This is a genomic window from Acinetobacter sp. A47 (genome assembly GCF_000805455.1).
Lineage (GTDB): Bacteria > Pseudomonadota > Gammaproteobacteria > Pseudomonadales > Moraxellaceae > Acinetobacter.
Window position 1 is genome coordinate 1 of the sequence record NZ_JSUS01000064.1, and the last position, 115,343, is coordinate 115,343.

The window sequence follows — 115,343 nt, forward strand, 5'->3', positions numbered from 1 at the left end:
ACACCGCCGGCAATAATCAGGTCGGCTTCATTGGCTTTAATGGCACGGGCAGCCATGGCAATGGCATCCAGTGATGAACCACATAAACGGTTTACTGTGGTGGCTGGCACCTGATACGGCAAACCTGCCAATAGCGCTGACATACGACCCACATTACGGTTGTCTTCACCGGCTTGGTTGGCACAGCCATAGATCACATCATCCACCTGTTGCCAATCGACACTCGGGTTACGCTGCATCAGGGCCTGAATTGGAATAGCTCCGAGGTCATCAGCACGTACAGGGGCAAGACCGCCTGCATAGCGACCAAATGGGGTACGGATGGCATCGATGATATAAGCGTTTTTCATAGTCTTACATTTCCATTTCTAAATCTGTTGTGAGCACTGCCATATCGTTAAAGTCTTTTTGAGCATTTATCGATAGTTGGTTGTCATTACTCAGTTATGAGTGAACACGACGGAGTCTTATCGTCTTAAATCAAATACCAGTAGCTCATTCTTGTCACTTTTTTAAAAAAGTGACCAAAAACCTTTGTTACTCAGACACAACTTCCTTGTTGTGCTGAGTAACAGGGCGACATCCTTGTCGCCAATCACGATAGCAACTCTCAATTTATATTCGACTATGTGAAAATCTCGATCTGAGGCTTTCCCATAAGCATTTCGCGGCGGCGGCATGGATGCCGCCCGTTAGACTGTGGTATATGGATATACCATCAGTCTAACAAAGGATTTTTGTTACTTTTTATCCTTAAAAAGTAAGGCAATGCTTATACAAAAAGCCTTTGCTTTAACCCGTAATTATTGGCTGTGTAAACATTATCCTTGCGTCGCATCAATCAGTTTCGCACCCGTCAACGCCTGCAACTCCGCAAAGCTCAGCCCATCCACTTTCTCAATCACTTTTAAACCGTCAGGGGTCACATCAATCACACACAGGTCGGTATAAATACGGTCAACACACTTTAAGCCGGTAGCTGGATAAGTCAGTGCTTCAACAATCTTCGGTTCACCTTGCTTGGTAGTGTGATCAGTGGTGATAAATACTTTCTTGGCACCGACCGCAAGGTCCATTGCCCCGCCCACCGCAGGGATCGCATCCGCGGCTCCGGTATGCCAGTTGGCCAGATCGCCATTGGCTGCCACCTGAAAGGCACCGAGTACCGCAATATCCAGATGACCGCCACGCATCATGGCAAAGGAATCACCATGATGGAAAAAGCTGCCACCGGTCAGCATGGTCACATATTCCTTACCTGCATTGATCAGTTCAGGGTCTTCTTCACCTTTGGCAGGCGGTGGCCCGAATGCCAGCAAGCCATTTTCCGAATGCAGGAATACATCTTTATCGGCTGGAAGATAATTGGAAATCTTGGTAGGCAGACCAATGCCTAAATTGACATAGGCCCCATCGGGAATATCTTGTGCCACACGTTCAGCGATCTGGTCACGGCTTAGTTTTTGATAGCTCATGCTGATGCTCCTGTACCTGTTGCAGTCTCTACCGCTACGACATGCTGGACAAAAATCCCCGGGGTAATGATATGCTCGGGATCAAGTTGCCCCAGTTCAACCACTTGAGCCACCTGCGCAATGGTGACATCTGCAGCCATCGCCATGATCGGGCCGAAGTTACGCGCCGATTTGTTATAGACCAGATTGCCCCAGCGATCGCCCTTATGGGCCTTGATGAGGGCAAAGTCAGCCTTGATCGGATACTCAAGCACATAATCCTTGCCATCGATATGACGGGTTTCTTTGCCTTCTGCCAATAAGGTACCGAAACCTGTTGGGGTAAATACGGCACCCAGGCCCATACCTGCAGCCTGAATACGGCAAGCCAGATTGCCTTGCGGCACCAGTTCCAGTTCGATCTTGCCGGCACGGTACAGTTCATCGAACACCCATGAATCGGACTGGCGCGGGAAAGAACAGATGATTTTGCGTACTGCTCCGGTTTTGAGCAGTTTGGCCAGACCGTAATCGCCATTGCCTGCATTATTATTGACGATCACCAGATCCTTGACCCCCAGCCCGATCAGGCCGTCAATCAGCTCAGCAGGTTGTCCTGCGGTACCAAAGCCGCCGATCATGATGGTGGCACCATCCCTGATTTGTGACAGCGCCCCGGTCAGCGAGAGCGTAGTTTTATCAATCATCTAATACTTCCTGTACTGTACATCACTCGTTTTTTCATCCTGAAAACCGATGAAATAAAGTTGAGTGCCTTGTTCGGATTTCTTCTCTTTATTCTTGATAAATTTTATACAGACTTCTACGCTTAAAAATGCATTTTGTTCGACTATCATTATTTATGTTCGATCATCGAACATTATCCAAGTAAAATAGTCATCTTTCGCTTAGAATGTTTTTATAAAGCCCCCGTTTTAGAAAGGATATCTAAAGAATGGATACTGATCAGGATAAAAGCCCCCGCTTGATTCACCATACTGAAAACAAAAAAATGATTCGGCATGAAGACTTTATTGCAGGTATTGCCAAAGGTCTGGCCATCCTGGAATGTTTTGGGCCTGAACGGCATCGTCTGAATATGAGTACGGCGGCTGAAAAAACAGGCATGACCCGTGCTGCAGCGCGGCGTCATTTACTCACTTTAGAATACTTAGGCTATTTAGATTTTGATGGACATTATTATTATTTAACGCCCAAAATTCTGAAGTTTTCAGGCGCATATCTCGATGGTTCCCCCCTGCCGAAAATCTGTCAACCGCTGTTAAATCTTTTAACCAACCAGACTTCGCTGATTTATTCAGTGATGGTTTTAGACGGCTACGAAGCCATAACCATTGCCCGTAGTGCAGCTCACCAGCAAACCGACCGGGTTAATCCTTATGGGCTGCATTTGGGAAATCGCCTTCCTGCCCATGCCACCTCGGCAGGTAAAATTCTGCTCGCCCATCTGAGTATTGAAGAGCAAAAGCAATGGCTGGAAAAATATCCCTTAAAACGCCTGACCAAATATACTCATATAGATAGTGATGCCTTTTTAGCATTACTCCATGAAATCAAGGAGCAGGACTGGTGCTATTCCTGCGAAGAGCATGAGCTGGGGGTACATGCCGTGGCCGTTCCCATTTATGATGCCAATGCGAGCGTGATTGCAGCACTGAATATCGTCTCCCCGACCATACGTACCACCAAGGACTATTTAATCGCACACATCCTGCCTTTGCTACAGGAAACAGCACGGGATTTACGGCAGGTGGTCTGATCCAGCTGGAACGGGTTGAAAATCTGGCATTTTAAAGATAAAAAAATGCCACATCTGGAAATGTGGCGAAAGGTGTACTGTTAAGTACGCTTATGTCTGTCCTTATAAATTAATCGCCCCAGCTTAAATGAATATTAATTTTTTTAACGTTCAGAAAATTAATTGAACCGTTCATCTCATCGACCTGCCGGAGCGATCAAGCGATAAGGCTCAGAGGTCAAGTACCAGCCTTTTACCTTTCGCCCTTGATACACAAATCATCATTGACTGCTGTGAAGCTTTTTCATCATCGCTGAGATATTGGTCAAAATGTTCGGCCTCGCCTTCCAGAATCGTGGTTTCACAAGTGCCACATACTCCTTCACGGCATAAACATTCCACATCAATATTGAGCAATTCAATCGCTTGTAAAATGGTTTGATTGCCTTGAACTTCAACTTGCTGATTGGATTTGGCCAATACCACCGTAAACGCTTCGCCCTCTTCTGGTACAGTAGATGCAAATTGCTCCCAATGGATATATTCATCACGATAACGATGATTATTACAACAGTCTATCACGGCATCAATCATCGGTTTAGGTCCACACACATACACATGTGTGCCTTTGGGCTGAGACCCGATCAACTGGTCGAGATCAAGATATTTTCCATCTGAGTCGATATAGCTAAAAATATGTTCGCCATGTTTTTGTTGCAGTTCATCTAACAAAGCCGCATGCTCTGGCGAACGGTAGGCATAATGCAACTCATAGTCGGCACCACGTGCAGCCAGCTCATCCATTTGCGGCACAAACGGGGTAATCCCGATACCACCTGCAATTAAAATGTGCTTCTCGCCATCTTGCGCCAATGGAAACAGGTTCTTTGGTTCAGAAATCAGAATCTCACAGCCTTCATTGCACTGGTCATGCATATAGACCGAGCCACCCTTGCCTTCAACATCCTTACGGACACAAACCTGATAAGTCGAAAGGTCCTGAGCACAGCTCATCAATGAATAGGCATTGGACAACTGGTCATTCATTTTCACAATGATATGACTGCCGCCATTAAACCGAGGGAAATCTTGTCCGTCCTGACGTTTAAATGTGAACCGTTTAATCAGTGGAGTCAGTTGCTCTACACGAGTAACCACTGCAGGAAACATTTCATAATGACTCGCCATGTCTAAATCCTCTTTACCGCATGCTGTTCAGCTCAGCATTTCCTGTTTTTTAGTCTTTCTGGCAGGCAGGCCGTCCTGAATAAACACCTGACTGCCAACGTGCTAGATACCTAAACACATATATTTAATGGTCATGAACTCTTCCAGACCGTATTTGGAACCTTCGCGGCCCACGCCAGATTGTTTAACCCCGCCAAATGGCACCACTTCATTGGAAATGGCCGTTGAGTTCATTCCGACCATGCCATATTCCAGTTGCTCGGCCACACGCCAGATCCGGGAAATGTTTTCGCTATACACATAAGCGGCCAAACCAAAAATGGTATCGTTGGCTTGCGCCACCACATCGGCTTCGTCGGTAAAGCGTATTAACGGTGCGACTGGCCCAAAAATTTCTTCCTGAACAATGTCCATGTCACGCGAAACATCAGTCAAGACCGTTGGTTCAAAAAAAGTTTGTCCAAGCGAATGCTGCTGACCACCACAAGCTACTTTTGCCCCTTTGGCGCAGGCATCATCAATCAACTGTTTTGCTTTCAGTACCGCTTTGTCATTGATTAACGGCCCGATCTGTACGTCCGGTTCCAGACCATTGCCAATTTTGAATTTCTGTACTTCTTGCACAAATTTCTCGGTAAAGGCCTGATATACCTTATCATGGATATAAATCCGGTTGGCACAGACACAGGTCTGGCCCGCATTGCGGTATTTGGCAAAGATCGCTCCTTGTACCGCCTTATCCAGATCGGCATCCTCAAACACGATTAACGGGGCATTGCCGCCCAGTTCCAGTGCCAGTTTTTTGATGGTATCCGAGCATTGCTGCATCAATAAGCGACCGACAGGTGTAGAACCGGTAAAGGTCAGTTTCTTGACTTTTTCATGGCTGGTGAAAACCGAACCAATCTCTTGCGATTTGCCTGTCACTACATTAATGACACCCGCAGGGATACCCGCCATTTCTGCCAGCTTGGCAATTGCCAGTGCACAATACGGCGTTTCATTGGCCGGTTTGATCACGATGCTACAGCCCGCTGCCAAGGCAGGCGCCGCTTTACGGGTAATCATGGCAATCGGAAAATTCCACGGCGTAATGGCTGCAACCACACCCACAGGTTCTTTGGTGACAATAAAACGTTGCTGACTGTTGGTGGTTGGAATCACATCGCCATAAACACGTTTGCCTTCTTCGGCAAACCATTGAATAAATGAAGCGGCATATTTCACTTCGCCCAAGGCTTCGGCTAAAGGCTTACCCTGCTCAATGGTCATGATCCGCGCCAGCTCATCTGCATGATGCAAGACCAGTTGATGCCAGGCCAGTAACAGATCGGCACGCGCTTGTGCAGTCAATCCTTTCCATTGCGCTAAAGCCTGATACGCGACTTCTACCGCTTGCGTAGCTTCCGCTGCACCCATATTTGGAATCTGACCAATTTCTTCACCCGTCGCCGGATTGGTTACAGCAATGGTGGCACCAGATTGCGCATTGACCCATTGACCATTAATCAATCCGCTTTGTTGAAATAATGCATTTCCTTGCAAACTTGACATGTCTTGATCCTATTGATTGAAAGCAAGGTACGGCCTCAGCACCGTACCTTAGATTAGCTATGGCCTGTTACCAGATTACTTGTGATATTGGGCAACAAGATTCTGGAAATAAGCAATCCCATGCTCACTGATACCTGAACGTTGCTTGTCGGTCATGATCCGGCCCTGACCGCGATAACCCCGAGATTTCAAGCCACGTTGCACACTTTCAACCAGTTCCAGGTCTTCCGGACGGAAGACATTGCGATACCATTCGATCAGGTCTTTCTGATCTTGGGTCAACTCTTCATTGGTGAAGAAAATGTCATAGTGCTGCAAAGTGGTTTCTGCATCCATCGGAAACTCATAGATCACCGTCATGAAGTTTGCACCCGGTGGAACATTAAACATGGTGCACGGCCAGGTCCAGAAACCGCTAAAAGTCGGATCTTTTACCGATGGATCAAGCTTGAATGACTTTTCTGAAGAACGTGCATAACCATATTGCAGCGTCCAGTTCTGATGGGTGGTATGCCAGTATTTATCGACCTGTACCGAATCGGCAAAACCGGGATGCGCCGGACCACAGTGATAACATTCCAAATAGTTATCTACGATCACTTTCCAGTTGGCAGGTGTTTCCGTTACGAAACGTGCCGCCAGTTTCAGGTCTTTGATCACCGCACAGGCTTCATTCAGTTTTTGTGCAAATTCAGGCAATTGGTCTTCAACACAGGTCGCATTTTCATCCATATTGATAAAGACAAAGCCGCCATATTCTTCCACTTTTAATGGCACCATGCTGGAGTTTTGCTTGTCAAAAGCTTCGACATGGTCACAGTTACGCGCTAGAGCCAAGCTTCCATCCAGCTTGAAAGTCCATGCATGATATGGACAGGTAATCACGTTTTTGGCTTTACCGCTACCACTTAATAATTCATGCCCCCGATGCGGACAGACATTATAAAATGCACGCAATACGCTATCTTTGCCGCGAATCACGATAATGTTTTCACCAATCACTTTACGGGTAATATAGTCATTGTTCTGGGCAACTTCACTGCCATGTGCCACGCAAATCCAGCTTTTCGCAAAAATCTCTTCTTTTTCACGCTCAAATACCTGAGATGAGGTGTAGAACACTTTGGGGAATGTCCACGCAACATCCGGGTTTGCACAGAAATCTTCTGGTAATTTTTCAACTGCATTCATGGTTTTACTCCATTAAACTCTTTTGTCCTAACGACCGTTTTATCAAAATTGGCTGGTGTTCATATCACTTGAACATTTGCTTTAACGAACTCAGCATGTGCTGATATAAATCCTGCACTACAGGACAGTCCCGTACTAAACGTAAACTGCCATGCAGTAATCCTTTGCCGAGATAAAACTCGGCGGTAATATTGGCTTGCTTTAACTTCTCGACGAAAATACGTCCATCGTCACACAGCGGATCGTATTCAGCCACCGCAACAAAGCTTCGTGGCATACCTGAAAAATCTTCAGCTCGCAGTGGCGCTAATCGTGTATCTTTCCAGTCGCTTGCATTGGGTGCATATTCCTTCAGGTAATAATGCATTTCCTCCAGTGTCAGTAACGGCGCATGCGCGTGCTGCTGGCAAGACGGGGTGTCAAAACTGCTGCCCAAACATGGATAGATCAAGGCCAGCCCACAGGCCTGTTTGCCTGTATGCTGCAGTTGAACCGCCAGTGCTGCCGCCAGGTTGCCTCCGGCACTGTCACCGGCTAATACCACCTTCGCTGGATTGATGTTCCAGTCTGTGCCATGCGCGCGGAGCCAGTGATAGACCGTTTCGCAGTCTTCATAAGCAGCTGGAAAATGATGTTCTGGTATCAAACGGTAATCGACACTCAGGACTGCAACATTCAGATCACGACATAAATAGCGGGTGATGAACTCATGCGAATCCAGATTGCCCAGCATCCAGCCTCCGCCATGGATAAACAGGATACACGGCCAACCTGCTGCAGGTGCCTCGACCAACGGGCTATACAACCGGACATTCACTGAATGAGTCGCACCGGTAACGGTTTTATCTTCAATATGGACTGACCCATCGCGTGGCAAGGTGTAATGCCGGCACATCGCATCATAGGCTGCACGTATTGAGTCAATATCGTTATCCGCTGCTGAATAAATGCTGCTCCAGTACACCAGACTTTGCATTTCTTCGCTTAACTCATAGTTCATGTACGGTTGCTGTGTCATAACAATTCCTTTTGACTGCTTTTATGCGTAAGTGCTGTTGCCGCAATATCAATCTGCATCTGCTGGCTTGAATCATGATGCTCCAGTGCTTCCTGCTCACTAAAGCTGCGCTGTTCAATCAGGTGAGATGGCACCTTGGCATAATCCTCAATCAGCCATTTCACCAGACCGTAAGTCTGCACCAGAATAATCACGATAAATGGCAAGGCCGTCACAATGGTCGCAGTTTTCATGGTGTCTAGCGGTGCCTTGGAGAAGATCATCGCAATCGGTACCAGGGTTAACATGACACACCAGAACAAGCGCGCATTTGGAGATGGATCTTGCCCTTCACGCAAGCCACGGGTACAGGTTGCCGATACCGCATAGCCCACTGCATCCATATGTGCGGCAAGGAAAATCACCATAATGCCCAGAAATAACCACATCATCAGCTTGCCCATTGGCAACAAGCCAAGTAGTTGACCAATCGCCACTTCACCGCCTTGCTGGCTCAAAATTTGCGGGACATTGACCATACCGTGAATAAAGCTGTAGACACTATAGTTCTCAAATACCCCGAAGATAAACCATAAACCAACGCTACCGCCAATGACCATGGCAAAAATCACTTCTTTGATGGTACGACCCTTAGAGACACGGGTCACAAATAACGCCACACCCGGCGCATAGGAAATCCACCACAACCAGTAGAACACCGTCCATTCACGGGTGAATTTTCCATCGCCCATCGGGTCGGTAAACAGGCTCATATCCACAAAATGGGTAGCCATCAGGCCAAAACTCATCAATGAATTATTCATAATGAACTGAGTTGGCCCAAAGCACAGCACGTAGATTGCAAACAGCACCACGCCCAGACATACCATATGACTCAAACGCTGCATGCCTTTGTCCATACCGACATAAGAACTCAGTGCGAATAACACCGATACCGCTAAAATAATGATGACTTTGGTCATGAAGGTATTGGGAATACCTGTCAGCTGCGACAAGATGTTGGTAAAGGTTACGGCGGTCAGTACCAGTGAAATGGTCAAGGCACCAAACATGCATAACAGGAACATCAGATCGACCACACGGCCAATCGGGCCCGTTGCTTTAAAGCCGGTGACCGCTTCAATCACGGAAGCCAGACTCAGGCCTTTATTTTTTCTGACATGGTAGCTGTAGCACAATGAAATCGATGCCAAGGCATAGATCGACCATGCACTCAAACCAGAGTGGAAAAAAGAATAAGCCACACTGTATTTCAGCGCTTCTGCCGATTCAGGGGCTAAATTTAAACCCGGGGTCTGGTAATAATAGGCCCAGTCCAGAAAGCCCCAGTACAAGGTGGATGATCCAATCCCCGATAAAATGAACATGAAAATCCATGACATGGTACTGTATTCGGGTTTGCCCTCACCCAGCTTGATTTTGCCGTACTTGCTAAATGCCAGACCAAAGGTAAAAATAATTGATAAAAAAGCGAATAACAGCACTGGCGTGGTGAATACCGAGGTGGTCCACTGCATCCATTTTGCCGCCAGCTGTATTGATTCAGATGAGTAGATTGCCAGACCAGCCACCGAAGTAAATACAACGGCCAGACTGATTATCGCAAGCGTCTTATCTGTATAAGGTTTTATAATTTGATTATCCATATCTATTCAATCCATCTCGGATAGTGACTATTCCCTGAGGGGTATTTACTCCATCGCGAATAAATCCATTTTTTGCTGAGTCACACAGGCGGCAATCGCATCGCCCACTTCATACGTCTTTGCCGTTCCTCCGACATCTGGTGTTTTCGGACCATGCACCAATACATGCTCAATCGCCTGCATGATGTCCTGCCCTGCCTGCATCACCTGTTCATCACCATCTGCCAGGAAATCCAGCATCATCGCCCCCGACCAGATCGCAGCAATCGGGTTGGCAATCTGCTGACCGTAAATATCGGGTGCCGAACCATGTACAGGTTCAAACAAGGATGGAAACTTACGTTCGGGGTTGAGGTTAGCCGAAGCCGCCAGTCCAATGGTGCCGGTACATGCAGGACCTAAATCCGACAAGATGTCACCAAATAGATTGGATGCCACCACCACATCAAAACGTTCAGGCTGTAATACAAATCGTGCCGCTAAAATATCAACGTGTTGCTTATCTGCCTTGATGTGTGGATAGCGTTTTGCCATTTCATCGACACGTTCATCCCAGTACGGCATGCTTACTGCAATACCATTTGACTTGGTTGCAGCCGTGATTCTTTTAGCCTCACGCTGGTCAGCAAAGTCAAAAGCATATTTTAAAATACGGTCAACCCCATGACGGGTAAATACGGCTTCCTGCAACACAAACTCACGGTCGGTACCTTCAAAAGCCTTCCCACCAATGGCAGAGTATTCACCCTCACTGTTTTCCCGCACCACATAAAAATCGATATCACCCGGCTGCTTGCCCGCCAGCGGACATTTCACCCCCGGCATTAACCGGACCGGGCGTAAGTTCACATACTGGTCAAAACGACGGCGGAACTGCAGTAATGATCCCCACAGTGAAATGTGATCCGGCACCTTTTCAGGCCAACCCACCGCACCAAAGAAGATTGCATCATATTCCTGCAGAACGTCAAACCAGTTATCCGGCATCATTTTGCCGTGTTCAAGGTAGTAATCACAGCTGGCCCAATCGAAGCTATCCATTTGAAGTTGAATGCCATATTTGTCTGCTGCTGCCTTTACAACCTTAATGCCTTCTGGTAGAACTTCTAAGCCAATTCCATCGCCCGCAATCGTGGCAACTTTATACTTTTTTGCCATAACGCTCCCTTACACCTTTGGTTAATATCCTGAGTTGTAAACATGCTGTTTTCGGCAACAATGATCAATAAGAAAACTATCACCCCAATGGACACGGATCGTGAATAATCTACCTAACCTATCGGATTTAAAGGTTTTTTGTACAGTCGCCAAACGCAAGAGTTTTGTCGATTCAGCAGAAGAGCTGGGCGTTTCGCCGGCTTTTATCAGCAAACGCATCAATATTTTAGAAACCAACCTGAACTGCAAGCTGTTCCACCGCAGTACCCGTCATGTCAGTTTGACCGAAGATGGCAAGCTGATTCTGGACCGGGTCTCCAATATTCTGGATGAATTTGATGAAATCAGTGAGCTGGTCAATAACCCGTTAAGCACGCCTACCGGTCATCTCGATATTGTCAGCAGCTTTGGTTTTGGCCGTAAACATGTTGCGCCTATTTTGTCTAAATTGATGACCATGTATCCCAAACTGGAAATCCAGTTTGATACCATCGACAACACCAAAGACCTGATCCAGCACAGCATTGATCTGGACATTCGGATTGGCAACGACATTGCCCCGAACATGATTGCCAAAAAACTGGTGTCGAATTTCCGGATTTTCTGCGCTGCACCCAGTTATTTATTGCAACAAGGCATGCCGGAAAGTCTGGATGATTTACGCAATCATGATTGCCTGACCATCAGTGAACGTGATCAGTCTTCCGTGTTATGGAAATTACGGCATTTTTCGGAAGACCGGTCGGTGCATGTCACTCCGCGTTTTATCTCCAATAACGGCGAGATTATTCACCAACTGGCCATTGAAGGACATGGCATTATTTTACGTTCGATCTGGGATGTAGCGGATGAACTGATTAGCGGCCAGTTACAGCATATCTTGCCGGAATACTGGCAAGATGCCGATGTCTGGGCAGTCTATCCTTCTCGTTTAAAAAGCTCGTCTAAACTACAGACCTGTATCCTGTTTATACAAAATGAACTAGTTAACCGTTTACAGCATATCCAGAACCTGTCTCGCGGCCAGTTGATTCAGCCGGTTGAACCTGTAAATCCCACTACCGGAAAAGTATTTCTATAATCGCGCCAGGCTGCCTGCTTTCTTTTTTCAATTACATCATGCACATTAACTGTATCAGCAACGAACAGGCAGCCTAATGAACACGGCAATATTTGGCCTTATTTTACTTGCGGCGTTATGCCACGCGACATGGAATGCCATTGTCAAGGCTGGTTCAAATACGTTTTTAACCACGGTGCTGGTCACGGCATCTGCTGCAGTTTTAGCTGCATTGCTATTACCTTTTTTCCCGTTACCGCATCAGGATAGCTGGCCTTATATCCTGAGTTCAACCGCAATACAGATCCTGTATTTTGGCATGGTGGCTAAAATCTACCATGTGGCCGATATGGGACTGACCTATCCCTTGATGCGTGGTACGGCACCGCTGATTGTGGCGGTTTTAGGCAGCCTGTTACTGCATGAAACACTACAATTGAATGCATGGCTCGGCATCATCACCATTTCGGCTGGCATTTTATCAATGCTTCTGGCGGCTCCGAAAACAGGACGTAAAGGCATTGGTCTGGCCTTGCTCAATGCCATTCTGATTGCGGGTTATACCTTGCTGGATGGGCATGGAATCCGCCTTTCCGGCTCTCCTGCTGCCTATATTTTATGGAGCTTTGTACTGTCAGGCCTGATCTTTTTTATGTTTGCCCTGAAAATGCAATTTCGTCAGCTGGGTAAGTATTTCCGGCATAACTGGCATTTAGGTTTAATCGGTGGAATCGGTTCATTTTTTTCTTATGGACTGGCACTGTGGGCGATGACACTTGCCCCTGTGGCGATTGTTGCGGCGCTACGCGAAACTTCGATTTTATTTGCCACGCTGATTGCAATCTTTGTGCTAAAAGAGCGTATCAATGCAATCCGGATGATCTCGTCCTGTATTATTTTAATCGGTGCCTTGATTTTAAGAACAGCCTAAACAATAAAAACCAGCCCATTTATAAACAGGCTGGCCGATGTTTCAGGTTAACCTTAGAAATAATAACCCAGCGACAAATAGAACAGTTTATTCCACTGATTGCTGTCACCCTGTGCTAGCCCATCTGCACCACTGCCCGTCATCGGGTCATTGCGGCTCCAGATATATTCGCCCTGTATACCGACTTTTTTATAGTTAAAATAGAGACCTGCAATTAACCGATCTGAATCTTTATAGCCCGATTCGTCTTTATAAAAACGGCTATACGAGACATAGGGTTTAATATTTTCTAACTGATGAAAAGGCTTGGCAAAGCTGTAGTTAATTTCATTGGCCATATATTTGCCTTTGTTGGCGACCTGGTAAGGATAATCAAATGCACCAATGGTCGAACTTTTCGGTAAAAGATCATCTGCATTTTTAATATCCTGCTCACCTGCCAGGAACAGCCACTGCCATGCCTGATAATTGGTGGTGCTAAATACATTCCAGCTACTGCGATGGCCATCTTTATTGGTACGGTTATTTTCCAGTTCCGAGTACCAGTAAGAACCACCAATTTCAGTCGAAAAATTTTGTGACTGATCGATATCAAACTTTCTGGACAGGCGCGTCACCCACATATTTTTTTCATCAATATCGGTACCCTGGGTCAAATCATCTGCCCGAACAAAGTTACCGCTATAGCGGCTGGAATCTTTAGAAGTACCTTTGTAGTTACCGCCATCGGTTGGGTAAAAACCGAGAATGAAGTTATACCGGTTATCCTTAAACTGGTACTTCACCCCAAGGTTTTGGATATCTTCCAGCCCAACAGTATTGAGTAAAGTTTCATAATAGCTATTGCCCCACAGTCGACCAAAGCCAAAATCAACCGATTGCAAACCAACTGTGACGCGTTGCTGATCCGAGAATTTATAGCCTGCCCAGGCATCTTTTAAAAATAAGGCATCACATAAACGGTCATACTGGTAACAGCGCACATCCATGGAGGCAATCCAGTCCGGGTTTTCATAACTCAATACTGCTTTGATATCGGCCAGTCGCCAGTCATCATTTTTAGAACCTTCATTGGCCTCAACAATATAATCCTTATGGATATAACGGGTACGGATTGCGCCTGTCAGTTTCAGTTCACCTGCTTGTGTTTTGGGATCACCAATACTTAAATCGGCAGCCAGGATTGGCATATTTGCCAAGACACTCATTGAACCCAAGAAAAGCCATGCTTTTTTCATTGTTGTACGTCCTTGTTTAATTTCATAAGAAAATGAAGAAATTCACGCTGACAAACAACGCTTAAACTATAAAGTCGGTCTTTACTGAGTGTGTTTAATGGCCCAAAATAATAAAAAAATAAGTCATTCATATTGCGATAATTCCTATAAACCCGACCAAAAACAGAAGCAATGAGATGATAGATAGGGAATGGTACAGCTTCACTTTTTTGGCATATGGACTATTTAGCCCTGATTTACTTTTAAAAAACGTGTAAATTTCTTTTCAATGGCTCAAACCTTTGCCGGTTCAGGAGAATATTGGTAAAGGTTCCAGCGCATCGGTCAAAATTAAAAATTGCAAGACCATTGAACATGAGCCGGTCTCCCCTTACCCAGCCTCAACTCATGTCTTTCAGGTCTCATGTTCCGATTTAAAAATTGACAGTAGAAATTTCCTCTACGACCTTTAAGCCTTGCTGCGTTTTTTTAACCGAGTACATATTTAAGTCAATTGATGAGGCCAGGCCAAATTGAAGCCGTGTACTTAAAAGTATTGAAATGTTATTACTATGATTGATTAACTGCGGGTCAAGACTTTGTAAATGATCTAAAAACTCTTGCGCGAAAAATGAATTATTAAGTTTGGCCCGATCATTGATCTGCACATCAAACAAAATAAATTGCGTCTCCGAGCCTTGTTCCTTTTCTGAAATCTGTTTTACATGGATAATTTCTGGCTGACTGCCTTTAAGCTGTTTAACTTCAGCTGCATTTTCACGGTTAAAGACATTAAAAGACGATAGGCCTGTACCGACGCATACCAGCATGATGAGTGCAGCAAAAATCTTATGCTTAGTCCACATCTCAGGAACTTTTTGTTCTTCGTCATCTTTTTGTAAATTAATCACCATTGAACCGGCAATAAAGTCGTGTATTGAGCGGCGGTTTCGACGGTTAAAAACATAAAAATAGATAATCAGGATTTGCAGACAGACCAATAGCAAATCAAATAATTCTGTCAAAAGTAAAATCGAGAAATAACCACTTAGTGACATAAGGCATGATGGTGCAAACAGGATTGCCGAACGAAGCAATGATGGAATTACAGCCAGATCTTGTCCATATGTATCAGTGACCCTGATTTTTAACAACTGTTTGCCAAAAGTTTGTCCTGAATGTAAATGACTGTTTAACAAACCAAAATATAAAATAACAAAGGCATATCCAACAAAGATAGATATAACTGGAAATGGATACATAAACTTGGAGAGCAGTTGAATCGTACTCCAGCAGAAACCTCCTACCAGCAATAAATCAATAAGGAAAGCAAATGATCGACGCCAGAAACCGGCAATATAAGAAAAGTTTACAGAAGACAAAACACACCCTTTATATTTAATTAAAAATTTATAGCTATAGCTATCCACATCAAATTTTTAAGATTATATAATGAATTTTAATAAAATACATTATTCAGGCATCTCACCCAACTTCTTATACTCAACCACTTTTCCCCAGTATATTTTATTTGAGCAAATAAATTTCATTCATTTTTCATTTATATTAATTATAAATACTGATATTATTTTATCCAGAAATTTAATATATTCACGCCTATCTTTATAGTAATGAAACTCGGCATAAAATAAAGTTATATAAAATGCTTCCTGTTGAATTTATTTCGCCCCTACCAAGAAGTTATCTAAGCGATTGTAAAAAAATATAACAATGGTTTCTATAAAAAATTTCTGATCAATATGATTGATCGCCTGCTGTACCTTTAAGATCATGGCTTAGTTTAATCACTCTTTTATTAGAATTATAAATGCATGGTCTTTGCTCAAGTCGTGAACAACTCGACACAGATACAAACATTGCAAAGATTGATCGTTTTTTAGATTAGCTTATCATTGCTTCCTTGTTTACAAAAATTTTATATAAATTCAAAAAAATTATACAATTATTTTTTATCCTTTAACTCTTCCAGTTTATTTTTTGCTTCAACATTTCCCAGCAAACTAGCTTTCCTTAACCAATTTTTAGCTTCGGCCAAATCTTCAACTTTATTCTTATTCAATAAAATTAAAGCTAACTGCAATTGTGCATTTTCATGATTTTTATTTGCTGCCAACCTGTAATAATACTCTGATTTAATTATATTTCTATCACTACCCAAGCCCCTAAAATAAATAATACCTAAAGCATTTTGCGCAGAAGCGTCACCTTGTTCAGAAGCTTTTTCAAGCCATCTCTTAGCTTGATTATAATCTTTTGGGTAACCTTCATCACCATTTAAAAAATTCATTGCAATATTATATTGCGCATCAACATTACCAGTTTCTGCTAATTTAAACTCATGACTACTTTCATATGGAGCACTATTTGCGCAAGCACAAAAAAGCAAGCTCAAAATAAATAATTGAAAAATATTAAACATAAAACTTATTATAAAATAAAACCATACTTACTTAATATCTAAAGAATTATATTAAAATAAAAAGATCTTCAAAAAAGATCTCTTCATTTCTAATACAAAGCTATTAATTATCAATTTTCCTTAAATAAGAAATAGCCTCTTCATTTCCTGAATTTTTTGCCTTCTGAAACCATTCTTTAGCGGTTTCGATATTTTTTTCCACACCCTCACCATTTAGATATCTGATTCCCAATTGCAATTGACTATCCGCATCTCCTTGCAAAGCAGATTTTCTATAATATTCGACTGATTTTGGCAAATCTTTTTTTACGCCATATCCATTTAAATACATTATTGCCAAGTTATATTGCGATTTTGCATCATTTTGATCAGCTGCTTTTTGATACCAATCAAAGGCTTTTTTATAATCAACATCAAAATCATATTCACCAAATAAATATACATCTCCCATCTGTGATTGAGCGCGTATATCCCCTTGCTCTGCTGCACTTTTCAAACTTTCAAATTCAGGATTTGCTGCACTATCAGGGCTATTACAGCCAACTAAAAATAAGATTACAAAAATATTTAAATATTTAACCATAAAAGTCTCAAGTTAATTTAAGGAAAAAATTGCTAATTGGAAGTAAAACAACAGGTGTATATTTTGGGGCCGATTAATGCCTCATTTAATACTAAGAGCATCTTTCTGAAAGCATCCATCCACCTACATTTGAATACTTCACTAATCACACTACTACACCTCAAATTAAAGTTGATAAAAATAAAAATAGAAAACTTATCTCTCACAACTATTCACACCATTTTTGTTATAGTACAACCCTATATTCCAAGAGTTCACATCCTCATAAGTAATTTCCTCACCTTTCTTGTTTCTCTCAATTAAATCATTAGGATACAAAATCCCAATAAGCTGATAATTACCAAGACAATACAAGGTATAGTTTTCCGAATTTTCCATTTCAACCCACCCATCTGATTTTATTTTATTTTTTATCTCATCTATTTCTACATTTGATAATTTTTTCTTATCAATTAAAATTGTTCCAGCATGATTTCCAGGGCGTCTAATAGATGACTCAAAAACAGGATCATAAGATTTAAAATACTTAGATGTGATATCTTCAAAACTCATCATTTCAGTTTTTTGCTCAGTTTCATTTACATGCGTACATGCAAATGAAAAAAAACAAAAGATTAGCATAATAACACTCTTAATATTCATATTAATTACCTAACCTTTCTTTTGCCTTATCATATTCTTTATTAATATTAACTGATTTCTGGTTTATAGAAATACCACTATTATTCTAAATTTTAAATATCAACTACCTGCATCATAAAATGAGAATAATATCTATCTAAGATGTGATCACAAAAAAATATAGTTAGCATCACTTTCAAAATGGTTAATTACAGAATTTTCAATTATAAAACTATTTAAATTATCTTTATTACCACATAAAATAGTTAATATAACAAAAATCACTCTTAAAAACATGTATTAAACCGAATAATCAATAAGCTTTCATAAAAAATCATTTATCACAATTACACTAAACCACCTTATATTAACATCAATTTAAATTTTAAAATTATTCTAAATTCAATTTCCTATTCCACTTAACTCCTACTTCTCAAATAACACTCATTTAAAGTACCATTAGCAGTATGTCTAAGAAAAATATTCCAATTCTTTTTGAGCTGTTTACCGATATCTCCCCGGCCTAGTTCATTGTTACCGACAAGCACTTGTGGAGGAATTATTTCTAATTGGCGAGAACCTTGGCAAAAAATATAGCCTTCATTAATTTTTGATCTAAAAATCCAATTTTTTTTAGGCAATATCTGATCTTTATAATTTTCAAACTCTTCCATACTCAAATTTTCAACATTAATTTTATAAACAACACATTTGAAGAAAACGATTGATAACTTCTCTCACTTTCTAGCTTATCTCCAAAAACATCTTTAGCCTCTCTTTTTAACTCCATATTAATTGGATGATTACTTTCTCTAGTCTCAATATTTTCATCTTGTGCACAGGATGTTAACAACATGAGAATTAAAAATAATTTATATACATCTTTCATTATATAAAAATATACACTCCACTCAAAAAAATATATTTAAAATATAAAAATTATTTATTGAAGTCATAACAAACATAGCGCTTAGTATTATTTGGTGACATAAATATTACATGCCAAAAGTCATCCAACTGCATACCAGCAGAACCTTTAACTAAAACTTCATTTTTAGAAACAATTCTAGGTGATATTATCTCCAATTGCCTTTTCCCATCACAAAAAATATAACTTTCATTATACTTTTTATAGAAAGACCATCCCATTTTTTTTAAATCTTTACTCTCTTCTTTCATAAAAAAATTAATATCAAATTTATCTGCTTTAATTTTATATGCCACGGTGTTATCAGTATATGAAGAATAAGCACTTAAGTCTTCAACAGTACCATTAAATAAAACTTCTGCCTCATCAACAAATCTTTGATTAACCTGATCTAAATAAGGCTTTTGCACATTATCTTTACTACAACCACTCAGAATAATTAAAACACTCCAAATAATTCTTTTCATAGCTTATTTCCTTAATCTACTTATCTGATAACATTTTCGTGATACCCACATCTGCATTGATGCCTGTAGTTCCAACCACAAACTCAACAGCTCTTGCTTTATAAACCGGGCTATTTTTCGTAAACATTGGTATAACATAGTTACCCCCCCCCCACTAGGCCCTACAACTATACCTGCCGAAGCAGAAGCGCCATTAACAAATTGATCTGTTAAATATTCCATACCTCTCTCTTTAACAAGTTTTTTATCAAGCCCTGTAATAACTCCAACAGCGCAACTAGCTCCAACTAAATCTTTAGAACTTTTCGGTGAGGATTGCGTGATTAAAGCCACTTTAGAACCCGCGATATACCATCCCTGTGCTTGATCTGCCCATAAATTTTTAACGATAGTTACGTTATGCCCTAATAACCCTCCACCGCATGCTAAATAATCAGCTTTTATAGCCGCGCATTGATATTTACTGCAATGATTTGTAATAATTTCATTTTGAATTTCAGGTACTGTACTACCTGAAGGCATTATTACTTCATCTGAAAGATAGATTTCCTTCAAACTTCTTTTCTGCGTGGTTCGTTCTAGCTGTATTTGTCTTTCTTTTTCCGCTGCTTTTTGCTTCGCTTGCTCATTTGCAAGTTTAGCCTGCTCAGTTGCTTTACGCTGACGCTCTAAAATCAGAGCATTCCTACGGTTAAAGTCTTGAGAATAACGTTCATAGTTTGACTGATTAGAATTCTTATTTTTCTCTGCCATCAAGCCCATTGGATCGCCCCATTGAGTGGGATCACTTACATAGGCAGAAGTGTTATATCCACCAAATAACCCAATCGGATCTTTACTCATATACCTTGCACTATACGGCTCATAATAACGATAACGGTTATAATGCAGTCCTGTTACATTATCGTAATACTGACCTTGGAATCTCAGATTACTCTGCTCAAATCGATTATCTTTATTTAGCATCTGAATCTCGAGCGCAGCCCCCCACGTATCCTGAGTAATTTCCCAAACACATTCACCTACTGCGTTAGTCAGTGTTTGTGGTGTTCCCACCTGATCACAATGATAAAAAACTGTTTGCTCTAAAGCTACACGGTTTCTATATGTAGTGCTTTAGCATATCAACTAAATCACACTTGAAAGTCTCCTTTCTGTGATAGCAAATAATTTTTTAAGTAATTTTATTGATATAACTCAAATATACACCTAATCAATTTACATTTATAGTTTTGACAAATTTACCCAAATTATCATGTCACATCCTACCAAATGATTTTGAAGTAGAAAATTAGTCTAAATTTTTCTGTTTATGTTGATTTTACGTTCAATATAAGGACAAAAAAACCTCTTTATAGTAAATTATCAAATTATTTATGCTTGAAATAAGATATGTTATCTAAAAAAATTTTCTTAACAATTTGTTTGCTTAGTGTACTGAATTCTGGTTGCGCCAGATCAACCGAAAATAACACTAATAATCAAAATTATAGTTCTAACAATTCAAACTTTGACATAGCTGATATTAGAATAGAAGCTGAAAAAGGTGATCCTGAATCACAATATAATATGGGGGTAATTTATGCTGATGGATATGAAGATATTCGACCAAATATAAGTGAAGCTATAAAATGGTATTTATCTTCTGCTAAACAAGGAAATATTAATGCTCAATATAATTTAGGTTTTTTATATAGTAGCAATCCTAATATTAAACATGATTACGAAAAGGCAAAATTTTGGTACGAAAAAGCAGCAAGTCAGGGAGACATCCCCTCATTTAATAAATTAGGCTATATATATAGTACAGGACTAGGAGGAGAAAAGAATGAATCAAAAGCTATGGAATATTATTCAATAGCAGCAAATCATGGTGATTCGGATGCTCAAGCCAATCTTGGGATTATGTTTTTGCATGGTAGAGGAGTAACTCAAGATAAATTAAAAGCTTTTAAGTGGTTCAGCAAATCAGCCCAACAAGGCATAAGAAGTTCACAGTACAACCTTGCACTTATGTATTTAACTGGCGATCATATTAAACAGGACTATTCAGAAGCGAGAAAGTGGTTCTTAGAAGCTGCAAAGCAAGGGGACAGCAATGCGCAATACCATTTAGGTAAAATTTACAAAGATGGATTAGGTGTCGATAAAAGTTTATCTATGTCAAGAACTTGGTTTGAAGAGGCAGTAAAAAATGGGAATTCTTTTGCTAAAGACGAATTGACCCATTTCAATTAATCAGTCAGCAAGATATTTTGCTCAACTTTATCTATCACAATTATCATCACCTCAGTATCATTCTAGTTAACTTATTCGTATTACTTTGATAATAAGGTGATTAAGTATATTTTCAACATGAAAAATTATTCACAATTTATAGTTTGCTTACATTTAGCGTCCCAATAACTGTACTCTTTATAATTATTTACAGCCTTATAGTAGAGTCTGATATTATAAATTGCATCTGGATCACCTTCTTCAGCCATACTATTAATAATACTTATAGCTTTCTCTATATTTTTCTCTACACCATATCCTTTATAATATAAAGTTGCCAACTGAATTTTTGCAAAATCATAATCTTGTTTGGCTGAAGCATCATACCAATAAAATGACTTTTCATAGTCTTGTTTAACTCCCTCACCATAAAAATACATTTGCCCTAAATTAAATTTAGCATCAGGATTACCTAAGTCAGCTGCTTTTTTATAATATAAAAAAGCCTTATCTAAATCTTTATCAATATAATCTCCATTATTATACATTACACCTAAAAGATTAAGAGCCGGTGCATAATTCTGATCTTCTATGTTATTAAATATTGAAAAAGCTTCAGCTGTATTCCCATCTTCTAGCTTTAATCTTCCAATATTATACATTGCAGGAATATAATTATTATTACCTGCTTCACTATATAACTTTATTGCTTTTTTTATGTCCTTTTCGACAAATATGCCTTTTTCATAAAAAAAGCCCATTTCATTCTTTGCAAAGTTATCATTTTTAGCAGCTAACTTCTCAAGTATTTTAAAGGCATTTTTATAGTTCTCATTAGCCATTTCATTTTGATATTTAGAAACATATTCTTTTTTTTCAATTTCAGAAATACTATCATTGTTTTTTGAATTACAAGCGCCACTAGAAACAAGACAGAAAAGTATAAAAACAAAAGCTATTTTTTTAAAATAAAACACAATTAATCCTTAGATATTAAATCTATTTCCACAATCGGATCTCTATCAAAATACTCTTTACAGAATCGTATCTATAAATTAATAATCCATAAACTTAATAATTAAAAATCTAATACCTGAATACGATTCTTACTATAAGCAGATATAAGAACCGTTAATAGATAAAAGCTAATCTAAGTATCATTAAGACAAGCCTTATTTTTAATCAGATACAATATCTAACTTTTATTTTTCTTCAAATAATCCTCTTCATCCATAATTTCCCATTCGCTAGAAGGGTCATCTACTGCGATTTGTATACTTTCTCCATTTTTAAAATCCGAATATTTTCTTTAACTACTTTACTATCTAGTTCCCGTAATTTTTTTTGAGCGACATCCAATCCAAACTCTTTTGCTAAGGTATAATAAGCATACGCAAGATCAAGATCTTGTTTTACTCCATCACCTTTTTCATATAACGATGCCAAATTATAAGCAGCACGAGGTTCACCGTTTTCTATTGCTTTTTTATACCAATACACAGATTTTTCAATTGACTTATCGACAACTTCTCCTTTTTTATACATAACAGCAACATTAAATTGTGACGGTGCATAGTTTTTTTCAGCAGCTTTTAGAGAGTAATCGAAATATTTATGTTTATCTTTCACACCTCCCCAACCCTCATAGTAACAATTAGCTGTATTTGCAGCTCCTAAACCATAGTCTAAAGATGCTGATTTCTCATAATATTCACATGCTTTTTTTAGATCTTTTTCAAGATAGAAACCATTAAAATACATAAAACCGATTGAATTAATAGCCTCAGGTACATTTTTACTCATTGCACTCTTATAGTAGTTATAAGCTTTCTCATAGTCTTGCTTAACTCCATTACCATGAGCATACAAACTCCCCATATTATTTTCAGCCACCCCATTATTATTTTTTATTGCCTTTTCATACCAATAGATTGATTTTTTAATATCCTTCTTTTGATTTAAATATCCATTTTCAAACACTACCCCCACTAAATTTTGCGCAATAGGATTATTATTTTCAGCCTCAACCAATAAAGCATTAAAATATTTTATTTTCTCATTATTGTCTTTACTTTTTACAACGTTATCAATTTTAGACAAATCTAGGTTAACACCTTGGCTTTCCCCACTAACTTTATTAGCTTGTACATCACAGCCTGTTAAGCTCACTAATAAAATTGATAAAAAACTTAAATATCTCATTTATTAATCCATAAAGAAAAGCCATACACTAAGAATATAACCCCAAGGACGGAACCTAAATACAGGGAGGAAAGATTTATTAATAGCCAATTTTTATGTTTTCCCTCAAATACATTCACATTCTCTCTATATGTATCTGGAATAATTGATATTGGTTTATTTTTTTCACCATTTATAGATGAAAAGTGTAACTTTGCAGAAAAGTTTTATAATTTGAGTAGCATATTAAAAACCAATAAGCAACTACAACCAAATCTCCTCCTACTTTAAAAAACTTTCTCCGCCTCTCTCCAAAGAAAAAAACCAAAAAAACCCTCTTATTTTTTCAATACAAATCTTATTATAAATATATGTAAACCACAATAAGAAAATACTAAAAGGAATAATTAAAAAACACAAACAAGAAATATATCATCAGCAACTATTATATCTCTAATTCTAATATTTTTTAAATCTTCAAACATAACTTATATTCCTAATTACATACACCTGTATATTTTCTAGCAATCGTAGTTCTACCATAATTACCTACAAAACCAGCGCCAAGATCTAATAATACAGCACCAACTCCATCATCTTCTACTCCACTAAATACAATTGGTATTCTAGCTCTTGCAAACGCTATAGTCTCTACTATTTAATATTCTATATTTCTTATAAAACAAGTTATCTTGTTACAAAAAAACAAATAACAGGCTATCTAATTTATTGTTCTATATAGAAATATAAATTAATATTTATCTTTGTCTATGTTGCACTAAAGTTTAAAATTTTTATGAAAAATCTTTTGGTTCTTGCATCACTTATCGTCTTGATTTCATGTGGTAGTACAACACAAGAGCACACTACAAATACGAAGAACTCAAATTCAGAAACAGTATATATTTATGACCAAAAAACAAACGGAAAGCTAAAACAGGCAGAAGATTTTATCAATAATGATCAATATGATAAAGCATTTCCAATTCTATTAGAGCTTGCTAAACAAGGGAATCCAACCGCCCAGAATGATATTGGTGCAAGTTACCAATATGGATTTAATGGTGAAGCTAATGAAGAAAAAGCTATTTATTGGTATACGTTAGCAGCTAAACAAAACCATGCACCATCGATACATAACTTAGGCTTAATAGCATTTAATAAAGCAAAAAATGAAGATGACTATCAAAAAGCATTAACTCTTTTCGAAAAAGCAGCTAAGCTCGGTTCTTATGAAGCTATTAACTATATTGGTATATATTATGAAAATGGAATTATCTTTCCACAAGATTCAACAAAAGCTTTAGAAAAATTTCTATTTTCTGCAGAACATGGTAGTGCTGCCGGTCAGTTTAATGTAGGACAAGCATACTATTATGGTAGAGGAGTTAAGCAAGATTACAAACAGGCATTTGATTGGTATACAAGATCTTCAAATCAAAATTATAGTGCCTCTGCAATTAAATTAGCTATCCTTTATAGAAAAGGTAAAGGGACAGAAAAAAATATTGATAAAGCAATAGAGTTATTAAAACCATATGCAGAACAGGGTTATGACCTTGCACAATACAATATTTCTCTTTGCTATAAAGATAAAAACGAACTAGGAAAGTCTATATACTGGTTAGACCACTATAAGAAAAATCCTAATAAGAGTAATTAAATTACTCTTTAACTTTTTTATTATAAATAAATAAAGGAATTACAATTGAAGCCCCAGCTTGATGATCAATACTTGGGGCCTTTATACTTTTTTTACCTATATTTATCTGCCCCATACCACCAACCCCATCTATATCTTTATCCTCTCCAGTATCATAATCTTTTGTCTTAGATTTTACATTCATCAAACCCACATTATAAGCTCCTAAGTTAATACTATTTGTTAGACTATATCCTGCTCCAGTCAATTCTGAAACATGTTTTGCATTAGTTTTAATATTGCTTCCTGCAAGAGAAAATCCAATATCATCACTTAATTTTTTGACGTTCCCACCATGTAAATTTATTGCACTCTTATCAATACTTATAGAGTCTTCAACAGCATAGTATAGCATCCAGTTACCACGAGCATCATAGGCTATTCCTATTTCTAAGGAAGCGCCTAATATCTCCCACAACTGTGCTCCAATAATTACAGAAATTTGTCGAGTATAATCTCCACTCACTTTAGTAACTGGGAATAAACCTTCAGTATATAATTTTCTTAATATTAGTTTTTGATTACTTAGGCCTAAAAATTTTGCAGAATGATTTATTAACTTTAGCCTTTGACCCGCATAAAGACTATATGTATCAGTTATTTCATTATCTTGTTTAATTCTTTCTGCATTTAAATTAAATTTTCTTGCAATACTTAATAAAGTATCGCCAGCATTTACAATATAATCTATTTCAATAAAATAACCTTCTTTAGGAGCTGCGACTTGAAGCATCATTTGATTTGATGTATTAGCACTTCCAATAAATATTTTCTGACCTACTTTAATTTCATTTGCATCAGAAATATTATTATTTTTCATAAGTATAGAAATTTCTTTGTTATATTTTTTGGCTATACTTGCTAAATTTTCACCAGATTTCACCTGATGATAGTCACTTTCATAATTCTTAGACGCCCCTTTTACTTCTGTTGTAACCAAAATCTTCATCAGACTTAATGGTAGTGTTAATGTTGCTCCATTAAGAAAATAATCTTTTTCAACATTCTCCTGAAAAATTTGTGTGTAGGTCTTATATTTGGTTGGTCCACCTTTTACAAAAACTCTCAATATACCTTTTTCAGAATGTGTATATAAAGTTTTTGTTACTTTTCCTTCTTTTGTAGTTTGATTTTCATCTAAAATCCTAGTTGTAGTAGGAAATACTAAACTTTGAAAAGTCACTTTATAGTCTAAGTTTGGAATTCCTTCGTCTACATTCTTATATGTAAAGCGTAATTTAAATGCAATATTAGACATTATTTATACCAACTATTCTTTGCTATCTGTTTCATTTCCAATATAGCCAATAACTGGCTCATCTGTATCAATAAAGACTTCTAAAGGTTCTGCAACTTCTGAATAAATCCTATTAGTCCGACCCCTTTCATCCAATACACCTTCCAAATAAACTCCATCTTTTTTACGGACCCGGTAAGAAGTTTTCAAATAATCGGAATAAAGCCCAAGACTAGAAAAATCAAGACGATGGCTAAATTTTTTAACCTCAGCAAAAACTGGTTCTTTTAATATTGGTAAAGACGTATTAATTTTCGCCCCACCCATAAATAAATGCTGCCCCGCCTTGACCTCAAACTTGCCGCCCGTTACGGGGAAGATCCCTGAACCATTCAGCTTAATCTGGGAACCGCCCGCAGTAATCACGATTTCTTTCGGACTGGTAATCTCAATTCGATCTTCAGTTGAAATGATCTGAATGCCTTGCTTGGCCAGTAAATCCATGCCATCCGATTGTGCCTGAACTTCAAACTTACCTTTCGCAGCTACCTGTTTAATCCCATTCTGTGCTGCAAACACACTAATCCTGTTTTGCGCATGCGTAATCAGGTTCTTCTGCGTACTCAGATTAATACTGTCGCCTGCAAACTGGCTGATCTGTCCATCTGCCGATAAATGAATATCTTCATTGCTACTTAAACCAATACCTGCTGGTGAGTTCAGCAATAATAATGATTTTTTAAACTGGGCGATCTTCTCTTGAATCTGCTCAGCAAATTCTTTGAGTTGATCAACTGATTCAATCTCATCAGTCTGCTGGTTCTTGGCTACTTCACTCAGCGCCTTGGCGTTGCTCTGGTTGCCTTCCAGCTGTTGCTTGGCAGGCTGTGCATCCAGATGTTCGCCTTGCGCCTGATCCTGTTTATGCGTGGAAAGCAGTAAGCCTTCTCCGGCTCGTACCGCACCCCATTGATCGGTACGCAGTTCAAAACCTTCGCCCCGGTCTTCGCTTTCAGCTTTATCTTTTGGATGACTCAGTTTACCCAAGTTGAGTTGGCTGGCAGCATGACTGCTTTGCAGTTGGGCGCTGATCTGTCCGGTGGTGTCATCAAAGCGTAACTGGTTAAAGCCTTCACCCTGATATTCTTTCGTTTTAATGCCGGCCAGTTTCTTGGTGTCTGGTAGCTTGCCTGCATTGTCAAATCTGGTTGGACTGCGCTGTGCTTCATGGATGCGGCCCACTACAAATGGACGGTCAATATTGCCATCAAAGAAGTCAATCACCACAATCTCACCGATTCGTGGCAGGAAGCGTGCGCCATAGCCTTCTCCTGCCCAAGGCGTGAGTACATCCACCCAGGCGGAATCGGTGTCGTTGTCATTGGCCCCTGCACCACCATCGTGGCTATGGTCTTCACTACGGGTAAACAGGAAACGGACTTTGATACGGCCCCATTCATCGACATGGATTTCTTCGCCGCTTGGCCCAACCACTTTGGCACGTTGCGGTGAAGCGGCTGGGCGGTGTTGTAATGGATTGTATTCGGGTACGGTTTTGATATTGCGACGTTGCAGAATCAGCTGGTTAGCCTGTCGTTCGTCATTTTCTTTTATGGGCCAGTTGCTTTGGGCCAGTAACTGTTTGATTTGCTGGTTCAGGTCTTTTGGCAAGTTGTTCTGGTTATAAAACTGTTTGCCTGTGATCAGGAATTCTTTGTCTGCACCACTGTGCTGGTCAATTTCAGGGTGTTCTGCCAGTTCAAACCAGTAACCGACATGGGTGTCACGCACCGTGGTATTGGCCACAAACTGCTTGGATTGCAGGTCGTGGTATTGTCCAAGATTGCGGTTGAGTTTTTCTATCTGGCCATTACCCGATGCGGTTGCACCATCTTCACCATTGAGGTCTTGCATCCATGCCGGTGAGAAATGCCAGGCCTGTTCCAGTCCCAGACTGGCATTGTCATGTTGTTCACTGTGCTGGTGGGTGCTTTGTACACTGCCTGCACCTTCTTCCTGTTCCAGGGCATCGGCCTGCCAGCGTTGTACATGAACTGCACTCGGTTGTAATGAGCGTTGTCCGACCAGACTGGTCATGCTGTCGTATTGTTCGGTGGCACTGCTGCGATGATAACGGATCTGGCGACGTTCCAAGGCCTGATACTGGCTATTGTCATCAATCAGACGCAGTTTCTGCGGCTGAATTGCAGCGCTACTTTGCGGAACGGTTCGTTCTGCTTCATCCACCAGCCAGTTGATGCCTTCGCTACGCAGCAATCGGGTCAGAAAGTCATAGTCGCTCTCATTGGACTGCATCATGAATGGTCGTACATCATAGTCATGACTGAGGCCGCTTAAATCTAGCGTTAAGCTCGAGGCAAATAACGGGCTTTTCTGCTGCCATTCTTTAAAGACAACTTCCACTACATCGCGCACACTCTTGTTCATAAACACGCGGCTGTTACGGCGTTGTTTCCACAGTGCAGTTGGGTCTTCGAGTGTGAGTTTATATAAGGTCAGGCTGCCGTCCGACTGGCCTTGCAGGGCTTGCGTGATAATGCCCGTGACACGGGTAAGCTGGCCCTGATCGGTCACGCTATCGATTGCGGCCTGACTGCCAATAAATTGTTTGAGTGGAATAGTGGCATTGGTCGACAGGCAGATCAGCTCGGCCTTAAAGCCGCCATTCAGCTCATGCTGGCCATCTATACGTTGCAGGAAAACCTGAGAATTTAAATGTTGATTTGAAAATTGAATATGAATGGCACGTTTTTGTGCGGTGAGGCCCAGACTTTCTAAAGCGTGAAATATATTCGCCAGCATCTTTTTATAAAATATTAAATCAAATATTAACCATATTATACAAAACAGACAAATTTGTCTATTTTGTATAACTCTCGTTACGATTGATTTAGATGTCGATGATAAATCCCGTCACTCATTAAGGTATAGATATTTTTCAGGTCGGGCCGTTGCGCGACTGCTAATAACTGGCTGTGCATATTTAATATATTTTTATCACCTCGCATTGCAGGCCCTGTCTGCATTTGCTTCGGCTCGTTCTGGGTGGCCTTGTTCGCAGTTTCGGTTATGAGAGGATAAAGCAAGCTAAAATCCACCTGCTCTGCATCAACAATTTGTTTGGCCATATCATAACAATAATTGCTAAAGTTACAGGCAAATACAGCGGCAAGATGTAATGTTTGTCTTTGTTGAGAGCTATATTGATAGACACGCTGGCTTAAACTGTTTGCAAGCTGTGTTAAAACGGCTAAATCCTGTTGCTCGGCTGCTTCCACAAATAAAGGGGTTGCGGCCCAATCTACCTCGCGTTCAAAACTAAAAGTCTGCAAGGGATAAAAAACACCTGCCCGACGATGACTGTCTTGCAGAGCTGATAAACTGGTACTCCCCGAGGTATGCACAATCAGGTGATCTGGTAAATATGGACTAATGGCTTGAATGACTGGAGAAATGGCCTGATCACTTACAGCTATAATCACCAAATCTGTCTGCGACTCAAGCTGGCTCATATCATGAATGGCTCGAGCATTAACCTGGCTTGCAAGGGCTTGAGCACGCTGTAAGTCTCGACTAAAGATTTGAACAATCTGATGCTGTTTCTTTAAGGCCTTGGCCAAATGTGTCGCAACCCGTCCTGCACCAATCAAGGTAATTTTCATAAACGTTATCTAAGCATGTGTTTGCCTAAGCATGCCAATAAAAAAAGGACGAATCAATTCGTCCTTTCCTTTCTGTTCACTTAATTGACATTATTCAAGTAAACAATCCGTTCAATTGTACGTTGAATAAAGCACTTGGTATATTGCATATCCTGATTTTGCTTATGCATCGTCTCGTTCCAGTAGTCAGCCTGCTTCTGATACGTTTCACGGTCTTTCTCAGGCGTATCATAAACACTCTTCTGTGACAGGACCTTACAGTCAACATCGCGCTTCTCAAACCAGTCTGACTGATCTTGTTGCAGTTGTTCCTTCTGTTCAGCACTGAACTTGTCCCAGGTCTGGTTCAATCGTTCAACCTGTTTTGCCTTTTCAGCCTCCAGCTCCTTTTTACGGATATCCATGGCTTTTTGCGCCAGTTCTGTCTGCGCAGATGACTGGGCGTCATATTCCTGCTGCGCTTTTTCATTATTTTGTTCGATTAAGCGGTTTTCTTTCAAATAGGCAACATATTGCACCGCTTTGGTGGCCATGAACACTACGCCATCGATAACTGCATTTTGGTCCGGGATATTAAAGACCAATCCATCCTTATCGGTTTTGGTAATATCATAGTAAAAGCGACCTTTAAGCTGGTCATCTTCCAGCGTTAATGAATATTCATTGTCTGCAAAATAATCCCCTAAAGTCTGGTTACTATATTCACATTCTTCACAATTCTTCTGTTGCTCGACATAGGCATTTTCCGCACGCTTTTGTAAGCCTTTTGGAAACTGTACGATTAACTGGCTTTCACAGCTTAACTGGGTTTTTGAAGCTTGCTCACCTTCTGCCGGATCAAGTGTCCGCACATTTTTAATGCTAAATTTGAGCCCTTTGTTAATTTTGTCCAGCACATCATAATCTGCCTGATATTCACTTTCACGCAAACTCCGTTCGATCTGCTTTAAATATGCTTTTTTTAATGCAGCCTGAATATTATTCAGGTTATCCTGATTGGTACAACTCCACTCGGATACAACTGCATCAACTTTCTCAACTTTATCTTTAGGTTTGATTTTATCGCATCCTGTTAATAAAACTGTTGCTGTCAAGGCTGTGAATATAAAAAACTTATTCATATTAATTGACCTGTTATCTTGTTTTTTTCGGGCGTATTCTACTCAATTTAATTCACTCTATTCGAGTGTTTTCTTTCATTTTATTTAAATTAATTTTGATAATAGACTTTAAAATCGAATGAACAGCTAAAAATAAAGGAGCTATTGTTTAAATAGCTCCTTTATATACTGTCGTAAAGCTGGAATTAAGGGGTAACCGAAAACTCGATACGACGGTTTTTAAAACGACCTTCTTCAGTTGTATTATCTGCTACAGGATTATCTGCACCATGACCTACAGCGGTAAGCTTAGCGGCATCTACCCCTTGACTCACCAGATAATCCACCACAGCCTGGGCACGTTTTTGCGATAAGGTTTTATTGCTACCGGCATTGCCTGTTGAGTCGGTATAACCAGCGACTGTCAATTTCGCATCCTTGGTATTTTTCATTAAGGCGGCTGCTTTATCCAAGATGGCCTTGTTTTCATCAGGAATCTGATTTGAACCGGTTGCAAAATTAATAATCTGTAAATTCAATGCCTTGATTACATCATTAATATCAACCTGGCTGGCATCAATATTTGCCAATGCATCCTGTGCTGCATTTAGGCTATGACTGACCGAATCAGCTGCTGTCATTGGGGCTTCGACCGCGACCTCGGTATTCGGCACCAAGCCTTTAATTTTGCCGAGTAAATCATCCAGCTGTTTGGCATCACCGCCTTTTAAGGTAATCTTGTCACCAATCCAGTCCAGCGACACATTAGGCACACCTTTAAGCAGTCCCAAAACCCCCGCCAGACTAGCCTGATCCATAAAGGTACCTGCATGGGCCGTACTGTCGACAGTACATTCCTGATTTGCAGAGAAAACTTCCTTTACCTTGGCTTGTATTGTTGCCAGAAAGCCCTGATCACCAACACCTACCTGGCATTGGGCCAGATTACCCGCGGCATCGGTACTCAAGGATAATGTTGCCGGAGCTGCATCTGCCGCCACCTGTGAAGCCTGATTATCTTCCTGTGTAGCCGGAACAGCCTGTTCCTTATGCTGACATGACTTCCACAACCATGCGAGTAACAAACCGAGAATAATCAGGGCAACGATCGGCAGCCAGGCACGAGATTTGGCCGGTGCGGCTGCCGAAGTATGGGCAAAATTTGACGTTGATGCCGAAGCACTGCTTGCAAGCCCTAAAGGTGCCAGCAAGCCAATTGCCCATGCAGGCAAGAGTGAGCGGATTGAATCCATATGCTGTTTTAAATAATTTACGATACTTGATGTATCGTTGCCCGCCTCGCTACTGAGCGCAGCCAGACTTTTGGGAATGGCCTGGCTTAAAGTGTGCTCTGTCTCAGCAACGGAAAGCTGCCCTGTATTTAAATTGCTGAGCAATGCATTTTTGACTTGTTCATTATGGCCGAGTAAATCGGACAACGAGGGTGAAATGGAATCTTTCAATTTCTGAATAAGTTCAGGTTTGGCCGCTAAAATGGAAAGTAAAATAGGATAAAACCGGGATAAAAGAGCACTTTTTTCATTCATCAGACCGTCTTGAGGACTTACGATCAGGGAAGTGACTTTCTGTTTTAACAGTTCCATTGGGTTTATTGACATTGTTATTCACTCCAACACATTAAATTTATAATATTCAGAACACTCAAGAAAAAATCCAAGCTCAAGTGAACTGCTGCTATTTCATTCTAATCTTTTGTGTGTTTTTTATTCATTTTTATATAATTTAAATACAATACTTACATCACAATTTACAAAGCAAAATAAGCATTAGACCTCTCTTTTAACATTTACCCCTGTGTTCAACTACCAGCAGGCAACCTCTTACCATTTTAAAATCAAAACCTTACAACTTTAAAAACCCAAGACAAATTAAACAGTTACGCCAACATGCTTACTTACTCAAGTGATATAAAAAAATCAGTGAAAAACCAAAAAGTACGGTCAAAAATGGAAAAATCTTAGTTTGCTTTTTGGGTTCCGGTTCAGCAGAGATTGCAGGCATCGGTGTTAAAACCGGCACGTTATGTTCAGTTTCATACAATTGAGCCAGTACCTCTTCCGTCCAGTTTGGCAATAGAGAATAAATCGAGGCTTTATGATCCCTTAAATAATAAATAATACGGATCGCATCATTACCGGCTTCGTTTGACAAGACGGCCAGACTTTTAGGAATAGCCCGGTTTAAAATAACTTCAGCTTCAGCAATAGACACTTTGCCCGCAGCCAACCTGAGCAACATAGCGTTTTTCACACGGTCATTTTCTTCCAGTAAATCAAAAACCGAAGGTGTCAATTTTTCTCTTAATTTATCTACAAGTTCAGGCTTTTCCAGAAAACGGTACAATAATATCGGATAAAATCTTGATAAGACATCATTTTTTTCATTCATTAAGCTGGTTTGATCATTCACAATCACAGAGGAAACTTTCTGCTTTAACAGTTCCATTGGATGTATAGACATAGAATTAAGCTCCAATTATTAGAATGGATTATTTCTCTTTTTTATAATTTTATGTAAAGCATATCTCATTTATTATAATACTTTAAGCTATTTTTCTTGTTGATTTCTAACTCTGTAAAATTTAAATACAATATCTACATCACCGTTTACAAAGCGAAATAAGGACGATGCCTTATTCCGCCAGTCTCAATCTGTTTTTTATGCAAAGGTCGATAGCACTTTACCCGTCAATTGCTGACCGAGTAATGGCGTATTCTTGCCTTGTGAAATAATGCTCTCTTTAGACACCGTCCATTGTAGCTCAGGGTCAACCAGCACCCAACCTGCTTCCTGTTGCCAACGTTCTGTCATATTGGCCACTTGTGCTGGAATAGAGGTCACTTTTGCAACCCATTCCAACGGCTCGAACAGGCCTTCATGAATCAACTGCACCCCTAAGGCCACATAAGTATCGAACGCAGTAATTCCCGGCAAGGTTTCTGCAAACGGCGCCATTTTTGCCGAGCTGCTTAAAGGCTCATGATGTGTACAAATGGCATCAATGACTCCTTCTTTTACCGCCTGACGCAATAATGCCTTGTCTTGTTCCGAACGTAATGGCGGACGCACATGTGCAAGGGAATTAAAACCATCCGTTAATTGTTCAGTCAGATGTAACTGATGCATGGCCACATCGGCAGTGACCGGCAAGCCTTTGGCTTTGGCTGCACGGATCAGCTCGACCGAGGCACCGCAAGACAATAAGCCAAAGTGAGCTTTTACACCGGTTGCTTCAATCATCAACAGATATTTTGCAATGGCTACTGTCTCTGCAATCGCCGGAATCATCGGCAATCCTTGGCGAGAAGCAATGAAACCTTCATGAGCACAGCCGTCTTTGGCAATCTGGGGTTCTTCTGCATAGAACACCACGGTTAAGCCAAGACCGGCGGCATACTCAAGGGTACGAATCACCACATCATCATTTTCAAAGGCCGCATTGGCATTTGAAACCGCAGTACAGCCGCCCTTCTTCAAACTGGCCATATTGGCTGGTTGCTTGCCTAGCAGTCCTTGAGTCTGTGCACCAATAATATGCAAATAGATGCCGCCATCAAGCTGGGCTTTTTCAATCAGGCCATGAATCAAGGCTCCGTTGTCCTGCACAATTGGCTTTGAGTCTGGTGGAGTGATGACATGCAAAATGCCATTGGCACGGGCAGCCTTGCCTTCAGACTTCAAGGTTCCGTGCTGTTGCTGGCCTGGTTCACGTAAACGCGCACATAAATCGACCATGGTTGGCATTAACCATTTGCCTTGACCGTCAATAGTCTGGTCAACTTGAGCAGTAGCCCCGATCAGTTTTCCATTTTCAATATAAACTGTTTGTACCTGATCAAGCTGTTGAACCGGGTCGAGCACACGGACATTTTCAATTTTTACAATACTCATGTAATCTCCCCCTTACAGTGCAATTGCTTCAATTAAACCTTGTTCTTGTAACTGCCCTTGCATGGCAAGTGCCAGCACAGCCATACGAACCGCAATACCGTTGGTAACCTGCTTTAAAATTACCGACTGGTCACCATCAGCCACGCTTGAGTCAATTTCAACACCACGGTTCATTGGCCCGGGATGCATCACAATACAGTCAGGTTTTGCCAGTGCCAGACGCTCCTTGTTCAGACCATACATTTTGTAAAACTCGGCCTGTGATGACAGGGCTGGTGAATCAATCCGTTCATTTTGAATACGGAGCGCAATAATCACATCGCAATCTTTTACGCCTTCATCCATTTTGTTAAACAGGCGTACATGCTCACCGTATTCATTAAAACCTACCGGCAATAATGTATTCGGAGCAATCACACGGATATCTTTACAACCCAATGTTTGCAATGCAGCGACATTCGAACGGGCTACGCGTGAATGCTTGATGTCACCAATAATCGCCACCGTTAACTCTTCAAAAGGCTTTTTGGTTTCACGGCGAATGGTCAGCATATCCAGCATGGCCTGGGTCGGGTGCGCATGACGCCCATCACCAGCATTGATAATCGCCACTTTCGGACAGACATCCTTGGCAATAAAATGCGCTGCGCCCGATGAAGAATGACGTACCACAAAAATATCCGCCGCCATGGCTTCAAGGTTCCAGAGCGTGTCACGTAATGTTTCACCTTTAGAAGTACTTGAACGGGCAATATCGATATTCAAAACATTGGCAGATAAACGTTTTGCTGCTGCTTCAAAAGTAGTGCGGGTACGCGTCGAGTTTTCAAAGAACAGGTTCATCACCGTCAGTCCTTCAAGTAACGGACGGTTGATCAGGTTATTATTGTCATCTAAAAAGCTTTGCGCTGTATCTAAAATCTTGGTCAGGGTTTCTTTGGAAAGACCTTCGATGGTTAAAAAGTGCTTTAGATTTCCTTGTTGATTGAGCTGGATCTGGCTCAAAGTATGCAATGCCGCCAAGTGCATAAAAGATTCCTAACACGTTAAGTTAAGGCATTATACAGATTTTAGGTTTTCTTCGCAGTTGAAGTTTTCAGCACTTAAGTAAAAAAGATGCCTTTCCCCTCCAGACATCCTTTTTACACTCTAGTCATTAAATGTCTTATAAATTAACGTAGTGCACCAATATAGTGATGAGGCACCTGAGCCTGATAGATTTCCTCCTCGGTTACCTCCATTGAATATGACGCCTCTGGCAACGGTTCTTTATGAAGGGCCTCCTTATGCCCTGCGATGGAAGAAACCGGCTCAGCATACAGTTCAACCAAGGGACTCAAGCGTGCCACCAGACGTTCCAGCTCCGGATCGCAGGTCAGCCGGGCCATCTCCAGCACATGTCTGGCATAATCCTGATTATTGACCAGATACATCACATCAATCACCCGCCCACAAACCCGTCTTAAGCGGACATACATCTGTGTGGCAATGGTAAAAGCTTCAGCATTGACCAGTACTTCATTCTTTGTGCTATCTTTCATCATCTTTTCGCAGCCTTTAAATTAAAAATACTTAAATTTCATCAGCTTTAAGTAAAATTGTTTGCCGATGAAGCAAACATTAAAAAGCAAAAGCTATACCAGTTATTCAAATTGCGGCGCAAACCGGCAATTATTGCTCTGGCAAACCGGCTGAACCCATTCAAACATGAAAAATTTATACAGAATCGATGATAAAGCTGGCAATCACACAAATATGAGCCGACAGAACAGATAAAAATCAGTTAAAATAGCCGATTGCTGAACTGCTTTTTTTGGAAATGTGCATGAATTCTACACAACGTCTGACAAACTATTGGGTGACCTGTGCGGATGGACTTGAAACCTTATTACAACAAGAACTTGAAGATTTAGGGATTCAGAACATTCAGCGCTTTGCTGGACGTTTGGTGTTTAAAGGCACACTCGAAAATGCATATCGCGTTTGTATGTGGTCACGTCTCGCCTCTCGTGTCCTGTTACCGATTCATACCCATACGCTTGAACGTACGCATGATGCCCGTGATGTTGCCGAAGAACTGTATGAAGGTGCGATCAGTTTTGACTGGTCACTGATTTTTGCACCACAAAGCACATTTGCGGTGCGTCTGCATGTTGAGCGTGAAATCAAGGTCAACACCCAGTTTGCCACGCTTCGTGTCAAGGACGGTGTGGTCGATTCCTTTATGGAAGCTGTCGGCAAACGTCCAAGTATTGATATCAAACAGCCAGAAATCACCCTGTATGTACTGGCAGGTAAAACTGAACATACCTACTGTCTGGACTTGTCCGGTGACTCTTTACACAAACGTGGTTACCGCCGTTATATGACAGATGCCCCGATCAAGGAAAATCTGGCAGCAGCCATTTTGCAAAAAGCCCAGCTGGCTCAATACCAGCCCGATATTATCCTTGACCCGATGTGTGGTTCAGGGACTTTCATTATCGAATCTCTGTTGATCCTGACCGACCGTGCCCCGGGTCTGGTACGTCGCTTTGGTTTCAATGGCTGGCATGGACATGACCGTGAGCTCTGGTTATCACTGAAGGCAGAAGCGGCAGAACGTCATGAGAAAGCATTACAGCAGCCGTTACCAAAATTTTACGCTTATGATGCCGACTGGGAAGCGGTCAAAGCCACTCGCCAGAATATCATTGCAGCCGGTTTTGAAAAATTACTGGATCAGATCCAGATTGAAGAACGTACTTTGGCAGACTGGGACGATTTCCATGCAGAAGGTAAAAAAGCCTTTATCGTTACCAACCCGCCTTACGGTGAGCGTTTAGGCGATAAAGCCTCTAACCGTTCTTTATATCTCGGGCTTTCTGCCTTACTGCAAAAGAATTTTCCAAACCAGCGCGCAGCAATTATTGCTGCCCAGATTGAACAAGCTGATGTACTGGCCTTCAATGATCCGCAAACCTTACGTTTGATGAACGGTAAATTACCGATCTACATCCGTTTCGGTACGGTCAAACCAGCGACGGTTACCCAGCCCTTCCTGGCAAATTGGCAACCGCAACAATTTGAACCGATTGAAGGTGCCGAAGACTTTACCAACCGTTTGCAAAAAAATATGCAGGCCCTGAAAAAATGGGCAGTCAAAGAGAATATTTATTGCTTACGTTTATATGATGCAGATTTGCCTGACTTCAACCTGGCGGTTGATTTATATGGTGATAAATTGCATGTACAGGAATATGCACCACCGAAAAAAATTGATCCGGAAAAGGCCAAAAAGCGCTTTAACCTTGGACTTGCAGCCATTCGTGCGGTGACAGGTCTAGGCCGTGATGCCATCTTTATTAAAACCCGTGCCCGGCAGGCCGGAACCAATCAGTACACCAAACAAAGTACGGCTTCTAAACGCTTTATCGTGCAGGAAGGCAATGCCCGGATTCTGGTGAATCTGACCGATTATCTGGATACCGGTCTGTTCCTTGATCACCGCCAGATCCGTTTACGGATTGCCAAGGAAGCACGCGGCAAGCATTTCCTCAATCTGTATAGCTACACTTCTACGGCCAGCTTACATGCTGCTTTAGGTGGCGCAGCCAGCACCACCAGTGTTGATTTGTCCAATACCTATTTAAACTGGTCAAAAGAAAACTTCGTCCTGAACGGTTTAACGGTAGACCATGCCGATGAACAGCATATGTTCTTTGCCAGCGACTGCTTTGAGTGGCTAAAAGAAGGACATGAACAATACGACCTGATCTTTATCGATCCCCCGACCTTCTCTAACTCGAAAAAGTTCTATGGTACCTTTGATGTCCAGCGTGACCATGTTTCCTTGATTAAACGTGCCATGAACCGCCTCACCAGCGACGGTACATTGTACTTCTCAAATAACTATCGCGGCTTTGAGCTAGATGAAGAGATTGAGGCGATGTATCAGGTCGAAGAAATTACCTCTGAAACCATTGGCCTGGATTTTAAACGGAATCAAAAAATTCACCGTGCCTGGAAAATCCAGCACCCAAATATTTAAGCGTTTTGAATACTCACCGAAAGGTAATTTTACATTTTTTGATGTTCGGTGATTCAAACTCATAAATCATAAAGCGATCAGGAGCCTCTTCATGAGGTTTTATGGTCGCTTTTCTTTTCTCGCGTACATCCATCACTGTCGTTTTTTTCTGTTCTTCATAAGGTGAAAAACCTCCCTCAGCAAGCATGCTGACACGGATTTCGCGCAAATTCCGGTCACTGAGTACCCGCTGAGAACGCCAGCGCTCATCTTCCGGCTTTAACGCATCTTGCTGCGCTTTGATAATGATATTAGGCAAGGCATTATTCAGTGCACCTGTTTGTAAAGACAAGCTTCCCTCAGGCAATGGCTGCGCCGCATGTCCGACTGAAGATAAAACGGTGAACAACACAATTACACACATCGCTGTGCAATGATGTTTGTTATTTTCCATTGCAATTCATCCTGAATTTTTTCTTGTTTGTGTTGAAACTAGCAATTTTTTATTCGGGCTGCAATGTCATTGGTAATTTTCCGGCAAAAATCAGACAAGATGCGCCAATATAAAAAAAGATGGTGATTTTCATCACCATCTTTTCTGTTTTGCCCTTATGGTTCTGACTTAGCTTAATTTCAGCTTGTCAAAGACCAGATGACCACTTTCACCTTTGATCAGTATATTATCCCCAGGCTGGAACTCGCCAGAGAGGATTTTCTGAGCCAGACTATTTTCAACCTGCTGCTGAATTGCACGTTTCAATGGACGGGCACCATAAACAGGATCAAAACCGGCATCAATCAACAGGTCAAACGCCGTATCATCTACAGTCAAGCCCATGTCACGCTCGCTCAGACGAGTACGCAAACGATCTAACTGGATATCTGCAATACCACGAATCTGTGCTTTTTGCAGCGAATGGAAGATCACCAGTTCATCAATACGGTTAATAAACTCCGGACGGAAATGCTGGGTTACCGCACTCATGACCACAGCCCGCACTTCATCATCGGTTGCACCTTCACCCAGCTCACGAACATCTTGTGAACCCAGGTTAGAAGTCATCACGATCACCGTATTCTTAAAGTCGACCACACGCCCTTGCGAATCGGTTAGACGACCATCATCCAGTACCTGTAACAGGATATTAAATACGTCCGGATGGGCTTTTTCTACCTCATCAAATAACACCACACTATAAGGCTTGCGACGAACTGCTTCAGTTAGAACACCACCTTCTTCATAACCAACATAGCCCGGAGGTGCACCGACTAAACGGCTGACAGAATGTTTTTCCATAAATTCGGACATATCGATCCGGATCATGGCATCATCACTGTCAAACAGGAAATTGGCCAGTGCCTTGGTTAACTCGGTCTTACCTACACCAGTCGGGCCAAGGAACAGGAATGAGCCACTTGGACGGTTCGGATCAGACAAACCTGCACGTGAACGACGTACCGCATTGGAAACGGCCACCACGGCTTCATCCTGCCCAACGACACGGTTATGTAAAAACTCTTCCATATGGAGAAGTTTTTCACGTTCACCTTGTAGCATTTTCGCCACAGGGATTCCGGTTGCCGCGCTCACGACTTCCGCAATTTCATTTTCAGTGACTTTGGTACGAATCAGCTTCGGTTCTTCATTTTCCTCGGCAACCTCAGCCTGCTCCAGACGTTTTTGCAACTCTGGAATCACGCCATATTGCAAACGTGCTGCTTCTGCCAGATCACCTTCACGTTTGGCTTTTTCCAAAGCACTGCGGGCCTGATCAAGTTCAACCTGTGCCTTTTTATCACCTTCAACCAGTGTTTTTTCGGCTTTCCAGATCTCTTCCAGATCATTATATTCTTTTTGCTTTTCAGCAATCTGCTGCTCAAGATGATTCACCTCGGCCTTACTGCCCGAATCTTCATCTTTTTTCACCGCTTCCAGCTGCATTTTTAACTGAATGAGACGGCGGTCAAGTTTATCCAGCGCTTCAGGCTTGGAGTCAATTTCCATTTTGATCCGTGACGCAGCCTCATCAATCAAATCAATGGCCTTATCAGGTAACTGACGATCAGTAATATATCGATGGGACATCTTCGCCGCAGCAATAATGGCCGAGTCGAGAATCTGCACGCCATGATGGGTCGCATATTTCTCTTTGAGGCCACGCAAGATTGCAATGGTATCTTCGACACTTGGCTCATCTACCAGCACTTTCTGGAATCGACGCTCCAGTGCAGCATCTTTTTCAATATACTGACGGTACTCATCTAAAGTGGTTGCCCCTACACAACGAAGCTCACCACGTGCCAAAGCAGGTTTTAACATGTTGCCTGCATCCATCGCACCATCACCCTTACCGGCACCCACGAGTGTATGCAGCTCATCAATAAACAGGATGATTTCACCTTCGTGTTTGGCCAGGTCTTTCAGAACCGCTTTCAGGCGCTCCTCAAATTCACCCCGATATTTGGCACCGGCAAGCAATGAACCCAAATCGAGAGAAAGTACACGTTTGTTTTTGAGGCTTTCAGGCACTTCGCCATTAACAATCCGTTGTGCCAAACCTTCTACAATCGCAGTTTTACCTACCCCCGGCTCCCCAATCAGCACCGGATTATTTTTGGTACGGCGTGATAGCACCTGAATGGTACGGCGAATCTCGTCATCACGACCAATCACCGGGTCAAGTTTACCCGCCAAGGCACGCTCGGTTAAATCAATGGTATATTTATTCAGTGAGTCACGTTGATCTTCATGATTATTGCTCATGACCTTGTCATTTCCTCGAATATTTTCAATTACTTTACGTAAGCTTTCAGGCGTTACCCCGGCACTACTTAAGATATTTTTGGTTTCACCTGTTTCTGCCAGACCAAGCAACACCCAGTCAGTTGATAAAAATTCATCACCTGCTTTTTGTGCATAACGGTCAGCCAGATTGAGGGCCTTTACCGCTTCAGGATTGAGATTAATATCACCTGTCGGGTTGGCCAGTGTTGGCGCATTTTGCAGTGCCTGTTCCAGTTTCTGCTTTAACTCAGGTAAACGCGCCCCCGCTTGCTGCAACAAACTCAGGTTGGCTGGTTCTTCAAGTAAGGTCGTCAAAATATGAATACCTGCGATCGAGGTATGATCCTGACCCATCGCCAATGATTGAGCATCTGAGAGTGCTTGCTGCAAGCGGTTTGTAAATTTTTCAAATCGCATTCTTGTTATTCCTCACAACAAATTTCTAACTTACCAAATAGATGGGAACGCTTTTTTAAATTTCAAATAAAAAATTATATATTTTTCAATATTTTATTTAAACAAAAACAGGTGAAACTCAATATTAATATGGGTATATAAACAATCTATTTCAAGTATATTTTGTATAGTTTTTCTGTCTGTTGAGTTGTGAACAAAATCAATATTGTGATTTTTGACCAGACGTTTTAGTTTAACCCTTTGCTTCAATCTAATCAGACCCTCATGTATCTAAGAAAAATTCTGCTTGGCGCCGCCTGCCTGCTACCTTTACATTCAGTATTTGCCCAGCTTCCACAAGACTCCCGACGTGCCGGAGGGATTGCCGTGATTCCACTGGCTGCACACACCACTCAGGTTTTTTATGAGCAAAAGCCTGTGCTTATTGCCGAGCAAGGGTCACAGCGCTATGCCGTATTCGGTATTCCGCTTGCTGCGCCTTTGGGCACCTTGACCCTGAATACCAACAATGCCCCCATTCAAATCGAGGTTAAGCCCTACCGTTATGCCGAACAGCGCTTGAACGTCAAGAATCAGGATTATGTCAATCCTAATCAGGATCAGCTTGACCGTTATGCACGTGAGGCAAAGGAGCAAAATGATATTTACAGCTCTTTTACCCCAAGTCCATGGACACAATTTCCGAGTTTTATCCGCCCGACAGCAGGCAAATTCAGTAACTCTTTCGGAAGAAAACGTTTTTTCAATGGTGAAGAACGTGCACCACACTCTGGACTGGATATTCCGGCACCTGTCGGCCAAAAGGTGATTGCTCCCGCAGACGGGATTGTTGTTGCAACAGGCAGCTATTTCTTTAATGGCAATACTGTATTAATTGATCACGGTCAGGGCCTGATCAGTATGTTTTGCCATCTAAGTCAAATTAAGGTTGAAAAAGGCCAACATATCCGGCAAGGCGAAACGCTAGGGCTGGTTGGTAAGACAGGCCGGGTTACAGGGCCACATTTGCATTGGGGAATGAGCCTGAATAATGCTCGGGTCGATCCACAACTGTTTCTAAAATAAAAAGACAAGCATATAAAAAAGTGATCTATCCGAAAATAGATCACTTTTTAGAAATACTTAACAATATTGTTTTTAAGCCGCTTCGACTATCTCGAAGTCATGGGTAATTTCGACACCGCCATCAGACAGCATTTTACTGGCTGAACAATATTTCTCAGCCGAGAGTTCCACAGCCTTTTCTACCTGCTTGGCTTTTACCGCCTTACCAGTCACAACAAAGTGCAAATGGATTTTGGTGAAGACCGCCGGAATGCTGTCGGCTCTTTCAGCTTTTAACTGACATACGACATCCGTCACATCTTGACGGGATTTCTTTAAAATGGTCACAATATCAAACGAAGCACACCCACCAAGTCCCATTAAAATCAATTCCATAGGACGTGGTCCACGGTTTTCACCGCCATATTCGGCAGAACCATCCATTACCACAGTGTGACCACTTTCTGATTTTGCCTCAAAAGCAACATTCTCTAACCAATGTACACTTGTTTGCATTGCAACTACCCGAAAAACGTTATAAATTTACTCTGTTCTTGTACACTAACATAAAATGAGTTGATAAGGAATTTCATCTCTTCTGTGTAGAAAAGGCTCTTCCAAGGGTCTGTGCGATCGGTTTTATCCAAATTCGGAAATTTTAAGCATGACTTCAAATTTTTCACAACTTAGCACTGATGCTTTATCTCCAGGTCAACTTCCTGAATCAGTAAAAGCTTTGCTAAAACGTGCTCATATTAATAGATATCCTAAACGCACCACGATTGTTGACGCTGGAACGGAATCAAAATCACTGTATTTAATATTAAAAGGTTCAGTGTCAATTATCTTACGTGAAGATGACGAACGTGAAATCGTAGTTGCCTACCTCAACCCGGGCGATTTCTTTGGCGAAATGGGGCTTTTTGAAAAGAACCCTCAACGTACCGCAGAAGTACGTACCCGAGATGTCTGTGAAATTGCAGAAATCTCTTACGACAATTTCCACGAGTTAAGTAAACAATATCCGGACTTAAGTTACGCTGTATTTGCCCAACTGGTTCGTCGTCTTAAAAATACCACACGAAAAGTAACCGATCTGGCCTTTATTGATGTGTCTGGCCGTATTGCGCGTTGTTTAATTGATCTCTCTGCTCAGCCTGAAGCAATGATTTTGCCAAATGGTCGTCAGATTCGTATTACCCGTCAGGAAATCGGCCGTATCGTGGGTTGTTCCCGTGAAATGGTCGGACGTGTCCTCAAGACCCTTGAAGATCAGGGCATGATCCAGACTGATGGTAAGGCAATCTTGATTTTTGATGCATCTTTGGAAGAAAACACCTTCTCTGAAGATGATTATGATGACGAAGATTGATTTGATCTAGCTTCAGCTCAATTTTGATAAAACCAGTGCCACATCACTGGTTTTTTATTTTTAATGCACTCAATAGAACAATTGCTGATTACATAATTACAATGATTATAGAGATATTCAGAATGTTAACTGTTGTAAACATTTTTTATAATCCACCGTGATCATGACTATATTGATAAGATACTGATTTGGAGAGAATAAGTATGAAGAAATTCGCCTTGAGCCTGTGTGCTGTAACTGTAATGACAATTTCTGGCTGCGCCTCGTTTGCAGATATGGCGGGAGCAGACAGTGCGACCCTAAATGCACAATCTGCACAAAGTTTTGCAAAGATGACTCAAGAAGCACGTGCTAAAAACCAGCTGGATAGCAGCTCGAGTACGTATCAACGCATCAATACCGTTTTTAACCGCTTAAAGCCTTATGCTGACCAGATGAACCAGACTGGTCAACGTTTTGACTGGCAGCTTGCAGTCCTCAAATCTGATACGGTCAACGCCTATGTTGCTCCAGGTGGTAAAGTTGTGTTCTATACCGGCATTGTCAACAAGCTCAACCTGACCAATGATGAAATTGCAGCGGTTATGGGCCATGAAATGACCCATGCCCTGGAAGAGCACGCAAAAAGTAAAATTGGTGCACAGGCTCTAACCAACCTTGCTATCGGGATTGGCAAATCCTACGCAGGTAGCAGCATTGGTGATCTTGGCAGTGCTGCAATCGATTTGGGTAGCCAGGTCGGTATTGGCTTGCCTTACTCGCGTAATCTGGAAAGCCGTGCAGATTACGGCGGTTTAATGCTGATGGCAAAAGCCGGCTATAACCCGAATGCTGCAATTAGCCTGTGGGAAAAAATGAACCGCTTAGACGGCGCTGGTGGCAGCTCGTTCCTGTCAACGCATCCATCCAATACACAACGTATCAGCGATATGCGTAAAAACCTGCCAGCTGCTCTGGCCGTTTATAATAAACGTCGCTAAACTGCCATCCACCCTTAAATGCGCCTCAGCATTTAAGGGTTTTTATTGCAAAAGACTTTAAGGCCGAATTAACCTTAAATGCAACATATGCGTTGCAACGGTATGCCGGATATGATCAGGCCGTGCCTGAAAATAACGCTCACTCAAACCGTTTCCTGATAAATCCTCGATTATTTCATATCCCATTTGAATCATGGCCTGATGCAATGTCTTTGGCCTAAACTGTCCTTTTAGTGGTTCCTTCAAGCAGCGGGTAAATTGGGACACAAACAGAACCCCTAAACGCTCTACTCCTTTAAGTTCATGATAGTCAATCGAATAGTCCAGTACCACCTCACTACCTTGAGCTGCAACCTGTGCGATACTTGCCAGTGTATGTAAAGTCGTTTGCGGTTCCAGATAATGGGTAGTCCCCAACCATGAGAAAAAAGCCGCCTGCTCTTGCCTGAATGAACTACGCGCCAGAGCATCGGCAATCGATTGCTTTTCAAAATCGATCGGCACAAACTCGACATTGGCAGGGAAATCGCCAAATTGACGTAATTTATTCTGCTTGCTGGCTTGAGTATCGGGATGATCCAGCTCATAGATCTTGAGCTCCGGAAATTGTTGTGCCTGTCGCAAGGTAAATGAATCTAGCCCGGCCCCTACCAGTACATATTGTGTCACACCACGTCCAATCGCGGCATTGAGCTGGTCTTCTGCATAGCGTGAACGCCCGACCACTTGTCCAGTCAATAAACCGAATGTACGGTTAAATACGGATGAATTCATGACTTTGACGGTAAGCGGCATGCGCAGTAAAGTTTTCCAGCCTTTACTGGTCAGCTCAAATGCAAACGGATCGGCAAAAACAGGATTGGCAGCATTTTGAAAGTGATTGGCACGTAAGGCTGCCGCCGCTTCAGCCGTGCGACTCGATTGTCCTTCTTTCATGGCATGTCCTTATATTTTTTTAACTGACAAAAAATAAGCAGCAAACTCCATCCTCAGATAAAATTTACTGCTCGGTTTATGGGCAAGCTACAAATCAGCGGGTCTTTTCAGTCTGATAGGTGACTTGGTAATCATTCAAATCAAGATGCTTCAAACGTTGCTTCAATTTTTTTAGCGACCACGGCCAAGCTGCAAAGTTACGGCCATTTGCATCCAGATAATAGCTTTTACATCCGCCTGCATTAAATACCGTTGTTTTTAGATGCTTTTGTACCAGCTCATTATGTTTCTTGATCACCTCTGGCTTGATTGACAATTTGCTAATCCCTTCATTCCTGATTTTAAGCAGGCCATCAACAATATAGTCGAGTTGTGCTTCTGCCAGTCCGATGAACGAGTCATAAACCAATACGTTCGGGCCTAAAATCAGGAAAGCATTCGGTACGTTTTCAATGCTGGTTCCCAGATATGCTTCTGGCGAACTGCTCTTCCATAAATCGTTAAGGCATTCGCCCTTTTCGTTTGAGACCCGCTTGCCGATCGGAGGATGAGACACCTCGAAACCCGTCCCCCAAATAATGACGTCCACTTCATGACGCTCGCCATTGGCAGAAACAACCGTATTGCCTTCCACTTTCACCAGTCCGTGAGGAATCAGTTTGGTATTCGGTTGCTGTAAAGCCGGGTAGTAATTGTTGGCAAACAACAAACGTTTGCAACCGATAGTAAAGTTCGGAGTTACATTTTTCCGTAATTCAGGATCTTCAACCTGGAAGCGTAAAATCAGTTTGGCCAGCTCACCGACCGGTTTTAGCACGGCTGGATTGCGTAATCCGAAATTGATTGCATTTAGCGACTGGGCAACGGTTTTACGCCAGGTTTTTTGAATCAGTGGAAACTTTTCAATCAGTGCCTTGCTCATGTCTCCCAGATCAGTGTCGGGTTTTGGTACCACCCACGGCGCCGTACGCTGAAAGACATACAGTTGTTTTGCTTTTGGCTGAATCTGCGGGACAAACTGAATCGCAGATGCACCCGTACCGATAACGGCAATACGTTTGCCTGTTAAATCATAATCATGGTTCCATTTGGCGGAATGGAACATTTCTCCCTTAAAGGTTTCCAGTCCTTCCAGTTTTGGAATTTGTGCTTCGGTGATCGGACCTGTGGCAAAAATCACGGTCTTGGAAAGAAACTGTCCCTTATTGGTATCAATTACCCAGAGATGGCGCTGTTGATCCCAGGCTGCATTCAGGAGCTCTGTACCAAATTCGATTTTTGAACTGATACCAAAGTTTTCACTGACTTCCTCAAGATAACTCAGGATTTCCGGCTGGCGTGCAAACAGATGACTCCATTTTGCACTTGGGGCAAAAGAGTAAGAATATAAGGCTGACGGAACATCACAGCCACAACCCGGATAGGTATTTTCACGCCAGGTCCCCCCAACACGGGTGGCTTTTTCGATGATCTTGTAATTGTCATAGCCGACCTGATCCAGGCGAATGGCAGTCGCAATACCAGAAATCCCTGCACCGACGATAAAGGTATCGTAAATGTGTGAGGGTAAAGCCTTTCCTTCAGCTGAATTTAATTTTTTTGCTTGAGCTGTCATTTAAAAATCCTTTCATCAATCAGTAGATGTGTTAAAGCGGCGCCTTGCCGGGTTCACATCTAAATTTCGTCATTAAACTTTGGCTTAACCTATCTTCGGAAATATGGTTTCGCATTTCCGAAAAACCGATGTCGTGGTTGTGGCCATAAGATCGGTCAAAGCTGTTCTCTGCTTGGGCTATTTCATAAACCGGTATGATGTACCCAACAATTTTGCATATAAATTTGGTGCAGTACGTTTCATCAGCCAGAACAACTTGGCATCGATTTGCGGAATGGTATACAACTCATTTTTATCCAGACGATCCAGTGTCAGCCTTGCGACCTTGTCACTGGTGGTAAAAGCCAGATTGGTCAGTGCATAGTCCAGAATGCCTTTATGCGGGACTTTGCCATTCTTGATAATGTTGGTGGGAACCAATGTCGGACAAAGTACATTTACCTTGATGTTATGCTTACGCAGCTCGGCAGATAATGTTTCCGATAAAGCCCTTACACCGGCTTTGGTCACGTTATATGCCGTCATTTCAGGCGCGGCTGTATAGGAAGCAGCAGAAGCCACATTGATAATCGCCCCGTGTCCAAGCTGTTTAAATTTCGGCACAAAATAATGGCAACCGTGAATCACTCCCCATAAATTGATATCGGAGACCCATTTCCAGTCTTCCAGCGACGTTTCATCGAACTTGCCCCCGAGGCCAACTCCGGCATTATTGATGACCAGTGTAGCCGGATGCTGCATCAATTGCTCGGCCTGCTCTGCGAGTTTTTCGACCTGCTTGGCATTGCCGACATCACACTCCACCGCAAACGCTTTACCGCCCGAGGCTTCAATCTGTGCAACAGTTTCCTTGGCAGCATCCAAGTTGATATCCGAGCAGACCACCGTACCGCCACGTTTTGCCAGTTCCAGTGCAAAACTACGTCCGATGCCACTGCCGGCCCCCGTCACCACAGCAAATGCGTTCTGGCTTGGCTTGGTTTTCTTTGCAAATAATCTCATCATTGTTTTTCCAGCAATCTGTTATGGACTTGAGCCAGGTTATGCAGACGCAGCACGCACAGGCGGTACAAACTCTTTCAGGAAATAAGGACTTAACAAACCTGTTTCAGGGTTGAGTAAACGCTCTTTGTAGTACGCCATATACGCTGTCGTATCGTGGTCATTTGGATGAAAACCCGGACGCAGGTATTCCAGAATATGCATGAAACTGCTACCAAATACGCCACGTTCGCTGCCAAATAACAATGCGGTACTTTCCACAATATCTTTCATGTAGCGCGGGTTGATCAGGTTACTTGGTTTGCGTATAAATGGCATCAGATAGCCACCCAGTGACACCCCACCTAAAATGGTCACGCTGGCCAACAGGAAACCTGTAATTCTGAGCCAGTAATCTCCGGATAATTCCAGAAACACATCGTAGGCAATATCTTTGTGCTCTGACTCTTCCAGCATATGCCACATCCACATGGCACGCTGTCTTTCATCTTGTGAACCCAGTAAATAGTCTTCATGCTGCATCATGAACTCGGCAAGAACGGCAGTGTAATGCTCAATACCGGCCATCAATGAAAGCTGTAAAGACTGAGGAAGCTTATAAATGCCATAATCAAACACCTTGCCAGCAATGGCACGCAGCAACTCCACCGGATAACCATTTTCTTTCAGGACTTCATCATTAAACTGGTTATGGATTTTGGAATGAATCGCCTCCTGACCAATAAGTGAAGTAAGCCTTTGTTTCAAGACCGGATCTTCAATAAAATCGCGGTGATGACGTGCCGTTGCAATGACGACATCTTCACCAAAGGTCAAAAAAATGGATAAGGCATGAAAATAAGACGTCGCCAGCTCTTTATTTAAAAAGAACTTTTCATCCAGTTCCGCAGGGTTGAACTTGAAGTCAAAATGGCGAATCGGAATCGGTGATTTACTCGCCAGGTTTTTAACCATCCCCTGATATTTGCTACTGAGTTTGTCTGAAAAAACATTACGAAGAACTTGAGCGACCATATCTTGATCCCCTAAAACTGCATTACAACTTAAAAGGCTTAGCCAATTTGTACATCTCTATATACAGCGAATGGATAAGATGGTTTGATTTGCATAGTGCATGACCGCAATGTAGGCAACAAGAACCAAACTGCTCATCACGCGCTGAGCTTTTTTGCCAACCCGGCGGGCATTACCATGTCTGTCACGCATACTTCATCACACCGCATTAAGCGGCTTGCACCTTTGGTGTGAACTCTTTTACAAAGAACGGATATAAAGCCCCTCCTTCTGATAAAAGTTTCTTTTCGTAGTACTCAAAGTACGCCGATGCATCATGATCATTTGGATGAAAGTCAGGACGCAAATAATCGAAAATGCGGCCTTGGGTACTTCCAAAAACACCATCTTTAGGACTAAATACCAGCTTCACACCACGTGCCGCATCTTTCCAGAATTTGGCAGTCAGCATTTCCTGAGGCTTGCGTAACAAAGGAACCCAGGTTGTGGTCATCGGGATCAGGCCAAGAATGGTGAAATAGGCAAGGAAGAAACCTGCAATACGCAAGGCATAATTGCCATTTAATGTCTGGTAGACATCATAGGCGACATCTTTATGTTCTGATTCTTCCAGCATATGCCACATCCACAAGGCACGTGTTTTGGCATCTTCCGAGAAATAAAAATTCTGCTCATGCGCCATCATGTACTCTGCCAATACCGCAGTAAAATGTTCAATACCGGCCATCAGGGACAGTTTTAAAGGCTGTGGAAATTTCAGGAAAACCAGTTCAAAGAAGGTTTCCCCAAGGAAACGGTAGAGTTTGACCGGATAGCCCAGCTCAACAATGGCATCGTTAAATTCGTTATGTAATTTTGAGTGAATGGCTTCCTGCCCGATCAGGGACGTCACACGCTGTTTTAAAACCGGATCTTTTAACAGGTCACGATGGTGACGGGCAGTTTCAATGACCAGATCTTCACCATAAGTCAAAAATACAGACAAGGTTGCGAAGAAAATCGTAGCGAACTGATTGTTCATGTAAAATGACAAATCAACTTCCTTGCCTTCAAATCCAATGGCCAGATGGCGGATTGGAATGGTTTTTTTACTCGCAAAATCAATTTGCTCAGTTATCGGGTTTGGCTTAAATAGGCTTAAACCTTTCTTGAATGTGCTGCTAATCATGGCTACACCTACCTACTCACTTGAGCGTTTTTTGCCCTTTTACATGCATTGCATCTGGTCCATTTCTTTTCGTATTCGCTTTTGCCTGTCATTTACGAAAAAACATTCGGGAGATTTTGATGGACCGGTTCCTTTACTGCAACCACTGTAAACCGATCTTATGTTCGGATTCAATTCGGGTAATTTTGTGCGGCATATTCGTGGGGTTTTTGTCGTCTTGCAGATGTATACATATGCTTTATAAAAAATCTGTAAAATTTTAAATCATCTGTTTTTTATATAATTATTAATTAGATATAAGAAAAACAAAAATAAAAACAGTTGTTTTTTAGGGAACAGGATTTCTCCTCACCTATAGTTTATTACACATTTAAAATTTAAATAAAATCATTAGTAATTTTATTTGTTCGGATTAATTCACCCCTGCTTTGCACAGATTAAGCGGCATGTTAATCTGACGTTATGTTCGGATTTTAATAAAAAATTTTATGGCAACACGCAAACCACGCCAGTCACGTGCCAAAGTCACGGTAGACACCATTATTGAAGCCGGCTTTATTGCCGTGGCAACCAACGGTACCAGCGGCACCACAACGCGACATATTGCCGATATCGCAGGCGTAAGCGTTGGCTCGCTCTATGAATATTTCAAGAACAAAGAAGAAATTTATGACGCGATGGCAAAAACCTTTGTCAAAGAAGTGCTGGATATGGTGAAAGAGCTCACCCCGATCATGATTGAACAAGAGCTAGAGCCCTTGTTTGAAATGATTTTTTATACTTTCAGAGACCTGCTCACCCGTGATGATGACCGCTACCTGATCTGCCTGCGTTACGCAACTGAACTCAAGTACGAAAAATATATCGGGCAGATCGAGATGGCCCTGATGGAAGTATTGATGAAATACATGATTCGCCATCCCCGTTACTTAAAAGTGAATAACCTGAGTGTAACCGCATATATCAGTATCAACAGCAGTATTTTTAATGTCGCACGCCATCTCATCCTGCCCAACCCCCAAATCAGTTTTGATGAGATGGTGAAAGGATTAAGCACCATGATTATTAGTTATATTGAGGCAGAACTGGCCAAGGCCGAGCCTTGAAAATCCGGCGTGCACCAGTCAGGCAGAGGTTAAAAAGGCCGTGCACCTGCCAGACTGACACGTTTTAGTAAACGGCGTTGCCCGGCAGGAAATGCGGTACGTGAATGTAAAGTCAGCTGATTATCCCAATAGACGATATCCCCAATTGTCCAGTGATGCTCATAGCGATATTTAGGCTGTACCACATGTGCCCTGAGCCGTTCCACCAGCGCAGCTCCTTTCTGGTCGTCATATCCCACCACTTCAACTTCTGTCTGTGCATCGAGATAAATCCCGCGTCGACCACTTTCCGGATGGGTGCTGACCAGTGGATGAGGAAATGCAGCACCTAAAACAGGTTGATCAGAAAAACGATATCGGGGAATTTGACTGTTATCGGTTCGTCTCAGAAATGGATTATAGGTTATCAGCTGAAGACCTTCTATTTCGTCTTTAGTTTTCTGATCAAGGTCTTCATAAGCCTGAACGGTATTGTACCAGCTGGTCACACCACCCTCGCCGGGAAGCTCAATTGCATAAAGCAATGAGCCACTGGATGGCTGCGGAGTCCAGTGATGATCACTATGCGGCGACAACTCGCCATGACCGGTATAGTCGCCCTCACCAACGGCATTGGACACAGGTACGATATCTGGCGGAACAAGGGTCTGATGATTGCTGGCCAGTACATGTACATCTGTTGGCGGGCGAAAGATCCCACCAAAATAGCTGGCAAATGCCAGAAGTTCATGGTCTTCCAGTTGTTGTGCCTTAAACACCAAAACCAAATGCGCTTGTAAAGCTTTCTTGAGCTTTAAGATAACCTCCCAGCTTTGTGGCTGGCTGGCATCCATACCTGTTACAACCGCACCTAAGGCAGCATTGATTGGTGTAATATGTATTGCCTCCACACCAGGTTTTGGATATTCATACCAGCGCGGGGCTTGGGCAATTGCAGCTGAGAGTTGTGTTGATACAGTCATTGTCGTTGCTGTTCCTGACTTAAGGGGCATTATTTTTGTTTTTATGCAAATACAGATAAAAACGACCAGTTACTGTGCCAATATATTCAACTTATCTGCTCAACAAAACCAAGTTTTTTGCATGACCTTAGGCTTTTTTATGCTGATCGCAAACGCTTTTCTATAAGCCATATTGCACCGGAAAGCTACGCCTGTCGCGGTAAGCTGATGGTAAACATGCTGTTATTGGCCGGATTGTGATATTCAATGCTGCCCCGATGTGCGATAACAATGGCATGCACCACCGCCAGTCCCAGCCCCGTTCCACCAAATTCTTTATTTCTGGACTGTTCCAGTCTAAAAAATGGCTTGAATAAATCCTGTTGATATTGCGGTGCGATGCCCGGACCATCATCGGCCACTTGCAGCATCCAGCTTTGCGATTCCATTTTCAAACTAATAGACAATTTCCCGGGATGGGCATAACGGATTGCATTATCCATCAGGGCCATCAGTACCTGCTCGATACGACGGCGGTCACAGTACACCTCAAGAGCGGCAACCTGAAGTACCGGTTCAAGCCTGGCCTGTTGCAAACGTGGCTCAAACAGTTTTAATACTTTTTCAGTCAGTGCCTTAAAATCAACCCTTTCATAATTCAACCTGAGTTGCTGGTTTTCAACCAGACTCAAGGTTCGCAGGTCTTCAACCAGATGTGACAGTCCTTCGACCTGATTTAGCAGGCTGTTAAACAAAGTTTCGTCTGCCGGAAAAACACCATCTAAAACGCCCTGTAAGCGTCCTTGCAAAATCGTGATCGGTGTTCGCAGTTCATGGGCAATGGCTGCATTCCAGACCTGGGCATTTTCTACAGAGCTTTCCAGCTTTTGCGCCATATCATTAAAGTTATGCATCAGTTCTGCTATTTCGGCAGAGTGAATCTGGCTGTCATCGGCCCGTGCAGAAAGATCACCCTGACTGATCTTTTTGGCTGCCTCAGCCAGATAGTTAATCGGCTTGATAAAACGCTGTGCCAGATGCATGCCAATGATCAATGAAATAACCGAGCCACAGAAGATCACGGTAGAAAGCCAGATCCAGTCGATAAAATGAAATTCGGTCCAGTCTTCCTGCAAGGAACTGAGGGTGATCCAGCCGACATCAATTGCATAGTTATAGATAAAATAGCCAAGTAACACAGAAAAAAGCGTCACGCTTAAATTCACAATACTTAAGGCAATAAACAGCTGTTTACTGATACCAGACTTATTTTTCATGCCAATTTTCCCGGTTCACCGCTTTGTTGCTGTGTCATGATACGCTGTTTTTTTTCATGCTTTACACACTTTTTCCACACTTCCCTGATCATTCCTCCTCAAAGCTGCCAAAAAATAGCAAAATCGAAGATGGTATACATGTGGTACTGATGCTGAATCAACAACTGAATCTGCGTAAAAAAACAGGTTTTATCCTTTTGGCGATTGTTGGAGTTTACTGGATCGCTTTTCCGATTGTCCCTTTTCTGGACATTCCGCACAAAGCGCTGGTGATGACCACAATGGCAATTGGTGGCGAAATCCTGTTATTGATTGTTATTGCGCTGTTAGGCAAAGAATATTGGGACAAACTCAAGACTGGATTTAAACGACTGTTTTCATCGTTTAAAGTCCATAAAAAAAGTCCTGATGACTTAAATTAAAAACCGTTCCAGTCAAAAGATATTTACTACGCAGGGTGATCTAGCCGATAGCCAACCCCGCGCACATTGATCAACATCTGTTGCAGGCCCTGCTCTTCCAGTTTTTTCCTGAGCTTACTGACATGACTATCCACCGTCCGTTCCAGTGCATCGCTATCAGGTAAACAATGATTCATCAGCTCCCCGCGAGTAAAGACCTTATAGGGCTGATCGATCATCAGCAGCAAGATCTTATACTCGGTCAAGGTGAGATTCAGCATGATTTTTTTGTCCTGCTGACGGACATAAACACTATGCAAATCTGTATGAATCTCAATATTTTTATAAAGCAGGTTTTTATGTTGAACTTGCTGATTTTGTTGCGCCCTTCTCAGCACGGCCTGTACACGTGCCACCACTTCATTGGGATTAAAAGGCTTAACCACAAAATCATCGGCACCAATGCGCAAGGCCATGACTTTATCAATATCCTGATCTAGCGCTGTCAGCATAATGACGGGCGTTTGAGCCTTCTGGCGGATTTTGCCCAGTACGTCCCAGCCATTGAGCTCAGGTAACTTGATATCGAGCAAGATTAAATCAACAGCTTGTGCTGCATGAATTTCTATTGCCTGCTTGCCATTCATGGCACGAAGCACCTGCATGCCTTCGCGTTTCAAATAATGCTCAATGATATCGCCAATCTCGTATTCATCTTCTACGACCAGAATCTGCTTATCGCGGCAATCAAAAGAAAATGAGGCTTCAAACATGAATCAGTCACCGGATAATTACAATCATTTGAAATGATACGCCGATTTCCCTGTCAATCTCCACACTTTTTCCACACTTCAGTGATGGTCAGTACACACAGCCCGAAAATAATAGCAGCATCAAAAACTCCCTAGGTCTGGATAGCATGCAAAAGCAGCTCTTACTTCCCTTATTTTTATCCATCGGACTGGTATTGCAAGGCTGCGGTTCCGAGCAGGCAAAGCCCGCTGAAACACCGCTTGCCAAAGTCAGTGTTATTAGCATCCAGCCGCAATCGGTGAACTTTAGTGAAAACCTGCCCGCCCGTGTACAGGCGTACCGGACAGCAGAAATCCGTCCCCAGGTTGGCGGCATTATTGAAAAAGTCCTGTTCCGGCAAGGCAGTGAAGTCAAAGCCGGACAAGCACTTTATAAAATTAATGCCGAAACCTTTCAGGCCGATGTAAACAGCAACAAAGCCTCGCTAAACAAGGCTGAAGCTGAGGTCGCCCGTTTAAAAGTGCAACTGGCGCGTTATGAACAGCTATTGCCAAGCAACGCAATCAGTAAGCAGGAAGTCAGTAATGCCCAGGCTGAATACCGTCAGGCCTTGGCCGATGTCGCCCAGATGAAAGCGCTACTGACCCGTCAAAACCTGAACCTGCAATATGCCACCGTGCGTGCCCCGATTTCGGGCCGTATTGGTCAGTCCTTTGTGACCGAAGGTGCATTGGTCAGTCAGGGCGATGCCAACACCATGGCTACGGTACAGCAGATCGATAAGGTCTATGTTGATGTCAAACAGTCGATTGGTGAATATGAACGTTTGCAGGCTGCACTACAACGTGGTGAATTGTCTGCCAATAATGAAAAAAGTGTGCGTATTTCCAATAGTCACGGTCAGGCCTATAACGTCACCGCGAAAATGCTGTTTGAAGATATCAATGTGGACCCCGAAACCGGTGATGTGACCATCCGGATCGAAGTCCAGAATCCTGAGCGCAAACTGCTTCCGGGCATGTATGTACGCGTCAATATTGACCGTGCTTCTATTCCGCAAGCGCTGCTTGTTCCTGCTCAGGCCATTCAGCGCAATATCAATGGTGAACCGCAGGTTTATGTCCTCAATGCCAAAGGTGCAGCAGAAGTGCGTCCAATTGAACTGGGACAGCAATATGACCAGTTCTATATCGCCAATAAAGGTCTAAAAAGCGACGATAAAGTGGTGGTAGAAGGTATCGAGCGTATCCAGCCAAATCAAAAACTTGAGATTAGCAACTGGAAAGTGCCGGCAGTACAAGGAGCTCAATGATGATGTCTCAATTCTTCATTCGCCGTCCCGTGTTTGCATGGGTGATTGCGATTTTTATTATATTGTTTGGGCTACTGAGTATTCCGAAACTCCCGATTGCCCGCTTTCCCAGCGTCGCGCCCCCGCAGGTCAATATTAGTGCCACCTATCCGGGTGCAACGGCAAAAACCATTAATGACAGTGTGGTTACCCTGATCGAAAGAGAACTGTCCGGGGTAAAAAACCTGCTCTACTATAGCTCAACCACAGATACCTCGGGTACCGCAGAGATTTCGGCGACCTTTAAACCAGGTACCGATGTAGAAATGGCACAGGTAGATGTACAAAACAAGATCAAGGCCGTTGAAGCACGCCTGCCGCAAGTGGTTCGGCAACAAGGCTTACAGGTGGAGGCCTCTTCATCAGGCTTCCTGATGCTGGTCGGGATTAACTCCCCCAATGGACAATATTCCGAAGTAGACCTGAGTGACTATCTGGTCCGTAACGTGGTGGAAGAACTGAAACGCGTTGAAGGCGTAGGTAAAGTTCAATCCTTCGGTGCAGAAAAAGCCATGCGGATCTGGGTTGATCCCAACAAGCTGGTGTCTTACGGCCTGTCCATCAGTGATGTCAACAATGCCATCCGTGAGAACAATGTCGAGATTGCACCCGGACGGCTTGGCGACCTGCCCGCTGAAAAAGGCCAGCTTATCACCGTGCCTCTCTCTGCCCAGGGGCAACTGGACAATGTCGAGCAATTCCAGAACATTAGCCTGAAAAGCAAGACCAGTGGTAGCGTGATCAAACTGTCCGATGTTGCCAGAGTCGAGATCGGCTCTCAGGCATACAACTTTGCCATTTTAGAAAATGGTCAACCCGCAACAGCGGCAGCTATCCAGCTCAGTCCGGGTGCCAATGCAGTAAAAACCGCCGAAGGTGTCCGCGCCAAAATTGAAGAGTTAAAACTCAACCTGCCTGAAGGCATGCAGTTTACGATTCCTTATGACACGGCGCCTTTTGTCAAGATTTCAATCGAAAAAGTGATCCATACCTTGCTGGAAGCCATGGTGCTGGTTTTCATCGTGATGTATCTGTTCCTGCATAATGTGCGTTATACCCTGATTCCCGCCATTGTTGCCCCTATTGCCCTGCTAGGTACCTTTGCGGTCATGCTCATGGCTGGCTTCTCGATTAACGTACTGACCATGTTTGGTATGGTGCTTGCCATCGGGATTATCGTCGATGATGCAATCGTGGTGGTAGAAAACGTCGAACGGATCATGGCAACCGAAGGACTGGCTCCCAAAGAAGCCACTTCCAAGGCCATGAAGGAAATCACCAGTCCGATTATCGGGATTACCCTGGTGCTGGCCGCTGTGTTCCTGCCGATGGCCTTTGCCAGTGGTTCGGTCGGCATCATCTATCAACAGTTTACCCTGACCATGTCGGTGTCGATTCTGTTCTCGGCATTACTGGCCTTGATCCTGACTCCGGCGCTCTGTGCCACTATCCTGAAACCGATTGACGGGCACCACCAAAAGAAAGGTTTCTTTGCCTGGTTTGACCGTAGCTTCGACAAAGTCACCAAGAAGTATGAATTGATCTTGCTAAAAGTGATCAAGCATAGTCTTCCAATGATGGCGATGTTTGTGATCATTACCGGTCTCACCTTTGCAGGAATGAAATACTGGCCAACCGCCTTTATGCCAGAAGAAGATCAGGGCTGGTTTCTGACCACTTTCCAGTTACCTTCCGATGCGACGGCTGCAAGAACGCGAGCTGTGGTGAACGAGTTTGAGAACAGCTTGAAAGACAACCCGAATGTGAAAAGCAATACCACTATTATGGGTTGGGGCTTTAGTGGCGCAGGCCAAAACGTTGCCTTGGCTTTTACCACACTCAAAGATTTTAAAGAGCGGACATCAAGTGCCAGCGAAATGACCAATGCGGTCAATGAAACCATGGCACATAGTAAAGAAGGTGCCACCATGGCGGTGCTTCCACCTGCCATTGATGAGCTGGGGACTTTTGCCGGTTTCAGTTTACGTTTGCAAGATCGTGCCAACTTAGGCATGCCAGCACTTCTGGCAGCACAAGACCAGCTCATGGCAATGGCGGCCAAGAATAAAAAGTTTTATATGGTCTGGAATGAAGGCCTGCCACAAGGTGACAATATTTCGCTGAAAATTGACCGTGCAAAACTCAATGCTTTGGGCGTGAAATTCTCGGATGTTTCCGACATCATTTCGACGTCAATGGGCTCAATGTACATCAATGACTTCCCCAATCAGGGACGTATGCAACAGGTGATTGTACAGGTGGATGCCAAGTCACGGATGCAGTTAAAAGACATTCTGAACCTGAAAGTTGCAGGTTCAAGCGGTCAACTGGTTTCTTTATCTGAAGTGGTCACGCCTCAATGGAACAAGGCACCGCAGCAATATAACCGCTATAACGGTCGCCCATCGTTAAGCATTGCCGGTATTCCGAATTTTGATACTTCCTCCGGCGATGCCATGCGTGAAATGGTGAACCTGATCGCCAAGTTACCAAAAGGCATTGGTTATGAGTGGACCGGTATATCCTTGCAGGAAAAACAGTCCGAATCACAGATGGCGTTCTTGCTTGCTCTCTCCATGCTGGTGGTATTTCTGGTACTTGCGGCACTTTATGAAAGCTGGGCCATTCCGCTTTCAGTGATGCTGGTGGTGCCTCTAGGTATTTTTGGTGCCGTGATTGCAATCATGTCACGTGGACTGATGAACGATGTGTTCTTTAAAATCGGCCTGATTACCATTATTGGGCTCTCTGCCAAGAACGCCATTTTGATCGTCGAATTTGCCAAGATGTTAAAGGAAGAAGGCATGAGTTTAATTGAGGCCACCGTTGCCGCAGCCAAACTACGTTTACGCCCGATTCTGATGACCTCCCTGGCCTTTACCTGTGGAGTGATTCCACTGGTGATTGCATCAGGCGCCAGTTCAGAAACACAGCATGCCTTGGGTACGGGCGTATTTGGCGGCATGATCTCGGCCACGATTCTGGCAATCTTCTTTGTGCCTGTGTTCTTTATCTTTGTTTTGGGCGCAGTCGAAAAACTGTTTGCTCCCAAGCAGAAAAATCCGACTTAAATGACGTTGGGTAGAGGAAACCATTTACTTTCCTCTGCCTCTACCACGCTACATCCCCCTATTTTATATGGAGAAGACCATGTCTAAAGCGACTGTCTTATCTCGTGGCCTGCTTATCTCTACACTTTCAATGGCCTTGACGGCGTGTATGAACCTGCAGGCTCCCCAGCCGATGATCAAACCGGATATTTCACAAAACTTTTCCCAAGCTCCGGCTGGGACTTCGATTGCCCATCAGGGTTATCAACAATTTTTTTCTGCCCCACGTTTATTACAAGTGATTGAAATCAGCTTAAATAACAACCGTGATTTACGTATAGCAATGCTGAATATTCAACGCGCACAACAGCAATATCAGATCAGTAAAAATGAGCAGCTGCCTACTATTGGAGCAAATGGTAGTGCGGTACGACAGGTGAATCCATCTGTAAATCCAAACAATCCCTATTCAACTTTTCAAGTCGGTTTAGGGATGACGGCTTATGAGCTGGATTTTTGGGGCCGTGTACAAAGTTTAAAAGATGCAGCACTGAACCATTACCTTGCCACCCAGAGCGCCCGAGATGCCGCCCAGATTAGTCTGGTAAGTCAGGTTAGCCAGGCATGGGTAGACTATGCCTATGCCAAAGCCAGTTTAAATCTGGCTGAACAGACCCTAACCGCACAGCTCGACGCTTATAACCTGAACAAAAAACGTTTTGATGTCGGGATTGATAGCGAGGTGCCGTTACGTCAGGCACAGATTTCGGTTGAAACCGCCCGCAATGATGTTGCGGCCTATAAGACCCGTGTTTCACAGGCACAAAACTTATTAAACCTATTGGCAGGTCAAACAGTTCCTCAGCATCTTCTGCCCCAGCAAGCTATACAAACGATTAGTGCTGAAACCAGCTTTGCAACAGGCTTAAGCAGTGATCTACTGAATAACCGTCCAGACCTAAAAGCTGCTGAATATCAATTACGTGCTGCCGGGGCGAATATTGGCGCAGCCAAGGCCCGTATGTTCCCGACTATTCGCCTGACAGGTTCAGCGGGATATGCCTCGGCAGATCTCAAAGATTTATTCAAATCAGCAGGTTTCTCCTGGTCAGTTGGCCCAAGTATTGATATTCCGGTCTTTGACTGGGGAACCCGTAAAGCCAATATTCAAATGACCGAAACAGAACAAAAAATTGCACTGGCTGATTATGAAAAAACCATTCAGTCCGCTTTTCGTGAAGTAAATGATGCCCTTGCTGCCCGTGCCCATCTGGATGAACGTTTGAATGCCCAACGCCGTTTGGTTGCTGCAACCCATACCACCTATACATTATCCTCGGCCCGTTTTAGAGCAGGTATTGACAGTTACCTGTCCGTGCTGGATGCGCAGCGTTCTGCCTATGCCGCCCAGCAAGGCTTGTTAGGACTGGAACAAATCAAGCTGAATAACCAGATTGAGTTATATAAGGCTTTGGGTGGCGGGTTATCCCGACCAGTAGCTTAAAGTTGTATCTTTTACATCCGGTTTCTAGTCAAGGCAGGTTGTGGTTTTCTTGCATGGAATTAGACATCTTGTTTTAGCTAGAAAGTTTAAATCATTTATGATTCCAATAATTTAGGTTAACAGAAACATGGGAGGGTAAAGTATGATTAGGAATATGCAAAACAAGGCCCTCCCCTGTTTTACAGGACTGGATATATAAATCAAATGAAGTTGTGATACTTGGGTCAATTGAAGCATGTGTCACAACCATTGCTTTAAGCAAAGTAGCCCAAGTTTGAAAAGCGACCGGATAAAATGGGCGGATAGAAATTGAAAAGCAATCATTGATCTTCCCATGGCCAGCCTAAAACAGCTAACAGTATGGCTTCATTGAAATAGTTGACTCAAAAGCGGCGGCTGACATTCCTCTAAAGGTGAAATATGACCTTCAATAAATTGGCAAAAAAATTCGGGTTTTTCTTATCCGCTTTCGCTGTTTTAGCAGCCTTTAATATGATAGAAAATCAAAATGTTAAAGCGAATGAACCAGCTATATTTTCCCTGGATTTAACCGATGAGGATATAAGTCCAGAAGGTGGAGGCATTGAATTACATAAAGAAGGACAACTCTGCTTACTTATCTTAAATATCTACAGAGAATCAGGACAAGAAAACTATCGTTTTAAATTTAAAAAGAATAATTTAATAGAAACATCCTATTTAAAATATAGATATCCAAACGCTTTGTTGGCTATTAATGATGATTTGCAAGAGCTTATTGCTCATGATGAAAGCCCTGACAGCAACAATAAAATGGAACTTATTAAAAATGACTTCATCGTCGGGCAAAAAAATAAAGCAATTTTGCACAAGTTTTTTTTATATCAAAAAAAAATCCCTGACGGACTTTTAAAGAAAAACTGTAATTAACATTTGAAGGTTTTCCTCTGCCAATTCGCTCAGAATGCTATAAAACCGGTACACTCAGGCATATCAATACCAACGTGACTTCCGGCTGGTCTGAGACAGCCCACGAATCTGTTATTCCCCATAAACACTTTCCCGCTGAAATAAGCTGATTTATTTCAGCGGATTCAACTTATTCGCCTAAATCTTCAAGAAAATCAAAGCTAGGAACAAAGAATAAGCTGCCTGAAACAGGGGTACTAAAATCCAGTAAGCGATCAACATGTCCGGTTTCTTTCCCCAGGAACATATTTTCCAGCATGGTTTTGGTGATGTTAAAAGAGCGTGAATAGCCGATAAAGAAAGTACCATATTCCCCTTCAGTCGGATTGGAAAATGGCATATTGGCTCTCAAGATTTTAAGCTCGTTCCCTTCAGCATCATGTGCCTTACTCGCGACATTATGCGCACTTTGCGGTTTGACATCATCACCCAGCTCGACATCATCATATTTTTTCCGGCCAATCACCTTTTCCTGTTCTTCAGTGCTTAGGCCCTTCCACATTTCCATGTTATGCAGGTATTTCTGGATAAACGCATAACTGCCACCAAGGAATTCGGCATCTTCTTGTCCGACATAGGCAATCTCTCTGGCAATTTCATGTTCAGGGTTTTCGGTTCCATCCACAAAGCCAAGAATGGCACGACCATCAAAGTATCTGAACCCCTTGGTTTCACTGATCGGATAGGTATCTGCTTTTAATTGCTCATGCAGTATTGAAGCGAGCTCATAACAAATCGCCATCTGATTGGCACGGATATGAAAGAACAGGTCTCCAGCCGTAGCGACTGCTGTATGCCTTGGCCCCTTGATTTCCTGAAAAGGCGTAAGCTCTTTGGGTTTATTATGGTGAGGAAACAGGATATCCCATGCATTCGAGCCAATGCCGACAGAGGCACTAAAATTACTGTGTGGAAAACGGTGGGTCAGGCTGCGTACCAGTGCTGAAAAATTGGCAAGGCAATCAATTACCCCGGAATGGTCAGGATTGCTATTGAGGCCGAGTACAATAAATAATGCATTTTCACCTGAAAGGTTATTGATCACAGGCTGAGGTCTTAAAGGAACATTCATAACGTTTAGGAATAGAAGAACTTAATGTTTATATCCTACACAAATCATGTACAGAAACAGTCCTAACATCACAAATATTTACGATTATCCTGTATATAAAACAAAACTTTTACCACGACAGAAACTGGCCAGGCTGAGATTGAGTTTTTTTGCCATCTCGATTGCCATACTGGTCGGTGCCGAAATGGTCGCCAATAGTGCAATATTGGATTGGGCGCATTTACGGATCAGCTCATAACTGGCGCGGCTGGTCATCATCACAAACCCGTTGGCAATATCCAGTTTTTGCTCGGCCAGATGACCGAGTAACTTATCCAGGGCATTGTGTCTTCCGACATCCTCAAACAGAGCAGTGATTTCGCCATCAACGATCCAGGCCGCAGCATGCGCACCACCCGTTAATTCACTAATTTTCTGGCGGGCCTTGAGTTGTCTCACCGCCTCCGGAATCTGGTCAAGCCATTTGGCCTGCCGATGGGTGGTCACTGCAGGTAAACCGGTATAAAACTGTTGCAGGCTTTCGATACCACATAACCCACAACCGGTACGTCCGACCATCATTCGCCGGTGCGCTTTTAAAGCCATAAATGCACGCGATGAAATCGTCATTTCGATCTGTATTCCCAGATCATTCTGACTGATCTCAAGCGCATATAGTTCACTCAGGCTTGATAATATTCCTTCTGACAGGCTAAACCCCTTGGCAAACACGTCAAGATCTGAAGGGGTTGCCATCATCACGGCATGAGAAATCCCGTTATAGATCAATGCAACAGGATATTCCTGTACAATATAGTCCATTTCATCGGCAAACATCTCCCCATCAAAACGGTGCACCTGCACCGTTTCATAACCTTGTGTTTTGGTATCCACCCCAGCCCTCACTGCTTGAATAGCTATACGCCACCCACACGTTCATTGGCATGTTCAGGATCAACCTCTACAGCCAGATTAAAATGTGCCGGTGCCTGCCCGGCATGCAAGATCACCGGAATGCTTTTTGATGCAGGGATTTTGGCATATTTGTCGTGGCTACCCAAAGCCACCAACGGATTGGTTTCTGGATAATAAGCCGCCAGACTTCCCCGTGGAATGTTATAAGGCACGATACGGAAACTATGCACAATCCGTTTCACACCATCTGAAAATACACTTTCGATATCAACCCACTGATCGGCCTCAAAGCCCGCAGCGTCAATATCTGCCTGATTCATAAACAAGACACGGCGTTGCCCGAATACACCACGATAACGGTCATCCAGACCATATAAGGTGGTATTGTACTGGTCATGCGAACGTGTGGTCATCAAGGTATACACCTGCTGCTCAGTATAGGCAGCGGCATACTGATTTTCTTTATCTTCATACACTTCGGACAATGGTGTAATCAGGAACTGTGCTTTACCACTTGGTGTGTTCCAGACATGCTGGTTGGCAGGATGCTCTAAATGGAAACCGCCGGGCTGGTAGACCCGCTGGTTAAAGTCATGAAATTCATCAAAGACCTCTGCAATGGAATCCCGGATACGGTCATAACTTTCAATATACCAGCGCCATTTAATCGAGCTGTCGGGCAAGGCTGCCTCAGCCATACGGGCGACAATATCAGGCTCGGATAAAATATTTTCAGAAATTGGCGGATTACGCCCTGCCGAAAGATGCACGTTACTCATCGAGTCTTCAACTGAAATCGCCTGTGGCCCATGCACCTGCATATCCACTTCGGTACGGCCCAGACAAGGCAACATCAAGGCATCCTGACCACAGACCAGATGGCTGCGATTAAGCTTGGTGGTAATGTTCACGGTCAGGTTACAACGGCGTAAAGCTTCCTGGGTATATGGGGTATCGGGAGTCGCTACCGCAAAGTTACCGCCCAGGCCAATAAATACTTTGACATCGCCCTCATACATCGCCTTGATGGTATCTACCACGCCAAAACCATGTTTACGCGGTGACTTGATGCCAAAGACACGATCAATACTGTCCAGCAAGGCATCGCTCGGATTTTCATTGATGCCCATGGTACGGTCACCCTGTACATTGCTGTGACCGCGTACCGGACATAAACCTGAACCGGGACGTCCAATATGCCCTCTCGCCAGCATCAGGTTGGCCAGCATATGGATATTGGCCGTTCCATGACGATGTTGAGTAATCCCCATCCCCCAGCAGAAAATGGCGGTTTTTGCCTCCAGATACATCTTGGCAATCGATTCAAGCTGTTCCGGTGGCAGGCCGGTGTGCTTGTGAATCTGTGACCATTCGGTGCGTTCCACTTCAGCAAGCATCGCCTCGAAACCTTGCGTATTTTTCTCGATAAAACTACGATCAAAAACACTGGATTTACCTTTGGCAAGGGCCTGCCGGTCCCATTCCAGCAAATGCTTCATTACCCCGAACATCAAGGCATAATCACCACCGATTTTGGGCTGGAAATAATAGCGGCTAATCGGGGTACTGCCATTGGTCATCATCTCTAGCGGAGCCTGCGGGTCCTGAAAACGCTCCAGACCGCGTTCTTTAATCGGGTTAATCGCGATAATGTTGCCCCCGCGTCTGGACACCTCTCTCAAGGTCGCCAACATACGTGGGTGATTGGTGCCGGGGTTATGCCCAAAACTAAAAATGGCGTCGGCCTGATCAAAGTCATCCAGAATCACGGTTCCCTTACCCAGACCAATCGAGTCTTTTAAACCGACACTGGTCGTTTCGTGACACATATTGGAACAATCAGGGAAATTATTGGTACCAAAGCTTCTGACAAAAAGCTGGTATAAAAAGGCAGCTTCATTGCTGGCGCGACCAGAAGTATAAAATGCGGCCTGATCCGGATGATCCAGTGCCTGTAAATGCTTGGCAATCAACTGGAAAGCGTCATCCCATGAAATCGGTACGTATTTATCCGAAATAGGGTCATAACGCATTGGATCGGTTAGGCGTCCGAGGTCTTCCAGATAGAAATCGTTCTGCTCGGCAAGCCAGCTGACCGTATGCTGCGCAAAAAACTCGGGCGTAACAGTTTTACTGGTGGCTTCAAACGCAACCGCTTTGGCACCGTTTTCACAAAAATTAAAGGCATGTGCATCCTTTTTTTCAGGCCATGCACATCCGGGACAGTCAAAACCTGTAGGCTGGTTGATATTTAATAATGTAATCGAACCTTTTTTTAAAATATCCTGTCTTTTCAAATTCCTAGCAACACTTAATAATGCCCCCCAGCCACCTGCCGGTTGAGTATAAGGCTCAATTCTTGCGTAGCTCGTATTCTCTTGCTTGTGAATAGTTTGTTCTGAATTATCCATCAGGTTGCCCTCATCTGAGCTATTTTTAACATTTGCTACAGATAGGATTAACATGAATTGTGTTTCTTTTCCATGCCAGTTTTGTCTCATGCTCGCTTTCAGCCAGCCTGATTCTGTCCCGGTCTAAATAGTCATCACCATATCCAGCGGCCTGAGCGGCTGGGCAGCAAGAGCCGGGGCACCAGCATGCCTTGCCAAAAGCACCTGCTGTTCAGGTTTCCGCTTGCTTGTTTATAGCGCCGGAAGGTTGCACATGTGCTGCATTCTGCTTCTGTCGGGAAGGCATATAATCTGGCTGGTGAGTTACTGCCAAAAAGAACAACACCAGAAACAAACAGCCTAATAAAATGCTGATCCCGACTGCAAGATATGGAAATCCGGATTGCTGCTGAGCCATGAATGTAACTCCTGTTCAAATAGTAAATTGAGATATGCCCTATCGCATGGACAAAATCTTAAAGCTCGCCCCATTCTGGATACGGGTCTGCATGTATTCGGCATAAACCGATAACTTTTCAAAAATATGTTCCGAATAAAACATATCCTCGATCAAATGGGCCGCCTGAGATGAGCTGAACCGGCCAACTTGTGCAACCAGTCTGGCATTTAAACCCGAAAACAGGCTACACAGCGTTTTGTGCAGCTCATCTTTATTTTTAAACAATAATTTGCGGGTATTGATCAATTCACCTGACAACACCGTGTCAGCCCTCCCGGCACCAATCACCTCAATGTTCACATCAAAATAATCTTCCAGACGATGCAGCTGTTCCTGATCAACCTGTAAATGGGTCACCAGAAAAATCTGAAACACATCCGTGCGACACAGTGCCTTGATCAGGGCACGAAACAGAAAATCGGCCTCTGCTTCCGGGCTGTCAACCAGATCAATATAAAGCCTGAGACTATTGATAACTTCTTCGATTTTAAGGTTGATACGCTTTTCGGCCTGATAGTACGGGCACAAAATATCAAGCACTGCAGCGGTAACCGGCGTGGTATAAATCACTGGCTGATTCAGGTTGGCAATGATAAACGGAGCAAATAAATAGCCAAGATCAGCATCATCTTCCCCTATTTCAGCCTGGGCAATATAAGTGACCTGCTGGGTAGAAAAATCCCTAAGCACCTTGCCCCTTAACAAGGTCGCTTCAAGATTGACATACTCAACACGTAACTGCTCTTGTACCGCCTGCGAAGGAACACAGCCCTGAAAAAGCCGGATCAATGCATTCAGTTCTCGGGTGATAAACATAGTCATGCGCCATTCGCTCAGAATCTGGAGTATTCCAACGAATTACAATGCGTGATCAATATTTAACACATTGCGTCGTTGCTTATGTTATTTTGAATAAGATACAAACCTCTGGATAGCTACAGAATTTTGCTAAAAAAATATAACAGATCATTGCAGGTCAACTGATCTGTTATAAAAAAACAAGAAGAAATTGTATCTACTCATATACAGTAGAAGAATGGATGATAAACCAGCTTAAATCAGGCACCCTCGCTCTCTATCTGTGCCTGTCTTTAAGTCCGTTCTTTCACATTTTCCTAGCGACTGCTTGTGCTTGTCTGTTATAGGAGAGGATCTATGGATCTCGGTCTCACAGCTTTAGAATTAGCCCGGATACAGTTTGCATTTACTGTTTCATTTCACATTATCTTTCCCGCTACATCAATTGGTCTGGCCTGCTTCCTTGCAATGCTGGAATGGAAATGGCTTCGCACCCAAAACCCGATTTATAAAGACTTGTTCAAGTACTGGATCAAGATCTTTGCGGTTGCCTTTGGTATGGGCGTCGTTTCTGGTGTAGTGATGAGCTACCAGTTCGGAACCAACTGGAGCGAGTTTTCCCGTGTTGCAGGAGGTGTTACCGGCCCCTTACTCACCTATGAGGTACTGAGTGCCTTCTTCTTGGAAGCTGGCTTTCTGGGCATTATGCTATTTGGCTGGGGGCGTGTCAGTCCCAAAGCCCATTTCTTCGCGACCTTAATGGTCGCCATTGGTACCTGTATTTCCATGTTCTGGATCTTGTCTTCCAATAGCTGGATGCAAACCCCGCAAGGCTTTGCCATTGAAAATGGCATTATTGTTCCAACGGACTGGTGGGCAATCGTGTTTAATCCATCCTTCCCTTACCGCTTTGCGCATATGGCTGTAGCAGCATTTTTGGTCTCCTCGTTATTGGTGGTCGGGACTGCGGCATGGCATTTGCTCAAGGGCCGTCGCGATGAGCTTGTCAAAAAATCATTTTCGATGGGATTATGGATGGTACTGGCCACCTCATGCCTGCAAGTGGTGATTGGCGATAATCATGGCCTGAATACCTTAAAACACCAGCCTGCAAAACTGGCTGCCATCGAAGGTCATTGGGAAACCAACCACAATGAATCCATGCCACTGCTGTTATTTGCCATTCCGGATATGGACAGCGAAGAGAATCACCATGAAATCGGCATCCCTCATTTAGGTAGCCTGATCCTGACTCACTCGCTGCAAGGCAAGGTCACGGGCCTAAAAGATTTCGCACCTGAAGACCGGCCCAATGCCACCATTATATTCTGGAGTTTCCGGGTCATGGTCGGTCTTGGCATGTTAATGGTATTGCTTTCCTTAACCGCTTTATGGCTGCGTAAAAAGGGAATGCTGTACGGTACGTCATGGTTCCATAAATTTGCACTGGTTATGGGCCCGACCGGTTATATCGCCCTGCTGGCAGGCTGGGTGACCACCGAAGTTGGGCGTCAGCCCTGGATTGTCTACGGTGTCATGCGCACCAAAGACGGCTTGTCACATGCTGTAACGGCCGATCAGGTCGGTATCAGCCTGATCATTTTTGTTGTGGTCTATGCCATTGTATTTGGTAGCGGAATCTACTACATGCTGAAGCTATTGAAAAAAGGCCCTGAATTTATTGATGCAATTGAGCCTGAGCCAGCAGGACCCGGTCATTTCAAAACCCCGATGCGACCCCTGAGTGCAGTCGATGAAACGATTGATACCCAGGACACAGGCAAGGAGAAACACCATGATTGATTTATCTCTGATTTGGGTCGGTATTATTGGTCTGGGCGTACTGATCTATGTCATTCTTGACGGTTTTGATCTCGGTATCGGTATTCTGTTCCCGTTCATTAAAAGCAGCGAAGAACGTGATGTGATGATGAATACTGTCGCACCGGTCTGGGATGGCAATGAAACCTGGATGGTACTGGGCGGTGCCGGCCTGTTTGCAGCCTTTCCGCTGGTCTACTCTACTGTATTGTCCGCTTTATATTTGCCTATTATCCTGATGGTCATTGCACTGATTTTCCGGGGAGTAGCGTTTGAATTCCGTTTCAAGGCCAACCGTACCAAACCTTTGTGGGATCTGGCCTTTATCTGGGGTTCGATTTTATCCAGCTTTTTCCAGGGTGTGATTTTAGGTGCCTATATTCAAGGCATCCAGACCAGTAATGGTATTTTCTCCGGCTCGGGACTGGACTGGCTGACACCATTTGCCCTGTTTACAGGGTTGGGCGTGCTGGCCATGTATGCCGCTCTGGGATGTGGCTGGCTGATCATCAAGACAGATCATCAGCTGCAAGATCAAATGTATGCGCTCATGCCCAAACTGATTATTGTTTTGTTTGTGGTGTTTGCCAGCGTCAGTCTGTATACGCCGCTTACCCATCCTGAAATTGCCGCACGCTGGTTTGCCTTGCCGAACCTGATCTACTTCAGTCCGGTGCCAATTCTGGTGGTGTTATTTACTTTCCTTATATTAAAGGCTTGCAAACAGCGACAGGATTACAAACCGTTTATCTATACCTTAGCTCTGGTATTTCTGGCCTTTACAGGCTTTGTTATCAGTTTATGGCCGAACATCATCCCACCTTCTGTTAGCATTTGGGAAGCAGCAGCCCCTCACTCCAGCCAGAAGTTTGCGCTGGTCGGTGCCTTGATCCTGATCCCGATCATTATTGCCTATACCATCCTGTCCTACTGGGTATTTAGAGATAAGGTACGGGTTGGAGATGCTGGTTATCATTAAGGAGCAGCCTTGCATGAAAATAAAATCACGGCATTTAAGTTCAACACAATGGTTTATAATCTTGTGGCTTACCGGCTTTTTTGCACTGGCCCTCATTGCCGGCCTGTTTAGGCTGTTATTGATGCTTGCTTATTAAAAAATGGATGGAATAGCTTTTACTCAAGGCTATTCCATCATCATGGATTTACCCGACTTTATGTATAAATCAGAACAGTTAGCACATAACCTGAAGCTTCTTATTGAAAATGGATCATGGAAGCCACACAGCAAATTGCCCTCCCTGCGGGAACAGGTGAAACGCTCAGGTTTTAGCCTGATTACAGTAATGAATGCCTATCAGGAACTAGAAGCACAAGGACTGATTTATTCAAAAGAAAAGTCAGGCTATTTTGTGGCCGAGCAACCCAACAGCCAGATTCCACACGCCTATTCGGTCGTGTCGTTGAACCCTAAAATTGAAATCAATTCACAGGTGTTTAAGTATCTCAAGTCTATTCAGTCCAAACAGGTCATCCCTTTAGGTTCGGCCTTTCCCGATAGCCAGTTGCTCTATCCACCCAAACTGATGCAGATTATGGGCCAGCTGTCCCGCAACCGGCACAGCTATGACCAGACAACCAGCTTGCCACCGGGCAATTTAGCCCTGCGGCAACTCATTGCCCAACGCTACTGCATGCAAGGCATCCCTACCGATGCAGATGACATTGTCATTACCTCTGGCGGGCTGGAAGCATTAAACCTTTCCCTGCAAGCCATCACCCAGCCGGGCGATTATATTTTATTGCAGCAAACGATCTTTTACGGCGCATGGCAGGCGGCCGAACGTTTGGGCTTAAAGGTGATTACCATTCCTGAGCATCCGCAGCATGGTTTTGATATCGAAGCCTTTGAGCAGGTCATTAAAAATTATCCGATCAAGGTATGCTGGTTCATGCTCAATGCCCACAACCCGATTGGCTTTACGGTAAGCGACGAGATCAAGTACAAGATCGCAAGATTATTACATGAACACCAGATTCACCTGATTGAAGATGATGTCTATGAAGAGTTGTTCTACGGCAACCAGAAACCTTTGCCAATGAAGTATTTTGATCAGCAAAATCTGGTACTGCACTGCTCTTCTTTTTCCAAGACTCTGGGGTCAGGTTTCCGTATGGGCTGGGTATATGCAGGCCAGTTTTCCGAACATATCCAGCATTTACAATTGATGAGTACCATCTCGGCCAATGCCCTGATCCAGAATGCACTGGTTGAATTTCTCTCACATCATCATTATGAAAAACATTTAAGAACCCTGAGACGGGCACTGGAAAAGAATAAAAAGCAGTTTTTTCAGTATCTCAAACAGCATCTGCCAAAAGACTGCAAAGTCCATAATTACCCAAGCGGCTATTTTCTCTGGATACAGTTACCAGAACAGCTCAGCAGCATGGCCGTTTATGAACAACTTATCCGGCAACAGATTGGCGTTGCACCCAGCCCTCTATTTAATGTGCTGCCTTCACACCGGCATTTTATCCGCATGAACTGTTCCTTTGAGTGGACAGCACAAATTCAGCATGCGCTGGAATGCTTTATTCAGACCATTCAGCTTTTTTCCAGTTCGCGATAAAAATAAAAAAACGGCCTTAAAACATGTGTCTTAAGGCCGTTTCAACAGTAAAGCCAGATTAGCCCGGGAAAATACCGCGCTCTTTACGTGCTTTCAAGATACGCTCACAACCCAGAATAAAGGCCGCTGTACGTAAGGTACATTCTTTTTCGCTTGACTTGTGCCATACATCATTAATGGCCTGAACCATCAATTTATCCAGTCTTTCGTTAATTTCTTCCTCAGACCAGAAATAGCTCGACATATCTTGCACCCACTCGAAGTAAGATACGGTAACACCACCGGCGTTACAGATTACGTCTGGAACTACCGTGATGCCACGCTGTACCAGAATGTCATCCGCTTCCGGATAAGTTGGGCCGTTCGCACCTTCAAGAACCAGTTTTGCCGATAATTTTTTCGCACGCTCAACCGTGATCTGGCTTTCCAGTGCAGCAGGGATCAGGATGTCCATGTCTACGCTCCAGAACTCTTCATCACTGATAGCCTGTGCGCCTTCAAACCCGCCAACACCCTGGTGAGTTTCCATGTACACTTTCAATGCAGCAAGATCAATCCCTTCCGGATTGAAAATGGTACCGGTATGATCCTGAATCGTCACGATCTTGGCTTTTGAATCTGCAAACAAATATGCAGCTTCACTACCCACGTTACCAAAACCTTGAACCGCAATTCTGGCACCATCTAAAGGCAGCTTGATTTTTTCAGCAACTTGCTGGCCCGTGATAAATACACCACGGCCTGTTGCCTTGATACGTCCTAAAGAACCGCCCAGGTGTACCGGTTTACCCGTTACCACACCCGTTACCGTATGACCCTGACCAGATGAATAGGTATCCATGATCCAGCCCATTACGTTTGGATTGGTGCCTACATCCGGTGCCGGAATATCTTTTTGCGGGCCAATAATATGGCTGATTTCACTGGTATAACGGCGGGTTAAGCGCTCTAATTCACGTGGAGAGAGCTGACGCGGGTCAACACGGATACCACCTTTTGCACCACCGAATGGTAAGTTCAGTACTGCAGTTTTGATTGTCATCCATGCTGACAGTGCCATTACTTCATTTAAATCTACATCTGGATGATAGCGGATACCGCCTTTACCCGGACCACGTGACAAGTTGTGTTGTACACGATAACCTTCAAAATGACGAATTGTGCCGTCGTCCATAACGATTGGCACGTCAACGATCAAAGCACGTTTTGGGCGCTTCAATGTGTCCACATATCCTTCCAGATTTTCCAGATATGGAGCAACACGTTCGATCTGCTCGAGGTAGGTTGCCCATGGACCGTCATTTTGAGAGACATAAGATAAATTAGACATGTTTTAACCTTTTGATGAATTCACATGATCCATCAATCAAATATGTAGTTAAAAATTATATAAGCGGCTAATTTGGCAGTTCTGCTGTCCAAATCAAACCGTGGATTACATTCCGCCACATCAAAAACTTTAATCTTTCCGGTTTCCTTAATGGCCTCTAGTAATGGGTCAAAAACTGATAAATCAATTCCTTTTACCGCAGGTGCGCTTACACCTGGAGCAATGCTAGCACTAAATACATCAAGATCAACTGTAATATACAAATAGTCAACTTTTCCTGTAAAAGCTGTGATTTTTTCGATTAAAAACTCAACATTTTGCAGTTGTAATTCATAGTCATGGATGTAACTACAATTCAGCCGATCAGCCGTGTCAAAAAGTGCTTTGGTATTGGCGTGTTTTGCGACCCCGATACAAAGATAATTGAACGGTTGCTGATGCTGGGCAGACAGTCGTGCTGCATTTAAAAAAGGTGTGCCGGAGGTGACTTGTTCGGCTTCACGCAAGTCAAAATGCGCATCAAAGTTGATAATGCCAATTTTCTTGTCAGGTTCATGTTGTTGCAGATACTGGAATAGCCCGGAGAAGCTGCCAAAGGCCACCTCGTGCCCCCCACCCAAAACAATCGGCTTCATGCCCTGTTTTAAGCTACGTTCAACCTGGTCTGCCAGCTCTGCCTGCGCCTGTTCCAGTCGCCCATGATCACACACCACGGTACCCAGATCTGCAATCGTGACTGGTTCATGTACGGGCAGGTTGGCCAGTTGCGCGCGAATCATGTCTGGTGCATCGGCTGCCCCCAGACGGCCCTTATTGCGTTTCACGCCTTCATCGGAACTAAAGCCGATTAGAGCGTATGCAGCGTGCTGTTGCGTATTGACCACCTGATGGATACGTAAATGTTGTTCCCCGTCTCCATCGTGCCGTCCTTGCCATTTAAATGAATGATTCATTTTAAATACCGCGTTTAAAAATAAGTTTTAAGCCTAGAGGGCAACTTCATTGCCATGCTGGATGATACGTTTTGGCAAATCGCCACCTAACCAGTAAACAATTTCTGATGGATGTTCGATGTCCCAGGCAACGAAGTCTGCCACTTTGCCCTGCTCCAGACTGCCATGCGTGTCTTGCAGCCCCAGTGCATGGGCAGCATGGATGGTGACGGCAGCCAGCACCTGCTCAGGAGTTAGCCTGAATAAGGTACTGCCCATATTCATCATTAGCCGTAACGACAAGGCCGGCGATGTGCCCGGATTTAAGTCACTCGACAAGGCAATGCGTACCCCATGTCGATGCAGACTGTCCAGTGGAGGGTATTGGGTTTCTCTTAAGAAATAGAATGCACCCGGCAATAACACGGCAACCGTTCCCGCCGCAGCCATGGCTTTTACGTCATCTTCTGTCATGAACTCTAAATGATCTGCCGACAAGGCCTGATAACGTGCAGCCAGACTTGAGCCGCCAAGCGCAGAAAGCTGTTCTGCATGTAGCTTGACCGGCAGGTTTAAAGACCGGGCTGTTTTAAAAACCCGTTCCACCTGAGCCGGAGAAAATGCCAGATATTCACAAAATGCATCGACTGCATCGACCAGACCTTCCTGATGGAGCTTTGGCAACATCTCATTGCAAATATGGTCAATATAGGCATCACTTTGCTGCTGGTATTCAGGTGGTAGCGCATGGGCAGCCAGGCAGGTACTGCGGACGGTCATCGGCAAGGTGGCTGCAAGCTGACGGATGACACGCAGCATTTTACGCTCATTGGCATAGTCCAGACCGTAACCTGACTTGATTTCAATGGTCGTAACACCGTCCCTGAGCAGACAGCTCACCCGTTTCAGTGCCGATGCCAGCAACTGCTCTTCGCTCGCTTCACGGGTTGCACGAACCGTACTGGCAATTCCGCCACCACTTGCGGCAATCTCGGCATAGCTGACACCTTGCAGGCGTTTCTCAAACTCCACACTACGGTTGCCGCCAAATACGCTATGGGTATGGCAATCAATCAGGCCGGGTGTTACCCATGCCCCGTTCAGGTCGATGGTTTCAGTATAAGCATCGGCAGGAAGGTCTTTAAATGTTCCAATCCAGTGAATATGCTGTCCCTGAGTCACAATTGCAGCATCTTCAATACTGGAATATTGACCATGTTGCATGGTGGCGATATGACAGTTTTTCCAAAGCTTTTTCATTTAAAACTCCTCTCGCTGCCCAGACAGGATGGTTGCCTGAGCAGCTTGATGATTAACTTTCCATCTCAACGTTTTGTTGCAAGGTCGGGTTTTCTGTTACTGTGCTGTGCTTGGGTTTTACCCAGATGGTATAGGCAATCCAGAGTAATACCAGCCAGGTTGCACCGACATAAATTGCAGGTCGCGAGTCCGGGAAATATCCCATCATGGCCAAAATAAACAGCATGAATGCAATTGCAAATGCAGGAGCATACGGCCAGCCAATCACAGGGAAATCCAGCGCCTTGATTTCTGCCTTGGACAATTTACGGCGCATCGCAACCTGGGACAGCAAAATCATGAGCCAGACCCAGACCGTTGCAAAAGTCGCGATTGAGGCAATGATGATGAAGACATTTTCTGGAATCAGATAGTTCAGGACTACACCGATTAATAGCACGCCCGCCATCACCACCACGGTCATCCAAGGCACACCGTTCTTGGAGATTTTCTGGAAGGCTTGTGGTGCCTGTCCACGGCTCGACATGCCATACAGCATACGACCGGCACCAAATACATCACTATTGATCGCAGAAACTGCGGCAGTGACCACAACAATATTCAGGATCGTTGCGGCAGACTTAATTCCCAGACTTTCAAAAATCTGTACAAATGGACTGCCCTGACTGCCAATCTGGTTCCATGGAAAAATCGACATCAGAACAAAGATTGTCAATACATAGAACAGCAGGATACGGACCGGCACGGCATTGATGGCGCGTGGAATCGAGGTTTTAGGATCTTTTGACTCGCCTGCGGTCAGACCGATAATTTCAATCCCGCCAAAAGCAAATACCACCACAGACAAACATGCAATCAGGCCGGAAATGCCATTTGGCATAAAGCCGTCATGAATCCACAAGTTTTGAATGCCCGTCGTAAAGCTACTATGATCAGCATGAAAGCCATAAAACATCAGGCCAAAACCACCCAAAATCATGGCCACAATGGCCGAGACCTTGACGATGGAGAGCCAGAACTCAAGCTCGCCAAACACTTTCACATGAATCAGGTTGATTGCACCCAAGAACATGATCAGGGACAAGATCCAGATCCATCTCGGTACATCGGGATACCAGAATCCCATATAAATTCCGAATGCCGTGACATCGGCAAGCGCAACAATGATCATTTCAAAAACATAGGTCCAGCCTGTGGTAAAACCTGCAAGCGGGCCAATATATTGGGAGGCATAATGGCTAAACGAGCCTGATACCGGATTGTGTACGGCCATTTCGCCGAGTGCACGCATCACGATATAAATTGCAATCCCTGCAACAATATAGGCAAGCAATACGGATGGACCTGCCATTTTGATCGCAGTGGCCGAACCATAAAAAAGGCCTGTCCCGATGGCTGAACCCAATGCCAGGAAACGGATATGGCGGGTATTGAGTCCCCGCTGTAATGTGGCGTGTTGTGACATTATAATCTCCAATCCTTGAGGAAATTTAGTTAGATTCGGCCACTCCATGTGACCGATTTATTGATCACACTTCAGACAGACTTGGTAATAGCTTTGGAAGGATAAGTTCGTTCAGGCAACCACTTGCGAGCAATTCGCTGGCTTGCTCGATATCGGGTGCAAAGAAACGATCTTCACTGTAGTAAGGCACTTGGTCACGCAACACTTTACGCGCACGCTCAAGTTTTGGAGAACTCTTTAATCCTTCACGGAAATCAAGGCCCTGACATGCACCTAGCCATTCCACTGCAAGGATGCCACGAACGTTGTCAGCCATATACCACAAGCGTTTCCCGGCATTCGGCGCCATGGAAACATGGTCTTCCTGATTTGCAGAAGTCGGTAAACTATCAACACTGGCAGGATGTGCAAGTGCTTTATTGTCACTTGCTAACGCAGCGGCTGTTACCTGAGCAATCATGAAGCCTGAATTGACCCCGCCATTGGCAACCAGGAACGGCGGCAACTGTGACATGTGACGGTCCATCATCATCGAAATACGACGTTCAGACAGTGAACCGATTTCGGCAATCGCCAATGCCAGATTATCTGCTGCCATGGCAACAGGCTCTGCATGGAAGTTACCCCCCGAAATCACATCGCCTTCTGCTGCAAATACCAACGGGTTATCCGACACGGCATTTGCTTCGATTTCCAATACTTCTGCCGCCTGACGGATCTGGGTCAAACATGCTCCCATCACCTGTGGCTGGCAACGTAGAGAGTACGGGTCTTGAACCTTGCTGCAATCTTCATGTGAATGTGCAATTTCACTTGATTCAGTCAACAGGTCACGATAGGCAGCAGCTACATCAATTTGACCACGCTGGCCACGCACTTCATGAATACGTGCATCGAATGGCGCACGCGAACCCAGCATGGCTTCAACGCTCAAACCACCACATACGGTTGCTGCGGCAAACAGGTCTTCTGCTTCAAACAGGCCACGTAATGCATAAGCGGTTGATGCCTGTGTACCATTTAGCAGTGCCAAGCCTTCTTTGGCTGCCAGTGAGATCGGTTCCAGCCCTGCAATTTTTAATGCTTCAACTGCCGGCAACCATTCACCTTTATAACGTGCCTTGCTTTCGCCAATTAAAACCAGAGACATGTGTGCAAGCGGCGCCAGGTCACCAGATGCCCCGACAGAGCCTTTTAATGGAATATGCGGATATACTTCAGCATTAATTAAAGCCAGCAACGCATCAATCACTTTACGGCGAATCCCGGAAAAACCACGTGCCAGACTATTGGCCTTAAGCAGCATGATCAGACGCACCATGGCATCATCCAGCGCTTCCCCCACACCTGCAGCATGGGAAAGCACCAATGAGCGTTGTAATTTTTCCAGATCTTCAGGTGCAATCTTGGTCGAAGCCAGTAAACCAAAGCCGGTATTGATGCCGTAAGCAGTCCTGCCTTCATTGACAATTTTTTCCACACAGGCAACGCTGGCATTAATTGCCTCCGATGCACTGTCATCCAGTTTGACCTTGATTGGGTTGAAATAGGCTTTACGGAGATCGGCCAGAGTAAGTTTGCCGGGTTGAATTAAAAGTTCCATCATTGGCGTCCTGTTTTGCACTCTATTGTTCGCTTACGATGCGTTTTGCACAATTGCAAAAAGCATCGTAATGTCCTTGTCTGTTTATTGGGTGATCATCGGCAAGTTCAGGCCTTGCTCTTTGGCACAGTTAATCGCAATGTCATAACCGGCATCGGCATGACGCATAACGCCAGTTGCCGGGTCATTGGTCAGTACACGTGCAATACGAGCCGCTGCTTCATCGGTACCGTCGCAGACGATCACCACACCTGAGTGTTGCGAGAAGCCCATGCCTACACCACCGCCATGATGCAATGACACCCAGGTTGCACCACCAGCAGTATTTAATAACGCATTCAATAACGGCCAGTCCGATACAGCATCCGAACCATCTTTCATTGATTCTGTTTCACGGTTCGGACTAGAGACTGAACCGGAATCGAGATGGTCACGACCAATCACGATTGGTGCTGAAAGCTCGCCACTACGCACCATTTCATTAAATGCCAAGCCCAGTTTTGCACGTAAGCCTAAGCCCACCCAGCAAATACGTGCCGGTAGACCCTGGAAGCTGATACGTTCACGCGCCATATCTAACCAGCGATGTAAATGTTCATCATCTGGAATGAGTTCTTTTACTTTGGCATCTGTCTTGTAGATATCTTCCGGGTCACCTGACAGCGCAGCCCAACGGAACGGACCGATACCGCGGCAGAACAACGGACGGATATAGGCTGGAACAAAGCCCGGGAAATCAAAGGCATTTTCTACGCCTTCATCTTGTGCCATTTGACGGATGTTGTTGCCATAGTCAAAGGTTGGAACACCCATTTTCTGGAAATCCAGCATGGCCTGAACATGTTTCGCCATCGACTGTTTAGCCGCCTTAACCACAGCTTCTGGCTCAGTCTTGGCGCGCTGACGGTATTCTTCCCATGTCCAGCCAATTGGCAAATAACCGTTCAATGGATCGTGGGCACTGGTCTGGTCAGTGACCATGTCCGGACGTACACCACGACGGACCAGTTCAGGTAAAATTTCAGCAGCATTGCCATGCAGTGCAATCGAAACCGCCTTGCCTTCTTCGGTATATTTTTTAATACGCGCCAAGGCATCGTCCAGATCAGTGGCTTGCTCATCAACATAACGAGTACGCAAACGGAAATCGATACTGCTTTGCTGGCATTCGATATTGAGTGAACAGGCACCTGCCAATGTTGCAGCCAGAGGTTGCGCACCGCCCATACCGCCTAAACCGGCAGTCAGTACCCAACGACCTTTCAAGTCACCGTTATAGTGCTGACGACCTGCTTCCACGAAGGTTTCATAAGTGCCTTGTACAATGCCCTGACTACCGATATAGATCCAGGAACCCGCTGTCATCTGGCCATACATGGCCAAACCTTTGGCATCCAGTTCATTAAAATGTTCCCAGTTGCCCCAATGTGGTACCAGGTTGGAGTTGGCAATCAAGACACGCGGCGCATCCTTATGGGTTTTAAATACACCTACTGGCTTACCCGATTGCACCAGCAGGGTTTCATCGGTTTCTAATTGTTTAAGTGTTTCAACAATCTTGTCAAAGCATTCCCAGTTACGTGCAGCACGACCGATACCACCGTAAACCACCAGTTCTTTTGGATTTTCTGCGACATCAGGGTCAAGGTTGTTCATCAACATACGCAGTGGCGCTTCTGTTAACCAGCTTTTGGCATTGAGCTCGGTACCACGCGGTGCGCGAATTTCTACATCACGAAATTTTGTTGTCGTTGTTGTCACAATCGGACTCCTTCCTTTGAGTTTGAACCAGCAAATTAATCTGCCTTTACTGTATAGCAATGTATTAACTTGTATATACATCCATATACTACACAAAACTTTTTTATTGAAAAGATGCTTTTCTATCCTTTTATGAAAATAATTTACAAGCTTATGAAATAAATAGATTTATTTTTTATAGCCAATAAAAAAACACATACAACCTGAGGTCATATGTGTTTTCAAAACCTGATAAAAAACTATTTTTTTGTGAGTTCAACCAGACAAGCCTGCCTTAAATGCCCGGCTTTCATCACGATCTTTTTCAGTAATGTAGCATGCTCAATTTTAAGGCTTTCCTGCTGTTTTAACTGAAAAACCTGCTGCTCAACCTCAATATCCAGAGGCGCCATGCTGTGGTTAAAAATAAAAACCAGATCGGCAGAGCTAAAGATTTCGGTGGTAGAAGGCTCAAGGTACCATTGCAAACGTGCATGCAACTGTCCGGGATCATAGATCAGATTAAAATCCCGTATCGGCCCGTCCGTCAATGCACAACTGGTCTGGCTATCGCCACTGAACTGGGCAGATTGCAGGGTTTTCAGATGCACAGAACTGTCATCAATATCCAGCCGGATACCCGGGCCTTGCAATACCGTAAGGATACGCTGCATACCATTAAACCGGGAAAATTCGCCCGAGCTTTTGACATCGGCCATGGAAATACGCCAGTCAAATGTATCCAGACTGGCACCGTTACTCCGGGCAAGCTCGACCGTATGACCTGCACCATTTTTCCACAGCATCTGCTTATAATCGGTTGTGACTAAATGCCTGATCATTGGGTGAATTTACCTTCCAGATAATAACGGCTACCTGGATAGATCAATCGGGCACTGGAAATCAGCTGTTTATTCGACCAGGTCCGGCGACGAATCAGCAAGCAGGGTTCGGTCTTGTTAATTTTCAGCCATTTACACTCTTGTGCAGAGGCCAGAATGGCCGTGACCACGTGCTCACCCTCTGTTACCGGTGCTTTTGACATCAAGTAGGCATTAGGGGTAATGGCGGTGAAATCCTGTGCCAGATAATCCGGAATCAGCATCGGATCAACCAAACGGTCCTCAATCTGTACAGGAACATCATTTTCATAATGCACGATGATTGAGTGAAACAGCTTTTGCCCTTCACGCATCTGCATCAGCAGGCTTTGTTCGGCATTGGCCTGAATCTGCTCCAGCACCAGCACTTCAGCACGATGTTTATGATTTCGGGCAATAATTTCCTCTGCAATATTATTGACATGGAATAAGGCCGTACGCCCTTGTCCCTCTGCAACAAAAGAACCCACCCCCTGAATACGTACCAACAGGCCTTCGCTGGTGAGTTCACGCAAGGCACGGTTGACTGTCATCCGGCTACAGCCCAGTAAATTGACCAGTTCACTTTCTGAAGGAATCTTTTTGTTGACGGTCCAGCTGCCCTCATAAATTTTTTGCGAAATCATCTGCTTCACACGTAAATACAAAGGAACAGGACTATCTTCTTCCAGAGACAAATCCAGATTGTTTTGCTTTGTCGCTCTTGACATTGGCTAAAACTCATACTAAATATTCTAAATCATTGTATATTGAATTGAGGTAAATTGTATATACAAGCCTATACAAATCAGCTTAATCGATTGAAGTTTCCCGCGTCTCTACCCTAATCCCCTATAAAGAACAGATATAAAAAACGGCAATCCTCCAAGATTGCCGTTTTCATTTGCATGGTTTTAAGTTTAGTTGAGGCTATAGGCAATCACATAATCACCATGATCAGGTGATTGACGCGCACCGCCAGCCGTAATCAGCACATACTGCTTGCCTGTTTTCGGTGACACATAACTGATTGGTGTACCTTGGCTACCGACAGGTAAACGTGCTTTCCAAAGCTCCTTGCCTGAGGATGAATCCAGTGCGCGCAGGTAATAATCCTGAGTGGCAGCAAAGAATACCAGACCGCCCTGTGTGGCCATTGGCCCACCAATGGTTGGCATCCCGATCGGCGCTTTCAGTCCCATTTTGATTCCCATCGGGCCAGTATCTTCTACTGTCCCCATCGGTACTTGCCATGCCACCTGACGGGTTTTCATATCGATTGCCGTCATGGTACCGTACGGCGGTTTCTGGCAAGGAATGTTCAGCTTCGACCAGAAACGGTCTTTATTGACCTTATAAGGCGTTCCTTTCATGGGTACAGCGCCCATTCCGGTATTCACTTTTTCACCGCCATTGGCCTGTAGCGCCAGATCTTCCGGCGTCTGTTCAATCAGCTGAATCCATAAGCCCAAACGCATGTCATTGACGAACATATATTGATGGCTTGGATCAAAGGCAATACTGCCCCAGTTCATACCGCCGAGAGAACCCGGGAAGCTCAATGATTTATCGGTACCCGGTGCAGTAAATAAACCTTCATAACGCATCGATTTAAAGTTGATACGGCACATGAGCTGGTCAAATGGCGTAGCGCCCCACATATCTGACTCGGTGAGTGTCTGGTTACCAATCTGTGGCATTTCGACCGAACGTGGCTGTGTTGGACTGTATTGTTCTCCGGGAATATTTGCCGGTTTCACAGGCTGCTCAACTACTTTTGTGAGTGGCTGTCCCGTTAAACGATCCAGTACAAAGAACTGACCGGACTTGGTACCAATCACCACAGCAGGCTTGTTGCTACCATCTTTCATCGGGAAATCGACCAGACTTGGCTGCATAGGCAAATCAAAATCCCACAGATCATTGTGAACCGTTTGGTAAACCCATTTTTCCTTGCCGGTGGTCGCATCTAAAGCCAGTACGGATGAGTTGTATTTATGGTCCAGTGGTTGACGGTTGCCACCCCATACATCAACAGATGAGCTTCCCATTGGCAAGAATACCGTGTTGGTTTGCGGATCATAAGACATCGCCGCCCATGAGTTTGCTGAACTGCGTTTATAGGTTTCACCATCCTTCAATACATAGTTCGGATCAGGATTGCGTGGATCAAAGGCCCAACGTAATTCACCTGTAATGACATCGTATGCACGAATTACACCACCAGGCATATCCGCTGCAAAGTTATCGGCTATCCGGCTACCGACCACAATCACCGTACCTGCAATGGTTGGCGCCGAAGTCACCTCAAAACGTGGTGCTGTGGTTCCCTCACCCAAGCCTTTGAGCAAGTCAACGGTGCCTTCTACGCCAAAGTCTTTACAACGTTCGCCCGTATCTGCATTGACTGCAATCAAACGGCCATCCGGTGTATTGGTATAGACACGACGTAAGCATGAGGTATTGGTGGCCACCGCTTTTACCGGTGTCGCCCCAGCCAGCGTCGGCTGAACCAGTGCTTGCGTTGAGTCAAAATAAGCCACGCCACGGCAACGTTCCCATGCATCTGACCTGGAATTGACCTCTGCTTTCCAGAGCTGTTTACCGGAGTCTGCTTCCAAAGCGAAAATATTATTATGCGGGGTACACAGGAAAATCTTGTTGCCCACCTGTAACGGGGTCATCTGATCTTCTGCACCATTGCCTGAACCTGTAGTGAAATCACCGGTTCGGAAACGCCAGACTTCTTTCAGCTGGTGCACATTATCACGTGTAATCTGGTCCAGTGCCGCAAAACGGCTGCCTCCTGCATCCTGGCCATAATGCTGCCAGTTAGTCTGCTTCATATCGGTTTTTACCGGGATTAGCGGTAATGCCTGTCCCGACGCAGTGACGGTTGGATGTGGCTGGAACATCTGGTAAAGACCAATCACCATACCGATGACTGTCAGTATCCCCAGACCATAAGCCGGCAGGTCAGCACTCGGCTGAAACTGGTAACGGCGTATGGCAGGCAGGGTAAACATTAATGCAGCAAATAAACCTGCTGGAAACATCAGCCTTGAAAATAAAGGCCAGAATTCCCAGCCAGCATCAAATACGGACCAAAGCAGCGTTCCGGCAAATACCAGGGTAAATAACCATACACCGAGCGCTTTTTTCCTGAAAATAAACAACGCTGAGACCAGTGTAAGCACACCCGAAATCACGAAATACCATGATCCGCCCAAGGTCGCCAGTTTTACCCCACCCACTGTAAAAAACAGTCCGGTCAGCAATAAAACCAGCCCCAAAATAAAACACCATATTTTCAGTATGGTATGCGAGCTTGTAGATTCAGACATACGTCATACTCCTGTATTAGAAATTCAGCCCAACCGAAACACCCGCAACCCAGACATTATCCCGAGACGAATTGCCTTTTGGCTGATAAACGTACTGGATATTGGGGCGTAACATGACTGCCGGGGAATATTGATAAACATAGTTCAGTTCAGCATTTATCTCATCATCACGATCATGGTTGGCAGGGTTCTGGTCATTAAATTTATAGCGTCCCACCCCGAAACCGATCTGGTCGGCTGGTCGTGATGGCAAGGCTCCCTTGTACCAGAGCGCAATTTGCTGGGTATCGGAAATATTGGCGGTTTTGTCATTGTTCCAGACCAGATTCACGGCGCCATATAAACCACCCTTCGGATCTGTGGCATTGCTGCTCAACTGTTGCTGGGTATTGAGCCAGATGGCCGACTTTGGATCTTGTCCTGCTTGTGCATCAACCCGGTCATAATCATGGCTGCTCCAGAAACCGCCAACTTTATACTCGCCCGCCAAGCCGTTTAATTTGTTGGTTTTCCAGGCCAATTCGACAGGAATCAGGACTCCTTTGGCCCGATCCGTAGACAGGTTGAAATTGGCATTGTCCTTCACTTCAGTATTTTCGGGATTATTTTCATAAACGCCCACACCAAAGGTCCATTCGGGCATGAACTGGTATTTCACATTTGCAGCCCAGCCACTCACCGGACCGTTATACCAGACATCGCCCTGACTCTTGCCCACTTGGCCACCACATAAAATCAGGCTCTGAAAATTACAGTGTGAACCATTAAAGTCCTCGGACATTCCCATCCGCCCTAGCTTGAACTGTAAGGTATTGTCCAGAAATCCTGTTTTGATCCATGCTTGCGTCAGGCGCCAGATATTACCGCGCCCATAGATTTCCGTTGGACTACCGTTCATGCCTATATTGCTGGCAATATTACGTCCATCCCGTTTGGTCACGGTCAAAGCAGCCGTGGTATTAGGTAATCCGGCAATCTTGGCCAAATCAAAGTTTGCGCCCAATGCCACCTGATTGGCATTTTTGGTGGGATGATGTTCCAGACCGTCCAGCACGGTTGCTGTCTGGTTCATGACATTGAGGTTAAATTTATAGCCCTCTTTTTCCAGTTGCTGGCGCTGACCATTCCAGTCGCCGAGGAGCCACTGGCGATCCTGTGACCAGAGCTGATCGGCAAAACCAGATTGGGCAGCACATAATGCTACTGCCAGACAGCTCATCTTGAGCAATAATGCATTCGAATTCATGTTCGGCCTCCTTGCCGTTTATTTCAGTTTCACCGCTGAACCGAGTTCAGACGTTGCACCCAGATGATCCGTAATACTTGCTGTCACTGAAGCGACTTGTGCGGTTGGTTTCCAAGTCAGCGTCGCCATTCCTTGCGCATTGGTGGCAGCAACCGCCGAACCTAGATAAAACTCGGCTTCATTTGAATTTGCCGATGAGTTTCCAAAAAACTCGACCTGATAACGCTGGTTCGGTTGCCCTTTGACTTCAACTGCAATTTGCCCTTTGGACAAGCTTAATTTCGGTGCCTGAATATTCTGGTTCGGTTGAGCATTACAGCCTTGATCATTGGCCTGCTTGCAGGTCTTCTGCAAGTTTGCAGGATCAATCTTGACGCCATGACCACGTGAACCAACATAATGGGCGTGTTCCAGCCCCGGAACATCAAATACAATGGCACCTACCCGCTGGTTCGGCACACAACTTCCGCCTGCTTCACAGCGTTTGATTGCTTTACCATTATTCCAGATCTGGTTTTTCGTCAAAGTAATACGGGCATTTGCATCTTTCTCGGAACGAATGGCAATGCCCACCCGATTGCCATGTACCTTATTGCTGTCAAAAATGTTGCCATCACCCGTCAGGTTAAAACCGTTGGAGTTATTGGTCAGCTCGTTATAAGCAATATAGTTGCGCTTGCCCCAGTTGATCTGTAAGCCATCCGAATAATTTTCAAATTTATTGCCGACGACGGCATTGTCATTGCCCCACAAGATTTCAATCCCTTGGGACGGTTCAGGATTGGCTGCTGTAGAGATAAAATGGTTATTGGCCACAAGGTTAAAGGCCGCGCCACGGGTCAGTTCAAGACCATCACCATTGTCCTGAAAATAATTATTCAGCACTTTATTGTTATTGGTGGTGGTTGCTGTTGGATTGCCTTTGCCATCATCACCGGTCAGCATTACCCCTGCACCGCCATAGTTATGCATGATACGGTTATTTTGAATCAGGTTATTGCTGGCACGGTTCAATAAAATTCCGATACAGAAATGGCGGATTTCCAAACCTTGAATGGTTACGCCATTGATGTCACGTAACACGATGCCCGGTAAGGTCGTTGTCCGGACATTGGTCCCGAACTGTCCTTCAACCGCTCCTGGGCAAGCTTCAACTCCTGTGCCTTTAATATAATTCGATCCATCGACTGCAATAAACTCACCTGTTTTTGCCCATTGCGTTCCGATAATTTTTACAGGTGCTTTGATCTCGGGTAATGGACGATTCACTTTAATGGCATAAGGAGCTTTGCCGACTGCCTGAATCAGAATCTCGCTGCTTTCTGTCGGCTTACTGTTGGCTTGCTCAATTGCCCAGCGCAAAGAACCCTTATCAGTATCATCCTGATAACGATCAACAATATACGTTTCTGCTGCTGCCCAACCCGAAACTGCCATAGCGATGGCTAAAGTACTTAAACGTAAGTAAATTGTGTTCATGTCTAAACATCCTTTTTAAATTATTGTGTCGGTTGAACCGTTTTTAAAAACTGTTTCAGCTGGGTCACATCAATCTGGCCGGGTGCCGATGCTTCACCAATCATGCCAAAGCTAAAGCTACCGCCCATGTTGGCAGTGGCGATGCGGGAAATCGTGCCCAGTTTGCCCATCGACATGGTGAGTAATGGCTTTTTAGACTGTTGACTGACTTTCAAGGTCGCATTCATGAGGGTAAATACGTCTTGTTTGTTTTGCGGCATCACTGCAATTTTCAGAATATCGGCGCCTAGCTCATCCTGTTTAAGTAAACGCTTGATAATCTCAGACTCGGGTGGCGTTTTCTGGAAGTCGTGATTGGACATGACGATCAGTACTTTTTTCGCATGCGCCAGTTTCACGGTATCGTTCACAATCTGCTGATCACGGAACATTTCTACATCGAGCATGTCCATAAATGGCTGCTGTAAATATGCCTGATAGGTCTTGCCATAATCGGCATCACTTATAGTTAATTGCCCACCTTCGTTATGGGTACGAATGGTAGCGATCAGCGGTTTAGTGCCTAATATCTGTTTGAGCTCATGGCCTAAGGCAATCACCTGCTTGCGATCACTGGCAAAATTGAGTAAATCAATCCGAAACTCCGCAAGATCGGCATCCGCATTGGCTGCAATGACTTTTGCCTGAGCAATGGCCTGCTCTCTGGTTTTAGCGGTAATGGGCACAATGGTTTTCACCGGCAGCTTTGCCAGCTCAGATAATTCAACCTGCTTTTGCTGATGATCTTGCGCTTGTGCTGTGTGAACCATCAATAAGGGGCTAACAAGCAACATTACTGCTGCCAGTGTTTTCATTTTCATCTGTATCATCCTTAATAATAGATTTGCTAATTCGGCAGAGTCTTATCTAGTTTTGTTTAAATGATAGGATTAGCCTTCGGCTGGACTTACTTTGGTTTTGCCCAAAGTAAGCAAAGGCATCGTCATCTGCAAAACCTGTTTTATTCTTTCAACGATCCTTTCTATCGCAGAAACAATATCGTGCTGATACCACATTCGTAGCATAGCTACTCGTCTTGCGCTCAGACAAAGCGTTGCTTTGTTTATCTTCGCTCAGGTTGCAGATGACATTTTCTCGTATCCAATGTTTCCAAGATTATTACTTATACTAAATATCAAAGAACACGGTTTCATCATCACCTTGAATACGAATATCAAAGCGATAGACCACTTCACCATCCACCTCACTGCGTTTGGCGATTAATGTCTGACGACGTACGGCCCACTCAATGCTGTTTAACACGGGATCATTGGCGTTGGCATCCACCTCATCATCAAAATAGATACGGGTGTGCAAACCGATATTAATGCCGCGAGCAAAAACTGCGACTGCAATATGTGGTGCCTGAATCGAGCCTTTACGGCCGGCAACAGCGCCCGGTTTTATGGTATGAAAACTCCAGAAGCCTGTTTCAAAATTGGCTCCTGTACGCCCCCATCCCTGAAAATGCGGGTCGGCAGTTTTGCCTTGAGTATCGGCCTGACTTGGATAAACCCCATTGGCATCTGCCTGCCAGATCTCCAGTAACACATCTCTTAATGGCAAACCGAGGCCGTCAAACACCTGACCTTCCAGACGAATCCGTTGCCCTTGTGTCTGCTCATTGACTAACCGGTTATCGAAGTTATGCTCAAATACTTCAATATTGGCCTGTTGTGGCAATAAACCGATATGCACATAAGGGCCACCGGTTTGTGATGGGGTCTCTTTCAATTCCTGAAAATTCCATGCATTCATCGTAGGTCTCCCTTATGTCAAATCATTTTCAAAATAAGTCGCACGACGACCACGCAGATGAATATCAAAGCGGTAACAACGGCTATCTGCTTCAATAAAATTGTTTTTATCTTCCAGTGCGATCAAGGCACGACGCTGATCTTCAGACGGAATGGTTTTTAAAATCGGGCAAGTATCAATCAAGGTATCGCCTTCAAAATAAAACTGCGAAATCAGACGTTGCGCCCAACCATCTGCAATCAGGGAAAAATGGATATGCGCCGGGCGCCATTCATTAATCCGGTTACGCCATGGATATGGCCCCGGCTTGATGGTACGGAAAATATAGAAACCATTTTCGTCAGTTAAGGTCCGGCCACAGCCACCAAAGTTGGGGTCCATCGCACCAATAAACTTGTCATTGGGATGACGATAACGACCCGATGCATTGGCTTGCCATACTTCCAGCAAGGCATTTTTCACAGGACGCCCAAACTGATCACGTACATAACCATGCACAATAATACGTTCCCCAATCGGTAGCCCATCTTTGGCATAGTTCAGGATCAGGTCATTATCTTTGGGGCCAAAAATATCTGGTGAAAAATGTGGTGCAGTGACTTCTGTCAAGGTTTGGTTAATTGAAATCAATGCATTCTTTGGCGAGCGTAATACACTGGTCTTATAGCCAGGTGTATATGCTGGCGGATGATCATCGGTGTTTCGTTGTGGGTATGCACCTAATGTATGCTTTAACATGCCTGTCTCCTTAATCCTGTGGTTGTGCCGTAACAGGCTGTACGTCAATGCCAAGTTCCTTAAAGACCTCTTCGGCCATATGCATTGCCGCATTTGCTGCTGGCAAACCGGCATATAAAGAACTATGTAAAATCAGTTCCTTTAATTCATCTTTAGTCACACCGTTATTGAAGCAGGCACGTAAATGCATTCTCAGTTCGTCTTCTCGCCCTAAAGCCAATAAGATGGCAATCGTGACCAGACTGCGGGTATGGCGTGGTAAACCTTCACGTGACCACACTTCCCCCCAGGCGAAGCGACTAATAAAGTTCTGGAAGTCCTGATTGAAATCATTCAGGTTCTGTAAAGAACGTCCGACATGTTGTTCGCCCAGTACTTCAGTACGGACTTTCAGTCCTTGTTGATAACGCTGCTCATCATTCATTGACTTTTTCCTCGATTAGGTTGCATCGGTATGGGCAACAACAGATTTAACAAAAATGGCGACTGCGGCTGCGGCAGCAGGAATCATTAGCAGGCTCAGAATGGCGGTAAATGACCAGTTATTTCCAAGCAGGATCGCCCCGATCCACGCACCAAATACCGCACCAAAACGTCCAATCCCCATCATCCATGCAATTCCGGTTGCGCGGCACTGGGTTGGGTAGAAACGGGCACTTAATGCAGGCATCGAAGACTGGGCACCATTGATGGCAACACCAGCACAAAGCACCATAATCGCCAGTAAGGTCGGGCTATTCAGGCTTTGTCCTACAGCAACAGCAAACAGGCCTGCAACGACATAGAACACGGCCAATACCCGGTTGGGATTGAATTTGTCCATTGCCCAGCCAATCACCAATGCACTGAGTACACCGCCAAACTGGAATAACCCGCCGATAAATGCCGCACGTTCCATGCTCGCACCGGTCTCACGCATCAAGGTTGGTAACCAACTGGTCAACAGATAAATAATGACCAGCCCCATGAAATAGGTGAGCCACAATAAAACCGTACCTTTGGCATATTGTCTGGAAAACAACATCTTGAATACGTTGCCCTTTGGCGCAACATTGGATTCTTCTTCTGGAATATGAAACTGGCTAATACCCTGGACTTGTGAAGGCGCAATATGGTTTAAAATTTTACGTACCTTTTCAGGGCTCTTATTTTTTACAATCAGGAAGCGATAAGACTCCGGCAAAAATACAATCACCAGAAGCATCAATATCAAAGGAATAATTCCGCCAAACAGGAATAGGCTGTGCCAGCCAAAAGCAGGAATAAGCCAGCTACTGATAAAGCCACCAATCGCCATGCCCAGGTTAAAACCGCAGAACATACACACCACAAGGATTGAACGTACGCGTTTCGGGCAATATTCCGAAAACAAGGTTGTGGCATTCGGCATGGCTGCACCCAGACCAATGCCTGTTAAAAAGCGCAATACCACCAATTGATCCAGACCTGATGCATAGGCAGAAGCAAAGGTAAAGCCACCAAAAATCAGCATGGCCACAGTCAAAACAATCTTGCGACCAAAACGGTCAGCAGCCGGACCGGATACCAGCGCACCGATAATCATGCCGCCTAACGCAGCACTCATCACCGGTCCTAACTGGGAACGGTCAATGCCCCAGTCCTGTGTGAGGGCCGGTGCAATAAAACCCATTGCAGCAGTATCGACACCATCAAAAAAAACAATTAAAAAACATATAATTGCAATCATCCATTGATACTTGCTAATCGGTGCATTATCGATCAGTTCCTGCGCATCCATGCTGTTATTTTTTGCAGCGTAATCCTGAAACGCCATAATAGTCTCCTTGAGGCGAAATCCTTTTAACCAACCTAAGTGTTTATATTCTTTGGATAAACTTTGTCAGTTCCTGAGTAAATACCTGTGGTTGCTCGATATTCGATAAGTGTGAAGCCAGCAAAATCGCAAGCTGACTGTTTGCAATGTGCTGATGCATAAACTCTGCATCCTCGATCGTGGTGATGGGGTCGTATTGCCCTGCGATAATTAAAGTGGGTAGTTGAATCTGACCAAGTTGCGCCCGAACATCAGCATTAGCTAGGGCACGGCATGCATTGGCATACCCCTGTGCAGGCGTCACCGCCAGACTCTGAATGGTTTTTTGCGCCAGAATGTCATGCGCATAATCAAAATGCTCACTAAACCAGCGGGTATGCGTGGTTTTTACAAGCTCTGCCAAACCGTTTTGCTCGACACTATCGGCACGGCTATTCCATGCCTCGGTATGGCCAACTTTTGCTGCCGAATTTGCAACCGTAATGCTGTGAAAGCGTTGTGCATGGTCGCTGGCCAAAGCCAAAGCTGTAATTCCGCCCATTGAAATGCCACAGAAATGTACTTTCTCAATCGCCAAGGCATCAAGTATATCGACTACATCTTCGGCCAGATTTTGCAAAGTGGTATCGGCAATCACGCTACTGGTCCCATGTCCACGTGTGTCATAGGTGATGACCTGATAATGCTCAGTCAAGGCTGCTACTTGCGCCTGCCACATCCCATGATCAGTTCCCAAAGAGTTAGAGAACATGATCACCGGAGCATCTTTGCACCCTTGAACCTGAACAGCCAGCGGATGTCCCTGACGATTATTGATATGCATGATCATGTGCTTACTCTCCTTGTTGTGCATGTAGGACTGCATCGATTTGTGCCTGAATATTGCCTAGGTAAGATGCTGGGTTGAACAACTCATCTAATGCCTGATCATCAAAATGGGCCTGCACTTGTTCCATGTCTGCTAACACGGTTTTTAAATGCTGCTGTTGGGCAACAGCTTGCTGGCAAGCCTGTTCAACCAGATGATGTGCGTTCAAACGGCCAAGCTTTGGAGCCAGCGCCATCATCACCGCCTCTGCCATGATCAGGCCATGTGTACATTCAAGATTATGTTGCATCGCATCTGCATTCACCTGCATGTGTTCAAGTACTTCACTGCTTCGCTCCAAAGCACCTGCACATAACTGGAAAATTTCCGGAATTGCCAGCCATTCTGCATGCCAAGCTCCTAAAGCCCGTTCATGCTCTTGCACCATGCTTTGAAAGACACTTGCCATTAAGGCCGGCACACGATTGGCTGCGGCAAGAATTGAAGCTGCTGCCACCGGATTACGCTTATGCGGCATGGTCGATGAACCACCACGCCCTTTTGCCGCCGGTTCAAAAACTTCTGCAATTTCAGTTTGCATCAGCAATGACCAGTCTTTTGCCATCTTGCCAACATTCCCTACAATCAAGGCAAGCATACTGGCAAGCTCAACCATACGGTCGCGCTCACCATGCCATGTACATTCAGGCGCTGTTAAATTGAGTTGTGCTGCAAAAGCGGCAACCACCGCAGAGCCTTGATCCTGTAAAGATGCCAGTGAACCGACGGCACCACCGAGTTGTGCAGTCAATACGCGACCTTTCATGGGCTGTAGACGATCAAGATCACGTTTCAAGGCAGCGGCCCAACGGGCAAATTTATGACCTAAAGTAATCGGCAAAGCCTGCTGTAACCAGGTACGTCCAATCATGACCTGATCGCGATATTGCTGCGCTTGCTTTAAGCAAATTTGATAGGCCTGTTGCAGTTGCTTTTCGATCAATGCCAAGGCATCCCGACACTGTAAAATCGTTGCTGTATCAATAATATCCTGACTGGTTGCACCCCAATGCACATAGCGGGATGCTTCTTCATTCTGCTGTTTGACCAAGGTAGTGAATTGCTTGACCAATGGAATCGCAATATTACCTGCCAGCCCTGCTGTTGTAGCCAACGCCTCCAGTTCGATGTGCGCTACCGCATTTTGCCCCACCTGTTCAATCATCGTTGCCGCTGAAGCAGGAATGACGTTGACCTGTGCCTGAGCTTTGGCTAAAGCCACTTCGGCCTGCACCATATAGCCCAATAAAGCTTGATCGCTAAAAATGGCTGTGACATCAGGCTGATAAAATAAGCTGGCGTATAACTGGCTCATGACAGACCTCACTCAACACGTTGAATAATCAAGGCAATCCCTTGACCGACACCAATACACATCGAACATAAGGCATACTGTCCCTTGATCTGTTCAAGCTGATTCAAGGCGGTGGTGACCAGACGCGCACCAGAGGCGCCTAAAGGATGACCCAAAGCAATTGCACCGCCATTCGGATTAACCCGTGCATCATCATCTGCCAAACCCAAATCACGGGTGACTGCCAAAGCCTGTGCCGCAAAAGCTTCATTTAACTCAATCACATCCATTTGTTCTAATGTAAGATTGGCCTGTTTCAGCAGTTTCTTGATCGCAGGTGCTGGCGCAAAGCCCATAATCCGTGGTTCAACCCCAACTGTCATGGCTGCAATGATTTTGGCACGTGGCTTGAGTTGGTATTTTTCTATAGCGTGATCCGAAGCAATCAATAAGGCAGCAGCACCATCATTAATTCCAGAAGCATTACCTGCGGTCACGGTACCCTCGGCTTTGACCACACCTTTGAGTTTGGTTAATGCTTCCAAAGTGGTCGATGCACGTGGATGCTCATCACGATCCACCACAAGAGCATCGCCCTTACGCTGTGGAATCGTCACCGGGATGATTTCACGAGTAAAGAAACCTTTGGCTTGTGCGGTTGCAGTACGTTGTTGGCTGTTCAGCGCAAACTGGTCCTGATCGGCACGGTTGATGTTGAACTGTTCCGCCACGTTTTCTGCGGTTTGTGGCATGGTGTCGACGCCATACATTTCTTTGAGCTTTGGATTGATAAAACGCCAGCCCATGGTGGTGTCTTCAATTTTTTGACTACGGCCAAAGGCGCTGTCGGATTTACCCATCACATAAGGCGCACGGCTCATGCTTTCGACACCGCCGGCAATAATCAGGTCGGCTTCATTGGCTTTAATGGCACGGGCAGCCATGGCAATGGCATCCAGTGATGAACCACATAAACGGTTTACTGTGGTGGCTGGCACCTGATACGGCAAACCTGCCAATAGCGCTGACATACGACCCACATTACGGTTGTCTTCACCGGCTTGGTTGGCACAGCCATAGATCACATCATCCACCTGTTGCCAATCGACACTCGGGTTACGCTGCATCAGGGCCTGAATTGGAATAGCTCCGAGGTCATCAGCACGTACAGGGGCAAGACCGCCTGCATAGCGACCAAATGGGGTACGGATGGCATCGATGATATAAGCGTTTTTCATAGTCTTACATTTCCATTTCTAAATCTGTTGTGAGCACTGCCATATCGTTAAAGTCTTTTTGAGCATTTATCGATAGTTGGTTGTCATTACTCAGTTATGAGTGAACACGACGGAGTCTTATCGTCTTAAATCAAATACCAGTAGCTCATTCTTGTCACTTTTTTAAAAAAGTGACCAAAAACCTTTGTTACTCAGACACAACTTCCTTGTTGTGCTGAGTAACAGGGCGACATCCTTGTCGCCAATCACGATAGCAACTCTCAATTTATATTCGACTATGTGAAAATCTCGATCTGAGGCTTTCCCATAAGCATTTCGCGGCGGCGGCATGGATGCCGCCCGTTAGACTGTGGTATATGGATATACCATCAGTCTAACAAAGGATTTTTGTTACTTTTTATCCTTAAAAAGTAAGGCAATGCTTATACAAAAAGCCTTTGCTTTAACCCGTAATTATTGGCTGTGTAAACATTATCCTTGCGTCGCATCAATCAGTTTCGCACCCGTCAACGCCTGCAACTCCGCAAAGCTCAGCCCATCCACTTTCTCAATCACTTTTAAACCGTCAGGGGTCACATCAATCACACACAGGTCGGTATAAATACGGTCAACACACTTTAAGCCGGTAGCTGGATAAGTCAGTGCTTCAACAATCTTCGGTTCACCTTGCTTGGTAGTGTGATCAGTGGTGATAAATACTTTCTTGGCACCGACCGCAAGGTCCATTGCCCCGCCCACCGCAGGGATCGCATCCGCGGCTCCGGTATGCCAGTTGGCCAGATCGCCATTGGCTGCCACCTGAAAGGCACCGAGTACCGCAATATCCAGATGCCCGCCACGCATCATGGCAAAGGAATCACCATGATGAAAAAAGCTGCCACCGGTCAGCATGGTCACATATTCCTTACCTGCATTGATCAGTTCAGGGTCTTCTTCACCTTTGGCAGGCGGTGGCCCGAATGCCAGCAAGCCATTTTCCGAATGCAGGAATACATCTTTATCGGCTGGAAGATAGTTTGAAATCTTGGTAGGCAGACCAATGCCTAAATTGACATAGGCTCCATCGGGAATATCTTGTGCCACACGTTCAGCGATCTGGTCACGGCTTAGTTTTTGATAGCTCATGCTGATGCTCCTGTACCTGTTGCAGTCTCTACCGCTACGACATGCTGGACAAAAATCCCCGGGGTAATGATATGTTCAGGATCAAGCTGCCCCAGTTCAACCACTTGCGCCACCTGGGCAATGGTGACCTCTGCAGCCATCGCCATGATCGGGCCGAAGTTACGGGCAGATTTGTTATAGACCAGATTGCCCCAGCGATCGCCTTTGTGTGCTTTGATCAGGGCAAAATCGGCCTTGATCGGATATTCCAGTACATAGTCTTTGCCATCGATATGACGGACTTCTTTGCCTTCAGCCAACAGAGTACCAAAGCCAGTTGGGGTAAATACGGCACCCAGGCCCATGCCTGCAGCCTGAATACGGCAAGCCAGATTGCCTTGCGGCACCAGTTCCAGTTCGATCTTGCCGGCACGGTACAGTTCATCGAACACCCATGAATCGGACTGACGCGGGAAGGAACAGATGATTTTACGAACTGCTCCGGTTTTGAGCAGTTTGGCCAGACCGTAATCGCCATTGCCTGCATTATTATTGACGATCACCAGATCCTTGACCCCCAGCCCGATCAGTCCATCAATCAGTTCAGCGGGTTGTCCTGCGGTGCCAAAGCCGCCGATCATGATGGTTGCGCCATCCTTGATCTGTGCCAGTGCCCCGGTCAATGAGAGCGTACTTTTATCAATCATAAGGCCAACCTTTTATCCATGTTTTTAAATGTCTATACATGCCGGTTTCGCTATAAACGGATATGCATAGAAATTTAAAAACCGTGAGCTAATCCATAGCTCACAGTCATTTTTTAGAGAATTAAGCACCCACGCGACGACGGTCAACTTCGGTACTTGGTGCGTCAGCATGTTCCTTCACCAGTTCCACATTAAAGGTAATGTGTTTGAATGGTTTATTCACACCACGACGGGCAATTTCGGCTTCATCAATTACGTCTACCGCAGTTGCGATGAGGCCTTCACGTGTTGCAAATGCGAAGTCATCCCACAGGTATTGATCGCCTTCGATATTGAACTGTGTGGTTAACTTGCGGTAACCCGGTGCAGACACAAAATAGTGCACATGAGAAGGGCGGTTACCATGCCGGCCTAACTGATTTAATAACGCTTGTGTGGTGCCTTCTGGTGGGCAGCCGTAGCCTACGGGCATCGTGGTTTGTGCGACATAGTGCCCATTGGCATCAGACAAAATGGTGCGGCGCAAGTTAAAGTCTGATTGTGACTTATCAAAGAATGAATAGTTACCCAGGCTATTAGCATGCCAGATTTCGACTTTAGCGCCTTCGATAATATTGCCTTCAGAATCAGTCACGGTTCCTTCAATAAATAAGGTATCGACTTTGTCTGATTCAGAGCCATCATCCATACGGGCAAAACCGACAGATTCAGGCGCACCTGCCACATAGAGTGGTCCTTCAATGGTTCTTGGTGTCCCCCCGGTAATGCCTGCTTTGGCATCGGCTTCATCGGCACGCAAATCCAGATAATGTTCAAGACCCAGACCTGCTGCCAATAAGCCCAGTTCATTGGCCTGACCTGCATCGGTAAAATATTCAAGTCCTTTCCATAGCTCACTTTGCGTGATGTCCAGATCTTCAATCGCCTGAAAAAGATCACCCAGCAGGCGAACTACAATCTGTTGTACACGTGGATTGACGTCACCTGTCGCGGTATCCACATTCATTTTTTTGACCAGAGCATCAATTTCCTGACGGTTCATACATATTCTCCTGACGTATGATTATTTTGGGTGGCTTGCGGTCTTGCTGTCTTTATAGCTCGCCACTTTCCTTGTTTCAATTTTGCTGTATGCAGGCTGTTAAAACCTATTCGCTGTCATCTTCACGAATGGCAGAAGGGTGACGGTTTAATGCAGTCACTTCGATCTTCATGTAGGGATATAAAGGCAGACCCTGCAAAATATTGTGTAATTCCTCATTACTCTCTACATCAAAGATACTGATGTTGGCGTATTGGCCAGTAATGCGCCAGATATGACGCCATTTGCCCTGACGTTGTAAATCTTGTGAATAAGCCTTTTCCGTAGCTTTAATTTGACTGGCTTGTTCAGCTGGCATGTCCAGCGGGATGTTTACATCCATTCGTACTTGGAAAAGCATGTCAACTCCTTGAATTATTGACGACGCAGGTTATCGATTTTGTCTTCATCCAGTTCAATGCCGAGGCCCGGACCTGTTGGAATCTGGAGTGCGAAATTGTCATATTGAAGTGGTGACTTTAGAATCTGTTCTGTCAGCAACAGCGGGCCAAACAGTTCTGTGCCTGCTGCCAGATCATTAAAAGTCGAGAACGCATGTGCAGAAGCAATAGTGCCTACCGGGCCTTCCAGCATGGTGCCGCCATACAGGTCGATCCCTGCCAGATGAGCAATTTTTGCGACCTCACAGGCTTCGATCAGCCCGCCAGATTGGGCAATCTTGACGGCAAACACAGAGGCTGCATGGGCTTTTGCCAGTTGATAAGCACTTTGAGGGCCTGTTAAAGATTCATCTGCCATAATGGCAATATCAAACCTGCGGGTAAGGCGTTGCATGGCTTCAAGATGATGAATCGCACAAGGCTGTTCAATCAGATCAACACCGCCATCCTGAAGCATTTGAATGCCTTTAATCGCCTTGAGCTCAGACCAGGCACGATTGACATCGACACGGATTGAAATCTCCGGACCTAGCGCCTTTTTAATGGCCAGCACATGTTCCACATCCTGTTCAAGCGGACGTGAACCGATTTTTAGCTTGAACACATTATGGCGTTTTAGTTCAATCATTTTTCTGGCTTCGGCAATATCTTTGTCGGTATCCCCTGAAGCAAGTACCCAGAGTACGGGCAGGCTATTACGTAAGCGTCCTCCCAATAACTCACTGACGGGTATACCCAGACGTTGTGCCTGAATGTCCAGCAAGGCTGTTTGTACGGCGCATTTGGCAAAACGGTTGCCATTGATATGTTGCTGGATCATTTGCAAGGTTTGAGCCACATTAGAGCGTGCCTGATTTTTTAACAATGGCGAAAAGTAATGCTCAATATTGGCTTTTATACTTTCAGGACTTTCTTCGCCATAACCCAGGCCTCCAATGGTTGTAGCTTCTCCCCAACCCGTCAAACCATCTGCTGTGGTGATTTTTACCAGTACCAGAGTCTGGGTCTGCATGGTTGCAACCGCCATTTTATGTGGGCGAATGGTTGGAATCTCGACAAGCAAGCTTTCTATAGATTTATACATCTTTTATGTTTCTGACATCTTTACCTATTTATATACCTTAAATTAATGTAATATTTATAAATAGGCTAAATATGGTATTTTTAGATACTTAAAAGGTATATTAAATGGAATTAAGGCATCTTCGTTATTTCGTGACGGTGGTCGAGGAACAGAGCATCACCAAAGCGGCAGAAAAGTTATGTATTGCGCAGCCACCTTTGAGCCGCCAGATTCAAAAACTGGAAGAAGAACTGGGCATTTTGTTATTTGAACGTGGCTCCCGCCCGGTACGAACTACTGAGGCAGGGCAGTTCTTTTATCAGCATGCGGTGCAGATTCTGATGCATACCGCTCAGGCCGCCTCTATGGCAAAACGGATTAGTACAGTAAACAAGATCGTGCGTATCGGTTATGTCAGTTCCTTACTGTATGCGCTATTACCTCAGGTCATCTATTTATTTCGCCAAAACCATCCTGATATTCAGGTCGAGCTGATTGAGCATGGCACCAAAGACCAGATTGAGGCCTTGAAGCTCGGTAAAATTGATCTGGGCTTTGGACGCCTCAGGATTAGTGATCCTGCCATCAAACGGATCTTGTTACGTAAAGAAAGGCTGAAGCTAGCGGTGCATAAGCATCATCATTTAACCCGTTTTGCTGAACAGGGTATTTATTTGTCCCAGCTTATTGATGAACCGATTTTTTCGTATCCCGCTACACAAAAACCAAATTTTTCTACCCTGATCCAGTCGCTGTTTACCGATCTGGGGCTGGTACCCAAGCAGATGCTCGAAGTGCGGGAAATTCACATGGCCCTTGGGCTGGTGTCATCCGGTGAGGGAATTTGTCTGGTTCCGGAAAGTGCCAGTGACATTGGCATGAAAAATCTGGTCTATATTCCGATTCTGGATCTGGAGGCTTATACCCCGATTTCACTGGCGGTACGCAATATGGATCAGAGTCCGTATCTGCCGCAGATTCTGGAGTGTATTAAACAAGTATTTGAAGAAGAAGGGATTCCGGTACTGCCTGATGGGGATTAGGCTCCGAAGGAGGCGCCTGCTATGCTGAAGTGGCCTGCCTGGTCGCTTTGGGTATGGGCCGAACCCTGCACTTAAAAGGTATGACAATATACTTCAATATCTATGGAAAATTACATTAATAATTAAAATAATTAAGCCTGATGCATATTTTGACCAAATATATCTAACTGAAATTATTTAGTTTTTAAAATTGACAAAAATATGGTCGAGATGGCGAGTGCGGTATTTGTTCAAACCGTAAATGAATAAGAATTTCAAACATTCAGGAAAGGATTTCCCATGTTAAAACCGAACACGCTGTATAAAACACGGCGCTTGGCACTTTATACGCTTTTGGGCTGTTTCAGTAGTGATGTTGCCTTTGCCGGCTTTTTCCAAGACAGTCAAAACAGTATCTATTTACGTAATTTCTATATAGAGCGGGATTTTGAAGGTACCAATCAAGACTTGGGGAGCTGGTCTCAGGCAATGACTGGCCGCTTTGAATCCGGCTATACCGATACACCGATACAGGTCGGTCTGGATGTAGGCTTTCAATATGCGCTGCGTTTAAATGACCGTTATGATGAACGCCTGGATACGGTATTTAAATATGATCAGCATGAACGACGACAGGAACGTGATTACTTAAAATCGGGTGCAACACTCAAACTTAAATATCACAATACCGAACTGAAAGTAGGGGAGCTTTTTCCAAAAACACCTGTTTTATTTATCGATGACTCACGACAACTGGTCACCACCTATGCCGGCGCCATGCTGCAAAGCAAAGAGATCAAGAATTTAACCGTCTCGGCAGGGCGTTTTACCCACATCAATGCCCGCGATGATGACGAGTATCGCAAATTCACCTTAGGTAACTCGACAGATCCAGCGAAAAGAAGTGATGGACTCAATTTTCTAGGTCTGGACTATAATTTCACGCCGAACTTATCCGGGGCTTACTGGTTTGGCCAGCTTGAAGATATTTACCAACAACATTATGTCAATGCTGCCTATACAGAGCAGGTTAAAAACAGCAAGTTAAAAGTGGATGCCCGCTATTTTAACTATAAACAAGATGGCGATGCCTATTTTGGTGATATTGATAGCCAGTCGGTTGGGCTGCAAGCCAGTGTCCAGAATGGCGCGCATACCATTTTGACCGGTATCCAGAAGCAGATGGGCGAGGACAATATTCCCTTGTTAAACGGTTATGTGCCCCAAGCCTATTTACAGAGCTGGTCTGCGTTGGCCTTTTATAAGGCTAAAGAGTTGACCTGGCATGTTTTATATAGTTATGACTTTAAAGAGCAGGGTATCCCCGGATTAAAACTCACTTTACGTTATCTCAATGGTAGCGAGATTTATCGGAAAGGTTTTAAGGACAATAAAGAAACCGAGAAAAATGTCATTCTCAATTACAGCATCCCCGAAGGAAAACTCAAGGGGCTCGGCTTTGAATGGCGCCATATTCGTGCTGATATTAAATATGGTGCAGGCAACAATCCTGGAACAGATTTTGTTGAAAACCGGATCATGACCACCTACACCCATACGTTCTAATGGCACCCGCCCACCTGAGCGATCAGGCTCAGGCGGGGGCCAGCAATGATGGGTCAGATGTGCTGTTGTGTGTTCAACATTTCCTGACCCACCACCATTTTTGCAAATTGATTGGCAATTCGACCAGAACGGTTACCTTGCTGGGTCGCATACTGAATCGCTTTTAACTGGATATGATCCCAGTCTTCCTGCTGTTGCCATTGATATTGATTTAACCAGAACTGCACGGTTTTCAGGTATTCTGGCTGGCTAAAGCCATAGAAATTGACTTGCAGGCCAAACCGGTCAGCCAGAGAAATCTTTTGCTCCAGACTATCACCCGGACGTAATTCACCATTGTCACTCTGGTTGATTTCGGTATTGTCTTTATTGTATTCGGCCACCATGTGTTTGCGGTTTGAAGTGGCATAAATCAGGGTATTGCTGGAACTGGTCGCCAGTGATCCATCTAAAACGGTTTTCAGGGTGGCATAACTGCTATCACCTGCTTCAAAGGCCAGATCATCACAGAAGATAATATAACGCTCGTCACGGTCATTGAGCAGGTTGATGATTTTGGGTAAATCCTCAAGATACTTTTTTTCCAGTTCAATCACCCGCAAACCAAGATGGTGATATTCATTTAAACAGGCCTTAACGATTGAGGACTTTCCGGTGCCGCGCGATCCGGTCATCAGCACATTATTGGCCAATAGCCCTTTGGCAAAAGCTTCGGTATTCAGTTTTACTTTTGCAAGCTGCTGGTCAATATTGCACAGACTGTCAAACGAGATCAGCTGGGGCTTACGAATGGCGATCAGGTTTCCTTTATTGTTTTCTCTTTCCCAGCGAAACGCAATGGCCTGGTCCAGCACCTCGAGCGAGATGTCCTGATAATTGGCGACCTTTTCAATCGCCTGAGTAAGTTTTTGAATTTCGCTGATCAGACTGGAAAGGGTTTGATTTAATTCCATAAGTTTTACCTGGAGAAAAGGAATGGGCGTCCATTTGAAAATTTAAACATAGGATGATAGTATCATTGGATGTTTATAAGTGCTAGCAGAAATTTTAATGGCCGAACTTATCCAGAAAAAATCGCTTGTCGATGAAGTGATTGCAGTCGTCCGTCATAATATCCAGACCGAGCTTTGGAAAGTAAATGACAAGATCCCGACTGAACCTGAGCTGGTGCAAGCTCTGGGGGTAGGCCGTAATACCATTCGGGAAGCCATTAAGATATTGGAATATCTGGGCATTTTAGAGGTCAAGCAAGGGCTTGGAACCTTTGTCCGGAGCAGACATGACTTTTCCCGTATCATTCATTCGATCCAGCAGTCCGATTTATATGATCATCTGGAAGTCAGGTGTGTACTGGAAATTGAAATTGCAAAACTGGCTGCGCGAAACCGTGAAACAGCCGATATGCTAGATATTCAGGCCAGCTTGCAGGCCAGAGCAGAGCTTGATGCTAGCGATACGGCCCAGTTTATGCTGGGTGACAAGAAACTGCATCTGGCCATTGCAAAAGCTACCCATAACCAGGCCTTGTATGCCACCTATGAATATTTCCTGAATTCAAGCTATCCCTATACCTTGGAGCTGGTAACCAATCAGCATTTGCCTGATCCGGATCAGGATATCCATGCAGAGCTGGTGGCTGCCATAACAGCCCAGGCAGAAACCCGGGCAGCCGAAATCGCTCAAGCCATGCTGAATCCGTTATTGGCAGCAGTCAAGGCAACTGATGCTGCGATCTATTAAACTGATGGATACCGCTATGCAAGAATTTATGATCATCTCCCGGCACCGGGGCACACTGTATTTTTTAAACAGGCGCCAGGAAGGGGGGATGACCGCCTATTTTTGGTCTACCGAATCGAAGCGGCTGGCACGTTTTAACAGCTATGCCTTGGCCTATCAGTTTTATTTTCCTTCCAGACATCTGCTATTACACTGCGAAATTGTAGAACTCACCGAAACAGATACGGGTATCGGGCTGCCCGAACCTCAATAATCTCCCGCTTGACAGGCATGATGTACCCGAGCAAAAGAACAATAACTTTTTGTCTTCCGGGAGATTGTCTCATTTATAAAATGATAGTAATTCTCATTATTATTGTTATTTTTTTTGATTTTGATTATTATGCCTTGATTTTTTAAGCTTGAATTAAGCTTGATCGGGGTGGGGTTTTGAATTATTGCATTTTTAGGCTCGAAAAAACCAATGGTGGGCAAACACGGCCACATGAACCGGACGACTTATACCGGGCTGGCCTGTTGATCACATCATCCATCCTGTCCTTACCCAATCCGGCATGGCGGTACGGATACTGCCCTGAAGATTGTCCTGATCATTCCTGTAACCTTGACGATCGCGTGTGCTGATCGTTACTTGGCTGGGTATTATTTTTTATGACTATTGATGCATCTATGAGGCTGGATAAAGCCAGAAAGATCACGAAAAAGCAGGCCAAGTCTTCCTCATTGCTGAAATACCGCCTGATGATTTTTTCACGCTTTGTGCTGGCAATTTTTGGGGGCTATTACTTTGCTGCCATTGCCGCCATGCTGGTGGGGTTTTTATGTTCGTCTGAGCCCTCCAGAGCCAATGCGGTCTTTGGTGCAACCATGCTGGCTTTTGTGGTTCATTGCATTCTGTTTATCTGGATTTTCATGGTCAACTCAACCTTGAAAGTATGGCTGGGTGTCATCCTGCCAAGCATTCTGATGACCATCATGTACTGGTTTTTAAAAGGATAGGCACATGCGTGTAGATGGTAAACATGAAGGTCCGCGCCAGTCCATGTCCTGGCTACATACCTGGACAAGCCTGTTGCTGGGCTGGCTGCTCTATGCTGTTTTTCTCACCGGTACGCTCAGTTTTTTCCAGAATGAAATTACATTGTGGATGAAACCGGAACTCCATCAGTCGGTAAATACGTCTTCGCACCACCAGCAACTGGAGCATGCACTTCGTTACCTGAGCCAGAAAGGTCAGGCTGCAGAAAGCTGGAATATCCGTCTTGCCAATGAAAGACAGCCGGTCATCATGCTGAATATCCGCCAGCCGGGTGAGACAAGACGCCGGGGTGGTGAAATTTATCTGGATGCCGATACAGGGCAGGAGATTAAAGCCAGAGAAACGCGGGGTGGCGGTTTTCTCTATCGTTTTCATTTCGAGCTCTATGGCATGCCACGCATCTGGGGACGCTGGATGGTGGGGATAGCCACCTTGTTCATGTTTGTTGCCATTATCAGCGGCATAATTACCCATAAAAAAATTTTCAAGGATTTCTTTACTTTCCGTCCTGCCAAAGGCCAGCGTTCATGGCTGGATGCCCATAATGCAACGGCTGTGTTTGCCTTGCCTTTTCATATCATGATTACCCTGAGTGGCTTGCTGCTGCTGATGCATCTGTTTATGCCTTGGGCGATGAATACCCATTATGGCAATGCCCGAAATTTTTACCAGATCTTGAATGAACCTGTGGCACAAACGCCTGAACAGGCACGCTTATTGGCTGAACAAAAGCAGAAACAAGCAGTCGAGCAAGCACGTGGTAAGCGTGAGGCTGGCCGCCGTGAAGCTGAACAAGCTGCACCAGCGCCTGCCCCGGTACCGATGATGAACCTGCTGTTGTTAAGCCGGCAGGTTCAGCAAGACTGGGGAGATAACCCGATTGCATCGGTACGTGTCAACAAACCCAACACGGCCGATGCAGATGTACAATTCCATGCGACCCGTACCACGACATTGCTGGATCGTGACAGTATTCCTTCGTTAAAATTTAATGCAGTGACCGGGCAGCCCATTGATGAAGCCAAGCCTGTCAACTCGGTATCAAAGGCTATTTATACCTTGCTCACCTGGTTACATATGGCACGCGGGCTAGATCCGGTTTTGCGCTGGCTGTTATTTTTATCGGGAGTGCTGGGCACCATGATGGTGGCTTCTGGCCTGATTTTATGGGGGGTAAAACGTACCCCGGAACAACAAAAGCTCGGTTATAAGCCTTTTGGCCATCGTGTGGTTGAGGTTCTGAATATTACAGCGATTACGGGCCTGCCGGTTGCCTGTGCAGCATATTTCTTTGCCAATCGTATTATTCCGGCTCAGGTCGTAGAACGTTCTGCACTCGAAATAAACACCTTCTTCGTGGTCTGGTTCATGTGCCTGCTGCATGCCGCTATTCGACCGCATCGCTCGGCATGGTTGGAACAACTGGCCCTGGCCGCTGTGATGCTCCTGTTGATTCCGGTTCTAAATGGCTTAACCGGAGGGCAGGTACTGTGGATGAGTCTCTATCATGGACAGTGGATGATTGCCAGTTTTGATCTGGTCTGCATGCTACTGGGCCTGATTTTTATCTATGCTTATTACAAGTTAAAGCGTTATCAGGGCGTAACGCTTAAACATAAACGGCAAGCCAAAACACGATCTGTACAGGAGCAGGCAGAATGACAGCATGGATATTGTGGTGTCTGGCTGTGATGGGCCTCTCAAGCCTTGCCTGTGCCATGAACAAGCATCAACGCGATATTTTTACCATGCAGGTCTGTGCCCGGCACACGCAACTGTTCCAGTGTGCAGGGTGGGGCATCTTGCTGTTTTCTGTCATGCTGGCAATGTGCTGGAAAGGGCCTTCGCTTGGTGGCTCTATCTGGTTAGGATGTATCAGCTTTGCTGCCATGGCGGTCGCTTTAGTGTTGAGCTATCGGCCCCGAAAAATCTTTCATGCCAATGCACTGGTGGCGATGTTACTGGGGCTGTTTGTCTTCATCGGCTGGAGATGAGCATTGCGGTTAAATGGACAGCTCCGGCAGCAACACCAGCCCTGCTAGCCGTGGACAGGAGATTGAAAAAAGCAGCCCGATGAACGGTGGCCATCAGAAATGAAAGCCATTTGAACTATACCGCAGCCATGAGAGACCCGATTTTAAACGGCATTTCCGGGCTGAACCGGTGCATTCCGTGAAGTTCAGTCGCGCCTGTGTTTAGTGTCATCTCGATGAATTTATGTAAATTTTAGTAGTTAATCCAGCAAATAACGATTCGATCAGTAGAATAAAAAATAAGCATCTAATTAAAAAACCATCTCAATTATAAATTCACCTGATATTGCCCATTTCTGCTTCTGGCTGATCTGAGCTAAAGGAGTAAACATGACTGTCGTATTGATATTGCTTGCCTTGCTGGTCCAGTTGGTTGTGTTATGGGCCATATTTTATTTTGAATTAAACCGCAGTACCGGCAGTATGGTGGCAATTGTGGCCGCGATTCTCTGTGCTGCTTTTATTACGCCGTGGAGTCTGTTGCTGGGCCTACCCATCATGGCTGGCAGCCTGATGCTACTGGTTCCTGCCTTGCGCGAAGCATGTATTGGGCGCCCTGCATTTAACCTTTTGTCTGGTGCCATGCCCAGTATGAGTACAACCGAGCGTGAAGCCCTGGACGCAGGGACCAGCTGGTGGGAAAAAGAATTATTTATGGGAGCGCCTGACTGGCAAAAGTTTGATGATTACCCTTTTCCGGAGCTGTCTGGTGAAGAACATTCTTTCCTGCATCAGGAGGTTGAACAGCTTTGTTCAATGCTGGATGAATGGAAAATCCATCATCAGGACAAGGACTTGCCGGCTGAGGTCTGGCAGTTTATTAAAGATAAGGGCTTCCTTGGCCTGATTATCCCCAAGTCTTATGGTGGCAGGGAGTTTTCGGCCTTTGCCCAAAGCCGGATCATGAGCAAAATTGCTTCCCGTTCCTTGACGGCGGCGGTTAGCTGTATGGTGCCCAATTCGCTTGGCCCGGGCGAGCTGCTGTTGCATTATGGAACTGATGAGCAAAAACAACGCTATTTGCCCGGTCTGGCCAACGGTACGGAAGTTCCCTGTTTTGGCCTGACCAGTCCGGAGGCCGGTTCAGATGCCGGAGCCATACCGGATACTGGCGTCGTCTGTTATGGCACCTATAACGGACAGCAAGTACTCGGCTTAAGCATGAATTTCTCCAAGCGCTGGATTACCCTTGCACCTATTGCAACCGTAATAGGGCTGGCATTTAAGTTATATGACCCCGAGGGATTATTGGGAGACAAAACCCGCGTTGAATATGGTATTACCTGTGCCTTGATTCCTGCCGATCATGATGGCATTAAGGTTGGGCCACGCCATAACCCGGGAGCGCCGTTCATGAATGGAACGGTTGAAGGAAAGGATGTCTTTATTCCTCTGGACTGGATTATTGGCGGAAAAGACAATGCCGGTAAGGGCTGGCGCATGCTCATGGAATGTCTGGGAGTTGGCCGTGGTATTTCCTTGCCGGCTTTAGCAACTGCAGCAGGAGAAATGAGCTATCTGCTGGTCGGGGCATTTGCCAGTGTCCGACAGCAATTTAAAATCTCGGTCGGACATTTTGAAGGGGTACAGGAGGCGACCAGCGATATTGCCAGTGATGCCTATATGCTGGAATCATTCCGTTATCTGGTGACCTGCGGCCTGAACCAAGGTGGAACCCCCGCAGTAATGACTGCGATGGCCAAATACTATGCGACCGAAACCATGCGTAAAGTGGTCAATCACGGCATGGATATTGTCGGGGGGCGGGCCATCCAGCTTGGTCCCCGCAACTTTCTGGCGCTAACCTATCAGTCCATTCCGGTTGCAATTACCGTGGAAGGAGCCAATATTCTGACCCGTTCGTTAATGATTTTCGGGCAAGGTTCGATGCGTTGCCATCCTTACCTGTTTGAAGAGCTGCAACTGTTACAGTCGGAAGACAAAGCTGCTGCCATTAAACAGTTCACCCCGTTGTTGCTGAAGCATCTGGCCTATACCTTTAACCGTGCAGCCAAAGCAGTGGCGTATGGTATCACTGGTGGCTCAGGTGCAAGGTCGAAACATGCCGATGATTTCTCGGCACCTTATTACCGGATGATCAACCGGATGAGTACGGACTTTGCATTCACGGCAGATATGGCACTCGGGATTCTGGCCGGGGATTTGAAACGCAAGGAAATGCTGTCCGGGCGTCTGGCCGATATTCATGCCTACTTATTCATTGCAACGGCGATTCTGAAATATTATGCGCATGGTCAAAGAACCGAAGCCGAACAGAAGCATGCTGAACTGGCCCTCAATAAAGCCTTATACCAGGTGCAAGAAGCATTTTTCGGTCTTTATGATAATTTTCCGGCTCAATTTGCTGCCCAGCTGGTGAAACGGATCTGTTTCCCATTTGGCCGCCCGCTTGCACCGCCGTCTGACCAGTTAAAGCAGGAGGTCGCACAACTGATGTTGCAGGAACATGCTTTCCGCGAAGACCTGAAAAAGCATGTCTATTACACCACCGCCGCAGAGGATGTGATGGGGAGAATGGAATCGACCTTTCAGATGTTGCTGGGAATGCAACCACTCTGGGACAAGTTTAAAAAAGCCGAATCCAAAGACCAGTTTACAGGCTTAAGCTTTGAGGAGCGGGTGGCCAATGCGGTTGAAACCGGTTTTATCAGCCCTTCTGAGGCCGATGTATTGTTGCAATATAATGCCAAACGTTATGACAGTATGCTGACCGATATTTTTGATGAGCATCTAGTCGATGACCTGCCGTTGGAAAATCCCCATCTTCGCAGCTTATGACTGAATTGTATCAGCACAGCTTGAAGCAGGCCTGAATATATAAAAGATGAGGTGATGACGCCTCCTTTAAATATATTCAGGGCTGTTTTTTCATAACAGTTCTAAATTTTTATCCCGATCTGTTATATTTTTTTTCGAAAACTCTGTGTCTTTTTTTGTTCTGTACCTTCCTGCACTATAACAGTATGAGTTGATCAAAGCCAAAGGTGACATCATGAGTTTTTTGAGAAAAAAGAATAATGCCAGTTTTGTGTTCTTTATTATTACACTGTATGCCTTTCTCGGTTTTGGCATCGGTTATGTCATCTGGGAATATCTTTTATAAAACAGATTATGCCATGTACAGCAGTTTATGCTGCAACGTCATGGCATTTGCTGTTTCTTCTACTGAATGGCTGAAGTCAATGGCCCGATAAAGGGGCAAGTTTATGGCCGAATTGACGGCATCAATAACCACTGTACCGAAGCATCGAACAGTTTTAGCCCTGCTTCTGAAAGATTGCCAAAAGTCTCGTTATTGAGGAAGAACATCAGCCGTTTGGCTGGTGCCAGCGTTTCATAATCCATGGTCGCACCTTGTTCATAGCCCCAGATCGCCACTTTTTCAGGTTGCCCGTAAATGGTTGCAATAATGGTCGCGCCCAGTCCCGGTTTGCCCCAGCTCATCGGGGCCTGTGCTTTATAAACATTTTGTGTACCGGCTGGCAGGCGGGCCGACAGCGGATGTGGTGCATTGACCAGCCACAGATAACGTTCTTTCTCGACTTCGCCAAAATCGGTATTTATCCGTTTACCGGTCATGGCCAGATCATCAAGATAATCATTTTCCCAAGTCATGAGGGGCACCGGAAGTTGACGCCAGCCTGGTTTTAAATTTTTGGATGCAACCGTTGATGACAGGATGACCAGATCAGGATGGTTTAAGCTGTCGGGAGAAACCGACTGGTCCAGTATATCGACCTGATAGCCTTTGCTTTGCAAGTATTTCTGGATGGCGAGATCCGTAGCCGCAGATGCACCATGTAACTGGGAAATCAGGGCAATTCGGGGCTGGGCATACGCAGCAGAGCTTAACAGCAGGCCAAGCAACATAATGACAGAAAGAAATGTTTTCATCTTGATCCCGAAAGGCAGTGAATAACTCACTGCCTTGATTGCATCATTAGAATTTAAAGGTGGCACGCAATAACGCTTGGCGCGACTCACCTTGAGATACGGCCAGATTATTGACACTGGCTGTATAGTAGGTTTTATCAAAGATATTATTTAAATTAAACTGGAAGTTCACTGGCAGTTTGGCAATGGTGGTGTCATAGCTGATAAAGGCATTGGCCAGTGCATATTCAGGTAGATCAAAGGTATTTTCTGAGTTACCGGCACGTTTACCGACATAATTACCGCTCAAGCCCAAACGTAAATGACCATTGTAGAGTTCGCCATAGTTATAAGCCAATGCCAGAGACGCGGTGTCTCGTGCCACATTATTTAAGCGGTTACCTTGCAGACCGGTTTCATCTTCAGTGACTTTGGCATCGGTATAGGCATAGGTCAGGGTGGTGTCGAGTTGATCGGTTAGACGGCCTGTGAGGTCGAGTTCAACGCCTTTGGAACGGACTGCACCTGTGGTGTGTAGTTCTACTTCTTTGCTTGATGGGTTGGTGATTTTGGCAAGCACATTACGCTTTTTAATATCATACAGCGCAAAGTTGGCCTTAATACGGTCATTAAACTCATATTTTGCCCCAACTTCATAAGATTTGGCCTGTTCCGGTTGCACATCCGAGTCAATCACAGCATTACCCCCTAAAGGCGCAATCGAGGAGTTCGGTTTGAGTGATTCGGTATAGCTGCCATACAATGAAAGCTGCTCATTCCATTGATAGACCAGGCCTGCATGCGGCAGCCAGGCATCATCATTGGTATTGGTATTTTCCTTAAACGGTCTGCCACGCCCAGCTGTTTGCTGATAATGTAAATAACGACCGCCGAGCACGGCAATCCATTTTTCATTTAAGTGAATCGCATCTTGCAGATAAAACCCATAGGTATGCAATTTATCGGTTTGATCACTATCAGAGGCAACGATATTACGCGATGCTTCCACCGCACCAAAATCCGGATTTAAATAGTCCAGGGTTGAGGTATTGCCACGAACCATATCTGGGCGAAAATATTTACGGTATTCAATGTCTGAGCCGATCTGAATATCATGCTTTAAACCGAGCAGGTTAACCGAGCCATCGAGATAGGCTTGGGCATTACTATCGATGCTTTGTGCATTTAAGGTCGCATCGGTACGACGTTTCACCGTATGATTCTTGGTATCTAACGAGGTGATGCGTAACTGGTTGGCATCATAGGTTTCGTAGTTGTAGGTATAGCCGAAATGAGCTGACCAAGTGTCATTAATTTGATGATCTACCAGCAATTGTGCCAGATGATCTTCACCTTTCATCTGGTTAAAGGCTTCATCCAGACGCTGGTATTTTGAGATTGGCAAAGCCTTGTTGGTTTTCAGGTCAAAAACGGTGGAACGATCAAAAGGCACATCAAAATGGCGGTACTGGTAGCTGAGGTTGACTTTGGTCTGGCTATTATCCCATGCCACCGACGGCGCAATTAAAGTCTGTTTCAGGTTGCCAAAATTACGCCAATAGTCTGCATCAGAATGATCGACAATAAAACGATAGGCAAAATGACTGTCATTGATTGCGCCCGTGCTATCCAGGCTTGCACCTACACCATTTTTACCGGCCGCAAAGCTTGAACCATAAACTGAAAATTCAGTTTTTTGCGTCGTTTCAGGTTTTTTAGTTACTACATTGACCACGCCGCCTGGGTCCATAATCCCGTAAAGTAGGGAGGCCGGGCCTTTTAACACTTCAATCTGTGCAACTGCCGCATTCATGGTACGACCTTGTACAATCGGCATGCCATTTACGGTAATTGACCCATCACGGTTATCACCAAAGCCCCGTTTCATTACCGTATCCTGAGTACCGCCCAAGGTGTTGCCTTGGGTAATGCCACTGACTTGAGTCAGGGCATTGTCCAGATTTGCAGGCATATAATCTTTGACATATTGCTGGGAAACCACATTGACCGTTTGCGGACTTTGCAGGTTTTTTTGATTGCCTCTTAAGGTCGATGCTGTTTGTGTTCCGATATAGCCCGAGCTGGATTCAGCCTGTACTTTGATGGTATCGAGCTGGGTCATTTCTGGTGGGGTTGTTTCTGCCCAGCTCAGCACAGGGATACAGGACAGGAGCAATGAACCGCTATATTTTAAAATTTCAATCGTGATGAGATTTTTACGCGGAGAGAATGCAGACATAGGAATACCTGGGCGATACCGAAAATCGGGTAGAGATAGGGGAGAAGCGACTTTTAATCTGCTGACAGTTGGGGCCATAGCACGATAAAAGCGTGCTCAGTATATTTAAATAGGAATCATTTACAAGAAGTTGGGCCTAAGAAAATGATTAAAAAAATTAACTCTTTGATAATGTTTCAGTATTTTTCTAAATGCGATCTGATTATTGATCGTCGTCTGTCAATCTGTATTAAAATGACAATAAGGGTTTGAAATTTAAATAAAAAATAAAGTTTATACAGCATAATGAAGGAAATTCATATCTTGATATTTAAACAAATCATTTTATGCATAACGGTCGGTCGGCTAGGCTTAAAGCTGCAAGAAAATGATCTGCAATGCTGCTGAGGCCGTAAATCCGGGCAGTTCATTGAACATGCAATTGAGCTATTTGAGCTCAAGCCGGTTATGTCGACCTGCCCTGTTGCGGTAGAGCAAGCCAAGGTTACGCGAATGATCTGATGCCGGTTTATCTACAGAGGCGGTATCCGCATAGAGCAGGCCTTGATAGGATTTTCAGGCACAATGCAGTACATTCTTATCAACATTATATAGAATCATGACATGAAAAATTTTAATCAAAAAGTTGCCGCAATTACCGGTGCTGGCTCAGGCATTGGCCGGCAGCTAGCCCTTTTGCTGGCCCAGCAAGGTGCCAGTCTGGCGTTAAGCGATCTGAATGAACAGGGACTGGCTGAAACCGGACAACTATTAGCGCAGTACCCGGTCAAGGTCACCTTGACCCGACTGGATGTTTCGGACCAGCAGGCAGTACGTGACTGGGCGCAAGACAGTTTTAACGCGCATGGCAAGATCAACCTGATTTTTAATAATGCAGGCGTGGCGCTGGCCAGCACGGTGGAAGGGATGGATTATGAGGAACTGGACTGGATCTTAAAGATCAATTTCTGGGGTGTGGTCTATGGCACCAAGGAGTTCCTGCCTTATCTCAAACAAAGTGGTGAAGGACATATCGTCAATATTTCCAGCCTGTTTGGCTTGACGGCTCAACCGACCCAAAGTGCCTATAATGCAACTAAATTTGCGGTTCGTGGCTTTACCGAGTCATTACGTCAGGAACTCAAACTCCAGAACAACGGAGTCAGCTCAACCTGCGTGCATCCGGGCGGAATCCGCACCAATATTGCCAATAGTGCGCGTATGAGTGACAGCATCCGGGCTCTGGGAATGAATCCTGCCAAGGCCAGTCAGGCGTTTAACAAGGTATTGAAAACCCCACCTGAAGACGCAGCCAAAATCATTCTTGAGGCAGTTAAAGCCGATAAGGCCCGTATCCTGATCGGAAACGATGCCAAAATCATTGACCTGATCCAGCGGATTACGCCGAGCCATTATTCACATGCATTGAGTTTCTTTAGCAAGAAATCCAAGAAGAAAAAGCGCGCTTGACGCTATATCGGGAATCAAGAAAACCGGTTGTGCCTTGATTAGCTCAACCGGTTTTCTTCATATAGCGCTT

Annotated in this window: 99 protein-coding genes and 1 pseudogene; 28 read left to right on the forward strand and 72 right to left on the reverse strand. The window is 44.5% G+C overall.

Annotated elements, in window-relative coordinates; genetic code table 11:
- From OC23_RS12245 to OC23_RS12255, 3 genes are all read right to left on the reverse strand, one after another.
- Positions 1-350, reverse strand: a 350-nt coding sequence (locus OC23_RS12245; RefSeq protein ID WP_038345139.1) for a beta-ketoacyl synthase N-terminal-like domain-containing protein, incomplete at its 3' end; no start/stop codon positions are given.
- Between the two features lie 471 nt (positions 351-821).
- Positions 822-1,475 carry a 3-oxoacid CoA-transferase subunit B gene (locus OC23_RS12250; RefSeq protein ID WP_038345140.1) on the reverse strand — a complete coding sequence of 218 codons (654 nt, stop codon included), beginning with the start codon at positions 1,473-1,475 and terminating at the stop codon, positions 822-824.
- Positions 1,472-2,161 carry a 3-oxoacid CoA-transferase subunit A gene (locus OC23_RS12255; RefSeq protein ID WP_038345141.1) on the reverse strand — a complete coding sequence of 230 codons (690 nt, stop codon included), beginning with the start codon at positions 2,159-2,161 and terminating at the stop codon, positions 1,472-1,474. The genes OC23_RS12250 and OC23_RS12255 overlap by 4 nt, the downstream gene beginning before the upstream one ends.
- 248 nt (positions 2,162-2,409) lie before the next feature.
- On the opposite strand from OC23_RS12255, the gene pcaU reads away from it, so the two are divergent.
- Positions 2,410-3,234: an IclR family transcriptional regulator PcaU gene (gene pcaU / locus OC23_RS12260; RefSeq protein ID WP_038345142.1), complete on the forward strand. Its 825-nt coding sequence runs from the start codon at positions 2,410-2,412 to the stop codon at positions 3,232-3,234.
- A gap of 210 nt (positions 3,235-3,444) precedes the next feature.
- On the opposite strand, the gene cntB is transcribed toward pcaU, so the two are convergent.
- From cntB to OC23_RS12290, 6 genes are all read right to left on the reverse strand, one after another.
- Positions 3,445-4,401: a carnitine monooxygenase, reductase subunit CntB gene (gene cntB / locus OC23_RS12265; protein ID WP_038345143.1), complete on the reverse strand. Its 957-nt coding sequence runs from the start codon at positions 4,399-4,401 to the stop codon at positions 3,445-3,447.
- 102 nt (positions 4,402-4,503) lie between these two features.
- Positions 4,504-5,955, reverse strand: a complete 1,452-nt coding sequence (locus tag OC23_RS12270; protein WP_038345144.1) for an NAD-dependent succinate-semialdehyde dehydrogenase — start codon at positions 5,953-5,955, stop codon at positions 4,504-4,506.
- A gap of 75 nt (positions 5,956-6,030) precedes the next feature.
- Entirely contained in the window at positions 6,031-7,146 is a 1,116-nt protein-coding gene (cntA, locus tag OC23_RS12275; protein ID WP_038345145.1) for a carnitine monooxygenase subunit alpha, read from the reverse strand.
- Positions 7,147-7,210: 64 nt separating this feature from the next.
- Positions 7,211-8,164, reverse strand: coding sequence for an alpha/beta hydrolase (locus OC23_RS12280; RefSeq protein ID WP_038345147.1), 954 nt, complete (start codon positions 8,162-8,164; stop codon positions 7,211-7,213).
- Entirely contained in the window at positions 8,161-9,816 is a 1,656-nt protein-coding gene (locus OC23_RS12285; protein WP_171194797.1) for a BCCT family transporter, read from the reverse strand. Before OC23_RS12285 ends, OC23_RS12280 begins: the two co-directional genes overlap by 4 nt.
- A 39-nt stretch (positions 9,817-9,855) precedes the next feature.
- A complete protein-coding gene (locus OC23_RS12290; RefSeq protein WP_038345149.1) occupies positions 9,856-10,968 on the reverse strand; it encodes a tartrate dehydrogenase in 1,113 nt (370 codons plus the stop codon).
- 100 nt (positions 10,969-11,068) lie between these two features.
- Here OC23_RS12290 and OC23_RS12295 point away from each other — a divergent pair, with 100 nt between their 5' ends.
- Both OC23_RS12295 and OC23_RS12300 read left to right on the forward strand, forming a co-directional pair.
- On the forward strand, positions 11,069-12,049 hold the full coding sequence (locus OC23_RS12295; protein ID WP_038345150.1) for a LysR family transcriptional regulator: 981 nt from the start codon (positions 11,069-11,071) through the stop codon (positions 12,047-12,049).
- Between the two features lie 76 nt (positions 12,050-12,125).
- Complete coding sequence (locus OC23_RS12300; RefSeq protein ID WP_038345151.1) at positions 12,126-12,959, forward strand: DMT family transporter; 834 nt, start codon at positions 12,126-12,128, stop codon at positions 12,957-12,959.
- A 53-nt stretch (positions 12,960-13,012) separates the two neighbouring features.
- Here the strand turns inward: OC23_RS12300 and OC23_RS12305 are convergent, their stop codons facing one another.
- From OC23_RS12305 to OC23_RS18865, 9 genes and pseudogenes are all read right to left on the reverse strand, one after another.
- Positions 13,013-14,197 carry a porin gene (locus tag OC23_RS12305; RefSeq protein ID WP_038345152.1) on the reverse strand — a complete coding sequence of 395 codons (1,185 nt, stop codon included), beginning with the start codon at positions 14,195-14,197 and terminating at the stop codon, positions 13,013-13,015.
- A 413-nt stretch (positions 14,198-14,610) separates the two neighbouring features.
- Positions 14,611-15,606 (reverse strand): RDD family protein, encoded by a 996-nt coding sequence (locus tag OC23_RS12310; protein WP_227505557.1) that lies wholly within the window; start codon positions 15,604-15,606, stop codon positions 14,611-14,613.
- Between the two features lie 533 nt (positions 15,607-16,139).
- A complete protein-coding gene (locus OC23_RS12315; protein ID WP_038345154.1) occupies positions 16,140-16,616 on the reverse strand; it encodes a tetratricopeptide repeat protein in 477 nt (158 codons plus the stop codon).
- Between the two features lie 103 nt (positions 16,617-16,719).
- Positions 16,720-17,199 carry a tetratricopeptide repeat protein gene (locus OC23_RS12320; RefSeq protein ID WP_038345155.1) on the reverse strand — a complete coding sequence of 160 codons (480 nt, stop codon included), beginning with the start codon at positions 17,197-17,199 and terminating at the stop codon, positions 16,720-16,722.
- Positions 17,200-17,394: 195 nt separating this feature from the next.
- Positions 17,395-17,841: a hypothetical protein gene (locus OC23_RS12325; RefSeq protein WP_227505558.1), complete on the reverse strand. Its 447-nt coding sequence runs from the start codon at positions 17,839-17,841 to the stop codon at positions 17,395-17,397.
- 398 nt (positions 17,842-18,239) lie between these two features.
- Positions 18,240-18,494, reverse strand: a complete 255-nt coding sequence (locus OC23_RS19505; protein WP_227505559.1) for a hypothetical protein — start codon at positions 18,492-18,494, stop codon at positions 18,240-18,242.
- Between the two features lie 2 nt (positions 18,495-18,496).
- Positions 18,497-18,709, reverse strand: a complete 213-nt coding sequence (locus tag OC23_RS19510; RefSeq protein ID WP_227505560.1) for a hypothetical protein — start codon at positions 18,707-18,709, stop codon at positions 18,497-18,499.
- A 50-nt stretch (positions 18,710-18,759) separates the two neighbouring features.
- The gene (locus OC23_RS12335) at positions 18,760-19,215 is read right to left on the reverse strand and encodes a hypothetical protein (RefSeq protein ID WP_038345156.1); all 456 of its coding nucleotides are present in this window, start codon (positions 19,213-19,215) and stop codon (positions 18,760-18,762) included.
- A gap of 753 nt (positions 19,216-19,968) precedes the next feature.
- A pseudogene (locus tag OC23_RS18865) lies at positions 19,969-20,325 on the reverse strand (RHS repeat-associated core domain-containing protein); the annotation flags it as partial.
- 282 nt (positions 20,326-20,607) lie between these two features.
- Between OC23_RS18865 and OC23_RS12345 the strand changes: the two are divergent.
- Positions 20,608-21,453, forward strand: coding sequence for a tetratricopeptide repeat protein (locus OC23_RS12345; protein WP_038345158.1), 846 nt, complete (start codon positions 20,608-20,610; stop codon positions 21,451-21,453).
- A 125-nt stretch (positions 21,454-21,578) separates the two neighbouring features.
- Here the strand turns inward: OC23_RS12345 and OC23_RS12350 are convergent, their stop codons facing one another.
- Positions 21,579-22,409 (reverse strand): tetratricopeptide repeat protein, encoded by an 831-nt coding sequence (locus OC23_RS12350; protein ID WP_038345160.1) that lies wholly within the window; start codon positions 22,407-22,409, stop codon positions 21,579-21,581.
- Between the two features lie 283 nt (positions 22,410-22,692).
- Complete coding sequence (locus OC23_RS12355) at positions 22,693-23,634, reverse strand: tetratricopeptide repeat protein (protein ID WP_052209170.1); 942 nt, start codon at positions 23,632-23,634, stop codon at positions 22,693-22,695.
- A gap of 775 nt (positions 23,635-24,409) precedes the next feature.
- On the opposite strand from OC23_RS12355, the gene OC23_RS12360 reads away from it, so the two are divergent.
- Positions 24,410-25,276 carry a tetratricopeptide repeat protein gene (locus OC23_RS12360; RefSeq protein ID WP_038345162.1) on the forward strand — a complete coding sequence of 289 codons (867 nt, stop codon included), beginning with the start codon at positions 24,410-24,412 and terminating at the stop codon, positions 25,274-25,276.
- A 1-nt stretch (position 25,277) separates the two neighbouring features.
- Here the strand turns inward: OC23_RS12360 and OC23_RS12365 are convergent, their stop codons facing one another.
- From OC23_RS12365 to OC23_RS12405, 9 genes are all read right to left on the reverse strand, one after another.
- Positions 25,278-26,573 carry a LysM peptidoglycan-binding domain-containing protein gene (locus OC23_RS12365; protein WP_038345163.1) on the reverse strand — a complete coding sequence of 432 codons (1,296 nt, stop codon included), beginning with the start codon at positions 26,571-26,573 and terminating at the stop codon, positions 25,278-25,280.
- A 12-nt stretch (positions 26,574-26,585) separates the two neighbouring features.
- On the reverse strand, positions 26,586-29,375 hold the full coding sequence (locus OC23_RS12370; protein WP_038345164.1) for a type VI secretion system Vgr family protein: 2,790 nt from the start codon (positions 29,373-29,375) through the stop codon (positions 26,586-26,588).
- Positions 29,376-29,452: 77 nt separating this feature from the next.
- The gene (locus OC23_RS12375) at positions 29,453-30,235 is read right to left on the reverse strand and encodes a Rossmann-like and DUF2520 domain-containing protein (RefSeq protein WP_038345165.1); all 783 of its coding nucleotides are present in this window, start codon (positions 30,233-30,235) and stop codon (positions 29,453-29,455) included.
- Positions 30,236-30,315: 80 nt separating this feature from the next.
- Complete coding sequence (locus tag OC23_RS12380; RefSeq protein WP_038345166.1) at positions 30,316-31,356, reverse strand: hypothetical protein; 1,041 nt, start codon at positions 31,354-31,356, stop codon at positions 30,316-30,318.
- A gap of 185 nt (positions 31,357-31,541) precedes the next feature.
- Positions 31,542-32,954: an OmpA family protein gene (locus tag OC23_RS12385; RefSeq protein WP_038345167.1), complete on the reverse strand. Its 1,413-nt coding sequence runs from the start codon at positions 32,952-32,954 to the stop codon at positions 31,542-31,544.
- 292 nt (positions 32,955-33,246) lie between these two features.
- On the reverse strand, positions 33,247-33,816 hold the full coding sequence (locus tag OC23_RS12390) for a hypothetical protein (RefSeq protein WP_038345168.1): 570 nt from the start codon (positions 33,814-33,816) through the stop codon (positions 33,247-33,249).
- Positions 33,817-34,014: 198 nt separating this feature from the next.
- Positions 34,015-35,247 (reverse strand): dihydroorotase, encoded by a 1,233-nt coding sequence (locus tag OC23_RS12395; RefSeq protein ID WP_038345169.1) that lies wholly within the window; start codon positions 35,245-35,247, stop codon positions 34,015-34,017.
- Between the two features lie 12 nt (positions 35,248-35,259).
- Positions 35,260-36,276, reverse strand: a complete 1,017-nt coding sequence (locus OC23_RS12400; RefSeq protein ID WP_038345170.1) for an aspartate carbamoyltransferase catalytic subunit — start codon at positions 36,274-36,276, stop codon at positions 35,260-35,262.
- A 143-nt stretch (positions 36,277-36,419) separates the two neighbouring features.
- A complete protein-coding gene (locus OC23_RS12405) occupies positions 36,420-36,788 on the reverse strand; it encodes a hypothetical protein (RefSeq protein ID WP_038345603.1) in 369 nt (122 codons plus the stop codon).
- Positions 36,789-37,072: 284 nt separating this feature from the next.
- Between OC23_RS12405 and rlmKL the strand changes: the two genes are divergently transcribed.
- A complete protein-coding gene (gene rlmKL / locus OC23_RS12410; protein WP_038345171.1) occupies positions 37,073-39,277 on the forward strand; it encodes a bifunctional 23S rRNA (guanine(2069)-N(7))-methyltransferase RlmK/23S rRNA (guanine(2445)-N(2))-methyltransferase RlmL in 2,205 nt (734 codons plus the stop codon).
- 13 nt (positions 39,278-39,290) lie between these two features.
- Here rlmKL and OC23_RS12415 read toward each other — a convergent pair whose 3' ends face one another.
- Entirely contained in the window at positions 39,291-39,710 is a 420-nt protein-coding gene (locus OC23_RS12415; RefSeq protein WP_038345172.1) for a hypothetical protein, read from the reverse strand.
- Positions 39,711-39,878: 168 nt separating this feature from the next.
- Positions 39,879-42,458, reverse strand: coding sequence for an ATP-dependent chaperone ClpB (gene clpB / locus OC23_RS12420; protein WP_038345173.1), 2,580 nt, complete (start codon positions 42,456-42,458; stop codon positions 39,879-39,881).
- A 264-nt stretch (positions 42,459-42,722) separates the two neighbouring features.
- Between clpB and OC23_RS12425 the strand changes: the two genes are divergently transcribed.
- Positions 42,723-43,523 (forward strand): peptidoglycan DD-metalloendopeptidase family protein, encoded by an 801-nt coding sequence (locus tag OC23_RS12425; protein WP_038345174.1) that lies wholly within the window; start codon positions 42,723-42,725, stop codon positions 43,521-43,523.
- A 72-nt stretch (positions 43,524-43,595) separates the two neighbouring features.
- On the opposite strand, the gene OC23_RS12430 is transcribed toward OC23_RS12425, so the two are convergent.
- Positions 43,596-44,018 carry an OsmC family protein gene (locus OC23_RS12430; RefSeq protein WP_038345175.1) on the reverse strand — a complete coding sequence of 141 codons (423 nt, stop codon included), beginning with the start codon at positions 44,016-44,018 and terminating at the stop codon, positions 43,596-43,598.
- Positions 44,019-44,166: 148 nt separating this feature from the next.
- Between OC23_RS12430 and crp the strand changes: the two genes are divergently transcribed.
- Entirely contained in the window at positions 44,167-44,874 is a 708-nt protein-coding gene (gene crp / locus OC23_RS12435) for a cAMP-activated global transcriptional regulator CRP (protein ID WP_038345176.1), read from the forward strand.
- Between the two features lie 203 nt (positions 44,875-45,077).
- Complete coding sequence (locus OC23_RS12440) at positions 45,078-45,854, forward strand: M48 family metallopeptidase (RefSeq protein WP_038345177.1); 777 nt, start codon at positions 45,078-45,080, stop codon at positions 45,852-45,854.
- A gap of 57 nt (positions 45,855-45,911) precedes the next feature.
- On the opposite strand, the gene OC23_RS12445 is transcribed toward OC23_RS12440, so the two are convergent.
- From OC23_RS12445 to OC23_RS12465, 5 genes are all read right to left on the reverse strand, one after another.
- Entirely contained in the window at positions 45,912-46,790 is an 879-nt protein-coding gene (locus tag OC23_RS12445) for a class I SAM-dependent methyltransferase (protein ID WP_038345178.1), read from the reverse strand.
- Positions 46,791-46,884: 94 nt separating this feature from the next.
- On the reverse strand, positions 46,885-48,405 hold the full coding sequence (locus OC23_RS12450; RefSeq protein ID WP_038345179.1) for a flavin-containing monooxygenase: 1,521 nt from the start codon (positions 48,403-48,405) through the stop codon (positions 46,885-46,887).
- A gap of 177 nt (positions 48,406-48,582) precedes the next feature.
- On the reverse strand, positions 48,583-49,407 hold the full coding sequence (locus OC23_RS12455) for an SDR family NAD(P)-dependent oxidoreductase (RefSeq protein ID WP_038345181.1): 825 nt from the start codon (positions 49,405-49,407) through the stop codon (positions 48,583-48,585).
- Positions 49,408-49,446: 39 nt separating this feature from the next.
- Positions 49,447-50,421 (reverse strand): metal-dependent hydrolase, encoded by a 975-nt coding sequence (locus OC23_RS12460; RefSeq protein ID WP_038345182.1) that lies wholly within the window; start codon positions 50,419-50,421, stop codon positions 49,447-49,449.
- A 208-nt stretch (positions 50,422-50,629) separates the two neighbouring features.
- Complete coding sequence (locus OC23_RS12465) at positions 50,630-51,589, reverse strand: metal-dependent hydrolase (RefSeq protein ID WP_038345183.1); 960 nt, start codon at positions 51,587-51,589, stop codon at positions 50,630-50,632.
- Positions 51,590-52,077: 488 nt separating this feature from the next.
- On the opposite strand from OC23_RS12465, the gene OC23_RS12470 reads away from it, so the two are divergent.
- Complete coding sequence (locus tag OC23_RS12470; protein ID WP_038345185.1) at positions 52,078-52,695, forward strand: TetR/AcrR family transcriptional regulator; 618 nt, start codon at positions 52,078-52,080, stop codon at positions 52,693-52,695.
- A 29-nt stretch (positions 52,696-52,724) separates the two neighbouring features.
- Here the strand turns inward: OC23_RS12470 and OC23_RS12475 are convergent, their stop codons facing one another.
- Positions 52,725-53,657, reverse strand: coding sequence for a TauD/TfdA dioxygenase family protein (locus OC23_RS12475; RefSeq protein ID WP_038345186.1), 933 nt, complete (start codon positions 53,655-53,657; stop codon positions 52,725-52,727).
- 185 nt (positions 53,658-53,842) lie between these two features.
- On the reverse strand, positions 53,843-54,913 hold the full coding sequence (gene adeS, locus OC23_RS12480) for a two-component sensor histidine kinase AdeS (RefSeq protein WP_038345187.1): 1,071 nt from the start codon (positions 54,911-54,913) through the stop codon (positions 53,843-53,845).
- Between the two features lie 149 nt (positions 54,914-55,062).
- Here adeS and OC23_RS12485 point away from each other — a divergent pair, with 149 nt between their 5' ends.
- On the forward strand, positions 55,063-55,335 hold the full coding sequence (locus OC23_RS12485; RefSeq protein ID WP_038345188.1) for a transporter suffix domain-containing protein: 273 nt from the start codon (positions 55,063-55,065) through the stop codon (positions 55,333-55,335).
- A 26-nt stretch (positions 55,336-55,361) separates the two neighbouring features.
- Here OC23_RS12485 and adeR read toward each other — a convergent pair whose 3' ends face one another.
- On the reverse strand, positions 55,362-56,087 hold the full coding sequence (adeR, locus tag OC23_RS12490; protein WP_038345189.1) for an efflux system response regulator transcription factor AdeR: 726 nt from the start codon (positions 56,085-56,087) through the stop codon (positions 55,362-55,364).
- A 146-nt stretch (positions 56,088-56,233) separates the two neighbouring features.
- On the opposite strand from adeR, the gene OC23_RS12495 reads away from it, so the two are divergent.
- The 4 genes from OC23_RS12495 (at position 56,234) to OC23_RS12510 (ending at position 62,881) form a co-directional block, all read left to right on the forward strand.
- On the forward strand, positions 56,234-57,379 hold the full coding sequence (locus OC23_RS12495; protein ID WP_038345190.1) for an efflux RND transporter periplasmic adaptor subunit: 1,146 nt from the start codon (positions 56,234-56,236) through the stop codon (positions 57,377-57,379).
- Entirely contained in the window at positions 57,379-60,489 is a 3,111-nt protein-coding gene (locus OC23_RS12500; RefSeq protein WP_038345191.1) for an efflux RND transporter permease subunit, read from the forward strand. The genes OC23_RS12495 and OC23_RS12500 overlap by 1 nt, the downstream gene beginning before the upstream one ends.
- A 79-nt stretch (positions 60,490-60,568) precedes the next feature.
- Complete coding sequence (gene adeC / locus OC23_RS12505) at positions 60,569-61,972, forward strand: AdeC/AdeK/OprM family multidrug efflux complex outer membrane factor (protein ID WP_038345192.1); 1,404 nt, start codon at positions 60,569-60,571, stop codon at positions 61,970-61,972.
- 420 nt (positions 61,973-62,392) lie between these two features.
- Positions 62,393-62,881 (forward strand): hypothetical protein, encoded by a 489-nt coding sequence (locus tag OC23_RS12510; protein WP_038345194.1) that lies wholly within the window; start codon positions 62,393-62,395, stop codon positions 62,879-62,881.
- A 169-nt stretch (positions 62,882-63,050) separates the two neighbouring features.
- Here OC23_RS12510 and OC23_RS12515 read toward each other — a convergent pair whose 3' ends face one another.
- From OC23_RS12515 to OC23_RS12535, 5 genes are all read right to left on the reverse strand, one after another.
- A complete protein-coding gene (locus OC23_RS12515; protein ID WP_038345195.1) occupies positions 63,051-63,992 on the reverse strand; it encodes a Dyp-type peroxidase in 942 nt (313 codons plus the stop codon).
- An 84-nt stretch (positions 63,993-64,076) separates the two neighbouring features.
- Positions 64,077-64,865 (reverse strand): formate dehydrogenase accessory sulfurtransferase FdhD, encoded by a 789-nt coding sequence (fdhD, locus tag OC23_RS12520; protein WP_038345196.1) that lies wholly within the window; start codon positions 64,863-64,865, stop codon positions 64,077-64,079.
- Between the two features lie 23 nt (positions 64,866-64,888).
- The gene (locus OC23_RS12525; protein WP_038345604.1) at positions 64,889-67,297 is read right to left on the reverse strand and encodes an FdhF/YdeP family oxidoreductase; all 2,409 of its coding nucleotides are present in this window, start codon (positions 67,295-67,297) and stop codon (positions 64,889-64,891) included.
- Positions 67,298-67,508: 211 nt separating this feature from the next.
- Positions 67,509-67,694 carry a cbb3-type cytochrome oxidase assembly protein gene (locus OC23_RS12530; protein ID WP_038345198.1) on the reverse strand — a complete coding sequence of 62 codons (186 nt, stop codon included), beginning with the start codon at positions 67,692-67,694 and terminating at the stop codon, positions 67,509-67,511.
- Between the two features lie 39 nt (positions 67,695-67,733).
- The gene (locus OC23_RS12535) at positions 67,734-68,552 is read right to left on the reverse strand and encodes a hypothetical protein (RefSeq protein ID WP_038345199.1); all 819 of its coding nucleotides are present in this window, start codon (positions 68,550-68,552) and stop codon (positions 67,734-67,736) included.
- Between the two features lie 339 nt (positions 68,553-68,891).
- Between OC23_RS12535 and OC23_RS12540 the strand changes: the two genes are divergently transcribed.
- The 3 genes from OC23_RS12540 to OC23_RS12550 all read left to right on the forward strand — a co-directional run bounded on the left by OC23_RS12540 (position 68,892) and on the right by OC23_RS12550 (position 72,946).
- Complete coding sequence (locus OC23_RS12540; RefSeq protein ID WP_038345200.1) at positions 68,892-70,337, forward strand: cytochrome ubiquinol oxidase subunit I; 1,446 nt, start codon at positions 68,892-68,894, stop codon at positions 70,335-70,337.
- Complete coding sequence (gene cydB, locus OC23_RS12545; protein WP_038345202.1) at positions 70,330-71,334, forward strand: cytochrome d ubiquinol oxidase subunit II; 1,005 nt, start codon at positions 70,330-70,332, stop codon at positions 71,332-71,334. Before OC23_RS12540 ends, cydB begins: the two co-directional genes overlap by 8 nt.
- A gap of 196 nt (positions 71,335-71,530) precedes the next feature.
- Positions 71,531-72,946 carry a PLP-dependent aminotransferase family protein gene (locus tag OC23_RS12550; protein WP_038345605.1) on the forward strand — a complete coding sequence of 472 codons (1,416 nt, stop codon included), beginning with the start codon at positions 71,531-71,533 and terminating at the stop codon, positions 72,944-72,946.
- A gap of 58 nt (positions 72,947-73,004) precedes the next feature.
- Here OC23_RS12550 and OC23_RS12555 read toward each other — a convergent pair whose 3' ends face one another.
- From OC23_RS12555 to OC23_RS12670, 24 genes are all read right to left on the reverse strand, one after another.
- Positions 73,005-74,276, reverse strand: coding sequence for a Glu/Leu/Phe/Val family dehydrogenase (locus tag OC23_RS12555; protein WP_038345203.1), 1,272 nt, complete (start codon positions 74,274-74,276; stop codon positions 73,005-73,007).
- Between the two features lie 32 nt (positions 74,277-74,308).
- On the reverse strand, positions 74,309-75,229 hold the full coding sequence (gene hutG, locus OC23_RS12560; RefSeq protein WP_038345204.1) for a formimidoylglutamase: 921 nt from the start codon (positions 75,227-75,229) through the stop codon (positions 74,309-74,311).
- Between the two features lie 33 nt (positions 75,230-75,262).
- Complete coding sequence (gene hutI, locus OC23_RS12565) at positions 75,263-76,468, reverse strand: imidazolonepropionase (RefSeq protein ID WP_038345205.1); 1,206 nt, start codon at positions 76,466-76,468, stop codon at positions 75,263-75,265.
- A 52-nt stretch (positions 76,469-76,520) separates the two neighbouring features.
- Positions 76,521-77,933 carry an amino acid permease gene (locus tag OC23_RS12570; protein WP_038345206.1) on the reverse strand — a complete coding sequence of 471 codons (1,413 nt, stop codon included), beginning with the start codon at positions 77,931-77,933 and terminating at the stop codon, positions 76,521-76,523.
- Between the two features lie 64 nt (positions 77,934-77,997).
- Positions 77,998-79,536 (reverse strand): histidine ammonia-lyase, encoded by a 1,539-nt coding sequence (hutH, locus tag OC23_RS12575; protein WP_038345207.1) that lies wholly within the window; start codon positions 79,534-79,536, stop codon positions 77,998-78,000.
- A gap of 84 nt (positions 79,537-79,620) precedes the next feature.
- Complete coding sequence (gene hutU, locus OC23_RS12580; RefSeq protein WP_038345208.1) at positions 79,621-81,297, reverse strand: urocanate hydratase; 1,677 nt, start codon at positions 81,295-81,297, stop codon at positions 79,621-79,623.
- A gap of 239 nt (positions 81,298-81,536) precedes the next feature.
- The gene (locus tag OC23_RS12585) at positions 81,537-82,118 is read right to left on the reverse strand and encodes a HutD family protein (protein ID WP_038345210.1); all 582 of its coding nucleotides are present in this window, start codon (positions 82,116-82,118) and stop codon (positions 81,537-81,539) included.
- A complete protein-coding gene (hutC, locus tag OC23_RS12590) occupies positions 82,115-82,867 on the reverse strand; it encodes a histidine utilization repressor (protein WP_038345211.1) in 753 nt (250 codons plus the stop codon). The genes OC23_RS12585 and hutC overlap by 4 nt, the downstream gene beginning before the upstream one ends.
- A gap of 189 nt (positions 82,868-83,056) precedes the next feature.
- Entirely contained in the window at positions 83,057-85,480 is a 2,424-nt protein-coding gene (locus OC23_RS12595; RefSeq protein ID WP_038345212.1) for a glucose/quinate/shikimate family membrane-bound PQQ-dependent dehydrogenase, read from the reverse strand.
- A gap of 16 nt (positions 85,481-85,496) precedes the next feature.
- The gene (locus OC23_RS12600) at positions 85,497-86,726 is read right to left on the reverse strand and encodes a carbohydrate porin (protein ID WP_038345213.1); all 1,230 of its coding nucleotides are present in this window, start codon (positions 86,724-86,726) and stop codon (positions 85,497-85,499) included.
- A gap of 18 nt (positions 86,727-86,744) precedes the next feature.
- The gene (locus OC23_RS12605; RefSeq protein ID WP_038345214.1) at positions 86,745-88,205 is read right to left on the reverse strand and encodes a nitrous oxide reductase family maturation protein NosD; all 1,461 of its coding nucleotides are present in this window, start codon (positions 88,203-88,205) and stop codon (positions 86,745-86,747) included.
- Between the two features lie 20 nt (positions 88,206-88,225).
- The gene (gene aroD / locus OC23_RS12610; RefSeq protein WP_038345215.1) at positions 88,226-89,065 is read right to left on the reverse strand and encodes a type I 3-dehydroquinate dehydratase; all 840 of its coding nucleotides are present in this window, start codon (positions 89,063-89,065) and stop codon (positions 88,226-88,228) included.
- Between the two features lie 307 nt (positions 89,066-89,372).
- Complete coding sequence (gene pcaG / locus OC23_RS12615) at positions 89,373-90,002, reverse strand: protocatechuate 3,4-dioxygenase subunit alpha (RefSeq protein ID WP_038345216.1); 630 nt, start codon at positions 90,000-90,002, stop codon at positions 89,373-89,375.
- A gap of 12 nt (positions 90,003-90,014) precedes the next feature.
- Complete coding sequence (gene pcaH, locus OC23_RS12620; protein WP_038345217.1) at positions 90,015-90,740, reverse strand: protocatechuate 3,4-dioxygenase subunit beta; 726 nt, start codon at positions 90,738-90,740, stop codon at positions 90,015-90,017.
- 10 nt (positions 90,741-90,750) lie between these two features.
- Positions 90,751-91,164: a 4-carboxymuconolactone decarboxylase gene (gene pcaC, locus OC23_RS12625; RefSeq protein WP_038345218.1), complete on the reverse strand. Its 414-nt coding sequence runs from the start codon at positions 91,162-91,164 to the stop codon at positions 90,751-90,753.
- A gap of 15 nt (positions 91,165-91,179) precedes the next feature.
- Positions 91,180-92,535: an MFS transporter gene (locus OC23_RS12630; protein WP_038345219.1), complete on the reverse strand. Its 1,356-nt coding sequence runs from the start codon at positions 92,533-92,535 to the stop codon at positions 91,180-91,182.
- A gap of 43 nt (positions 92,536-92,578) precedes the next feature.
- Positions 92,579-93,364, reverse strand: coding sequence for a 3-oxoadipate enol-lactonase (pcaD, locus tag OC23_RS12635; RefSeq protein ID WP_038345220.1), 786 nt, complete (start codon positions 93,362-93,364; stop codon positions 92,579-92,581).
- 4 nt (positions 93,365-93,368) lie between these two features.
- Entirely contained in the window at positions 93,369-94,718 is a 1,350-nt protein-coding gene (locus OC23_RS12640) for a 3-carboxy-cis,cis-muconate cycloisomerase (protein WP_038345221.1), read from the reverse strand.
- 8 nt (positions 94,719-94,726) lie between these two features.
- Positions 94,727-95,935, reverse strand: coding sequence for a 3-oxoadipyl-CoA thiolase (gene pcaF / locus OC23_RS12645; protein WP_038345222.1), 1,209 nt, complete (start codon positions 95,933-95,935; stop codon positions 94,727-94,729).
- Positions 95,936-96,406: 471 nt separating this feature from the next.
- Entirely contained in the window at positions 96,407-97,060 is a 654-nt protein-coding gene (locus tag OC23_RS12650; RefSeq protein ID WP_038345140.1) for a 3-oxoacid CoA-transferase subunit B, read from the reverse strand.
- Positions 97,057-97,746 carry a 3-oxoacid CoA-transferase subunit A gene (locus OC23_RS12655; protein WP_038345223.1) on the reverse strand — a complete coding sequence of 230 codons (690 nt, stop codon included), beginning with the start codon at positions 97,744-97,746 and terminating at the stop codon, positions 97,057-97,059. The genes OC23_RS12650 and OC23_RS12655 overlap by 4 nt, the downstream gene beginning before the upstream one ends.
- Positions 97,747-97,867: 121 nt before the next feature.
- Entirely contained in the window at positions 97,868-98,788 is a 921-nt protein-coding gene (catA, locus tag OC23_RS12660; protein ID WP_038345225.1) for a catechol 1,2-dioxygenase, read from the reverse strand.
- A gap of 106 nt (positions 98,789-98,894) precedes the next feature.
- Positions 98,895-99,188 (reverse strand): muconolactone Delta-isomerase, encoded by a 294-nt coding sequence (gene catC, locus OC23_RS12665; RefSeq protein WP_038345226.1) that lies wholly within the window; start codon positions 99,186-99,188, stop codon positions 98,895-98,897.
- A 14-nt stretch (positions 99,189-99,202) separates the two neighbouring features.
- Positions 99,203-100,312, reverse strand: coding sequence for a muconate/chloromuconate family cycloisomerase (locus tag OC23_RS12670; RefSeq protein WP_038345228.1), 1,110 nt, complete (start codon positions 100,310-100,312; stop codon positions 99,203-99,205).
- A gap of 104 nt (positions 100,313-100,416) precedes the next feature.
- On the opposite strand from OC23_RS12670, the gene catM reads away from it, so the two are divergent.
- The gene (gene catM / locus OC23_RS12675; protein ID WP_038345229.1) at positions 100,417-101,334 is read left to right on the forward strand and encodes a cis,cis-muconate-binding transcription regulator CatM; all 918 of its coding nucleotides are present in this window, start codon (positions 100,417-100,419) and stop codon (positions 101,332-101,334) included.
- Positions 101,335-101,613: 279 nt separating this feature from the next.
- Positions 101,614-102,879, forward strand: coding sequence for an OprD family outer membrane porin (locus OC23_RS12680; protein WP_038345230.1), 1,266 nt, complete (start codon positions 101,614-101,616; stop codon positions 102,877-102,879).
- Between the two features lie 53 nt (positions 102,880-102,932).
- Here OC23_RS12680 and OC23_RS12685 read toward each other — a convergent pair whose 3' ends face one another.
- Positions 102,933-103,832 carry an ATP-binding protein gene (locus OC23_RS12685; protein WP_038345231.1) on the reverse strand — a complete coding sequence of 300 codons (900 nt, stop codon included), beginning with the start codon at positions 103,830-103,832 and terminating at the stop codon, positions 102,933-102,935.
- A 97-nt stretch (positions 103,833-103,929) separates the two neighbouring features.
- On the opposite strand from OC23_RS12685, the gene OC23_RS12690 reads away from it, so the two are divergent.
- From OC23_RS12690 to OC23_RS19185, 7 genes are all read left to right on the forward strand, one after another.
- On the forward strand, positions 103,930-104,619 hold the full coding sequence (locus OC23_RS12690) for a FadR/GntR family transcriptional regulator (RefSeq protein ID WP_038345232.1): 690 nt from the start codon (positions 103,930-103,932) through the stop codon (positions 104,617-104,619).
- Between the two features lie 88 nt (positions 104,620-104,707).
- A complete protein-coding gene (locus OC23_RS19310) occupies positions 104,708-104,872 on the forward strand; it encodes a hypothetical protein (protein ID WP_171194791.1) in 165 nt (54 codons plus the stop codon).
- Positions 104,873-105,270: 398 nt separating this feature from the next.
- Positions 105,271-105,618 (forward strand): hypothetical protein, encoded by a 348-nt coding sequence (locus OC23_RS12700; protein ID WP_038345235.1) that lies wholly within the window; start codon positions 105,271-105,273, stop codon positions 105,616-105,618.
- A 4-nt stretch (positions 105,619-105,622) separates the two neighbouring features.
- Positions 105,623-107,320 (forward strand): PepSY-associated TM helix domain-containing protein, encoded by a 1,698-nt coding sequence (locus tag OC23_RS12705; protein ID WP_038345236.1) that lies wholly within the window; start codon positions 105,623-105,625, stop codon positions 107,318-107,320.
- Positions 107,317-107,652, forward strand: coding sequence for a DUF3325 domain-containing protein (locus OC23_RS12710; protein WP_038345237.1), 336 nt, complete (start codon positions 107,317-107,319; stop codon positions 107,650-107,652). Before OC23_RS12705 ends, OC23_RS12710 begins: the two co-directional genes overlap by 4 nt.
- Positions 107,653-108,021: 369 nt before the next feature.
- Positions 108,022-110,490: an acyl-CoA dehydrogenase gene (locus tag OC23_RS12715; protein WP_038345238.1), complete on the forward strand. Its 2,469-nt coding sequence runs from the start codon at positions 108,022-108,024 to the stop codon at positions 110,488-110,490.
- Positions 110,491-110,704: 214 nt separating this feature from the next.
- Complete coding sequence (locus OC23_RS19185; RefSeq protein ID WP_161792291.1) at positions 110,705-110,815, forward strand: hypothetical protein; 111 nt, start codon at positions 110,705-110,707, stop codon at positions 110,813-110,815.
- A 101-nt stretch (positions 110,816-110,916) separates the two neighbouring features.
- Here OC23_RS19185 and OC23_RS12720 read toward each other — a convergent pair whose 3' ends face one another.
- Positions 110,917-111,606 (reverse strand): hypothetical protein, encoded by a 690-nt coding sequence (locus tag OC23_RS12720; RefSeq protein WP_038345606.1) that lies wholly within the window; start codon positions 111,604-111,606, stop codon positions 110,917-110,919.
- A 46-nt stretch (positions 111,607-111,652) separates the two neighbouring features.
- Positions 111,653-113,824, reverse strand: coding sequence for a TonB-dependent siderophore receptor (locus tag OC23_RS12725; RefSeq protein WP_038345239.1), 2,172 nt, complete (start codon positions 113,822-113,824; stop codon positions 111,653-111,655).
- Positions 113,825-114,427: 603 nt separating this feature from the next.
- Here OC23_RS12725 and OC23_RS12730 point away from each other — a divergent pair.
- Positions 114,428-115,273 (forward strand): SDR family NAD(P)-dependent oxidoreductase, encoded by an 846-nt coding sequence (locus OC23_RS12730; RefSeq protein ID WP_038345240.1) that lies wholly within the window; start codon positions 114,428-114,430, stop codon positions 115,271-115,273.
- Positions 115,274-115,343 lie beyond the last annotated feature (70 nt).

Coding starts and splice junctions, on each gene's coding strand:
- OC23_RS12250 (WP_038345140.1), bottom strand. CDS start 1,475: ATGAGCTATCAAAAACTAAGCCGTGACCAGATCGCTGAACGTGTGGCA.
- OC23_RS12255 (WP_038345141.1), bottom strand. CDS start 2,161: ATGATTGATAAAACTACGCTCTCGCTGACCGGGGCGCTGTCACAAATC.
- pcaU (WP_038345142.1), top strand. CDS start 2,410: ATGGATACTGATCAGGATAAAAGCCCCCGCTTGATTCACCATACTGAA.
- cntB (WP_038345143.1), bottom strand. CDS start 4,401: ATGGCGAGTCATTATGAAATGTTTCCTGCAGTGGTTACTCGTGTAGAG.
- OC23_RS12270 (WP_038345144.1), bottom strand. CDS start 5,955: ATGTCAAGTTTGCAAGGAAATGCATTATTTCAACAAAGCGGATTGATT.
- cntA (WP_038345145.1), bottom strand. CDS start 7,146: ATGAATGCAGTTGAAAAATTACCAGAAGATTTCTGTGCAAACCCGGAT.
- OC23_RS12280 (WP_038345147.1), bottom strand. CDS start 8,164: ATGACACAGCAACCGTACATGAACTATGAGTTAAGCGAAGAAATGCAA.
- OC23_RS12290 (WP_038345149.1), bottom strand. CDS start 10,968: ATGGCAAAAAAGTATAAAGTTGCCACGATTGCGGGCGATGGAATTGGC.
- OC23_RS12300 (WP_038345151.1), top strand. CDS start 12,126: ATGAACACGGCAATATTTGGCCTTATTTTACTTGCGGCGTTATGCCAC.
- OC23_RS12305 (WP_038345152.1), bottom strand. CDS start 14,197: ATGAAAAAAGCATGGCTTTTCTTGGGTTCAATGAGTGTCTTGGCAAAT.
- OC23_RS12315 (WP_038345154.1), bottom strand. CDS start 16,616: ATGTTTAATATTTTTCAATTATTTATTTTGAGCTTGCTTTTTTGTGCT.
- OC23_RS12320 (WP_038345155.1), bottom strand. CDS start 17,199: ATGGTTAAATATTTAAATATTTTTGTAATCTTATTTTTAGTTGGCTGT.
- OC23_RS12325 (WP_227505558.1), bottom strand. CDS start 17,841: ATGAATATTAAGAGTGTTATTATGCTAATCTTTTGTTTTTTTTCATTT.
- OC23_RS19505 (WP_227505559.1), bottom strand. CDS start 18,494: ATGGAAGAGTTTGAAAATTATAAAGATCAGATATTGCCTAAAAAAAAT.
- OC23_RS19510 (WP_227505560.1), bottom strand. CDS start 18,709: ATGAAAGATGTATATAAATTATTTTTAATTCTCATGTTGTTAACATCC.
- OC23_RS12335 (WP_038345156.1), bottom strand. CDS start 19,215: ATGAAAAGAATTATTTGGAGTGTTTTAATTATTCTGAGTGGTTGTAGT.
- OC23_RS12345 (WP_038345158.1), top strand. CDS start 20,608: ATGTTATCTAAAAAAATTTTCTTAACAATTTGTTTGCTTAGTGTACTG.
- OC23_RS12355 (WP_052209170.1), bottom strand. CDS start 23,634: ATGAGATATTTAAGTTTTTTATCAATTTTATTAGTGAGCTTAACAGGC.
- OC23_RS12360 (WP_038345162.1), top strand. CDS start 24,410: ATGAAAAATCTTTTGGTTCTTGCATCACTTATCGTCTTGATTTCATGT.
- OC23_RS12365 (WP_038345163.1), bottom strand. CDS start 26,573: ATGTCTAATATTGCATTTAAATTACGCTTTACATATAAGAATGTAGAC.
- OC23_RS12370 (WP_038345164.1), bottom strand. CDS start 29,375: ATGCTGGCGAATATATTTCACGCTTTAGAAAGTCTGGGCCTCACCGCA.
- OC23_RS12375 (WP_038345165.1), bottom strand. CDS start 30,235: ATGAAAATTACCTTGATTGGTGCAGGACGGGTTGCGACACATTTGGCC.
- OC23_RS12380 (WP_038345166.1), bottom strand. CDS start 31,356: ATGAATAAGTTTTTTATATTCACAGCCTTGACAGCAACAGTTTTATTA.
- OC23_RS12385 (WP_038345167.1), bottom strand. CDS start 32,954: ATGTCAATAAACCCAATGGAACTGTTAAAACAGAAAGTCACTTCCCTG.
- OC23_RS12390 (WP_038345168.1), bottom strand. CDS start 33,816: ATGTCTATACATCCAATGGAACTGTTAAAGCAGAAAGTTTCCTCTGTG.
- OC23_RS12395 (WP_038345169.1), bottom strand. CDS start 35,247: ATGAGTATTGTAAAAATTGAAAATGTCCGTGTGCTCGACCCGGTTCAA.
- OC23_RS12400 (WP_038345170.1), bottom strand. CDS start 36,276: ATGCACTTGGCGGCATTGCATACTTTGAGCCAGATCCAGCTCAATCAA.
- OC23_RS12405 (WP_038345603.1), bottom strand. CDS start 36,788: ATGAAAGATAGCACAAAGAATGAAGTACTGGTCAATGCTGAAGCTTTT.
- rlmKL (WP_038345171.1), top strand. CDS start 37,073: ATGAATTCTACACAACGTCTGACAAACTATTGGGTGACCTGTGCGGAT.
- OC23_RS12415 (WP_038345172.1), bottom strand. CDS start 39,710: ATGGAAAATAACAAACATCATTGCACAGCGATGTGTGTAATTGTGTTG.
- clpB (WP_038345173.1), bottom strand. CDS start 42,458: ATGCGATTTGAAAAATTTACAAACCGCTTGCAGCAAGCACTCTCAGAT.
- OC23_RS12425 (WP_038345174.1), top strand. CDS start 42,723: ATGTATCTAAGAAAAATTCTGCTTGGCGCCGCCTGCCTGCTACCTTTA.
- OC23_RS12430 (WP_038345175.1), bottom strand. CDS start 44,018: ATGCAAACAAGTGTACATTGGTTAGAGAATGTTGCTTTTGAGGCAAAA.
- crp (WP_038345176.1), top strand. CDS start 44,167: ATGACTTCAAATTTTTCACAACTTAGCACTGATGCTTTATCTCCAGGT.
- OC23_RS12440 (WP_038345177.1), top strand. CDS start 45,078: ATGAAGAAATTCGCCTTGAGCCTGTGTGCTGTAACTGTAATGACAATT.
- OC23_RS12445 (WP_038345178.1), bottom strand. CDS start 46,790: ATGAAAGAAGGACAATCGAGTCGCACGGCTGAAGCGGCGGCAGCCTTA.
- OC23_RS12450 (WP_038345179.1), bottom strand. CDS start 48,405: ATGACAGCTCAAGCAAAAAAATTAAATTCAGCTGAAGGAAAGGCTTTA.
- OC23_RS12455 (WP_038345181.1), bottom strand. CDS start 49,407: ATGAGATTATTTGCAAAGAAAACCAAGCCAAGCCAGAACGCATTTGCT.
- OC23_RS12460 (WP_038345182.1), bottom strand. CDS start 50,421: ATGGTCGCTCAAGTTCTTCGTAATGTTTTTTCAGACAAACTCAGTAGC.
- OC23_RS12465 (WP_038345183.1), bottom strand. CDS start 51,589: ATGATTAGCAGCACATTCAAGAAAGGTTTAAGCCTATTTAAGCCAAAC.
- OC23_RS12470 (WP_038345185.1), top strand. CDS start 52,078: ATGGCAACACGCAAACCACGCCAGTCACGTGCCAAAGTCACGGTAGAC.
- OC23_RS12475 (WP_038345186.1), bottom strand. CDS start 53,657: ATGACTGTATCAACACAACTCTCAGCTGCAATTGCCCAAGCCCCGCGC.
- adeS (WP_038345187.1), bottom strand. CDS start 54,913: ATGAAAAATAAGTCTGGTATCAGTAAACAGCTGTTTATTGCCTTAAGT.
- OC23_RS12485 (WP_038345188.1), top strand. CDS start 55,063: ATGCTGAATCAACAACTGAATCTGCGTAAAAAAACAGGTTTTATCCTT.
- adeR (WP_038345189.1), bottom strand. CDS start 56,087: ATGTTTGAAGCCTCATTTTCTTTTGATTGCCGCGATAAGCAGATTCTG.
- OC23_RS12495 (WP_038345190.1), top strand. CDS start 56,234: ATGCAAAAGCAGCTCTTACTTCCCTTATTTTTATCCATCGGACTGGTA.
- OC23_RS12500 (WP_038345191.1), top strand. CDS start 57,379: ATGATGTCTCAATTCTTCATTCGCCGTCCCGTGTTTGCATGGGTGATT.
- adeC (WP_038345192.1), top strand. CDS start 60,569: ATGTCTAAAGCGACTGTCTTATCTCGTGGCCTGCTTATCTCTACACTT.
- OC23_RS12510 (WP_038345194.1), top strand. CDS start 62,393: ATGACCTTCAATAAATTGGCAAAAAAATTCGGGTTTTTCTTATCCGCT.
- OC23_RS12515 (WP_038345195.1), bottom strand. CDS start 63,992: ATGAATGTTCCTTTAAGACCTCAGCCTGTGATCAATAACCTTTCAGGT.
- OC23_RS12525 (WP_038345604.1), bottom strand. CDS start 67,297: ATGGATAATTCAGAACAAACTATTCACAAGCAAGAGAATACGAGCTAC.
- OC23_RS12530 (WP_038345198.1), bottom strand. CDS start 67,694: ATGGCTCAGCAGCAATCCGGATTTCCATATCTTGCAGTCGGGATCAGC.
- OC23_RS12535 (WP_038345199.1), bottom strand. CDS start 68,552: ATGTTTATCACCCGAGAACTGAATGCATTGATCCGGCTTTTTCAGGGC.
- OC23_RS12540 (WP_038345200.1), top strand. CDS start 68,892: ATGGATCTCGGTCTCACAGCTTTAGAATTAGCCCGGATACAGTTTGCA.
- cydB (WP_038345202.1), top strand. CDS start 70,330: ATGATTGATTTATCTCTGATTTGGGTCGGTATTATTGGTCTGGGCGTA.
- OC23_RS12550 (WP_038345605.1), top strand. CDS start 71,531: ATGTATAAATCAGAACAGTTAGCACATAACCTGAAGCTTCTTATTGAA.
- OC23_RS12555 (WP_038345203.1), bottom strand. CDS start 74,276: ATGTCTAATTTATCTTATGTCTCTCAAAATGACGGTCCATGGGCAACC.
- hutG (WP_038345204.1), bottom strand. CDS start 75,229: ATGAATCATTCATTTAAATGGCAAGGACGGCACGATGGAGACGGGGAA.
- hutI (WP_038345205.1), bottom strand. CDS start 76,468: ATGAAAAAGCTTTGGAAAAACTGTCATATCGCCACCATGCAACATGGT.
- OC23_RS12570 (WP_038345206.1), bottom strand. CDS start 77,933: ATGTCACAACACGCCACATTACAGCGGGGACTCAATACCCGCCATATC.
- hutH (WP_038345207.1), bottom strand. CDS start 79,536: ATGGAACTTTTAATTCAACCCGGCAAACTTACTCTGGCCGATCTCCGT.
- OC23_RS12585 (WP_038345210.1), bottom strand. CDS start 82,118: ATGATCAGGCATTTAGTCACAACCGATTATAAGCAGATGCTGTGGAAA.
- hutC (WP_038345211.1), bottom strand. CDS start 82,867: ATGTCAAGAGCGACAAAGCAAAACAATCTGGATTTGTCTCTGGAAGAA.
- OC23_RS12595 (WP_038345212.1), bottom strand. CDS start 85,480: ATGTCTGAATCTACAAGCTCGCATACCATACTGAAAATATGGTGTTTT.
- OC23_RS12600 (WP_038345213.1), bottom strand. CDS start 86,726: ATGAATTCGAATGCATTATTGCTCAAGATGAGCTGTCTGGCAGTAGCA.
- OC23_RS12605 (WP_038345214.1), bottom strand. CDS start 88,205: ATGAACACAATTTACTTACGTTTAAGTACTTTAGCCATCGCTATGGCA.
- aroD (WP_038345215.1), bottom strand. CDS start 89,065: ATGAAAATGAAAACACTGGCAGCAGTAATGTTGCTTGTTAGCCCCTTA.
- pcaG (WP_038345216.1), bottom strand. CDS start 90,002: ATGAATGCATGGAATTTTCAGGAATTGAAAGAGACCCCATCACAAACC.
- pcaH (WP_038345217.1), bottom strand. CDS start 90,740: ATGTTAAAGCATACATTAGGTGCATACCCACAACGAAACACCGATGAT.
- pcaC (WP_038345218.1), bottom strand. CDS start 91,164: ATGAATGATGAGCAGCGTTATCAACAAGGACTGAAAGTCCGTACTGAA.
- OC23_RS12630 (WP_038345219.1), bottom strand. CDS start 92,535: ATGGCGTTTCAGGATTACGCTGCAAAAAATAACAGCATGGATGCGCAG.
- pcaD (WP_038345220.1), bottom strand. CDS start 93,364: ATGATCATGCATATCAATAATCGTCAGGGACATCCGCTGGCTGTTCAG.
- OC23_RS12640 (WP_038345221.1), bottom strand. CDS start 94,718: ATGAGCCAGTTATACGCCAGCTTATTTTATCAGCCTGATGTCACAGCC.
- pcaF (WP_038345222.1), bottom strand. CDS start 95,935: ATGAAAAACGCTTATATCATCGATGCCATCCGTACCCCATTTGGTCGC.
- OC23_RS12650 (WP_038345140.1), bottom strand. CDS start 97,060: ATGAGCTATCAAAAACTAAGCCGTGACCAGATCGCTGAACGTGTGGCA.
- OC23_RS12655 (WP_038345223.1), bottom strand. CDS start 97,746: ATGATTGATAAAAGTACGCTCTCATTGACCGGGGCACTGGCACAGATC.
- catA (WP_038345225.1), bottom strand. CDS start 98,788: ATGAACCGTCAGGAAATTGATGCTCTGGTCAAAAAAATGAATGTGGAT.
- catC (WP_038345226.1), bottom strand. CDS start 99,188: ATGCTTTTCCAAGTACGAATGGATGTAAACATCCCGCTGGACATGCCA.
- OC23_RS12670 (WP_038345228.1), bottom strand. CDS start 100,312: ATGTATAAATCTATAGAAAGCTTGCTTGTCGAGATTCCAACCATTCGC.
- catM (WP_038345229.1), top strand. CDS start 100,417: ATGGAATTAAGGCATCTTCGTTATTTCGTGACGGTGGTCGAGGAACAG.
- OC23_RS12680 (WP_038345230.1), top strand. CDS start 101,614: ATGTTAAAACCGAACACGCTGTATAAAACACGGCGCTTGGCACTTTAT.
- OC23_RS12685 (WP_038345231.1), bottom strand. CDS start 103,832: ATGGAATTAAATCAAACCCTTTCCAGTCTGATCAGCGAAATTCAAAAA.
- OC23_RS12690 (WP_038345232.1), top strand. CDS start 103,930: ATGGCCGAACTTATCCAGAAAAAATCGCTTGTCGATGAAGTGATTGCA.
- OC23_RS19310 (WP_171194791.1), top strand. CDS start 104,708: ATGACCGCCTATTTTTGGTCTACCGAATCGAAGCGGCTGGCACGTTTT.
- OC23_RS12700 (WP_038345235.1), top strand. CDS start 105,271: ATGACTATTGATGCATCTATGAGGCTGGATAAAGCCAGAAAGATCACG.
- OC23_RS12705 (WP_038345236.1), top strand. CDS start 105,623: ATGCGTGTAGATGGTAAACATGAAGGTCCGCGCCAGTCCATGTCCTGG.
- OC23_RS12710 (WP_038345237.1), top strand. CDS start 107,317: ATGACAGCATGGATATTGTGGTGTCTGGCTGTGATGGGCCTCTCAAGC.
- OC23_RS12715 (WP_038345238.1), top strand. CDS start 108,022: ATGACTGTCGTATTGATATTGCTTGCCTTGCTGGTCCAGTTGGTTGTG.
- OC23_RS19185 (WP_161792291.1), top strand. CDS start 110,705: ATGAGTTTTTTGAGAAAAAAGAATAATGCCAGTTTTGTGTTCTTTATT.
- OC23_RS12720 (WP_038345606.1), bottom strand. CDS start 111,606: ATGAAAACATTTCTTTCTGTCATTATGTTGCTTGGCCTGCTGTTAAGC.
- OC23_RS12725 (WP_038345239.1), bottom strand. CDS start 113,824: ATGTCTGCATTCTCTCCGCGTAAAAATCTCATCACGATTGAAATTTTA.
- OC23_RS12730 (WP_038345240.1), top strand. CDS start 114,428: ATGAAAAATTTTAATCAAAAAGTTGCCGCAATTACCGGTGCTGGCTCA.